General features: G+C 62.4%; 98 protein-coding genes, 2 tRNA genes and 4 pseudogenes (1 of these 104 cut by a window edge). 51 read left to right on the top strand and 53 right to left on the bottom strand.

Annotation, left to right across the window (positions count from 1 at the left end; all coding sequences use genetic code 11):
• The 3 genes from LB538_RS13630 to LB538_RS13640 all read right to left on the bottom strand — a co-directional run.
• Nucleotides 1–1,229 carry the 5' portion of a septal ring lytic transglycosylase RlpA family protein gene (locus LB538_RS13630; RefSeq protein WP_224530204.1) on the bottom strand. Its footprint begins 34 nt before the window's first position, so only the first 1,229 of its 1,263 coding nucleotides appear in the window; it begins with the start codon at nt 1,227–1,229; its stop codon lies off the left edge, out of view.
• Nucleotides 1,230–1,494: 265 nt separating this feature from the next.
• Complete coding sequence (locus LB538_RS13635; protein WP_224530206.1) at nt 1,495–1,584, bottom strand: putative RiPP precursor; 90 nt, start codon at nt 1,582–1,584, stop codon at nt 1,495–1,497.
• Between the two features lie 185 nt (nt 1,585–1,769).
• Nucleotides 1,770–2,138 carry a YybH family protein gene (locus LB538_RS13640; protein ID WP_224530208.1) on the bottom strand — a complete coding sequence of 123 codons (369 nt, stop codon included), beginning with the start codon at nt 2,136–2,138 and terminating at the stop codon, nt 1,770–1,772.
• 311 nt (nt 2,139–2,449) lie between these two features.
• Between LB538_RS13640 and LB538_RS13645 the strand changes: the two genes are divergently transcribed.
• Nucleotides 2,450–2,539, top strand: a tRNA-Ser gene (locus LB538_RS13645).
• A 164-nt stretch (nt 2,540–2,703) separates the two neighbouring features.
• On the opposite strand, the pseudogene LB538_RS13650 reads toward LB538_RS13645, so the two are convergent.
• A pseudogene (locus LB538_RS13650) lies at nt 2,704–3,002 on the bottom strand (type II toxin-antitoxin system PemK/MazF family toxin); the annotation flags it as partial.
• A complete protein-coding gene (locus tag LB538_RS13655; protein ID WP_140843349.1) occupies nt 2,999–3,223 on the bottom strand; it encodes an antitoxin MazE family protein in 225 nt (74 codons plus the stop codon). The gene LB538_RS13655 and the pseudogene LB538_RS13650, both read right to left, overlap by 4 nt.
• A 272-nt stretch (nt 3,224–3,495) precedes the next feature.
• Here LB538_RS13655 and LB538_RS13660 point away from each other — a divergent pair, with 272 nt between their 5' ends.
• The 3 genes from LB538_RS13660 to rimO all read left to right on the top strand — a co-directional run bounded on the left by LB538_RS13660 (nt 3,496) and on the right by rimO (nt 6,351).
• Nucleotides 3,496–3,903, top strand: coding sequence for a DUF930 domain-containing protein (locus LB538_RS13660; protein ID WP_181181276.1), 408 nt, complete (start codon nt 3,496–3,498; stop codon nt 3,901–3,903).
• 269 nt (nt 3,904–4,172) lie between these two features.
• Entirely contained in the window at nt 4,173–4,859 is a 687-nt protein-coding gene (locus LB538_RS13665; protein WP_095765435.1) for a TerC family protein, read from the top strand.
• A 178-nt stretch (nt 4,860–5,037) separates the two neighbouring features.
• On the top strand, nt 5,038–6,351 hold the full coding sequence (rimO, locus tag LB538_RS13670) for a 30S ribosomal protein S12 methylthiotransferase RimO (protein ID WP_224530212.1): 1,314 nt from the start codon (nt 5,038–5,040) through the stop codon (nt 6,349–6,351).
• Nucleotides 6,352–6,427: 76 nt separating this feature from the next.
• Here the strand turns inward: rimO and LB538_RS13675 are convergent, their stop codons facing one another.
• The 8 genes from LB538_RS13675 to LB538_RS13710 form a co-directional block, all read right to left on the bottom strand.
• The gene (locus tag LB538_RS13675) at nt 6,428–7,495 is read right to left on the bottom strand and encodes a BMP family ABC transporter substrate-binding protein (RefSeq protein ID WP_140545690.1); all 1,068 of its coding nucleotides are present in this window, start codon (nt 7,493–7,495) and stop codon (nt 6,428–6,430) included.
• 51 nt (nt 7,496–7,546) lie between these two features.
• Nucleotides 7,547–8,467 carry an ABC transporter permease gene (locus tag LB538_RS13680; RefSeq protein ID WP_140843343.1) on the bottom strand — a complete coding sequence of 307 codons (921 nt, stop codon included), beginning with the start codon at nt 8,465–8,467 and terminating at the stop codon, nt 7,547–7,549.
• Nucleotides 8,467–9,594, bottom strand: a complete 1,128-nt coding sequence (locus LB538_RS13685) for an ABC transporter permease (protein WP_224530214.1) — start codon at nt 9,592–9,594, stop codon at nt 8,467–8,469. Before LB538_RS13685 ends, LB538_RS13680 begins: the two co-directional genes overlap by 1 nt.
• Nucleotides 9,591–11,156, bottom strand: coding sequence for an ABC transporter ATP-binding protein (locus LB538_RS13690; protein WP_224530217.1), 1,566 nt, complete (start codon nt 11,154–11,156; stop codon nt 9,591–9,593). Before LB538_RS13690 ends, LB538_RS13685 begins: the two co-directional genes overlap by 4 nt.
• Nucleotides 11,157–11,464: 308 nt before the next feature.
• Nucleotides 11,465–12,442, bottom strand: coding sequence for a quinone oxidoreductase family protein (locus tag LB538_RS13695; protein ID WP_224530220.1), 978 nt, complete (start codon nt 12,440–12,442; stop codon nt 11,465–11,467).
• 137 nt (nt 12,443–12,579) lie between these two features.
• Nucleotides 12,580–13,398, bottom strand: coding sequence for a phosphatidylcholine synthase (pcsA, locus tag LB538_RS13700; RefSeq protein WP_181174816.1), 819 nt, complete (start codon nt 13,396–13,398; stop codon nt 12,580–12,582).
• Nucleotides 13,395–14,009: a DUF1326 domain-containing protein gene (locus LB538_RS13705; protein WP_224530223.1), complete on the bottom strand. Its 615-nt coding sequence runs from the start codon at nt 14,007–14,009 to the stop codon at nt 13,395–13,397. Before LB538_RS13705 ends, pcsA begins: the two co-directional genes overlap by 4 nt.
• An 11-nt stretch (nt 14,010–14,020) precedes the next feature.
• Nucleotides 14,021–14,911, bottom strand: a complete 891-nt coding sequence (locus tag LB538_RS13710) for a DUF2182 domain-containing protein (protein ID WP_224530226.1) — start codon at nt 14,909–14,911, stop codon at nt 14,021–14,023.
• 101 nt (nt 14,912–15,012) lie between these two features.
• On the opposite strand from LB538_RS13710, the gene LB538_RS13715 reads away from it, so the two are divergent.
• A complete protein-coding gene (locus tag LB538_RS13715; RefSeq protein ID WP_224530228.1) occupies nt 15,013–16,224 on the top strand; it encodes a UbiH/UbiF family hydroxylase in 1,212 nt (403 codons plus the stop codon).
• Nucleotides 16,225–16,463: 239 nt separating this feature from the next.
• Nucleotides 16,464–16,787: a heat shock protein HspQ gene (gene hspQ / locus LB538_RS13720; RefSeq protein WP_040983419.1), complete on the top strand. Its 324-nt coding sequence runs from the start codon at nt 16,464–16,466 to the stop codon at nt 16,785–16,787.
• A gap of 95 nt (nt 16,788–16,882) precedes the next feature.
• Here the strand turns inward: hspQ and LB538_RS13725 are convergent, their stop codons facing one another.
• Complete coding sequence (locus tag LB538_RS13725) at nt 16,883–17,503, bottom strand: invasion associated locus B family protein (protein ID WP_095765425.1); 621 nt, start codon at nt 17,501–17,503, stop codon at nt 16,883–16,885.
• Nucleotides 17,504–17,796: 293 nt separating this feature from the next.
• Here LB538_RS13725 and LB538_RS13730 point away from each other — a divergent pair, with 293 nt between their 5' ends.
• The 4 genes from LB538_RS13730 (at nt 17,797) to mgtE (ending at nt 24,558) form a co-directional block, all read left to right on the top strand.
• Entirely contained in the window at nt 17,797–19,617 is a 1,821-nt protein-coding gene (locus tag LB538_RS13730) for an extracellular solute-binding protein (RefSeq protein WP_224530233.1), read from the top strand.
• A gap of 38 nt (nt 19,618–19,655) precedes the next feature.
• The gene (locus tag LB538_RS13735; protein ID WP_224530236.1) at nt 19,656–20,336 is read left to right on the top strand and encodes a DsbA family oxidoreductase; all 681 of its coding nucleotides are present in this window, start codon (nt 19,656–19,658) and stop codon (nt 20,334–20,336) included.
• A 679-nt stretch (nt 20,337–21,015) separates the two neighbouring features.
• The gene (locus tag LB538_RS13740; protein WP_224530240.1) at nt 21,016–22,905 is read left to right on the top strand and encodes an ABC transporter ATP-binding protein/permease; all 1,890 of its coding nucleotides are present in this window, start codon (nt 21,016–21,018) and stop codon (nt 22,903–22,905) included.
• A 288-nt stretch (nt 22,906–23,193) separates the two neighbouring features.
• Nucleotides 23,194–24,558 carry a magnesium transporter gene (gene mgtE / locus LB538_RS13745; protein ID WP_224530242.1) on the top strand — a complete coding sequence of 455 codons (1,365 nt, stop codon included), beginning with the start codon at nt 23,194–23,196 and terminating at the stop codon, nt 24,556–24,558.
• A gap of 54 nt (nt 24,559–24,612) precedes the next feature.
• Here mgtE and gor read toward each other — a convergent pair whose 3' ends face one another.
• The 3 genes from gor to rpiA form a co-directional block, all read right to left on the bottom strand.
• Nucleotides 24,613–26,001 (bottom strand): glutathione-disulfide reductase, encoded by a 1,389-nt coding sequence (gor, locus tag LB538_RS13750; protein ID WP_224530246.1) that lies wholly within the window; start codon nt 25,999–26,001, stop codon nt 24,613–24,615.
• 119 nt (nt 26,002–26,120) lie between these two features.
• Entirely contained in the window at nt 26,121–26,720 is a 600-nt protein-coding gene (locus LB538_RS13755) for a DUF2059 domain-containing protein (protein ID WP_095765420.1), read from the bottom strand.
• 21 nt (nt 26,721–26,741) lie between these two features.
• On the bottom strand, nt 26,742–27,437 hold the full coding sequence (rpiA, locus tag LB538_RS13760) for a ribose-5-phosphate isomerase RpiA (RefSeq protein ID WP_224530247.1): 696 nt from the start codon (nt 27,435–27,437) through the stop codon (nt 26,742–26,744).
• Nucleotides 27,438–27,597: 160 nt separating this feature from the next.
• Between rpiA and LB538_RS13765 the strand changes: the two genes are divergently transcribed.
• From LB538_RS13765 to LB538_RS13775, 3 genes are all read left to right on the top strand, one after another.
• Nucleotides 27,598–28,278: a phosphoglycolate phosphatase gene (locus LB538_RS13765; protein ID WP_224532291.1), complete on the top strand. Its 681-nt coding sequence runs from the start codon at nt 27,598–27,600 to the stop codon at nt 28,276–28,278.
• 126 nt (nt 28,279–28,404) lie between these two features.
• Nucleotides 28,405–28,479 (top strand) — tRNA-Val (locus tag LB538_RS13770).
• A 159-nt stretch (nt 28,480–28,638) separates the two neighbouring features.
• Nucleotides 28,639–29,787 carry an acyltransferase family protein gene (locus LB538_RS13775; RefSeq protein WP_224532242.1) on the top strand — a complete coding sequence of 383 codons (1,149 nt, stop codon included), beginning with the start codon at nt 28,639–28,641 and terminating at the stop codon, nt 29,785–29,787.
• A gap of 70 nt (nt 29,788–29,857) precedes the next feature.
• Here LB538_RS13775 and LB538_RS13780 read toward each other — a convergent pair whose 3' ends face one another.
• The 3 genes from LB538_RS13780 to LB538_RS13790 form a co-directional block, all read right to left on the bottom strand.
• Nucleotides 29,858–30,028 (bottom strand): hypothetical protein, encoded by a 171-nt coding sequence (locus LB538_RS13780; RefSeq protein ID WP_224532243.1) that lies wholly within the window; start codon nt 30,026–30,028, stop codon nt 29,858–29,860.
• A gap of 135 nt (nt 30,029–30,163) precedes the next feature.
• Nucleotides 30,164–31,687: an MBL fold metallo-hydrolase gene (locus LB538_RS13785; protein WP_224532244.1), complete on the bottom strand. Its 1,524-nt coding sequence runs from the start codon at nt 31,685–31,687 to the stop codon at nt 30,164–30,166.
• On the bottom strand, nt 31,680–35,354 hold the full coding sequence (locus LB538_RS13790) for a S8 family serine peptidase (RefSeq protein WP_224532245.1): 3,675 nt from the start codon (nt 35,352–35,354) through the stop codon (nt 31,680–31,682). Before LB538_RS13790 ends, LB538_RS13785 begins: the two co-directional genes overlap by 8 nt.
• A 575-nt stretch (nt 35,355–35,929) precedes the next feature.
• Here LB538_RS13790 and LB538_RS13795 point away from each other — a divergent pair.
• Nucleotides 35,930–36,613, top strand: coding sequence for a Crp/Fnr family transcriptional regulator (locus tag LB538_RS13795; protein WP_140843458.1), 684 nt, complete (start codon nt 35,930–35,932; stop codon nt 36,611–36,613).
• 100 nt (nt 36,614–36,713) lie between these two features.
• On the opposite strand, the gene LB538_RS13800 is transcribed toward LB538_RS13795, so the two are convergent.
• Together LB538_RS13800 and LB538_RS13805 are read right to left on the bottom strand one after the other, a co-directional pair.
• A complete protein-coding gene (locus LB538_RS13800; protein ID WP_224532246.1) occupies nt 36,714–40,940 on the bottom strand; it encodes a cytochrome P450 in 4,227 nt (1,408 codons plus the stop codon).
• A 117-nt stretch (nt 40,941–41,057) separates the two neighbouring features.
• Entirely contained in the window at nt 41,058–42,839 is a 1,782-nt protein-coding gene (locus LB538_RS13805; RefSeq protein ID WP_224532247.1) for an adenylate/guanylate cyclase domain-containing protein, read from the bottom strand.
• Nucleotides 42,840–43,242: 403 nt separating this feature from the next.
• Between LB538_RS13805 and LB538_RS13810 the strand changes: the two genes are divergently transcribed.
• Both LB538_RS13810 and LB538_RS13815 read left to right on the top strand, forming a co-directional pair.
• Nucleotides 43,243–43,500, top strand: coding sequence for a PepSY domain-containing protein (locus LB538_RS13810; RefSeq protein WP_224532248.1), 258 nt, complete (start codon nt 43,243–43,245; stop codon nt 43,498–43,500).
• 286 nt (nt 43,501–43,786) lie between these two features.
• Nucleotides 43,787–44,266 carry a hypothetical protein gene (locus tag LB538_RS13815; RefSeq protein WP_411909013.1) on the top strand — a complete coding sequence of 160 codons (480 nt, stop codon included), beginning with the start codon at nt 43,787–43,789 and terminating at the stop codon, nt 44,264–44,266.
• 54 nt (nt 44,267–44,320) lie between these two features.
• Here LB538_RS13815 and LB538_RS13820 read toward each other — a convergent pair whose 3' ends face one another.
• Entirely contained in the window at nt 44,321–46,201 is a 1,881-nt protein-coding gene (locus tag LB538_RS13820; protein WP_224532250.1) for a murein L,D-transpeptidase, read from the bottom strand.
• A gap of 401 nt (nt 46,202–46,602) precedes the next feature.
• On the opposite strand from LB538_RS13820, the gene LB538_RS13825 reads away from it, so the two are divergent.
• On the top strand, nt 46,603–47,004 hold the full coding sequence (locus tag LB538_RS13825) for a rhodanese-like domain-containing protein (RefSeq protein WP_224532251.1): 402 nt from the start codon (nt 46,603–46,605) through the stop codon (nt 47,002–47,004).
• Nucleotides 47,005–47,011: 7 nt separating this feature from the next.
• On the opposite strand, the gene LB538_RS13830 is transcribed toward LB538_RS13825, so the two are convergent.
• Nucleotides 47,012–47,920, bottom strand: coding sequence for an alpha/beta hydrolase (locus tag LB538_RS13830; RefSeq protein ID WP_224532252.1), 909 nt, complete (start codon nt 47,918–47,920; stop codon nt 47,012–47,014).
• Between the two features lie 47 nt (nt 47,921–47,967).
• Here LB538_RS13830 and LB538_RS13835 point away from each other — a divergent pair, with 47 nt between their 5' ends.
• A complete protein-coding gene (locus LB538_RS13835; protein ID WP_095765406.1) occupies nt 47,968–48,420 on the top strand; it encodes a MarR family winged helix-turn-helix transcriptional regulator in 453 nt (150 codons plus the stop codon).
• Between the two features lie 13 nt (nt 48,421–48,433).
• Here the strand turns inward: LB538_RS13835 and LB538_RS13840 are convergent, their stop codons facing one another.
• On the bottom strand, nt 48,434–49,045 hold the full coding sequence (locus tag LB538_RS13840; protein ID WP_224532253.1) for a pyridoxamine 5'-phosphate oxidase family protein: 612 nt from the start codon (nt 49,043–49,045) through the stop codon (nt 48,434–48,436).
• A gap of 86 nt (nt 49,046–49,131) precedes the next feature.
• The gene (locus LB538_RS13845; RefSeq protein WP_095765404.1) at nt 49,132–49,485 is read right to left on the bottom strand and encodes a gamma-butyrobetaine hydroxylase-like domain-containing protein; all 354 of its coding nucleotides are present in this window, start codon (nt 49,483–49,485) and stop codon (nt 49,132–49,134) included.
• Between the two features lie 376 nt (nt 49,486–49,861).
• Here LB538_RS13845 and moaA point away from each other — a divergent pair, with 376 nt between their 5' ends.
• The 13 genes from moaA to LB538_RS13910 all read left to right on the top strand — a co-directional run bounded on the left by moaA (nt 49,862) and on the right by LB538_RS13910 (nt 59,490).
• Nucleotides 49,862–50,857 (top strand): GTP 3',8-cyclase MoaA, encoded by a 996-nt coding sequence (gene moaA / locus LB538_RS13850; RefSeq protein ID WP_095765403.1) that lies wholly within the window; start codon nt 49,862–49,864, stop codon nt 50,855–50,857.
• Between the two features lie 55 nt (nt 50,858–50,912).
• On the top strand, nt 50,913–51,404 hold the full coding sequence (locus LB538_RS13855) for a hypothetical protein (RefSeq protein WP_224532254.1): 492 nt from the start codon (nt 50,913–50,915) through the stop codon (nt 51,402–51,404).
• Nucleotides 51,405–51,517: 113 nt separating this feature from the next.
• Nucleotides 51,518–51,874 carry a hypothetical protein gene (locus tag LB538_RS13860; protein WP_095765401.1) on the top strand — a complete coding sequence of 119 codons (357 nt, stop codon included), beginning with the start codon at nt 51,518–51,520 and terminating at the stop codon, nt 51,872–51,874.
• Nucleotides 51,875–51,996: 122 nt separating this feature from the next.
• Nucleotides 51,997–52,917 carry a DMT family transporter gene (locus LB538_RS13865; protein ID WP_224532255.1) on the top strand — a complete coding sequence of 307 codons (921 nt, stop codon included), beginning with the start codon at nt 51,997–51,999 and terminating at the stop codon, nt 52,915–52,917.
• Nucleotides 52,918–52,922: 5 nt separating this feature from the next.
• Nucleotides 52,923–53,555, top strand: a complete 633-nt coding sequence (gene mobA, locus LB538_RS13870; RefSeq protein WP_224532256.1) for a molybdenum cofactor guanylyltransferase MobA — start codon at nt 52,923–52,925, stop codon at nt 53,553–53,555.
• A complete protein-coding gene (gene mobB / locus LB538_RS13875; RefSeq protein WP_095765398.1) occupies nt 53,552–54,067 on the top strand; it encodes a molybdopterin-guanine dinucleotide biosynthesis protein B in 516 nt (171 codons plus the stop codon). The genes mobA and mobB overlap by 4 nt, the downstream gene beginning before the upstream one ends.
• 152 nt (nt 54,068–54,219) lie before the next feature.
• On the top strand, nt 54,220–55,005 hold the full coding sequence (locus tag LB538_RS13880; protein ID WP_095765397.1) for an ABC transporter substrate-binding protein: 786 nt from the start codon (nt 54,220–54,222) through the stop codon (nt 55,003–55,005).
• Nucleotides 55,006–55,083: 78 nt separating this feature from the next.
• Nucleotides 55,084–55,800, top strand: coding sequence for an ABC transporter permease (locus LB538_RS13885; protein ID WP_224532257.1), 717 nt, complete (start codon nt 55,084–55,086; stop codon nt 55,798–55,800).
• Nucleotides 55,797–56,621, top strand: a complete 825-nt coding sequence (locus LB538_RS13890; RefSeq protein ID WP_224532258.1) for an ABC transporter permease — start codon at nt 55,797–55,799, stop codon at nt 56,619–56,621. The genes LB538_RS13885 and LB538_RS13890 overlap by 4 nt, the downstream gene beginning before the upstream one ends.
• A gap of 113 nt (nt 56,622–56,734) precedes the next feature.
• Complete coding sequence (locus tag LB538_RS13895) at nt 56,735–57,604, top strand: NAD(P)-dependent oxidoreductase (protein WP_224532259.1); 870 nt, start codon at nt 56,735–56,737, stop codon at nt 57,602–57,604.
• A gap of 6 nt (nt 57,605–57,610) precedes the next feature.
• Nucleotides 57,611–58,315 (top strand): DNA alkylation repair protein, encoded by a 705-nt coding sequence (locus LB538_RS13900; RefSeq protein ID WP_224532260.1) that lies wholly within the window; start codon nt 57,611–57,613, stop codon nt 58,313–58,315.
• A complete protein-coding gene (locus LB538_RS13905; protein ID WP_224532261.1) occupies nt 58,275–58,853 on the top strand; it encodes a GNAT family N-acetyltransferase in 579 nt (192 codons plus the stop codon). The genes LB538_RS13900 and LB538_RS13905 overlap by 41 nt, the downstream gene beginning before the upstream one ends.
• Before the next feature lie 64 nt (nt 58,854–58,917).
• Complete coding sequence (locus LB538_RS13910; protein WP_224532262.1) at nt 58,918–59,490, top strand: DUF3299 domain-containing protein; 573 nt, start codon at nt 58,918–58,920, stop codon at nt 59,488–59,490.
• Between the two features lie 21 nt (nt 59,491–59,511).
• Here the strand turns inward: LB538_RS13910 and LB538_RS13915 are convergent, their stop codons facing one another.
• The 4 genes from LB538_RS13915 to LB538_RS13930 all read right to left on the bottom strand — a co-directional run bounded on the left by LB538_RS13915 (nt 59,512) and on the right by LB538_RS13930 (nt 62,038).
• Nucleotides 59,512–60,003, bottom strand: a complete 492-nt coding sequence (locus LB538_RS13915; protein WP_006205209.1) for an Lrp/AsnC family transcriptional regulator — start codon at nt 60,001–60,003, stop codon at nt 59,512–59,514.
• A 106-nt stretch (nt 60,004–60,109) separates the two neighbouring features.
• A complete protein-coding gene (locus LB538_RS13920) occupies nt 60,110–60,745 on the bottom strand; it encodes a uracil-DNA glycosylase family protein (RefSeq protein ID WP_224532263.1) in 636 nt (211 codons plus the stop codon).
• Nucleotides 60,746–60,755: 10 nt separating this feature from the next.
• On the bottom strand, nt 60,756–61,367 hold the full coding sequence (locus tag LB538_RS13925) for a glutathione S-transferase (RefSeq protein ID WP_224532264.1): 612 nt from the start codon (nt 61,365–61,367) through the stop codon (nt 60,756–60,758).
• A 47-nt stretch (nt 61,368–61,414) separates the two neighbouring features.
• On the bottom strand, nt 61,415–62,038 hold the full coding sequence (locus tag LB538_RS13930; protein ID WP_318011897.1) for a thermonuclease family protein: 624 nt from the start codon (nt 62,036–62,038) through the stop codon (nt 61,415–61,417).
• Between the two features lie 76 nt (nt 62,039–62,114).
• On the opposite strand from LB538_RS13930, the gene LB538_RS13935 reads away from it, so the two are divergent.
• Nucleotides 62,115–63,638: a sensor histidine kinase gene (locus LB538_RS13935; RefSeq protein WP_095765389.1), complete on the top strand. Its 1,524-nt coding sequence runs from the start codon at nt 62,115–62,117 to the stop codon at nt 63,636–63,638.
• An 11-nt stretch (nt 63,639–63,649) separates the two neighbouring features.
• On the opposite strand, the gene LB538_RS13940 is transcribed toward LB538_RS13935, so the two are convergent.
• Nucleotides 63,650–64,645 carry a nicotinate-nucleotide--dimethylbenzimidazole phosphoribosyltransferase gene (locus tag LB538_RS13940; protein WP_263482493.1) on the bottom strand — a complete coding sequence of 332 codons (996 nt, stop codon included), beginning with the start codon at nt 64,643–64,645 and terminating at the stop codon, nt 63,650–63,652.
• A gap of 164 nt (nt 64,646–64,809) precedes the next feature.
• Here LB538_RS13940 and LB538_RS13945 point away from each other — a divergent pair, with 164 nt between their 5' ends.
• Nucleotides 64,810–65,040, top strand: a complete 231-nt coding sequence (locus LB538_RS13945) for a DUF1289 domain-containing protein (RefSeq protein ID WP_224532266.1) — start codon at nt 64,810–64,812, stop codon at nt 65,038–65,040.
• A 10-nt stretch (nt 65,041–65,050) separates the two neighbouring features.
• Nucleotides 65,051–65,755: a TIGR02281 family clan AA aspartic protease gene (locus tag LB538_RS13950; protein WP_224532267.1), complete on the top strand. Its 705-nt coding sequence runs from the start codon at nt 65,051–65,053 to the stop codon at nt 65,753–65,755.
• Between the two features lie 46 nt (nt 65,756–65,801).
• Here the strand turns inward: LB538_RS13950 and dusA are convergent, their stop codons facing one another.
• Nucleotides 65,802–66,800, bottom strand: coding sequence for a tRNA dihydrouridine(20/20a) synthase DusA (gene dusA, locus LB538_RS13955; RefSeq protein WP_224532268.1), 999 nt, complete (start codon nt 66,798–66,800; stop codon nt 65,802–65,804).
• Nucleotides 66,801–66,914: 114 nt separating this feature from the next.
• Between dusA and LB538_RS13960 the strand changes: the two genes are divergently transcribed.
• The 3 genes from LB538_RS13960 (at nt 66,915) to LB538_RS13970 (ending at nt 70,525) form a co-directional block, all read left to right on the top strand.
• The gene (locus LB538_RS13960) at nt 66,915–67,976 is read left to right on the top strand and encodes a tyrosine-type recombinase/integrase (RefSeq protein ID WP_224532269.1); all 1,062 of its coding nucleotides are present in this window, start codon (nt 66,915–66,917) and stop codon (nt 67,974–67,976) included.
• Between the two features lie 399 nt (nt 67,977–68,375).
• A complete protein-coding gene (locus LB538_RS13965; RefSeq protein ID WP_224532270.1) occupies nt 68,376–68,657 on the top strand; it encodes a hypothetical protein in 282 nt (93 codons plus the stop codon).
• Between the two features lie 692 nt (nt 68,658–69,349).
• The gene (locus LB538_RS13970) at nt 69,350–70,525 is read left to right on the top strand and encodes an acyltransferase family protein (protein ID WP_224532271.1); all 1,176 of its coding nucleotides are present in this window, start codon (nt 69,350–69,352) and stop codon (nt 70,523–70,525) included.
• A gap of 64 nt (nt 70,526–70,589) precedes the next feature.
• On the opposite strand, the gene LB538_RS13975 is transcribed toward LB538_RS13970, so the two are convergent.
• Nucleotides 70,590–70,907, bottom strand: a complete 318-nt coding sequence (locus tag LB538_RS13975) for a YMGG-like glycine zipper-containing protein (RefSeq protein ID WP_224516903.1) — start codon at nt 70,905–70,907, stop codon at nt 70,590–70,592.
• Between the two features lie 183 nt (nt 70,908–71,090).
• Nucleotides 71,091–71,351: a type II toxin-antitoxin system HicB family antitoxin gene (locus LB538_RS13980; RefSeq protein WP_224532272.1), complete on the bottom strand. Its 261-nt coding sequence runs from the start codon at nt 71,349–71,351 to the stop codon at nt 71,091–71,093.
• Nucleotides 71,352–71,417: 66 nt separating this feature from the next.
• Here LB538_RS13980 and LB538_RS13985 point away from each other — a divergent pair, with 66 nt between their 5' ends.
• Both LB538_RS13985 and LB538_RS13990 read left to right on the top strand, forming a co-directional pair.
• Nucleotides 71,418–72,980 carry a recombinase family protein gene (locus LB538_RS13985; RefSeq protein ID WP_224532273.1) on the top strand — a complete coding sequence of 521 codons (1,563 nt, stop codon included), beginning with the start codon at nt 71,418–71,420 and terminating at the stop codon, nt 72,978–72,980.
• Nucleotides 72,977–73,792, top strand: a complete 816-nt coding sequence (locus LB538_RS13990) for a plasmid partitioning protein RepB C-terminal domain-containing protein (RefSeq protein ID WP_224532274.1) — start codon at nt 72,977–72,979, stop codon at nt 73,790–73,792. Before LB538_RS13985 ends, LB538_RS13990 begins: the two co-directional genes overlap by 4 nt.
• 3 nt (nt 73,793–73,795) lie before the next feature.
• Here the strand turns inward: LB538_RS13990 and LB538_RS13995 are convergent, their stop codons facing one another.
• A complete protein-coding gene (locus tag LB538_RS13995) occupies nt 73,796–74,065 on the bottom strand; it encodes a hypothetical protein (RefSeq protein ID WP_224532275.1) in 270 nt (89 codons plus the stop codon).
• Nucleotides 74,066–74,216: 151 nt separating this feature from the next.
• Here LB538_RS13995 and LB538_RS14000 point away from each other — a divergent pair, with 151 nt between their 5' ends.
• Nucleotides 74,217–74,495, top strand: coding sequence for a hypothetical protein (locus tag LB538_RS14000; protein ID WP_224532276.1), 279 nt, complete (start codon nt 74,217–74,219; stop codon nt 74,493–74,495).
• Nucleotides 74,495–74,875: a hypothetical protein gene (locus tag LB538_RS14005; protein WP_224532277.1), complete on the top strand. Its 381-nt coding sequence runs from the start codon at nt 74,495–74,497 to the stop codon at nt 74,873–74,875. Before LB538_RS14000 ends, LB538_RS14005 begins: the two co-directional genes overlap by 1 nt.
• Before the next feature lie 2 nt (nt 74,876–74,877).
• Here the strand turns inward: LB538_RS14005 and LB538_RS14010 are convergent, their stop codons facing one another.
• The 5 genes from LB538_RS14010 to LB538_RS14030 form a co-directional block, all read right to left on the bottom strand.
• Nucleotides 74,878–75,471: an SOS response-associated peptidase gene (locus LB538_RS14010; protein WP_224532278.1), complete on the bottom strand. Its 594-nt coding sequence runs from the start codon at nt 75,469–75,471 to the stop codon at nt 74,878–74,880.
• A gap of 45 nt (nt 75,472–75,516) precedes the next feature.
• On the bottom strand, nt 75,517–76,341 hold the full coding sequence (locus LB538_RS14015; RefSeq protein ID WP_224532279.1) for a Ku protein: 825 nt from the start codon (nt 76,339–76,341) through the stop codon (nt 75,517–75,519).
• Between the two features lie 496 nt (nt 76,342–76,837).
• Nucleotides 76,838–77,095: a dienelactone hydrolase family protein gene (locus tag LB538_RS29330; RefSeq protein WP_224532280.1), complete on the bottom strand. Its 258-nt coding sequence runs from the start codon at nt 77,093–77,095 to the stop codon at nt 76,838–76,840.
• A 323-nt stretch (nt 77,096–77,418) separates the two neighbouring features.
• On the bottom strand, nt 77,419–77,913 hold the full coding sequence (locus tag LB538_RS14025) for an RES family NAD+ phosphorylase (RefSeq protein WP_224532293.1): 495 nt from the start codon (nt 77,911–77,913) through the stop codon (nt 77,419–77,421).
• A gap of 11 nt (nt 77,914–77,924) precedes the next feature.
• On the bottom strand, nt 77,925–78,275 hold the full coding sequence (locus LB538_RS14030) for an antitoxin Xre/MbcA/ParS toxin-binding domain-containing protein (RefSeq protein WP_224532281.1): 351 nt from the start codon (nt 78,273–78,275) through the stop codon (nt 77,925–77,927).
• A 320-nt stretch (nt 78,276–78,595) separates the two neighbouring features.
• On the opposite strand from LB538_RS14030, the gene LB538_RS14035 reads away from it, so the two are divergent.
• The 5 genes from LB538_RS14035 to LB538_RS14055 all read left to right on the top strand — a co-directional run bounded on the left by LB538_RS14035 (nt 78,596) and on the right by LB538_RS14055 (nt 82,212).
• The gene (locus tag LB538_RS14035; protein ID WP_224532282.1) at nt 78,596–79,264 is read left to right on the top strand and encodes a DUF1236 domain-containing protein; all 669 of its coding nucleotides are present in this window, start codon (nt 78,596–78,598) and stop codon (nt 79,262–79,264) included.
• 725 nt (nt 79,265–79,989) lie between these two features.
• Nucleotides 79,990–80,172 (top strand): hypothetical protein, encoded by a 183-nt coding sequence (locus LB538_RS14040; RefSeq protein ID WP_224532283.1) that lies wholly within the window; start codon nt 79,990–79,992, stop codon nt 80,170–80,172.
• Nucleotides 80,173–80,679: 507 nt separating this feature from the next.
• Nucleotides 80,680–80,871, top strand: coding sequence for a hypothetical protein (locus LB538_RS14045; protein WP_224532284.1), 192 nt, complete (start codon nt 80,680–80,682; stop codon nt 80,869–80,871).
• 510 nt (nt 80,872–81,381) lie between these two features.
• Nucleotides 81,382–81,774 carry an EF-hand domain-containing protein gene (locus LB538_RS14050; protein WP_224621771.1) on the top strand — a complete coding sequence of 131 codons (393 nt, stop codon included), beginning with the start codon at nt 81,382–81,384 and terminating at the stop codon, nt 81,772–81,774.
• A 252-nt stretch (nt 81,775–82,026) separates the two neighbouring features.
• Nucleotides 82,027–82,212 carry a hypothetical protein gene (locus LB538_RS14055; RefSeq protein WP_224532286.1) on the top strand — a complete coding sequence of 62 codons (186 nt, stop codon included), beginning with the start codon at nt 82,027–82,029 and terminating at the stop codon, nt 82,210–82,212.
• A 16-nt stretch (nt 82,213–82,228) separates the two neighbouring features.
• Here LB538_RS14055 and LB538_RS14060 read toward each other — a convergent pair whose 3' ends face one another.
• Nucleotides 82,229–83,371 (bottom strand): DUF3394 domain-containing protein, encoded by a 1,143-nt coding sequence (locus LB538_RS14060; RefSeq protein WP_224532287.1) that lies wholly within the window; start codon nt 83,369–83,371, stop codon nt 82,229–82,231.
• Nucleotides 83,372–84,368: 997 nt separating this feature from the next.
• On the opposite strand from LB538_RS14060, the gene LB538_RS14070 reads away from it, so the two are divergent.
• Both LB538_RS14070 and LB538_RS29335 read left to right on the top strand, forming a co-directional pair.
• The gene (locus LB538_RS14070; protein ID WP_224532289.1) at nt 84,369–84,614 is read left to right on the top strand and encodes a hypothetical protein; all 246 of its coding nucleotides are present in this window, start codon (nt 84,369–84,371) and stop codon (nt 84,612–84,614) included.
• A pseudogene (locus LB538_RS29335) lies at nt 84,569–84,910 on the top strand (transposase); the annotation flags it as partial. The gene LB538_RS14070 and the pseudogene LB538_RS29335, both read left to right, overlap by 46 nt.
• A gap of 450 nt (nt 84,911–85,360) precedes the next feature.
• On the opposite strand, the pseudogene LB538_RS14085 reads toward LB538_RS29335, so the two are convergent.
• From LB538_RS14085 to LB538_RS14130, 10 genes and pseudogenes are all read right to left on the bottom strand, one after another.
• A pseudogene (locus LB538_RS14085) lies at nt 85,361–85,469 on the bottom strand (DUF736 domain-containing protein); the annotation flags it as partial.
• A gap of 25 nt (nt 85,470–85,494) precedes the next feature.
• The gene (locus LB538_RS14090) at nt 85,495–86,367 is read right to left on the bottom strand and encodes an SMP-30/gluconolactonase/LRE family protein (RefSeq protein ID WP_224532721.1); all 873 of its coding nucleotides are present in this window, start codon (nt 86,365–86,367) and stop codon (nt 85,495–85,497) included.
• A complete protein-coding gene (locus tag LB538_RS14095) occupies nt 86,364–87,263 on the bottom strand; it encodes an aldose 1-epimerase (protein WP_224532722.1) in 900 nt (299 codons plus the stop codon). Before LB538_RS14095 ends, LB538_RS14090 begins: the two co-directional genes overlap by 4 nt.
• Nucleotides 87,264–87,265: 2 nt before the next feature.
• On the bottom strand, nt 87,266–88,120 hold the full coding sequence (locus LB538_RS14100) for a carbohydrate ABC transporter permease (RefSeq protein ID WP_224532723.1): 855 nt from the start codon (nt 88,118–88,120) through the stop codon (nt 87,266–87,268).
• A complete protein-coding gene (locus LB538_RS14105) occupies nt 88,120–89,049 on the bottom strand; it encodes a carbohydrate ABC transporter permease (RefSeq protein ID WP_224532724.1) in 930 nt (309 codons plus the stop codon). The genes LB538_RS14100 and LB538_RS14105 overlap by 1 nt, the downstream gene beginning before the upstream one ends.
• The gene (locus LB538_RS14110; protein WP_224532725.1) at nt 89,049–90,356 is read right to left on the bottom strand and encodes an ABC transporter substrate-binding protein; all 1,308 of its coding nucleotides are present in this window, start codon (nt 90,354–90,356) and stop codon (nt 89,049–89,051) included. Before LB538_RS14110 ends, LB538_RS14105 begins: the two co-directional genes overlap by 1 nt.
• 26 nt (nt 90,357–90,382) lie before the next feature.
• On the bottom strand, nt 90,383–91,147 hold the full coding sequence (locus LB538_RS14115; RefSeq protein ID WP_224532730.1) for an SDR family oxidoreductase: 765 nt from the start codon (nt 91,145–91,147) through the stop codon (nt 90,383–90,385).
• A complete protein-coding gene (araH, locus tag LB538_RS14120) occupies nt 91,144–92,094 on the bottom strand; it encodes an L-arabinose ABC transporter permease AraH (protein WP_224532726.1) in 951 nt (316 codons plus the stop codon). The genes LB538_RS14115 and araH overlap by 4 nt, the downstream gene beginning before the upstream one ends.
• An 8-nt stretch (nt 92,095–92,102) precedes the next feature.
• Nucleotides 92,103–93,614: an L-arabinose ABC transporter ATP-binding protein AraG gene (gene araG, locus LB538_RS14125; RefSeq protein ID WP_224532731.1), complete on the bottom strand. Its 1,512-nt coding sequence runs from the start codon at nt 93,612–93,614 to the stop codon at nt 92,103–92,105.
• 71 nt (nt 93,615–93,685) lie between these two features.
• Nucleotides 93,686–94,678, bottom strand: a complete 993-nt coding sequence (locus LB538_RS14130; RefSeq protein ID WP_127883969.1) for an arabinose ABC transporter substrate-binding protein — start codon at nt 94,676–94,678, stop codon at nt 93,686–93,688.
• A gap of 271 nt (nt 94,679–94,949) precedes the next feature.
• On the opposite strand from LB538_RS14130, the gene LB538_RS14135 reads away from it, so the two are divergent.
• Nucleotides 94,950–95,639 carry a FadR/GntR family transcriptional regulator gene (locus LB538_RS14135; protein WP_224532732.1) on the top strand — a complete coding sequence of 230 codons (690 nt, stop codon included), beginning with the start codon at nt 94,950–94,952 and terminating at the stop codon, nt 95,637–95,639.
• Nucleotides 95,640–95,653: 14 nt separating this feature from the next.
• Nucleotides 95,654–96,802, top strand: a complete 1,149-nt coding sequence (dgoD, locus tag LB538_RS14140) for a galactonate dehydratase (protein ID WP_224532729.1) — start codon at nt 95,654–95,656, stop codon at nt 96,800–96,802.
• Nucleotides 96,803–97,225: 423 nt separating this feature from the next.
• Here dgoD and LB538_RS14145 read toward each other — a convergent pair whose 3' ends face one another.
• Together LB538_RS14145 and LB538_RS14150 are read right to left on the bottom strand one after the other, a co-directional pair.
• Nucleotides 97,226–97,567 carry a hypothetical protein gene (locus LB538_RS14145; RefSeq protein WP_224532733.1) on the bottom strand — a complete coding sequence of 114 codons (342 nt, stop codon included), beginning with the start codon at nt 97,565–97,567 and terminating at the stop codon, nt 97,226–97,228.
• Nucleotides 97,568–97,665: 98 nt separating this feature from the next.
• Nucleotides 97,666–97,797: pseudogene (locus LB538_RS14150) on the bottom strand (polyamine ABC transporter ATP-binding protein); the annotation flags it as partial.
• 193 nt (nt 97,798–97,990) lie between these two features.
• On the opposite strand from LB538_RS14150, the gene LB538_RS14155 reads away from it, so the two are divergent.
• On the top strand, nt 97,991–98,619 hold a 629-nt coding region (locus tag LB538_RS14155), incomplete at its 3' end, for a glycosyltransferase (protein WP_224551733.1).

Raw genomic sequence — 98,619 nt, forward strand, 5'->3', positions numbered from 1 at the left:
TGCGACCAGGCTGCCTGGAGCAGGTCGTCGACGCTGCCATGGCCGTCCGGATAGACATTCACCGCATACCAGTCATTGCCGTCGAGCTCGGTGCGCTGGATCTCGGTCCGGCCGAACGGCTCGAGCGCTGCGGCCACACGCTTTGCCTTCGCGGCCTCGTCGAAGGAACCGGCGGCGACATAGTCGGACGCAGGCGTCTGTAGCTCTCGGTTCGATTTCTTCCATGAACGCAGGATATCGGCCGGCGACATGCCGCCGGAATCGAGCGCGGCAAAGACATCGGCGCGCTCTACCCGCTCATCCGCGTAAGACAGGGAGGCCATGGCGAAGGGCGAGTTCGGCGGAAGCGTGAAATCCGGCCGTTCCGGCACGATCGGGCCGAAATCCGGCAGCGCGACATCGCTGGCGCCCTGGACGGCGAATGCGGCCGGCTGGACGGCCGGCTGATCCGAAAGCCCCGGCTGCGCTGCAAAGGCCCGCCCCGAATTGGTCAACTCGCCCGGAAACGGCGCGGCGGCCGGAGACGCCGCGACCGGCACGCTCGGCGACGGGCCGTTCATGGCCACCATGACGCCGGTCGGCAGGCCGTCCGAAGGATCCGGCCGGTTGTTGCCGGGATGATAGGAGGCCACCAGATACTGGTCGTCATCGCCGTCGAGCGGCGCGCGGCCGACATATTCCACTTTGACCCTGGCCGTGCCGACCTTGGCATAGTCGAGCATCTGCGCCGCGCGTTCGGATACGTCGATGATGCGGCCTTCGTGATACGGGCCGCGGTCGTTAACGCGCACGATCACCGAACTGCCGGTCTCCAGATTGGTGACGCGGGCATAGCTCGGCAGCGGCATCGTCGGATGCGCTGCCGTCAGATGCGTCATGTCGTAGACTTCGCCATTGGCGGTCAGACGACCATGAAACGCATCGCCGTACCAGGAAGCCAGGCCGACCTTGGCGTAGCCCTTGTCTTCCTTGGGATAGTACCACTTGCCGCGCACCTGATAGGGCTTGCCGAGCTGGTCGCGGCCGCCGCCGCGCCGCATGAACTGGACACGAGGGCTCGCCTTCACGCCATATTCGGACTCGGCGAAATATTCCTTGGAGCGGCCCTTCTTGTAGACCATCCCCTTCGGTTCGGGTTGCGAGGCGCAGGCAGCCAGCAGCAGGCCCGAAAGGGCGCACAGGGCGAAAGCAGAAGCGCGACGAAGACGCGGGCGCGTCAGGGTCTGCATGTCTCGATTGTCCCCTACCGTGCTGTCACCAGACGGGGCCAGAAGTCGCCCACCAGGCCAACACCTTGATCCCCAATCCCTTTTGCACAGGAATTGCTTATCACGATGTTAATCGATTATGGCCGCAACAGGGCGAGATTATGGCGAGAGGCGGTGACACCGTCGCTCGGAAAGTCCGTGCTCGTTCGAGTATTCTTGGCTGCCAACAGCGCTGGCCATAAGATCGCCGGCGCGTCAAACCCGAAAAAGAATAAAGGTTTGCGCGCTATTCCAGGTTGGATGGCGCCTGCTGGGCGGTCGCACGAGACAGCATGCCACGTTTTGTCAGAACGGGTTTCTCGTAGGTTTTCTTCATGATTGTCCCCCTGTTTAAATATTAGCAGATTGAGATTGGCAGGGTCATGACGTCATTGTCAATGCGCCGAACCGTCCGCCAGGAGCTAACCTGGCTACGTTAGGTCGGGCTACCATTCGTAAGCCGTGCCGCACGTCAACGCGATTGGGATGATTGCCGCCGTGCCGTTGTGGCCAGCTATACATCTATCCGGTGGTGTCAGTACTGTTGAGACTGCACATCCGGATCAGCCAACCTCCGCCAGCCTGACGCTCAAAGACACTCAGCGAGGTGCCGTTGCCGACCGCCTCTCCTTCCGAATAGCCGGCCAATGTCCACGCTAGATTTCCAGAGCTACCCGCTTCGATCACCTGAAGGGTTTTATTCGGCCCGGCATGTTGAACCCAAATTTCGTGCAGCGCCTCTATTGCCGCTCGCCCCCGCGCCGGAGGCCCATAGGGTGAATGCATTTCCGCGTTCTCGGTGAAGATAGCAGCACAGCCAGATGCATTCCTCGATCGATACGCTGCGACATACAAGTCCCAAAGCTCCTGTAGATCATCTCGGGTCGACATAGTTACCCTCCTTCGGCGCCTGGACATGGTTTAGAGAATACTAATGCGACTGACCAGATCGCCATCTCTTCCAGCGGATTTCCCCAGCCGTTCAGGTGCATGTCGTTTCCGCCGGCCCCGGCAACGTAGCCGTCGGGTCACTCCGAATTTATGCCCACCTTTTGCCGTGACAGTTGGAAGGTGCCGCCGCAGTGGTTGACGCGGCCCTGAAAGCCGCACTACAGGAATAAAGCGCAAACCGGCCGGGGAATGCCTTCGGTGCCAACCGAATCAACCGGTCGCGATGACCAAAATGGTTGAAAAACCATAGTGGAGGGATGGCCGAGCGGTTTAAGGCACCGGTCTTGAAAACCGGCGTGGGCGCAAGTTCACCGTGGGTTCGAATCCCACTCCCTCCGCCATTTCGGTCCCTGAGTGGGCACCGCGCATGGAGCGCGGTGGCGGGCAAAGACAGGCGCAAGGCGGCAGGCGCGGATTGCCGGATACAGAGGGCGCCGACGCGCGCCCAGCATTCCCCTTTCCGGCCAAGCCTCGGCGATACCGCCAGGCCGAGAAAGACCATCACCGCCTGATTGAGCCGAACCATATCCTCGTCGTCGAGCCGCCCGATCCGGTCGCCGACCTTCGACTTCGGAACCGAGGTGATCTTGTCCACCATCAGCCGGGAAGGAGAGCGCAGCCCGTTGCTCTCGTTCGGCTCACCGGAAGCCGAAATAACGGCGCATCGGTCGGGTCCGTACTGAAGGCGCAGACCGTGATCGAATCCGTGGCGTCAAAGCTGTCATCCTGCACGATGACGACCGGGCGCGGCTTGCCCGCATAGTCCCTGCCGCCGGAGACGGTCCAGACCTCGCCCCGCCTCATTCATCGTCCCAGTCGGATACCGCGTCTATGAACGCCTGATCCTCGGCCGCACGGGCGCTCGCGGCCACCGCCGCCGACTGTCGGTGCGCCTCGGACTTAAATGACGCGGCGCGCACGTCCGGCACCCAAATCTGGATGGGCCGCAGGCCCTGGGCGCGTAGCCGCTCCCGATGTTCCTGCACCTTCACACGCGTGGATTTCGCGCTTCTTGCCGATGCCATGAGTCATTTTCCGCAATGGTTACATGTAGCCTATCATGGACTACGCGTTGCGACCGGCCTTTTCGCGACCTCCAGAAGAGGCGCAAGTCCGACTGGTTCAGTTGCCTGAAATCCGTAGCTTCCGGCATCGACGAGATAGACATTCCACGCAAATTAATGAGCCCGCAGCTTGCGGCGATCAAGGGTTGCAGACGGTGCAATCGTTGGAAGCGAAGCGGCGCTGGCGACCGACAGTTGGTAAAGCACCGTTTATTTGATTTATCGGACAAAATATGCTGCTTGTCGCCCCCATGAAAAAGCTCTGCCTGATGGTTCTGGCGTCGCTGACGCCGGTCTTGCCGGCCAAGGCGATGGACAATGCGTTGCGCGCCGGCCTGATGAAACTCGATCCTGAAACCCGCCTTGAGCAGCGGTGTGACGCCGAGGTGCTCGACCGGATCAGCCATGACGATCGCAACTACAAGGCCGACCGCGTCGTAGCCTACGCCTTCGCCACGCCGCAGATGAGCGCCGATGCCATCAAGAGCTCGGGCGCCGCCTTCCGCAGCAATGGCCAATGGTACCGGCTGAAGTTCAAATGCCAGACCGCGCCGGACCATATGCAAGTGCTGCAGTTCCGCTACAAGATCGGCGACGAAATCCCGGAATCCGACTGGGCCAAATATAATCTCTACGACTAGAGCAATTCCAGGGAAAGTGCGTAGCGGTTTCCAGTTCGGAATTGCGTCAAAACAAAGAGATAGAGCGGTTCGCCGTTTCCGTGAAACGGGTGAAACGCTCTAGTTTTCGGCCTCGCCGGCTGCCGGCGACTCCCTAAATCCTTGAGGGCTTGCGCTGCCGGCCTTGTTTTCCGGCGATGTCCAACCCTGCGTCTTGACGCCGATGGACCGTGCCTTTAGGCCCGTCCCGGTAAAGGGCTACGCTCATTTCAGGCAAGGATTTCTAGTCGATGGAAATATTCACTGCCGCAGGCCTTTCGGCTCTTCTCCAAGTCGTTGCAATCGATCTCGCGCTTGCCGGCGACAACGCAATTGTGATCGGCCTCGCGGCAGCCGGCCTTCCCGTCGATCAGCGCAAGCGCGCCATCCTGGTCGGCATCGCGGCGGCCACCGTCCTGCGCATCGTCTTTGCCCTGATCACGCAATGGCTGCTGAGCATCGGCCCGATGCTGCTCATCGCCGGCGGGCTCCTGCTTCTGTGGGTATGCTGGAAGATGTGGCGCGAGCTGCGCGTCAGCCACGAGGATGAGCGCGACGCGACAGAAGCGCTGTCGAACGGCGATTATAACAAGGACGGCAAAATCGCCGGAAAAGGCCCGCGCAAGACCTTCTCGCAGGCTGCCTGGCAGATCGTCATCGCCGACGTCTCGATGTCGCTCGACAACGTGCTCGCCGTCGCCGGCGCAGCCATGAAGCATCCCACGGTGCTGATCATCGGACTGGTTCTTTCGATCGCGCTGATGGGCTTTGCCGCATCCTTCGTCGCGCGCCTGCTGCACAAATACCGCTGGATCGCCTATGTCGGCCTGCTGATCATCCTCTATGTCGCGGTGAACATGCTTCTGGGGGGCGCCGTGCAGCAGTTTCCCGACCATTTTGCTTTCCTGGCGCCCTGGTTCGGATCGGACGGCCACTGACGCTCTTTCAAGGCGAGCATCTGCTGCATCGCCTCTTGTTGTGGCCGGCTGGCAGGTTTGCTTCTGTGCCGAAGCGTGCTATTGCGCCGCGCGAAATGGCTCAGAGCCGCGCGCCGTAGATCGATCTTCGGAGCTTGAGGCTCCTCGATCTCGCCCTCATCTCTTGGAAAACAAATTTATGTCCGCCCCACGCGTCAGTTTCGTCAGTCTTGGATGCCCGAAGGCGCTCGTCGATTCCGAGCGCATCATCACGCGGCTGCGCGCCGAGGGCTACGAGATCGCACGCAAGCATGACGGCGCCGACCTCGTCGTCGTCAACACTTGCGGCTTTCTCGATTCCGCCCGCGACGAATCGCTCAACGCCATCGGCTCCGCGCTTTCCGAAAACGGCCGCGTCATCGTCACCGGCTGCCTCGGCGCCGAGCCGGAGGTCATCCGCGAAAAGCATCCCAACGTGTTGGCGATCACCGGCCCGCAGGCCTATGAAAGCGTGATGGCGGCGGTGCACGAGGCTGCCCCGCCCAGCCACGATCCCTATGTCGACCTGTTGCCGCCGCAGGGCGTGAAGCTGACGCCGCGCCACTACGCCTATCTGAAGATTTCCGAGGGCTGCAACAACCGCTGCACCTTCTGCATCATTCCGGCGCTGCGCGGCGATCTCGTCTCGCGCCCGGCCGCAGACGTGCTGCGCGAAGCCGAAAAGCTCGCCAAGGCCGGCGTCAAGGAGATCCTGGTCATCTCGCAGGACACCAGCGCCTACGGCATCGACATCAAGTACCAGACGTCGATGTTTGGCGATCGCGAGGTGCGGGCGAAATTCCTCGACCTCGCCGAGGAGCTCGGCAAGCTCGGCATCTGGATACGCATGCATTATGTGTACCCCTACCCGCATGTCGCCGATGTCATTCCGCTGATGGCGGAGGGAAAGATCCTCCCCTATCTCGACATTCCCTTCCAGCACGCCTCGCCGCAGGTGCTGAAGAACATGCGACGCCCCGCGCATGGCGAAAAAACGCTGGACCGCATCCGCGGCTGGCGCGAGGTCTGCCCGGATCTCGCCATCCGCTCGACCTTCATCGTCGGCTTCCCCGGCGAGACCGAGGACGATTTCGAGATGCTGCTCGACTGGCTGGACGAAGCCAGGATCGACCGCGCCGGTTGCTTCAAATACGAGCCGGTCAAGGGCGCGCGCTCCAACGATCTCGGACTGGAGCAGGTGCCGCAGGAGATCAAGGAAGCGCGCTGGCACCGCTTCATGCAGCGCCAGCAGAAGATCTCGGCAACGCAGCTCGCCAGGAAAGTCGGCAAGCGCCTGCCGGTGCTGATCGACGAGGCGCATGGCACATCCGGCAAAGGCCGCACCAAATACGACGCGCCAGAGATCGACGGCTCCGTGCACATCCAGTCGCGGCGGCCGCTGCGCGCCGGCGAGATCGTCACGGTCAAGATCGACCGCGCCGATGCTTACGACCTCTACGGCTCGGCCGTCTGACGGCCCACGCGGACCCGCGCAGCTTAAAAAAGGGCGCCTGAGGCGCCCTTTTTCTTTCGGTTCAGCGATTTGCCGCTTACTGCGGCAGCTTGTCGTCGATGCCCTTGACGTAGAAATTCATGCCGAGCAGCGTGCCGTCGTCGGCGACCTCGCCGTCCTTCAGCCAGGGCGAACCATCCTGCTTGGAGACAGGTCCGGTGAAGGGGTTCCAGCCGCCGGCGATCTTCTTCTCGGTCGCCTCGGCCATCGCCTTCACGTCGTCAGGCATGTTGGTGTAGGGGGCGAGCTTGACGGCGCCGTCCTTGATGCCGAGCCAGACATTGTCAGGCTTCCAGGTGCCGTCGAGCGCCGCCTGGACGCGGCTGATGTAATACGGGCCCCATTCGTCGGTCAGCGAGGTCAGCTGCGCGTGCGGTGCAAACTTGATCATGTCGGATGACTGGCCGAAGCCGTGCAGCTTGCGCTCCTCCGCGACCTGCAGAGCGGCGGTCGAGTCGGTGTGCTGGACGATGATATCAGCGCCCTGGTCGAACAGCGCCTTGGCGGCGTCGGCTTCCTTGCCGGGATCGAACCAGGAATTCACCCACACGATCTTCACCTTGAAGTCGGGATTGACCGACTGCGCGCCGAGCATGAAGGAGTTGATGCCCATCACCACTTCCGGGATCGGGAAGGAAACGATGTAGCCGGCGAGGCCCTTCTTCGATTCCTTGGCTGCGATCTGGCCGAGCACATAGCGGCCTTCATAGAAGCGGGCGTTGTAGATGCCGAGATTGTCGCCGGTCTTGAAGCCGGTAGCATGCTCGAACATAACCTTGGGAAACTTCTTGGCGACCTTCACTTCGGCATCCATGAAGCCGAAGGAGGTGCCGAAGATGATCTTGCACTTCTCGCGCGCCAGGCGCTCGAAAGCGCGGTCGGCGTCCGGGCCTTCCGAGACGTTTTCGAGATAGGCGGTCTCGACCTTGTCGCCGAGCGCCTTCTCGACTTCGAGCCGGCCCTGGTCGTGTTGATAGGAGTAGCCGAAGTCGCCGATCGGACCCGTATAGACCCAGCAGGCCTTGAGCTTGTCGGCGGCCTGGGCGGTTGCCGCCAGGGACAGGGCCGCGGCCGTGGTCATCAACGCAATAAGCAGTTTTTTCATTGTGTTACCTCTCTGAGTTAAGCCTTGGAGCTTCCCGTCTTTTTGTTGTTGTCAACGATCCGGAACAAATGGCTGCCCCAACGAAGCCGGCGTGTTCATCATCGTCAGCCGCTTGTTGCGCGAGATTAGAACGAGAACCACAACGGTTGCCAGATAGGGCAGCGAAGAAAGAAACTGCGAAGGCACCGGAATGCCAAAAGCCTGTGCATGAAGCTGGCCGATCCACACCGCGCCGAAGATGTAAGCGCCGGCCAACACCCGCCACGGGCGCCAGGACGCGAACACCACCAGCGCCAGCGCGATCCAGCCGCGGCCCGCGCTCATGTTCTCGACCCATTGCGGCGTGTAGACCAGCGACAGGTGACCGCCGGCAAGGCCTGCGCAGGCGCCGCCGAAGATCACGGCTAGATAGCGGTAGCGGATGACCTTGATGCCGAGCGCATGCGCCGACGTATGGCTGTCGCCGATCGAGCGGAGCGTCAGGCCCGTGCGCGTCCTGAACAGGAACCACATCACCGCCGCGGTCAGCGCGATCGAGATGTAGAAGACCGGATCCTGGCCGAAGACCAGCTTGCCGACCACCGGGATCGAGCTGATCCCCGGGATGTCCAAATTGGGCAATCTCACGCCCGGCTGACCGACGAAGCTGGTGCCGATCATGCCCGAGAGACCGAGGCCGAGCAGCGTCAGCGATAGGCCGGTCGCCACCTGGTTGGTCGCGAGCGACAGCGTCATGACGGCGAACAGCAGCGAAAACAGCGCGCCGACGATGATAGCTGCTAGCAGGCCGATCCACGGCGATCCGGTGAGGTAACCGGCGCCGAAGCCGCCCACGGCGCCCATGATCATCATGCCCTCGACGCCGAGATTGAGCACGCCCGAGCGCTCGACCACCAGCTCGCCGATCGCCGCGATCAGAAGCGGCGTCGCCGCGGTCGCGATGGTCAAAAGGATGTTGACGGTGATGTCCATCAGCGAGCCTCCTCGAGCTTGGGCGCCGCTTCGAGCGCCGCGCCCTTCGGCTTCGTCAGCGCCATGCCGATCAGGCGGATGCGGTAATGGATGAGCGTGTCGCAGCCGAGCACGAAGAACAGAAGCATGCCCTGGAACACGCGCGCCACTTTGTCGGAAATACCGAGCGCGCTCTGCACCGCCTCGCCGCCGAGATAGGTCAGCGCCAGCACCAGGCCCGCCGCGACGATGCCCAGCGGATTGAGGCGCCCAAGGAAGGCGACGATGATGGCGGTGAAGCCGTAGCCGGGCGAGATCACCGGCTGCAACTGGCCGATGGCGCCGGAGACCTCTGAAATGCCCGCCAGACCGGCCAGCGCGCCGGACAGAAGGAAGGCGAAGAACACCATCCGGTTGAAGTCGAAACCGGCGAAGCGCCCTGCCCTTGGGCTTGAACCCAGCACGCGGACCTCGAATCCTTTCAGCATGCGGCTCATCATCAGCCAGATCGCTACCGCGGCGACCAGCGCGAAGACGAAACCCCAATTGGCGCGGCCGGCATCCGGCATCAACTCAGGCAGCACGGCGGAATCGCCGAACTGGATGGTTTGCGGGAAGCCGTGGCCTTGCGGATCGCGCCATGGACCGCGCACCAGCCAGTCGAGGAAAAGCTGCGCGACATAGACCAGCATCAGGCTGGTGAGGATCTCATTGGTGCTGAAGCGCGTCTTCAGAAGTGCCGGGATCGATGCGTAGAAGGCACCGCCGACCATGCCCAGCAAAAGCATCAGCGGGATCACCAGCGGGCCTTCGAATTGCGGGAACAGCACCGGGATGATCGAGCCGAAGATCGCGCCGAAAATGAACTGGCCTTCGGCGCCGATGTTCCAGATGTTGGCCTTGTAGCAGACCGACAGGCCGACCGCGATCAGGATCAGCGGCGCTGCCTTGATCGCGAGCTCATGCAACTGCCAGACCTGGCTGACCGGCTCGACGAAATAGATCTCGAAGGCGTTGAGCGGATTGACGCCGAGCAGCGCAAACATGATGGCGCCGGCAATGATCGTCAGCGCGAAGGCGATGAAAGGCGACAGCATCGAGAACAGCGCCGAGCGCTGCGGGCGTTTGACAAGTTCGATGCGCATCATGCGACCTCCAAGCTGTGTTCGGCATGGCCGGGCTCGGCGCCGCCCATCAACAGGCCGATCCTCTCGAAAGTCGCCTCGGCAATCGGCAGCGGCGTCGACAGTTCTCCGTTGTGCATGACGGCGATGGCGTCCGACAGTTCGAACAATTCGTCGAGGTCCTGGCTGATGACAAGGACAGCGGAGCCGCTGCGGGCGAGCTCGATCAAAGCCTGGCGGATGTGAGCGGCCGCACCGGCGTCGACGCCCCAGGTCGGCTGGTTGACGACCATGACGCTGGGCCTACGGTCGAGCTCGCGGCCGACAATGAATTTCTGCAGATTGCCGCCCGACAATGCGGCGGCCTCCGGATCGGGCGCGCTCTTGCGCACGTCCATGGCTTTAATGATGCGCTGGGCAGCGCTGTAAACCGCGCCGTTCTTCACCGTGCCGCCCGAACCGACGAAAGCCTTGCCGTCAGTGGCGTGACGAGACAGAAGCAGGTTCTCCGAAAGCTTCATGCGGGGTGCTGCGCCATGGCCGAGCCGCTCCTCCGGCACGAAGGCGGCCCCCATCAGCCGCCGGCCGGTGATCGAAAGGCCGCCGGCGTCCTTGCCGCGAATGCGCACGGAACCGGTATCCTGCTGCAGCACTTCGCCGGAGACGGATTCGAAGAACTCGCCCTGGCCGTTGCCGGCCACACCCGCGATGCCGATCACTTCGCCGGCACGTACGGTGAGATTGATGTTCTTCAGTGGGATGGCGAAGGGTGTCGCCGGCTTGCGGCTGAGGCTGCGGATTTCCAGCAGCGCCGACGCCGTTTCGATGCCTTCCGCCGGCGCACGCACCACCGCCTTCACCTCGCTTCCGACCATCATGCGGGCAAGCGATGCGGCCGTCTCCTCACGTGGATTGCAGTGGCCGACGACCTTGCCGTGGCGAAGCACCGTGGCGCGGTCGCAGATGCGTTTGACCTCTTCCAGCCGGTGCGAGATGTAGAGGATCGATTTGCCTTCGGCGCGCAGGCGCTCCAGCGTCTCGAACAGCTTGTCGGCCTCCTGCGGCGTCAGCACCGAGGTCGGCTCGTCGAGGATGATGAGCTGCGGCGTCTGAAGCAAGCAGCGGATGATCTCGATGCGCTGGCGTTCACCGACCGAAAGATCTCCGACCAGCGAATCCGGATCGAGCGGCAGGCCGTAGCTGTAGGACAATGCCCTCGCCTTCGCGGCGATGCTGCTGATCGGCGAGCCGTCATTGAGCGAAAGCGCGATGTTCTCGGCCGCTGTCAGCGCCTCGAACAGCGAGAAATGCTGGAACACCATGCCGATGCCGAGCTTCTTGGCCACGCCCGGGCTGGTGATCTTGACCGGCTTGCCGTCCCAGAAGATCTCGCCCGAGTTCGGCTCGAGCGATCCGAACAGCATCTTGACCAGCGTCGACTTGCCGGCGCCGTTCTCGCCGAGCAGCGCGTGGATCTCGCCTTTTGCGATATTGAGATCGATGTGATCGCACGCCGTCAGCGTGCCGAATATCTTGGTTAGGCCGCGAACCTCGAGCAGGTTCGCCCTGTCATGATTTGCACTCACAAGTGCCTCCCATCCGGCTTCCCAGATATGTTCTGTGTTCCCGAAAGCATGGTATGCGCGGCCGGCTCCAGTCGGAAAGCAGCACCCGACTTGAAAGAGCTTCAAGAATTTCAGCGGAAACTCAAGGGCTAAGATAGATCTCTTGAGAACAACGGCAAAATCCGCATCCCTTTTCTGGCAAGCCGTGCCTTCGGGCTCGGCAAGCCTCTGAAAAACAAGGCAGCCCGAAAGAGCACCGTGCCGAAGGGTGTAAAGCGGTTTTCCGTCCGCAATTGCGATAGAGCGGTACGCCGCTTCCGTGAAGCGCTTTAGGGAATGAGGACGGTCGTTCCCGTCGTCTTGCGGGCCTCGAGATCCGCTTGCGCCTTTGCAGCATCCTTCAGCGCATAGCGCTGGTTGATCTTGATCTCGACGGCGCCGCTCTTGACCACGTCGAAAAGCGCTTCGGCCGACTTCACCAGATCCTCGCGCCTGGCATTGTAGACGAAGAGCGTCGGCCGCGTCGCATAGAGCGAGCCTTTCTGCGCCAGCAGCGATATCGAGAAAGGCGGGATCGGCCCCGACGACTGGCCGAAGCTGACGAACATGCCGAGCGGCCGCAGGCAGTCGAGCGATGCCGGAAAAGTGTCAGCGCCGACGGAATCGTAGACGACGTCGCATTTCTTCCCGCCGGTAAGCGCCGCGACGCCGGCGACGAAATCCTGCTCTTTGTAGTTGATGACGTGATCGAAGCCGTGCGCCCGCGCAAGCTCGATCTTGTCGGCGGAACTCGCGGTGCCGATCACGGTCGCGCCGAGATGCTTTGCCCATTGCCCGAGGATCAGGCCGACGCCGCCGGCGGCTGCGTGGTAGAGGATCGTGTCACCGGCCTTGACGGGAAAGGTGCGGCGCAAGAGGTATTCGGCCGTCATGCCCTTCAGCATCATCGCCGCCGCTTGCTCGTCGCCGATACCGTCGGGCACTTTGACCACACGGTCGGCCGCGATCACCCGTCGTTCAGCGTAAGCCCCGACATTGACGGCATAGGCGATGCGGTCGCCGGGCTTCAGCCAGTCGACGCCGGGGCCGAGCGCCAGCACGACGCCCGCTGCCTCGCCGCCTGGGATCAGCGGAAAACCGCCAAGTGGCGGATAAAGCCCGGAGCGATAGTAGACGTCGATGAAGTTGAGGCCGATTGCCGTGTGCCGGACCAGGATCTGGCCTTCTCCCGGCTGGCCGGGGTCGGCGTCTTCATAGGCCAGGACTTCGGGGCCGCCATGGGCGTGGATGCGGATTGCCTTAGACATCGCTCAGCTCTCTGAAGGGTAAGTGCACAAACCTGGAAACATGATTGCGAAAGGGAGAACCGATTTTCGGAAAATCAGGCGCCGATATACAGCTAGGGCCAGGATGACCATTCAGCCAAAAAGATCCTGATCCAGGATCAGGACTTCTTGGCGCCCAGATTGGGAAACATCTGCATGATGCCTCCGATGCAGGCGAGATAAAGGCCGGTGATGGTGATGCCGATCTTGGTGAAGTTGCTGACCTGCTCTCCCAGCACGCCGATCTTGTCATAGAAGGCGGCAAGTGCTGCCTGCGCCAGCGCCAGCGCGCCGAACGCGCACCACAAAAGCGTCATAAAGAGGTTGACCGGTCTCAGCCGCACCACACGCACCGGATGGATGAAGTTGATCGGCATGAAGGTCAAAATGCCGGCAACCACCACCACCGCGAAAGACACCCATTGCCCAGGCTCGATGACAAAGAGCGTGAACACCACCATGTTCCAGACGACGGGAAACCCTTTGAAGAAGTTCTCCTTCGTCTTCATGCCGGTGTCGGCATAGTAGATCGCGCTGGAGACGACGATGATGGCCGCCGACAGGAAGGACAGATTCTCGCCCATGAAGCCGCGCTGGTAGAGCGCGAAGGCCGGAATGAGCACGTAGGTGACGTAGTCGATAATGTTGTCGAGGAGCTCTCCCGACCATGTCGGCAGGATTTCCTTGACCTCGAGCTTCCTGGCGATCGGGCCGTCGATACCATCGACGAACAGCGCCAGCCCCAGCCACCAGAACATCGCCGTCCAGCGTTGCTCGCTCGCCGCGACCAGCGACAGGAAGGCAAGGAACGATCCCGACGCGGTGAGCAGATGCACGGAGAACGCGCGCGCCTGCGGCCATGTCACCTTCTTCTTCGGCAATGGGATCCGTTGCGCGATCTTCTTTGCTGCCTTGCCGGCCCTTGTGTTCTTGCTCACGGTCCCCGCCAGTCCAGCTTGCAGATTTCGGCCGAGCGGCCGGCGAAATTCCAGTTGCGGCCGAAGGCGCGCATCTTGCTCTTGTCGGACTTCGCCACGATGATTTCCGGCGCGATCCAATATTCCGAATTGGCGATCACCGTATCATTCTCACGGTCCTTGCCGGGAATGGGCGTCACTGCGCCGTCGATGATCTTGGGAATCTGGAAGACGCGCGTCTTGTCGCGCGTCTCGTAGGTGATCGGCACCTGCTCGACGCCGAGGAATTTCCCGACGAGGATCGACAACAGCGACGTGGTGCCGCCGGCCTTGCCGGTGAAGATCTTGGTTAGCGCCTTCGCCGCATAGATCGACGCGCGCTTGTCGATGAACAGGCCGGCCGTCCAGTTGCCGCGGCTCATATAGCCGGGAATTTCCATGATCAGGCCGAGATTGAGGCCCGACAATTCGACCTCGCCGAAATGGCCCGCATCGATGCGGAAGCCTGCCCATGTCTGGCAATAGCCCTCGGTCGGCGGATGGCTGCCAAGCGACAGCACGCAGGGACAGAAAACCGTGCAATTGCAAGAGAGTACCAGCTCCCCTTTCATTGCCCAGCTTTGGTCGGTCATCGAATTCTCCCTCACGCCGAAACTAATAGCAGGGCAGCCGCCCACACAAGCAGTATCGCACCGGCAACACGGCTGGCCACCCTGCCGGCGGTCTGTCTTTCGATCAGCGTGAACAGGCCGATCAGTGCCATCCAGAAGACGTTCATCGCCCCGACCGCAAACATCACCAGCATCAGCGCCCAGCAGCAACCGAGGCACCAGACGCCCTGTTCCAAGCCGAGCCGGAAGATGCGGCCTGGTTTCGCGCTCCACCTGGCGAACAGGATCGAGAACGGATTGCGGCACTTTTCCAGGCATGCCTGTTTCAGGCCGCTGAATTGATAGAGGCCGGCGACAAGCAGCGCGATAGTGCCGGCAAGCCCGACGGCGGGGTCGAGCATCCGGCCGGAACCGGCAAATGCGTACACCGCGAGCGTCAGCACGCTGAAACCCACGGATGCGCCGAGCCATGTGGCGAGGTATCCGGCGACAAGCACCAGCGGATGAACGACTGGTTCGCCTTTGATCCTCGCCGTGTCGGCGATTTCGCAATAGGTGCGGATCAGCGGCGCCGCCGAAGGCAACATCGTCGCCACGGCCATCAGGAACCACATCAGCACAAGCGCCGCCGCTTGCAGGCCGGCCATGCCGGCAAGCGGCGCCGGCGCGAGGCAAAGAGCGAAGAACCGGTCGAGAAAATCCGGCAACGGCAGGCCCGGCAGATTTTTCAGCAGCATATCGCCGGGGGCGCCGACGGGGTTGCCTTCAGCGCCGCGTATCGCCATTGCACCGAGAAGCAACCACGCAAGGGCGATGCCGATACCGATCGTGAGCATGACTGCGAGGCGCGGGCTGCGCGCCACGCCAGCCGTGGCGCGGCCGGCGCGGTCGAGATGGCTGAAATCATGCTGCTCGCCGCTCATGGCAATCGAATGGGCTGAATCGCCGCGTTGATCAAGCCGGCCAATCTGCCCTATATCCGGACAAAGGCCCGACGGGTCGCCTCGCATTGTGGAAGCCTGGCGTGGAGCACAACGACAAAGCCCGCATCCTGGTTGCCGGCAGCGGTCCGGCCGGCTTGATCGCCGCGCTCGGCTTCGCCGAGGCCGGCTTCGAAGTGACGCTGGTCGGCCCTGAGGCCAACACCGCCGACGGCCGCACCACCGCCCTCATGAACCCCGCCCTGAAAGTCCTTGAACGACTGGGCATCCTTGGCGAACTGAGGCCGCAGGCCGCGGCGCTCAAGGTGATGCGCATCGTCGATGCCACAAGGCGGCTGATCCGAAGCCCAACCGTGACCTTTCGCGCCAGCGAGATCGGCGAGGAACAATTCGGGCTCAATCTGCCGAACAAGGCCCTGATCACCATTCTTGCCAAGGCGGTTTCAGCTCATGATCGCATTCATTGGCTGAAATCCACCGTCGAGTCCTGGAACCTGGACGCCGACCAGGCCCATGCAAGGCTGGCCGACGGCAGCGAAGTCTCGGCGTCGCTGGTGGTCGCCGCCGACGGACGCCTGTCTCCGGCGCGGGAAGCCGCCGGCATTCGCGCCTTTGCGCGTCCCTATCCGCAGTCGGCGCTTGTGCTCAATTTCGGCCACCGCAGCGAGCACGGCTTCGTTTCAACCGAGTTCCATACCGAGACAGGGCCGTTCACGCAGGTGCCGCTGCCCGGCAGGCGCTCGAGCCTTGTGTGGGTGGTGAGGCCGGAGACCGCGCGGGAGCTTGCCGCGCTCGACGATGCAACCTTGTCGGGGCGTATCGAGGAGCAGATGCAATCGATGCTTGGCCGGGTCTCTGTCGAGCCGGGCCGCCAGGTCTATCCTTTGTCGGCCGCTTCGCCCGGTCGCTTCGCGCAAAACCGCGTGGCCCTGGTCGGCGAGGCAGCGCATGTGTTTCCGCCGATCGGCGCGCAAGGTCTCAACCTCGGCATCAGGGACATCGACGATCTAATTGGAATCGCGAGTGAAAGCGGCAATGATCCAGGATCGCGCCGAAGCCTTGCCGCCTATGACACGAGGCGCCGGCCTGACATTTGGGCGCGCAGCGGCGCCGTGAACCTGCTCAACATGTCGCTCTTGTCCGACATGCTGCCGGCGCAGCTGGCGCGCAGCGCTGGCCTTAGTGCGCTTGGCGGCTTCGCGCCGCTGCGCGCCTTCTTCATGCGCGAGGGGCTGCGGCCGGGCAGCGGCTTTCGCGCCATTGCCGGCGGCCTAAGAAAAGAGGTCGACCGGTAGTATTCCAAGGCCGATGATGCCGGAATTTTTTCGCTCAGGCGGGAAAACTCCCGCGCGGGCTAACCCGTTGCTTCAGCCAAGATCAAGCAGTTGGCTATTGAACTGCGGCCGCGTCTGCGCCAAATAGGCACCAGCCGAAAGTCGGGGTCGATTTTTGGTCCGGTGATGTGTAAATTCAAGGCCTTAGGCGCCTTGCGCGCAGCCACGACAGGCGCCTCGGACCCTAAGTGGTGAATGTGATGAAAACGGCCAAATTCTCGATCGGGCAAGTGGTTCGCCACAGGCTGTTTCCATTCCGCGGCGTGATCTTTGACGTCGATCCCGAATTCGCCAACACAGAGGAATGGTACGAGGCTATTCCGGCTGACGTGCGTCCGCGCAAGGACCAGCCTTTCTACCATCTTCTGGCGGAAAATTCGGAGACTGAGTACATCGCCTATGTGTCCGAGCAGAACCTGCTCGAGGACCGGTCGGGCGAGCCGGTGCGGCATCCGCAGATCGGCGAGATGTTCGACAAGCTGCCGGACGGCCGCTACGAGCCGAAGCGCCAGTCGAAGCACTGAAGCGCTAACGAACGTCGCCTAGGGTGCGGCGCGGGGCAATAAAAAAAAGCGGGGCATTTGCCCCGCTTTTGTTTCCGAGAAACGCGCTTGCGCGATCAGTTTGCGGTCTTGGCCTTGTCCTGCTCGTCCTTGAGCTTCTTGGCGAAGTCCTGATTGTTCTTGGCGACGAAGTCCTGCAGCTTTTTCTGCCGGTCCTCGATGTCCGACTGCTGCAGCGGCGGGCCGTCATAGGCGCCGCTGAAGCCGGTGAGCGCGATCTTGATCGGGTTCGGCTGGTTCTGGAAGTTGATCGAGGTGAGCGTGATGCCCTGCCCCTTCTTGAAGGAAGCGACGAGCTGGTCGCTCAGCGGCACTTCCGCCACGCAACGATCCGGGAAGCAGATCACATAGTCCAGCTTCTGCGCCTTGCCGGCATCGATCTGCAGCGCAATTCCGGGAGGCACGAGGCGGCCGGTCGGCACCGTGACCTGGAAGACCTTGCGGTTCACCTTGCCCTTGAGCTCGATCAGGCTGACGCCGGTGACGAGCTGGCCGTTGCCGGCCGTGACGATGTTCTGCACATTGCAAATGTCAACGTCTTCCTGCTTGGTGCAGGCCTTGAACCAGCCCTGCGGGATCTGCGGCTGCTGTTGGGCCGAGGCGGTGAAAAGCCCGGCGCCCAGAACGCCGACCACGCCTGCGGCCAGCACCGAAAGGCGGTACGCGTTGATCGTCATATGGTGCACTTTCCTCTCAAATGATCCCGGGGACCGGCTTCTTCGTGCCGTGTGGTCCAGCTACCTGTTGCCCAAATGAGGCAACAGGATGACTTCGGAGCGCGTGTTACACTGCCAGCGACATCGAATCCAGCCCGGTTTCCGCGATTTCTTCGCGGTTCGATGTCCAGGGCAAGCGTCGATCGGCGCTGGAGCGGCGGAACCCGATTCCCATTGGCGCGCCGATTCAATCGGATAGCGAAATGCTCTAGGGTGCATGGCGAATCACAAAGCCGTCCGGCAAGGAGACGGTCATGGACCGCGTTCTCGTCCGGCTGATCGCCGCGACCTCGTTTCTGGCTTTTTCGCTCCTTCCGGCACAGTCGGAGCCGAAGCACGGCATCGCCATGCAGGGCGAGCCGGCGCTGCCGCCCGACTATCAGCATTTCGACTACGTCAATCCGGACGCGCCGAAAGGTGGAAGCGTCACCTATTGCCGCGTCGGCTCCTTCGACAACCTCAACCCTTTCATCCTGAAAAGCTTCCGTACAACCGCACGCGGCATGATCGATGTTGATTACGGGAATCTGGTTTTCGAACCCCTGATGCAGCGCAATTACGATGAGCCGTTCAGCCTTTACGGACTGCTTGCCGACAGCGCCGACATGGATCCGGAACGAAAGAGCATCGAGTTCCATCTCAACCCCAACGCAAAATGGTCGGACGGCCAGCCGGTGACGCCGGAGGACGTGCTGTTCACCTACGACGTCTTCAAGGACAAGGGCCGCCCGCCCTACAGCGACCGGATGAGCATGATCGCCAAGCTGGAGAAGACTGGCGAGCACAGCGTGAAATTCACCTTCAACGACAAGGCCAACCGCGAATTCCCGCTGATCGTCGCGCTGACGCCGATCATCCCGAAGCACGCCTTTAACAAGGACACGTTCGACAAGACCACGTTGAAGCCGTTGATCGGCAGCGGCCCCTACACCGTGGACAAGGTACTGCCGGGACAGCGCATCGTCTTCAAGCGCAATCCGGACTACTGGGGCAAGGACGTTCCCTCGAAACGCGGCTTCGACAATTTCGACCAGATCACCATCGAGTATTTTCTCAACGCCAACGCCAAGACGGAAGCGTTCAAGAAAGGCATCTGCGCTCTCGACGATGAGACCGATCCGGTCAAGCGCGAGCGTGACTTGGACTTTCCGGCCTTCCGACGGGGCGATGTGAAGGAAGAATATTTCAACACCGGCATTCCCCCGGTGGTGACCGGCTTCCTGTTCAACACCAGGCTGCCGAAATTCGCCGATCCGGTCGTGCGGCGCGCGCTTGGCATGCTTTACGACTTCGAATGGGCGAACAAGAACCTGTTCGGCGGCAAGTTCAACCGCACCATGAGCTATTGGCAGAATTCGGAGCTGTCCGCGCTCGGCCATCCGGCTGACGATCGCGAGAAAGCGCTGCTCGCCCCCTACCCCGGCCGCGTGCCGCCGGACGTGATGGACGGCACCTGGCGGCCGCCCGTGACGGATGGTTCGGGCCAGGATCGCAAGGTGCTCAAAGCCGCCTTCGACTTGCTGAAGGGCGCCGGCTTCCACGTCCAGGACGGCAAGATGCTCGATCCGCAGGGAAAACCTTTCGGCTTCGAGATCCTGACCTCATCGCAGGATGAGGAGCGGCTGGCGGCCATCTATCAGCGCACGCTGGAAAAGATCGGCATCGACGTCGGAATCCGAATCCTCGACGGCGACCAGATCCAGTCGCGCAAGCAGCGTTTCGACTTCGAGGTTCTGATCGGCACCAGCGGCTCCGCCAACTCATTGTCGCCCGGGAGCGAGCAGCTCGGTCGCTGGGGGTCGGTCGCAGCGAAAACGGAAGGATCGTTCAATCTCGCCGGCGTCGCCGATCCGGCGATCGACGCCGCGATCGACGCGATGCTGAACGCCCGCACCAAAGAAGACTATGTCGCCGCGGTGCGCGTGCTCGACCGGCTGCTGATCTCAGGCAGCTACATGGTGCCGATGCAGTACAACACGCAGCAATGGGTCGCTTACTGGAGCTATCTGGAACATCCCCAAAAGACCCCCATATTCGGCTACCAGCTGCCGACCTGGTGGCGAAAGCCCAACTGAGGCAGGCCCGACCGGCTGAAACAAAACAGGAGACGAGCATGAGCGCCGAGAACACCATCACCGTCGATGTTGTGTCCGATGTCGTCTGCCCCTGGTGCTTCATCGGCCAGAGGCGGCTGGACAAGGCCATCGCTTCTGCAAGCGACATCGACGTGCGCGTGCGCTGGCGGCCATTCCAGCTCGATCCGACCATCCCGCCAGCCGGCATGGATCGCCGCCAATACATGCTCGGCAAGTTCGGCAGCGAGGAGCGCATCCATCAGATCCACGCGCGCATCGAGCCGCTCGGCGAAGCCGAGGGCATCAGCTTTGCCTTTGGCGCCATCAAGGTCGCGCCGAACACCCTCGACGCGCACCGCGTCATCCGCTGGGCGGGCGCAGCCGGCGAGGACGTGCAGAACCGGCTGGTGCGCCGCCTCTTCCAGCTGAATTTCGAGGAAGGCGTGAACATCGGCGACCATGCCGTGTTGGTTACGGCCGCCGGCGAGGCCGGCATGGATGCGTCGGTGGTCGAGACGCTGCTGCCGACCGACGCCGACGTTGAGGCCGTCCGCAACGAGATCGCCACCGCTTCGCGCATGGGCATCACCGGCGTGCCCTGCTTCCTGCTCGAAGGCAAATATGCCGTGATGGGCGCGCAGGATGCCGACACGCTTGCCGACGCCATCCGCCAGGTGGCCCAGGCCAAGGCGCGCGGCGAGCTCGAAACCGCGAACTGAATGTTCCGTCAGCGCGATCCGTAGCCGCCGACCTGACCGCAGCGCGCTTTCCTGAAAATTGTCCTCCTGTTTTCGCGGTCGCCTTGGCTTTGCTCAGGAAGAAGCTGTTGCCGTAGCCAAGCTTGGTCAGCTCGCCGCAACAGCCCTGATCGCCGGGAGGGCCATGTCCGTTTCGGCAGCGGCGAGATCGCCCTCGACAGATACGACGCTGCCGACAAGACCATTTCCGGCCATTTTCAGCGCCTCCGGAAAAGACGAATCAGGTAAACCCTGAGTAGCTCACGGGCGGCAAATTTTCGGTCATTCCGGTCACCGCCAGTAGTCATCGCGGCCTGCGGACACCTCTTTTTCATTCACAAACCCGTGTTTTCCACTTCCCTTAGGGAAGGTTGCCGCCGGCTGGCAAAAACAGCTCTAGCAAACTGAAATACAAGATGAAATCGCCGCGAGTAGCGATCGCCCGGCGCAGCCTTTCTGTTGCCCTGATGCCACGGCGAGTAACCCTGTTCACATTCGCTGGCAGAAAATTAATGGAAAATGATCAATTGGTGTTACCCTGTGTAACAAAACTAAGAAAGGTTTGGGCGGGATCGTGACTGGGGTCGGTAGACCGCAACGAACAGTACCGGAGCAAACATCCAACGAGGCGAAGACCTCGTCGCTGACGCCGGTATCGTCGATGCGCACATTCTGGGGGCTGATGCGAGCCTACTGGTTCTCCGACCGGTGGAAGGAAGCCTGGACCCTCACATTCGTCATCGCGCTGCTGACGGCGTTGTCCAGCAAGGCTGGCGTCTGGTTCGCCTTGGCACTGGGCGAGTTGGGCAATTCGATCGCCTTCCTCCACGACGCGGCCAACACCCACCCGTTGCAGACCATTCTGACCAATGCCGGCATATTGGTGCTGCTGGTCGTGCTGAAGGATGCCGGCTTCACCGGCGTGCGCAATCTCGTTTCAACGACCTTGCACCGCAAATGGCGGGGCTGGCTGAACAGCCAGTTCAACCAGGCGCTGCTCGACGGCAACCATACCCATTTTCATGCGCAGCACGGCTCGGCGGCCGGCGGCATCGTCGCTCCGGACAACATCGACCAGCGCATCCAGGAATCCATCAAGGACATGACCGGCGGCGCCATCGGGCTTGCCATGGGCGTGCTGGGTGTCGCGACTTCGCTCTATTTCATCGGCGAAAACCTGATCGGGTCCTCGGTCGAGGTCAAGGGCCTGGAATTCCTCGGCGGCTACGGCACCGCGGTGCTGGCTTTCCTCGCCGTCGCCATCTACGTGCCGCTGAACACCTGGATCGCCGTCAAGCTCGGGCGGCTGCTCGAGCGGCTCAACGTGCGCATGCAGCAGGCCGAGGGCAGCTACCGCAGCGAACTGACGACATTCCTGCGCCGCAGCTTCCACGTCGCCGCCTCGCATGGCGAGGGCGTGCAAAAGTCGATGCATGACAGGCTCTATGTCGACATCGACAAAACGTGGGGGCGACTCAATATCGTCAACACCAGCTACACGTCGTTCGAGCTGATCTACAATTTCGTCGGCGCCCGAATCGTTGCCTACGCCCCGGGCCTCGTGTCGTTCATCCACAACCGTCTCGACTACAAAGGCTACATCACCGGCTCCGAAATGGTCGCCCAGTTGATCAGCCAGTGCTCGTGGTTCATCCATGTGATGCCGGCGATCGCGACGCTCAGGGCCAACAGCCAGCGCGTCACCGAGCTCGCCGACGCCATCGAGAACGTTCAGCACCCGCGCGAATTCTATCAGCAGACCGGCCGCTCCGACTTCGGCTACGCCACCCAGAACCCGGTGTTCGGCCTAACCATCCAGAAGCTCGAGCTGGCGCATCAGGGCGAGGACGCGACGCCTTTCCTCAGCGCCGCCAATCTGCGCTTCCGCCGCGGCGAATGGACCTTCCTCAAGGGCGAATCCGGCTGCGGCAAGACTTCGCTGATCAAGGCTATCAACGGCCTGTGGCCATATGGCCGCGGCACCATCGTCTTCCCGGAGGGCGTGACGAGCTTCTACGCCGCTCAGGAGGTCAAGCTGCAGCAGGTCTCGCTGAAGCAGCTCGTCTGCCTGCCGGGTTCAGAGAGCGATCACAGCGACACGCAGGTTGCCGCGGCCCTGCACAAGGCCGGCCTCGGCGACTTCATCGGGCAGCTGGCCGACGAGAGCCGCGAGGGCAAGATCTGGGACCAGGTGCTTTCGGGCGGCCAGAAGCAGAAGCTGGTGGTCGCGCGCATCATCCTGCAGCAGCCGGGACTTCTGTTCCTCGACGAAGCGACCGGCGCGCTCGATCCCGAAGGTAAGATCGCCTTCCACCAGGCGATCAAGGACAATTGCCCGAGCGTCACCGTCATCAGCGTCATGCACGAGGCGGTGGCGCCGCGCTCGCTGTCCGGTGAGGAGTTCTACCACAGCGTGGTTTCGATTGCCGACGGCGTGGCCACCAAGAAGCCGCTTGCGCCCAGCCTGCCGCGCGAGCTCACCACCATTCTCGCCCAGCCTCGGCCGGTCGAGGAAAAGTGGCTGCGCTTCCGCCGGCTGAAGCAGAAATAGCAGTCCTACCAAGCCCTTGACCGGCGACCGTAGCCCCGCTTGGTCTGTCTTCGATCATTCGATCACAGTCTCGCGATCCGGCCTGCCCGCGTCCCTTTTCGGCGCCCTTCGCGATTGACTCGGCAAAAACCGCTCCTATGTTGCGCCCGCTCGCCAAATTCAAACTCGAACCCCGCGAGCAGAAAGGTCAACCCGCCATGCCTGGCGACAGTCACAGTCGAACGCAACCGCCGTCCGCCCTGACGTGACCTGACGGCTCACGTCCTGCCGGACGGCAAGGAGTGAGCCATGAACGAATTCGCCCCCGTATTGGACGACGAAGCAATCGCCGTCGCCCGTGTTCTTGCCAACGATCACGTCGCCGACGTCGTTGAAGCCCTCAACCATGAATCCCGCGAGACGGCGATCGAGCTGCTCTGCGCCGTGCCGTTCGAGCGGCTGGTTGAGATTTTCGACCAGCCTGAGCTCGAAGCAGCACCCGAGCTTGCCGAGGCCCTGCCGCGCCTGAAGGCGAGCAAGCTCCTGACTGCCATGTCGGTCGACCGCGCCGCCGACATCCTGCGCGAGTTGGACGAGCCGGCCCGCTCGGAGCTGCTCGGCGCCTTGGCGCCGCCGCTGCGCGCGACGCTGCTGTCCATCCTGGGATATCCGGAAGGCAGCGCCGCCTCGATCATGACGACGGAATTCGTCAGCGTGCCTTCCGACTGGACCGTTGGGCGCACGCTCGACTACATCCGCAAGGTCGAGCGCAGCCGCGAAACCATCTACGCCATCTACATCGTCGACCCGGAGACGCATCTTTTACTGCGGGCGACCGGATTGCGCCGGCTGATCACCGGCAATCCGGAGGATTCGATCCTGTCGGTGGCGCCCGATCGCATGCCGGTGACGGTGACGCCGCTCACCGATCGCGAGACCCTGGCGCAGACAATCTCCAAATACGACCTGCTCGCCTTGCCTGTCGTCGACCACGGCAAGCTCCTCGGCATCGTCACCATCGACGATATCATCGACACGATGATCGAGGAGACGACCGAGGATGTGCACCGCTTCGGCGGCATGGAGGCGCTGGACGAGCCCTATATGAAGATGAGCTTCCTCGCCATGATCCAGAAGCGCGCCGGCTGGCTTTGCGCGCTGTTCCTCAGCGAGATGCTGACGGCCAACGCCATGCAGAGCTACGAAGGCGAGCTGGAGAAGGCGATCGTGCTGACGCTGTTCATCCCGCTGATCATGAGCTCCGGCGGCAACTCCGGCTCGCAGGCGACCTCGCTCGTCATCCGCGCGCTGGCGCTGCGCGAGATCGGGCTGCGCGACTGGTGGCGGGTGGCCTTGCGCGAGCTGCCGACCGGCCTTGTGCTCGGCTCGATCCTCGGCATCGTCGGCATCTGCCGCATCGCGCTCTGGCAGTATTTCGGCTTCTACGACTACGGCCCGCACTGGATGCTGATCGCGGCGACGGTAGGAGCGGCGCTCGTCGGCATCGTCACCTTCGGCTCGCTGTCGGGATCGATGCTGCCCTTCGCGCTGAAGCGCATCGGCTTCGACCCAGCGAGCGCTTCGGCGCCGTTCGTCGCCACGCTGGTCGATGTCACCGGGCTGGTCATCTACTTCTCGGTGGCGCTGATGATCCTGCGCGGCACGCTTCTGTAGAAGCATCTTGACGGCCACCGGCATCGCCGGCGGCCGTCGCATCCCACGATCCGGTCAGACCCGTTCGCCGTTCTTCACGCGATAGGTCGGCTTGTACATCGTCACCAGCTCCTCGGCCGCGGTCGGATGCACGGCCATGGTGCGGTCGAAGTCTTCCTTGGTCAGGCCAGCCTTCAGCGGAATGCCGAGAAGCTGCGCCATCTCGCCGGCATCGGGGCCCAGAATATGGGCGCCGATCACCTTCCTGGATGCGCCGTCGACCACCAGCTTGATCAGCATCTTCTCGTCGCGGCCGGACAGCGTGTGGCGCATCGGACGGAAGGATGCGCGGTAGATCTCGACGTCGGGGAAGCGCTTGATCGCGTCGTCTTCCGACAGGCCGACAGTGCCGATTTCCGGCTGCGAGAATACAGCCGTCGGAATGGTGTCGTGGTCCGGCGCTGTCGGGTTGTCCTTGAAGGCCGTCTCGACGAAGCACATCGCCTCGTGGATCGCCACCGGCGTGAGTTGCACGCGATGCGTGACATCGCCGATCGCCCAGATGTTATCGACATTGGTGCGCGAATATTTGTCCACGACGATCGCGCCCGTCTTGCCGAGTTCGACGCCGACGCCTTCCAGGCCCATATTCTCGGTATTGGGGAGACGTCCGATCGCCAGCATCACCTGGTCGACCGTCAGCGTTTGGCCGGAAGACAGCAGCACGTCCAGCTTGCCCTCCGGTGTCTTGCGCACCGATTCCGAAACCGCGTGGCAAAGAATCCTGATGCCTTTCCTCTCCATTGTCTCGTGCAGCGAGCGGCGCAGATCCATGTCGAAGCGGCTCAGAATCTCCTGGCCGCGATAGACCAGCGTGGTGTCGACGCCCAGGCCGTGGAAAATATTGGCGAATTCGACGGCGATGTAGCCGCCGCCCTCGATCATGATCGCCTTCGGCAGCTCCTTGAGATCGAAGGCCTCGTTGGAGAAGATGCAATATTCATGGCCTGGCAGCGCCGGATGCGGCGCCGGACGCCCGCCGGTGGCGATCAGGATCTGGTCGGCGCTGACCGTGCGGTCCTCGGCAACCAGATAGATGCTGTGCGTGTCGACGAGCACTGCGCGTGAATGAAAGGTCTCGCCGCCGGAGCCTTCGACATTCTTCTTGTAGATCGCTTCGAGCCGCGCGATCTCCTTGTCCTTGTTGGCGACCAGCGTCGGCCAGTCGAAGCTCGCCTCGGGCACCGTCCAGCCATAGCCGGCGGCGTCGGCGAAATGCTCGGGAAATTGCGAAGCATAGACGTAGAGCTTCTTCGGCACGCAGCCGCGAATGACGCAGGTGCCGCCGAAGCGGTATTCCTCAGCGATGGCGACGCGCTTGCCGAGAGCCGCCGCCACCCGGGCCGCCCTTACCCCGCCGGAGCCGCCGCCGATGACGAACAGATCATAGTCATAAGCGGCCATCGCTTGGGCTCCTGCGAATGAGAAAGACGGGGCTCAGAGGTAGGCTGCCAAGCGGCAAAAGAAAAGCCCGGGCAAACCCGGGCTTTGTGGTCCAGCCGCTGTCGGCGGATTGACAGCGATCAGTTCTGCGAATCGTCAGCCGGAGCCGAATTGTCCGCCGGAGCGGAACCGTCGGCGGGTGCGGTGGCGGCCGGCGCCGGCGCTGCCGGCGCCTTGGCCTTGGCGGCGGCCGCAAGCGTCTCGCCGACCTGCTGGGCGAGATCGCGGGCAACGCCATTTTGCCAGATGTCGGCAGCCTTGACGAGGTCGCGCGTCACCGCGGGGCCGCTATCCAGCAGCTTCTTGCCGGCCTCGGAGCTGTAGAAGGCGGCGATATCGTTGAGGTCCTTCTCGGAGAACACCTTGGCATAGGCCATGGCCGCCTCCTTTTCCAGGTCGGCGCGCCGCGAGGCCATGCCAAGCGCCTTCTCGGTCACGGTCTTGCCGATCAGTTCCTGCATGTCGGGGTTTTTCTGGATGAGCTGCGACTCCAGCGCGCCGGCCGCCTGCGGCAGGATGTTGTCGAACGAGTCCGTGGCATGGATCGCCGCGACAGCCGCGCGCGCGGCCTTCAGATGCGATTCGCTGATGTCCTGAGCAAACACCGGTGACGACAGCGCAAGGACGGCCGAGGCCGCCAGAAGCGTCGAAAAGCGGCGAACTCGTTTAGGCAAAATCATAGTCGGTAGAACTCCCTGGTTTCAGGCTGCATGGACGGTTTCGATACCGTCGCCGCCGGCGATGATGGCCGTTGACGCCAGCCCGATGAATAGACCGTGCTCGACTACGCCTGGAATGGCGAAGAGAGCATTCGACAGCGCTCTTGTATCCGGAATGCGGCCAAAAGATGCATCGAGGATAAAGTGGCCGCCGTCTGTAACAAATGGCTGGCTTCCCGTCATCCTCAATGTAACCGGGCCGGAAAGGCCTAGCCCTGCCGCGGCGGCGCGTACCGCGATCTCGGTGGCGCGCAGGCCGAATTTGTTGACCTCGATCGGCAGCGGGAACCGGCCGAGGGTTCCGACCATCTTGGATTTGTCGGCAATCACGATCATGCGCTCGGACGCCGCCGCGACGATCTTCTCGCGCAGCAGCGCGCCGCCGCCGCCCTTGATCAGGGTCAGCTCCGGGTCGACCTCGTCGGCGCCGTCGATGGTGAGGTCGAGCTCGGGTGTTTCTTCCAGTGTAGACAGCGGCACGCCGAGCTCGCGGCAGAGTGCTGCGGTGCGCTCGGAAGTCGGCACGCCAATGACCTTGAGGCCGGTCGCAACCTTCTCGGCCAGCAGCCGCACGAATTCTTCCGCCGTGGTGCCGGTGCCGATGCCAAGCCGCATGCCGCTGCCGACATGGGCGAGCGCTGCCCGCGCGGCCTCGACCTTCAACTGCCTTGCATCCATGGGGAGCCCCGATTTCGCCGGTTTCGCGCGCCTCCTAGCATTTTTGCCTGTCCCGTCAAAGGCTCGCCCTCAAAGGCTCTGTGGACCGATCGAGGCTTCTTGCTTGAACTTGGGCCAGCCTGTATCGGCTGCGGCAACGCAATTGCCGCAGGACCCACCCATGACCCGCCCGATCATCGTCTTCGACCTGGATGGAACGCTGATCGACACCGCGCCCGACCTGCTCGACAGCCTCAACCACAGCCTCGCGGCGAGCGACCTCGCAGCTGTCGACGAAGCCGGCTTCAGACGCTTCGTCGGCCATGGCGGCCGCGTGATGATCGAACGCGCGCATGCCGCGCAGAACAAGGCGCTGATGGCGGAAGAGCACGACCGGCTGCTGAAGTTGTTCCTCGACCATTACACGTTGAACATTCCCGGCAAGTCGCGCCCCTACCCCGGCGTCGTCGCCGCACTCGACCGTTTCCAGGCCGCCGGCTATCTGATGGCGGTCTGCACCAACAAATACGAAGCCAATTCCGCGACGCTGATCGGCGCGCTGGGCTTGTCGAACTATTTTGCCGCGATCTGCGGCCAGGATACTTTCGCCTTCCGCAAACCCGATCCGCGCCATCTCACCGAGACGATCCGGCTGGCGGGCGGCGATGCGGAGAACGCCTTGATGATCGGCGATTCGCAGACCGACATCGACACCGCCAAGGCAGCCGGCATTCCGGTGGTCGCGGTCGATTTTGGCTACACCGACCGCCATGTGCGCGAATTCGAGCCAACTCTGGTGATCTCGCATTTCGACACGCTGACGCCGCAACTGGCCGAGCGGTTGATCGCGGCGGCACGCTGAGCGGGACTCGGATCGGACGGCTGACAAACCGGAAACTGGTCCGAGCGAGAAGCTTGGCACATCGCCTTGACTTCGCGCACCCGCCTCCCTTATATCGCGGCTCGCTTCGGTCTTCGGGCCTAAGGCGGGCGATTAGCTCAGCGGGAGAGCACACCCTTCACACGGGTGGGGTCGCAGGTTCAATCCCTGCATCGCCCACCATTTCCCTTGGTTTTCCACAGTTCTTATGACGACCTCCGCGCAAATGCGCGTAGGGAATGGAGCTTATGCGGCTCGAATTGGGCACAGTTGGTTTCGGGGGATGCCGCCCGGTGCCGTCCGAGCGCATCAAGAGGAGATTGCGGGGGAAACGTCAGCGACATGGGGGATATCGCTATCTCGCGCCGTGAGTTCGTACCTGGCCTCGAAGCAGCTCGCGGCGTCGCCGCGCTGATGGTCGCGCTCTTTCATTGCGGTCAGGCGACATATTATGATGCGACGCGGCAAGCGGTCTCTTTGGTGCAGGGCTCGTATCGAAGCCAAAGCTACCTTGATGCGGCTTTCCGCATCGCCGGGAACGGCCACGGCGCCGTCGTATTTTTCTTTGTCCTGAGCGGCTTCGTTCTCATGATGATGCTCAGTCGGCAGACGGATGACCTCAAGGCCAGCGCCGGCCCATTTTTCATAGGACGCGTTCTGCGCATCTACCCTGCCATCTTTTCAACCATCGCGATCTTCGTCGGACTGTTTCTGCTGACCGGCATGTCGCTTGGGCCGGCTGAGGTCTACACGACCAGGAATGTGATGGCCAATGCGCTGTTGCTACGTACCGACATCAACGGCGTGATGTGGTCACTCCAAACCGAAATGATCGCGGCCCCACTGATTTTTTTGCTCTATTGGTCCTGGCGGCGATGGGGCGCTGTCGCTCTGGTTCTGCCCGCCCTCATCTTGCTCGGCCTGTCATTCAGCGGGCAGTGGTCTGGAACGCCCGGAAAGGGCGTTTCGTTAGGGAACCTCTGCTCCTTCGTGTCCGGAATGATCGCTTGTGCCTATGGAAGGAAGATAGTCGCTCGCCTTCCTCGTCCGGCCCTGTCGCTCGCCCTCGCGGTCGCCGGGTTCGCACTCTCGCGCCCCTTGCTTGGATGGTGGTCCAACTGGTCCGTGATTTTCGAGACGGCTTTCGCGGGTTTTATCTCGGCGTTGATCGCCTATGGCGTTCCGTTGCGGAAAGGTCGTCTGATGGCTGTGGCCAGGTATTTCGGCCGCATCTCTTTCAGCTTCTACTTGTTGCACCCATTGGTGCTGATCGCTCTTTGGAACATGCCTGAGCTACTCGCAAAGGCCGTCAATGCAGGAGTTTCTCCTATCACACTGGCTCTCGCCTCGTTTGCCTTTTCGGTCCTCGTCATCACTCCGCTGGCTCACATGCAGCATACGGCAGTCGAACGTCCAGGCGTTCGATTGGGCCACGCAATGGCATGGCGCCTCCGCTCGAAGCTTCAGCCCGCCGCCGTCCAGCGTGGGTGAACACAGAAGGTCTCAGATTCAATCCACGCACCGTCTATTCGACCTGCTTGGATGGCCCGACAACCGGATTCTAGATCAGCCCTCTGCGCACATTCATATGCGTCACCGCTGTCACCAATACGGCGCCGGTCATGAAATAGAGCGTGGCGATGATGTGTCCTTGATGGAAATGCAGCCCTGCAAACAGCAGGGCCGTGACCACGGCAAGGAAGGCGATAACGCGCGAGAATTGATCGGGCATGGGGCGACCTTGTGCAATGTGTTGAGTGGCCGCCCTCATTCAGCCGCTCGCTCCATAAATCGGTTTTCGATTTTTCGCAATCGGCTTTGAGGCCGGACTGATCGGCGCCTGCCGCGCGGCGGCGTTCCGGTGGTCCTAAACCAGATCCGCTTCCACCCACAGTCCGCCCGGCCCGCGTGCCGCATCGCGGGGGGCGCTGCGCACCGCCTGGATCGAACCGGACGGCGCGGCAAAGGCCGGCTTGCCGTTCTTGTCCGCCAGCCACGGATCATCGGCGCGGATGACGCGGCCCTTGGCCTTCGTCTCGAGCGCGGTCAGGATGCCGTCATAGGGCATCTCGCCCCAGTGCACTTTCAGCGCATCGACCTTGTTGGTCGGGATGAAGGCCGACAGGTCCGAGCTCGTCAGCAGATCGAAACCCTGTTTCTGCGGCGTGGCGTTCTGGCTGCCGTGATGCGCGACCTTGAGATAGACGGTGCGCGCCAGAAGATCGGCCGATGTGACGGTGCCCTGCCCCACCGGCCATTTCAGGTCCTTCCAGCTTAGCCAGTTGCCGATCTGGGCGTCGCCGGGGAACAGCAACACCCGGCCGCTATCGATGAACTCGAAGGCAAGCACCAGGCTGGTGTTGTTGACGCCGCGGTCGAGCTGCAAGGCCAGATCAGCGGCGATCCCCATCCAGTCGGCGTCGATGCGCCGCCAGGACTGGTCGCGGTCTCCCATGGATGCCGCGGCCGAAACCGGCCCGGAATAATGCTTGCGCACATAGGCGGCGATATCGATGGCCGGGTCGCTCCCCTTGTCGCCGGCGAGCGCCGCGGAGAGCGGCGTGCCGACATTGCGCTCGAACGGACTGAGCTCGTCGACGTAACCGGCATCGGCCGCCTCGTTGATCTTGAGGCCGCTCGCCAGCGCCCGCGCGTACGGACCGCCGCTGGCCAGCGGAAACATCTCGCTCGCCTTTTCCTCGAGGCGAAGCGCCGCCTTGTCGCGCGGCGGACCGAGCACATAGACGCGCAGGTTGGGCAATGCGTCGATCGTCACTGGCGGCCCGCCAGGCTCGAAATAGGTCGGCGACGGTTTTTGCGACAGCTTTGCCGCTGAGTCGCGGGCCGAGCGCACCCGCTCGCCGGCGGCACCGAACTGGAAGCCGAGCACTGACTGCAGGCCATCGCGCACCCCGGCCATGTAAGAACTGAGCCCCTGCATCCCGTCGAGCTTCTGGCCCACGCCCTGCAAGGCCGCCAGCGCCTGGCCCTTGAACTTGTCGATCTCCACCGCCTCGGCGTCGGCGGGATTTTCGGTCCACGCCATCCAGACATCGCCGACGATGAAATCCTTGAAGAGGTCCTTCGCGGTCAGGAAGCCGGAGACATGATCCCAGTGTTCGTGGGTGACGACGAGGATGTCGATCTTGCCGACGGTCTCCTTCTTGAGGTCGGCGACGATGTCGGAGACCAGCGCCGAGCCACTCTTGATCGAGACATGAATGCCGCAATCGATGAGAATGCGGAACGGCTTGCCGTCCGGCTTCTTGAACGTCAGCAAGTGGCAGTCGCCGATGCCTTGGCAGTAGTGCCTGACAGTAATGCCCGATGCCGGCGTCGCCGCGGGAGCCGATTTTGCCGGCCTTGTTCTTGCCGCCGGTTTTCTAGACATGGTCGTCGTCTCCGTCGCTGGCATGCAACAACGCAAAAGGCTCCGATACTTCGCCGCCGAAATAGAGCGCTCGCAGCGGCGAGAGATAGTTGGCCGCCATCGTCCCGGCCTGACGCTTCTGCCGGTCCGCGCTGCCGGTGTTCTTGATGATCGAGTAGCGGATTTCCTCGAAGCCATCGCGCGGATCAATGATGATCGTGGCGCCGCCGCGGAACCAGAAGAAGCTGTCGCCCTTGGCCATGCCTTGCGGCATCGCCGTGCCGTCCAGCGCGACCGGAATGCGCTGCTGGATGACCGCCACGACTTCCACGCGGAACGAGCCGTCCGGCTCGACGCGGCGCGTCGGGCGCACGCTGTAGATGTCGAAGGTCGTCTCGCCTTTCTTGGGCGCATGCTTGACCGTGCCGTCCTCATTGTAGCGCGGCAGGTCGGGCAGCAGGCCGAACTGCTTGTAGAGGTCCGGATCGGAGGCGAAGGCCTTGTGCATCGCCTTCCACAGCGCATAGCGGTTCTTGTCGTTGAGCGCGAAGATCTCGGCCCGCTTCAATTTCTGGTTCCAGCCGAGGTCGATCTTGCCGAGCAGGCCTTTCAGCCAGACCGGCGACGGATCCTCCGGCGCGCTCCAGGCCAGCGTCTCCTCCGAGATGGTGCGAACGTCGCGCGGCAACAGCTTCCATTTGCGGAAGGATTCCAGGAAGGCGAGGCGATAGCGGAGCGGATCGTCGGGATAGGCGTCGCGGTCGGCAGTGATAAGGGCGCGCAGATATTCGCCGAAGGTGATGTCGACGGAAGGGCAATAGTCGAGCGCGCGGATGCACATGGTCAGCATCTGCGTGGCGGTCTTGGCGACCTCGTCGGTGAGGCGCTCGACCAGGCCAGGATGCAAGGTGCCCGCCGGCAGGATGCCGGAGCCGCCGGTGGCAAGCTGGATCAGGTCGTCGGTCCGTCGGTCGGCGATGGCAAGAAAGGCCTGGTAGACAGCGAAAACCAGGATCGAGCCACGATCATGCGCCTCAAAGGTCTTGTCGTAGTCGAGGTCGGCCATGCCGGCGCCGCCATATTCGCGCAACGGCCCAGCCCGGCCGCTGCCTTCGCCGAACTGCTTGGCGATACCGGAAAGCAGCGAAGCGGCCGACAATTCGCCCCTCGCCTTGCCGATCTCGAAGCCGACCAGTTCCTTCAGCGTGAAATGTTGGAACAGCGCGACGATATCGGCAAAGGCCTCGTGGAAGGCCGGCACGTCCGGGTTGGACGCTTCCTGGAAGCGACGATGCAGCCCGTCGAGCAGCGCATGCGACATCTCATGCGCGACGATGTCGCTGGACAAGCACGAGAACACCGTCGTTCCGGGTGTGGTGACGTCGCCCTGATTGCTGGTCGCCGGGAAATAGCCGAACAGCAGCGCCTTCTTTTCCGGGCTGTAATAGGCATTCTCGGCGCGCAACGCATGCGGATAAATGCGCAGGCGCGGCACGTAATGCGCCTTCACCGTCATATCGCCGGTGCGGCCGGGAGCCGCTGCGTAATGCGGCGCCCACAACGCCCGACGGCCGAGAGCGCGCTCGAAATGGCCGATCGTGGTCATGGCCACCGCGTAGACCATCTGCTGGTGGAATTTCGGATTGCCCTCCGAAGGCGGCAGGCCGTCCTGCGCCAGCAGCACCTTGTCGTTGAGGTCGACCGGATCGTAGACGCGGTCGGACGCGGGGTCGACATCGACCACCTCGAGATATTCGCCGATCGGACCGGGCAGCAACGGCCTGTCGGTCGCAGGCTCGTCGTCCCACGGCACCGAAAGCGTCGCCTGGTAGACCGAAACCGAATCCAGCCGTTTCGCCACCGACGGGTCGAGCGCGTAGATGCGCAGGCGCCGTTGCGGCGGCGGCAGCGGCCGCGGCTTGCGCCTGATGGCCGGTGCCGGGCCCATGACTGGCGCCGGAACCGCTACGCTGGCGCCTGGCCGGCCCAGCCATCCTTCCAGAAAGGCCTTCAACGGCTTCGACGGATTGCCCTGGTCGAGCGCCGCCTCCAGGTAGCGGTTGCGCGCCGCGGCCGAAACCTTGTCCGGATCGCCATCCGGGTCGGCGATCGCCTGGTCGACTGCCGCCGTGGTTTGCGCCATCTGCATCAGTTCCAGCGCGAACATCGTTCGCTGCCGAAGCGTCGCCGGTGGTGGCGCCGCCAACGAATTCCCTCCGGTCAAAAGGTCCAGCCAGCTCCACGTATAGGTGGCTCGAGCGAGCTTGGTCAGGCTGTTTGCCGCCGGCGGAGGGAAGCCCAGCGCATCGAAGGCCCGCAAGACGCCCTGCCCGATCTTCTCCTTCGTCTCCGCCGCATTCATCTTGGCCGTCGACTTCAAGGCTTTCGCGAACAAGGCCTTGCGTACGGCTTCGACACGCATCCAGGGCTGAGGGTAATTCTTCACCACGTCCCAGTGCTCGGCGAGCCAGAGAGCGGCCGCGGCCGCGACCTGCGGGGTCGCGGCGGAGGTGCCGCTGCCGTCCATATCGACCACCTTGCGACAATCGATCTCGGCCCAGGGCACGTTCGGCGTGTAGGCGCCAAGCGCCGTATCCATCTTCGAAGGCGGCCCGTAATTGCCCTGCATGGTGCCGAAGGAGAGTCCGGCATAGGCGCGCCCGTCGCCCATCACGCCGCAGGCCGCAAGCACCCGATTGTAGCGCGCGGGATAGACGATGCTGCGCGGCGTGATGGTGAAATTGTTGCCGGCTGCCGTGACCATGACCACACCGTGGTCGTAGGCAAGGTTGACGGCGTCGACCAGCGCCTGCGAGGCGAGGCCGCCCATGCTCATCGACAACACCTGCGCTCCCTGCTTGCGCGCATAGTCGATGCCTTGCACCATGGTGCCGGTGGTCAGCCGCACCACCCAGTCGGCGATGCGCACCGGCAGGATCTTCGCCAGCGGCGCGCCGCCGACGAAATCGTTGAAGCCCGGCCAGTGCGGCGAGGAGCCGTCGAGCTTGTTGCCGGCAAGCAGGCTGAGCGTGCCGGTTCCATGGCCGCGATTGCTGGTCAGCGTGCCGGCCGGAGCGTGGTCGGTCGCGTTGTTCGGACCCGTCCCGTCGTCGACGAAATTGCGCTGCTGCGCTGTAAGAAGCGCGGCGGGAATGGTCTGATGGCCTGGATCGAAACCGGTATCGAGATGGGCGATGGTGATGTTGGCCTGCTTGCCGCCCACCTTCTCGCGCACCGCCGCGAACTGGCTGAAGTCCGGCGCGGCATTCCAGGCAACGCGCCCCGCGACCACCGCCTGTCCGCCGTGCGGGTCCTGATCGTCGAATGCACAGACCGGAGCTGCGCTTGCCGCCATGCCGCGATCGCCGCCGCTGTCCTTATAATCCCACTGCTGCACGATATCGGGCTCGATTGCGAGCACCTCGGCGCCCGCGGCCGCCAGCGCCGGGTTCCGGGCGACAAGATCGTGGGCATGGTCCCAGGGGTTGTCTGTATCGGCGGCGTCCGTGGCCAACCGCAACCAGGTGGCGCCGCGATCCCCGGCCGCGGCCGTGCCGGCGCTTGCGTCGGCAGGCAGAGAGAGGATCGGCTCGGCTTCGATGCCGCCAATCCGGGGCGGGCCGCCTCGGACCGAGAGCCCCGCGCCGTCGCCGCGAACCTTTACAAGGAGTCCCTTCGCGGCTGCCATGGCCTGCCCCTCCCCAAAATGAACCATGAGGCCGACCGTCACCTGCAGTCAAGACAAGGTTCCAGCCATACTTCGGTTGATCTATTTGCCGACTAGGCAATCATGCCGGTTGCAAAGCAAAGACCATACACTTCTAAAATAACCATCGGTCCGCCCGATGCGTATATCTGTGAGCGCCTTCACATACGCTGAACAGGGCTTGCGCTCAGATGTTGCAACGGCGGCATCGACGGCCCGAGCAGACTACGACGTCCGAAGCTGCTGCCGGACTGCGATATGGATGCGGTTCTCGAGGAGAAATTTCGATCACCTAGCCATTTTCAGGTTTGCCGTCTGCGCGCATGGGCACCTCCCACCCAAGCGCGCGGATGGCGTTCCAAGATCGGCCCGCAACCGCCAGTGCGCCCGGTCTCCTTACAGTTTGCCGGCTTATCCAATTTCGGCATGTGACGCGTGACCTGGAACGTCTGTCCGCCACCTGCCGATTTCGGTCAGCCACCACAGAAGGAGACGACGCTTTGATCGAGCACGCACTTATCCTACAATTTCCGTCTAACGAGAGGCGGAATCGTATCATGGCTACAAATGGCGCGGACGACAGGAACCTGCCGCGCCTGGCGCGCATCGACCCGCGCCACTTCGATCTGTTGTTCGGCGGCTGCAAGCTTGAGCGCTATGCCGCCGGCCAGCATTTGTTCGTCCAGGAGGACGCTTCCGACCGCATCTACGGGGTGATGAGCGGCACCGTCGAGATTTCGATCTATTCGCCCGGTGGGCAAAAGCTGGTTGCCAATATCGAGCTGTCGCGCAGCCTCGTAGGCGAGATCGGAGCCCTGGATGGGCGCCCGCGCACGGCGACCGCCATCTGCCTTACGGCATGCGAGCTGGTTTCTCTAAGCCGGACGCAACTCTTCGACCGCATTGAGAAAAACCCGTCTCTGGCCCGCGCGATGATCGAATTGCTGTGCACGCGGCTGCGCTGGGTCAGCGGCGAGCTGGGCGACCAGGCCTTTTTCGGTATCGAGGCCAGGCTGGCAAAGCGGCTGGTGTTCCTGAGCGGCGTGATGGCAGACGCTGCCGGCTGGATTCCGATTTCGCAGTCGGAGCTCGGCGAATTCCTCGGCGCTACGCGCGAATCCGTCAACAAGACGCTGAACGACTGGCGCAGCCGGCACATGATCGCCATCAAGCGCGGTGGCCTGCGCATCACCAACGCCGCCGCGCTGAACCAGATCGCCGAATCGCAGGACGACGACTGAGCAGGCTCGACGCCTTCGCCGTAGCCCGCGCGACGCCTTCGCCATTGCTCCGCTGGTTCGTCGCTTTCGAGAAACGACGAACTGCTTTCAGCGCACCCGGTCAGAGCCGCGAGATCAGATAGCGCAGCGCCGACCGGCTCGGCATGAAGAAATAGCCGCCGCCTTTCGTGGTGACGAACTGCGGCACATCCTTGAGCACCGTGACCTTTTCCCAGGATGGAATCGAGAACCGGCCGCCGCCGCCCCGCGCGCCGATCGTCGGATCGGTCTCGCCGACAAGACCCTGGAACGAGTTCGACGAGACCCAGGTTTGCTGGATGAATTCGTACTGACGCTCGATATCGGCATTGAGGCACATGAACAGGAGGCCCTTCTCGGTCTTCCCGCCCTTGCCCTTCTTCTCATAGGTGCGGCCGACGCGCAGGATGCGGTGGCGCTTGCCGATCCTGATCTGCGTCTCGCGGTCCTCGCCGAGCGAGTCGCGCGGGTTGGAACGGCGTATGTGGGAGCCGAGCGGACAAGCGTGCCCTTGCGGGTCCTCGGCGCCGAGGGCGAAATCATTGTCGACGCCGCGGCCCGGACGGCCGTTCGGATTGCGCACCAGCGAACTGCCGTCCTGCCAGCGGCCAAGCATTTTTGCCGCCACCCAGCGCGGCGTGATAGCGGCGTCGCCAGTCTCGTATGCTGCCTGCGTCGCGGCCTTCCTGCAATAATCGTCGAACAGTTCGACATGTTGCTCGAATTGGCGCAGGACGAGGAAGGTGCCGTTGCGGCCGAAATCGCGCGGCGGAGGCGGCTGCCCCGGTATCTGACGGTTGCGCCGCACCTGCGACAGGATGCCGGTTCGGTCCAGCGCCGCGTCCACCGACGGCGAAGCCGGGTAGAAGCCGTGCTCGTCGCGGTAGCCGAACAGGAACTCGCCCGGTGCCAACAAATGCATCGGCGCGGCTCCTTTGGCGGCGCGCGACGTGCCCCGAACGATCGGTTGCGAGATGCCGTCGACGAAACCGAAATGCTCGACGGCCCGCTTGCCGTCGCGTCGAACCATCAGCGGCAGTTCGGCGACCACGGACATCCCCGCGCCTGTCGTCTGTCGCTTCATGGCCGCGATCTCCGCCTTCAACGCGGCCGGCGTCCCGGCATAGCAGACGATGACGACGTCGGCGGGATTGGCGGGCGATCCCCACTGCCATTTGTCCGGGGCATCGGCACCGGTGTCGTTGAGGATGCGGCTGCGCTCGGGCGTTCCCATGCCTTGCCGGAAGGCGACAGGAAACGTGTCCAGCGGCTCGTCGTCGACGCCGCCCTCGAGCCCCAGCCGGCGCAGTCCGTTAGGGCCGAACGCCACGGTCATGGCGCGGCCGACAGGCACGCCGTCGCCGAAACTGGTTTTTTCGGTCACGAAGTCGAGCCACGCCTTGCGCTTCGCCGCCGACAAACCGTCAGGCACCCCGATCGCAAGCATGTGCGCATGGCCGAGCGCACCGAACGGACCGAAGAAGATGGACTGGATTTCTCCGGATTCCAGTTCTTCGAGCGGCGCGGACGGCGGTTCAGGCAGGCTGGTTGCGTCCGCCGGCCGTGCTTGCGGGCGCGGCAGCGAACCGAACAGGCTCAGCCAGTCGCGCGCCTCGTTGCCGGTGGCCGATGCGATGCCACGCCTGATCCTGGAGTTGATGCGGATGCGCGGTGTGTTGAGATGCGGATACGCGCTGTACCAGAACAGCGTCGGCACCTGCTGGCGCCGCGCCCAGCGCTTGAAACGATCGCCGTCGCGCGCGCCGTCCAGGAACAGCCAGCGCGTGCGCGGATAGCCTTCGGTGTTGCTCCACACACCGGTCAGGCCGGCCGAAGCCTTGGCGATGAAATCCTCCAGATAACTCTCCCAGCTGCCACCGTAATTGGAGAAGAACACCAGCCTGTCGGTGCCGGGCAGCAGCACCCAGCGGGCGAAATGAATGGTGTTAATGGTGGCGAGGAAGCCCGGCCTGAACACTTTCTGCGCCGATATCGAGATCAGGTAGAAAGCGAGCCTTAGCGCCAGCCGCCGCAAGATCCCCGGCTTCATCGTCGAGATCGCCGTCAGATTGTTCTGCGCGCAGTGGTCCTCATTGGCGAGGATCTTTTCCAGCGCGCCGATGTCGACCGGCGTGTTCGCCGGCCGGTCCTTGTCTTCGAGCCGCCGCAACGCCAGGAAGCAAAGGCCCACGAACAGAGCCAGAATAGCCAGCAGACCGAGCACCGTCAGCAGAAGCGCGGCGCCGGCGATAGCAATATTGGCGAAGGTGACGCCATGCGGGTTCCCGAACACGAGCACATAAGTCATGCGCCAAAAGGCGAGAACGACGATCGCGACGGTGGCGAACATCGCCGGCGTCAAAAGCGTCGTCGTCAGCGCGCGCGACCAGTGGCCGGGCGGCCTTTCCAGCAGGCTTTCGGCGGGCTCGAACGCCCAGCCGAATTGCCCGAGGCAGCGGACATGCCGGCGCGCTTCGGCCAGCACATCCATCGCGTTGCCGGCGCCCACGCGCGGCTTTTCGACGATCTCGCGCACGCTGTCGGCCAGCCGCGCCTCGGCAAGGATGCGGCGTACGGAATGGCCGGGCGTGCCGGAAAAAACCAGCCCGGCCGCGCTGCCGAAGGAGGGCGATATCTTGATTTGGTTCTTCTTCAGGAAGTCCTCCAGCGAACCGCCATCGGGCAGGCCGCAGACATCCCTGAAGATCGGCCGCAGCCGGTGCCCGATCGATTGCGCAATGGCGAAAATGACGTCGTCGGTGCTGCCGTCGCCGGAGATTTCGAACACCAGCGCGCCGGTCTCGGTCCCGGTTTTCTCGTCCTTGCCGGTAGGCGCGACGGCCAGGCTGGTGAAATGTATGGTGGCGACCTTGTCGAGTGCGGCGCTGATCTCGCCAATCGCGGGATTGCCTAGGTCGGCGACCTTGTCGCGCACCGCATCGAGCGGCATGGCGCGGGTGATCTGGCAGACAACTGTCACCATCGACTGGTCGGCGGTGCGGCAAAGCGGCGGGCGCTCGAAATCGACCTTGAGGCTTGCCGGATAGGCGCCGACATTGACCATCTTGCCGGCCCTGCCCCGCGCGCGGGCGAGCTTCGGTTTGCCGAACAGCGCGCGGATGCATTCGCCGATCTGGATGCGGGCGATCTCGGCGCCGATGCACAGATGGATGCCGTAACCGAAAACCATGTAGTCGCGATGCGGGCGCGACGTATCGAACTCGTTCGGCCGCTGCACGATCTCCGGATCGAACATTGCTGAAAGCGTCGCCGGCATGACCACCGTTCCGGCCTTGACCAGGCGCTCGCGGCGCGTGCCCTTGCCGATGACCGCGTCACGCCTGGTATAGCGCCAGGGCCCGATCCAGATCGGCTTGAAGCGCATGGCTTCCATGATCGCCCGGTCGAGCTTGTCGGTGTCGCCGGCCGCGATGGCCTCATCCACAGCCTGCCGCGCATCGGATCGCGACAGGATCACATCCAGGCAATTGCTGCCGGCAAGCACGTTCGTCGGCACAAAGCCCGCGACCATGCCGAGCATGATGGAATGAATGTCGGGCAAGGACAGGCGCCCTTGGTCCATCAGCGCGACGAGGCGGGCAAGCGGCCGGTCGTCTTTGCCCGCTCTCTCCCTGACCGCGGCGATCGATCGGTTTATGACCTTGATCAGCCGATCGCCTCCGACCACGGCAAGCTGGCGCGTGGTGGGACTTGCCGTCGGATCGGAAAAGAACAGCGCGCTGAGCGCGATCGACCAGTCGGCGAACTCGGTTTCGTCGTCGATCTCGAGGCCGAAATAATCGCGGCAGATGCGAACCGGCACGATCTTCATCAATCCGGCGATGGCATCGAAGCCGGGGCTGGCGCGGGTCATGATATCGTGCGAATGGCGCTCGGCGATCGGCCTGACGGCGGCTTCGACCTCCGCCGGCGGGAACGCGCTCAGCACCGCCGATTTCATCTGCCGGTACGCGGCGCCGTCCTGCATGCCGAGAATGAAATTCGAGCCCCGGGCGAGTTCGGCCATTTCCGGCCCGTAAGGCGTTTCGAACTCGTCGCCCCGCTCCAATATGTCGCGAACATCCGCGCCTTTGGTGACGAGCAGGAAATTACCGAAGCCGAGATTCGGCCAGAAACGGCGCAGTAGCGCCAGCAGCCAGCGCGGATCGCTGAGAAGAAAACCGGCGATGCGGGAAGCAAAGCCGCTCTTGGAACGCAGCCGGTTGATGTCGAACGGTGGCATTTCGGCGAGCGGACGCTGGCTCTTCTGAGCGGCGCGGACGGCGGCGAAGTACTTCAAAGTGATCATCGCGTTCAAGCCCCCCGGCTATCCACGTCAATACGATGCCGGCATTGTCTGGCCTAGGTTTGCATCGGTCCGGCGTATGTGAATTCGTTCACAGTCATTTGTTGTCGGCCCCGGCGATCATGCGGCAGACTTGGCCTGGTCGAAATTGCCGATCAGGAAATTGTTCTTGGCCGGGTCCACGAACGGTATCCAGCGTATCCTCTGCTCGGAAAAATCGGGGTGCCTGGTCATGAAAATCGCGAGTTCATGCGCCGCCTCATCGCGCCGACCGCTTCTCATCAGGGCGCCTATCTTCAGGAATCTTGCGTAGAAGTAACCTGGCGACAGGTTGAGCGAGCGCTCGGCGGTGGCGATCGCGGCCTGCCAGTCCTCGACGAAGCAATAGGCCGCGGCCAGTTCCCCCAGATTATGGAAGCGATAGAGGTCGAACGGGCTCAATCGGTCAGTGTCGAGGAAGAAGGGGATCGCGCTGGTCGCATCGCCAAGCAAAAGGTGTGCGCTGCCCATGGCCGAGCGGGCGAAGGCGAAGCTCGGATTGATGTGGATCGCTTCGGCAAGATGCTCGGCCGCCAATGCCGGCTGGCCGCGCATGATGTCGGCTGCGCCGAGATAGGCATGCGGACGCGCATCGAGGCTATCCATCAGCAGCGCCTTGCGCGCAAGCGTCTCGACTTTCTCCAGATCGTCGCTGTCGCCGAAGCGCAGCCAGGCCCGCCAGAAATACCACCATGCGAGCTCATTGAGCACGGCGCTCGAATTCGGATCTTCCTGGTAGGCCTTGTCGAAGAAGTCGAGCGCGATTTCGGTATCGCGACGTGTCCGCCTGTTCATGTGCCAGCGGCCGCGCCTGACCAATTGCCAGGTCTCGAGACTTTCCCACGGCACCTGGAACGTACGCGCCTGCTCGGCGCGGTCGACCTCCTTGTCGAGTATGGAAACGATCTCGCTGCCGATCTGGTCGCGCAGGCTGAAGATATCGACGAGATCGCGGTCGAAACGTTGCGACCAGACCAGGCGCCCGTTCGAGGTATCGGTGAGCGACGTATTGAGGCGGATCTGCCTGTTGGAGCGCGCCAACGTGCCGCTGACGATGTAGCGGGCACCCAGCGCGTTGCCGATGAGCCTTGTGCCGAGGCTATCGTCGCGAAACTGAAAGCTCGAGCCCTTGGCGATGACCGAAAGCCAGCGCGTGTTGGAAAGACCGTAGATGATGTCCTCGGCGATACCGTCGGCCATGTAGCCGACATCGGGTTCGCTGCCGTTGCCCTGGAACGGCAGCACGGCGATTGCCGGGGGGCCCTTGGCGATCGGCCTGGAATGACTGGGCGTGGCGGGAATGGAAGCAAAGGAAGCCGTCGCGGCAGGGCCGTTGCCGCCGCGACCGGCGATCAGGACCCGCACCGGCAGGGCGATGTTCTTCAGGCTGAACTCGCCGAGATCGGTGAAGACGGCCGCCGTCTTGTCCTTCACGTGATGCCACGTCGTGGCCGAGATGGCGACGCCGTCATGCGGCGCGAATTCCTGAAGCCTGGCCGCGATATTCACGTCGTCGCCGTAGAGACGGCCCTCCCGGACGATGACGTCGCCGGTGTTTATCCCGGCGCGAAAAGGCATGCGCATGTCCTCGGCGACAGCGGCATTCAGCGCCACGATCCGGGCCTGGAAATCGAAGGCTGCCCGCAAGGCTTCGATTGGATTGCCGAATTCGGCCATGATGCTGTCGCCGGCATCGCCGAACGTGCGCCCGCCAAATGCTCCGCAACTGTCGGCGATGATGTCGCGCCTTTCCTCGAAGGCGGCAACAGCCAACTCGTCGTCGATGCCCATAAGCCTCGAGAATCCTACGGCGTCGATTGAAATGATTGTCGCAAGCTGACGGGTATAATTCCGTTCAGCCATGATTGAGCCCCCAGTCCCGCTGCAGTCCAGAACGGGCGACCTGCGCTCAAAGAAACGCGTCGCCGGCTGCCGACGGAAATCCTCGGCAGGCCCGGCGCACTGTTGCCACCCTCTTATGACCAGAATTCTATCAGGGTCTTGCCGAAAGCTCTACCACGAACAGCTAATATGGCGAATTCACCCTCCGGCGCATGGTTAGTCGTTCATTACGTCAGGAGACACATCCAAAGTGCGACCTCACCAGTTGAAATTGTTACATTTTCTCCGCCAGGCAATATTGGCTGGTTCCTGCGGCCGCATCGAGGCATGCGCCGCAAAAGTCGGTTGTTGCGGCGCTGCGGAACCAACCTGCCTGCGCGCGAGTTTCTGACGGCACTGACGCCGACGAGATTTGAGGGCTCTCATGCGCACTGTTGTTTCAGCAACCGGTATCGCTTTCCTGCTTATCAGTGGACAAGCCTTTGCGGCGGACGACCAGCCACTGCCGTCGCAAAATGCCAAGAAGCTCTCGGAGATCGTCGCCAAGGTCGAGCACCGCACAGACTTCCGCTATGTGAAGGAGGTCGAATGGGATAGCGACGGCTACACCATCACTTACTACACGACGGACAAGGCCAAGGTCCAAATCACCTACGATCCCGTGACCGGCGAACCCAAATAGGCCGCGTCCGCCTGCGGCCATTCCGCCAGGCCTACTAGGGGCAAATGGACCCCTGCCCGATCCCGGCATCTGTGCGTTGGAGCATTATCCCGACAAGTGGGAACCGGTTTTCAGAGAAGATCGTCTCCAACAAGAGTTAGATCGGATGGCGATTCAACGAAACGTCATCCTGATCTAGCGCCTGAATGCTCCTGTGCCGCGTTCCAACGCGACGGACCGCCCTTGCATCGTCACAGCTTTGGTGGCTGACTGCCCGCCATGATTGCGGGCACGGGGGTGCATGGCAATGATTGGCTACGTCCTGAAGCGCATCCTGATGGTGCTTGTCGGCTATCTGGTCGCGGTGCTTGTCGGGTTGATCGCCGTGGTGGTGATCTACGCGATATTGAGTTCGCTGCCCAATGCTCCGGGTTACTTCGAGCTTATGGCGTTCACGCCGGTCGCCGCACTGGTGGTGCCGCCGCTCGGCATGTTCATCTACTTTCTTACGATCCTCCTGACGGCTATGCAGACGCTGGTCTTTGCAATGATCGCAGAGTTCTTTTCGCTGCGAAGCTTCTGGCTGCATATGCTGTTCGGCGCCGCTGCCGCGGCAGCCGGTTTCATGCTGATCTGGCCGGACGCCGCCAATGATCCGGAACGCTGGGCGGACATGGGCATCATCGCCGGCGGCGGCCTCGTGGCCGGCCTGATCTATTGGCTGATTGCCGGGCGCAACGCCGGCTTGCGCCGGTCGTTGATCAAAGCAATTCCAGGAAAAGTGTGAAGCGGTCCGGCTCGGCGGCTTCGCCGTGGCCTTCCGTCCGAGAGTAAAAAGCGCTCAGCTTGACGGCGTGCGCACCGCTTCGGTCGCGTCGAGCGCCTGTATCAGCTTGGAATCGCGGCCATAGACGTCGTCGAAATACTCGACCTTGCCGGACATGTCCGGCCATGCGGTGAAATAGGCGACATAGACCGGGATGACGCGCGTGACATTCTCGGTCGAATGCCCGTGCTTCAGCTTCTCGGCGATATCGTCGACCGTGGTGCCCAGCACGGCGGCGGCCATGCCGCGCGGATCCTGTAGCCGCACGCAGCCATGGCTGAGCGCGCGCATGTCGCGCTCGAAGAACGACTTCTGCGGCGTGTCGTGCATGTAGATGGCATGCTTGTTGGGGAAGAGGATCTTCAACTCGCCCAGCGCATTGGCCTCGCTCGGCTGCTGACGCACGCTGAACGGAATGTTGGCGCCATAGGCACCCCAATCGACCGCCGCCGACGGAATGCGCTTGCCGCGCGAATCCGTCACCTCATAGCCGGCGCGGTCGAGATAGCCCGGATCGCCGCGCAGTCTTGGCAGCATCTCGTTGACGATGATCGACTGCGGCACGCCCCAATAAGGATGGAAGTCGACCTGCTTGATCTGGTTGTAGAAGAAGGCGGTCTGGTTGGTGACCCGGCCGATGACCGCGCGGGTCTTCAGCTTCTCCTCGCCATTGTCGATATAGCTGGCGGTGAAGGCGGGTTGGTTGATGAAGACGCGCGGGCTGCCGAGATCAGACGGCATCCAGCGCAGTTCCTCGAGCGCGACCTTGACCTTCTCGACCTTGTCCGCCTTTGAGGCGCCGGCCAATGAAGCCACCGTGCGCGGGCCGATGACGCCGTCGCCCTTCATGCCGGCGCGCTGCTGCACCGCCTTGATCACCGGCACCAGCTCGGGATCGTAGAGCTCGCTCTTGCCGAGCCTCGCGAGCACTTCGCCATAGCTGCCACCCATCTCGTCATCGAGATTACGGGAAATAAGCGTCAGCAACTTTGGCAATTCCGGGCTGCTTTCGCCGGGCTTGAGCAGGAGCTTGGGATCGACGACGATCTCGTTTTCCTCGCTCGCCTCGAGCGCTTCCAGCTCGACGCGCAGCGCCTGGTATTCGGCATTCTGCGGGTGGCGCGATTCGAGATAGGTGCGGACCTCTTGGGTATGCGCCAGCGTCTTCAGCACGCCTTCAAGATCGAGCGGCTTGGCCGGGAAATCGTAATAGCCGGTCATCCGGTTGGGATCGACGCGACCGCTCTGGGCATCATGGGCATAGCGCAGCACGCGCGCCGACAGCGCCATCTCGAAGCGGACCAGTTCCTTGGTCCGCTCTTCCGGTGTGGCGGCGGAATTGGCGGCTGCCGGGACATCGACGGAGTAGTCGGCCGGCGTCAGGCCATAACTCGCCGCCTCCCCCAGGACGCGCACTGCATCCTGCGCCCGGCTGTTGGGGGTATTGTCGCTCACCCAGATGAAATCCGGATTGGCCGAATAATAGGCGATCAGCGCCTTGGCGATATCCGGCTCGGCAAACAACTCGTAGTCGCTCAAGCCTGCGACGGCATCACGGAAGCTATTGCTCGTCACCGACGGGACAAAGGCGGCGTCCTGAGCGGTCGCGGCCTGCGGTGCCGGCAGCAGCGATTTGAAATCGACCCGCACAAGCTTGTCGGCCCTGTAGGTGTTATAGGTCGGGCTACTGATCCTGACGCCGCCACCATCCTCTCCGGCCGGCCGCACCTTGCGCGGCTTTGGCGGCGGCGGAAACTCGCCTTGCGGGCTGTGCCGGATGCCGCCGCCGAACAGCATGTCGAACAGCCCTTGCGCGCTTGCCGACTGCTGCCCGAGGGCAAGAGTCGCCGCGACCGCGATCGGCAGGACGGCTTTTTTGTTTCCGAGGATTTTCATGCTTCACCCGCACCGGTTGAAACCGGTTCCCGTTCCACGCCGCTGGACGGTCCCGCCCTCCGCAAGGCGGATGTATGACGTGACTATACCGATTCATACTGATTTCGTTAAGCTTCCATAAATTTTCGGAGCCGTGTTGCAGAACGGTTTCACATCCTTGTGAGACCTAAAACGAGCTGGCCGTTCCAAGTGTTCCGACACCCGGGACAATCAGGCGTGGCGTTGCTGATAGGCGAAAAAGTCACATAGGTACGCGAGCAGCGTTTCGAGTGGACTGTCGTCAAGCAGGAATCACCGGCGGATTCGACGGCCGCCCTGTGCGGGACGGCCAAGGCGTGACAAAGCGCGGTCTTTGTGATCGAAATTCCGGCGGCCTCGAGCCACGGCCTGGAGGATGTGCAGTGAAGAAGGGATATCGCCAGCTTCTCGACGAGGCGAATGCCGAGATCGAGGTCGTGTCGCCTGAGGAGGCAGCGGGGCTGCTGGAGGATGAGGACACGATCTTCGTCGATCTGCGCGACCCGCGCGAGGTCGAACGTGACGGCAAGATCCCCGGCGCCAAGCATGTGACGCGCGGCATGCTGGAATTCTGGATCGATCCCGAAAGCCCGTATCACAAGCCGTTCTTCGCCAGCGGCAAGACCTTCGTCTTCTTCTGCGCCGGAGGCTGGCGCTCGGCGCTTGCCACGAAGACGGCCCAGGACATGGGCCTGACGCCGGTCAAGCATATCCTCGGCGGCTATAGCGCCTGGAAAGCAGCGGGCCTGCCCGTAGAGCCGGGGCAGAAAAAGAAGGCGGACTGATAGGCGATTAGTGCAGGGCCGTTTCCCGCTGCCCAGTCACAAAGCCGACCGCGCGCGCGACGACGTCCCTGTCGGTGAGGATACGCCGGTGGCCAAGCCCCTCGGCCCAATGCAGGTGGACATGCTCGCCGGCGCCCGCATAACGCTTCGCATGATCGGCATGGACTTCGCGATCGTCCGGCGCGTGGATGATCAGCGTCGGCACCGACGCCTCCGCAAGCTGGCGGTCGCCGGTGAATTCGCTGAGCGGCCGCCCGGACAGATGCTTCACCCGGTCCGCCATGGCGACGCGCGAGCGCGGCCCGACATTCATCATATCGCTGAAGTCGTCGAAGATTGCAGGCAGCGAGCTCGGCGCCGCAATCAGCACCAGCTTTTGCGCCGCAAGCGGCGGCATGCCCTTGACCGATGCGGCAACGGCATTGGCGGCAATCGCGCCGCCGAAGGAATGGCCGACGACGGCGGCAAAGGGGCCGAACCATTCGCCGGCGACCCGCGCCGCGTCCACGGCAGTCACCATGTTGAGATGGCGGCCGAGCGAATGGCCATGCCCAGGCAGGTCGAGCGAAACAACCTTGTAGCCGGCGCCGCGAAATCCTTCGATAAGGGCGCGCATATATTCGGTACGCGAGCGCCAACCATGAATGACGAGCACCGTGCCGCGCGACTCCCTGCCCGGCTCCGGCCGGAATTCATGCACTGCGACGCAATCGGTCCTGGTTTTCAGCCTGTGATGGCGCGCCTCGGCCATGAAGGCTGAGGCCCGCTCGACGGCCCGGCGTTCGCCGTCGCTCAAGGTCTTGACGTTTGGTGTGCGGCAAAACAATTCGAAGGCGGCACGGCCGCTAAGACGCGGCGCAACATGCTCGGCCGCGCCGAAAACGCCCCGGATGACCTTCATTCCAAATGATGCCATATTGGCAGTCCATCCATTCGTTCAAGCATGAACATAATAGTTCAAAGATGAACATTAAGCAAGAGCTACCCTGGGACAACCCTCGCTTTCGCAACTGGGTTGCGGTGGCGCGCGCCTGCCATGTGCTGGAGCGCACGCTGGCGGTTAAGCTCGGCCCGCTCGACCTTAAGCCGGCGCAGCTCGACGTGCTGATGAACCTCTACCGCCACCCCGGCATGTCGCAGCACGACCTTGCCCGCAAGCTGCTCGTCGGCCGCTCCAACATCACCATGCTGTTGCCGCAGCTCGAGGCCCGCGGGTTGCTGCGTCGCGAAGGCGACGAGAAGGACAAGCGGGTGCTGCGGCTGAACCTCACCGAGGCGGGCGAGGCTCTGCTGATGAAGGCCCTGAAGGTTCATATGGCGCTGATCGAGAAGGCGATGAGCCAGTCGACGCCGGAGCAGTGCGACATGATCGGCGAGCAGATGCGCAAGATCGCCGACGTGCTGAAGGAAGCCTGAGCGCGGCTTCCAATCACCACATCGTCTTCTTCGCTCTTTCCGGCCATTCCTCGTCGTACTTCTGGCCGTCGATGTTCTTGCGGCTGGTGATCTCGAGAATCTGGCCGGGTGTCGGCAGCGACTTCGGGTCGATATGCCTGGCCGGGTTCCATAGTTCCGAGCGGACGATAGCGCGGGCGCATTGGAAATAGACCGTATCGACATCGATGACAGTGACCGAGCGGGCCGGCTTGCCGTCGACCGTGAAGGACGCGCAAAGCCCGGCATCGGTCGTGATGTGAGCGCGGCCGTTGACGCGCAGCGTGGTGCCCGAGCCCGGCACCAGAAAGAGCAGGCCGACGCGCGGATCGCGAATGATGTTCTTCAGCGAATCGGCGCGATTGTTGCCGCGCCTGTCGGGCATCATCAGAGTCTTGTCGTCGACAATGCGCACGAAGCCGGCGAGATCGCCGCGCGGGGAACAGTCGAGGCCCTCGGGCCCGCTCGTCGCCAGCGCCACGAAGGGCGAGGCCTCGATGAAGGCGGCATATTCGGGAATCACATGGTCGAGTTCTTTGACGACCGAAGCCTCGCCCGGCAGGCCGTAGAGGACCTCGAGCTGTTCGACGGATGTGATGCGCGACATCTTTCTCGCCTCCTGACCTTTTGCCGGCGCTACTCCATGTCTATGACGTCTTGACGACAGCCGACCTTGCATTGCCACGCGCCGGGCTAGCGATCCCGGCTCAGTCCCTTCTCGGCCAACTCGGTAAGATAGGCGTTCCAGCGCTCGTCCTTTTCGTGGCCAAGCGTATGCAGATAGTTCCAGGTGAAGATGCCGGTGTCGTGGAAATCGTCGAAGGTGATGCGCACCGCATAATTGCCGACCGGCTCGATCTTGAGGATGGCGACATTGCGCTTGCCGGGCACCGTCACGCGCTGCTCAGGCGAATGCCCCTGCACTTCCGCCGACGGCGAAGCCACGCGCAAAAACTCCGCCGGCAATTCGAACGGTTGATGGCCCGGGAAGGTCACCGTCAGCAGCTTGCGGTCCTTCGAGACCCTGAGTTCCTTTGGCGCGGTCATGACTGTCCTGTCTAGAGCCGGATTATTTCAGGTCTGTTCGACCTGAAATCTGAATCCGTCTCTAAGTCAAAGAGATAGAGCATGATGTCGTCCGAAAAACCGCTTCACACTTTTCGGCATCATGCTCTGGGTTGCGCCCTTCCCTACGCCGCTTCGCGCAATCCGGAAAGACCGATGCCAATGCATGTCGCCCGGAAGTGGGCAGCGGTTCTGGGACAAACGACATGCGTCCGACAAAGACTTTCAGCCAGCCGACACGCGATGTCGGCCGGGGAATGTTACCAAAGATCAAGACCGTCTATCTTGAATGCGGCATTGGATCGTATCACATAGCTGTATATAACGGTGCTGCTCAGGCCATGGGAAACGTTTGCAAATGGACATGATCGACCCCTTCGGTCGCACCATCAGCTATCTGCGCGTGTCGGTCACCGACCGCTGCGATTTTCGCTGTACCTATTGCATGGCCGAGGACATGACCTTCTTGCCCAAGAAGGATCTGTTGTCGCTCGAGGAGCTTGACCGGCTCTGCACCGTTTTCATCGAAAAGGGCGTTAGGAAGCTCAGGCTGACCGGCGGCGAGCCGCTGGTTCGCAAGAACATCATGCATCTGGTGCGCCAGCTGTCGCGGCATCTGGAGAGCGGCGCCCTGGAAGAGCTGACGCTGACCACCAACGGCTCGCAGCTGTCGCGCTTCGCCGCTGAGCTCGCCGATTGCGGCGTCAAGCGCATCAACGTCTCGCTCGACACGCTCGATGCCGAGAAATTCCACCAGATCACCCGCTGGGGCAATCTCGGCAAGGTGATGGAGGGCATCGATGCCGCACAGAAGGCCGGGTTGAAGATTAAGCTCAATGCGGTTGCGCTGCGCGACTTCAACGATGCCGAAATCCCCGAGCTGATGCGCTGGGCGCATGGCCGCGGCATGGATCTCACCCTCATCGAGACGATGCCGATGGGCGAGATCGAGGCCGACCGCACCGACCAGTATCTGCCGCTGTCGCTGCTGCGCGCCTCGCTGGAGCGCCAGTTCACGCTCTCCGATATTCCTTACAAGACCGGCGGCCCGGCCCGGTATGTCCATGTCACGGAGACCGGCGGTCGGCTCGGCTTCATCACGCCGATGACGCATAATTTCTGCGAAAGCTGCAACCGCGTGCGGCTGACCTGCACCGGCACGCTCTATATGTGCCTTGGCCAGGAGGACGCCGCCGACCTCAGGGCGCCGTTGCGCGCCACCGAAGGCAACGAGTTGCTCGGCGAGGCGATCGACGAGGCCATCGGCCGCAAGCCCAAGGGCCATGATTTCGTCATCGACCGCCGCACCAGCCGCCCATCGGTATCTCGGCATATGAGCGTCACCGGCGGCTGATTTTTTCTGCGATTTGGTGCAGGATCACCTTCGGTCATCGACCAAAGGGAGGATCATGAAACGTCCGCAGCGCATCGGCTGGTCGTCGGTGGCCATCTTGTCCCTGTCGACAATCATGGCGGCGACCGCGACGGCCAAGCCCTTCACCTACGTGAATGCGCGGTTCGGCCAGTCCTGCACTTTTCCCGACGATATCTTCAACAAGCCGATGCCCGAGCCGGAAAATGGCGACGGACAGCAATGGCTTAGCGCCGACGGCGCCAGCCTGACCTGTTCCGGCATCTACAACATCGACAACGACACGCCGCAAGGTTTCGTCGTCCAGGAGAAAGCCAGCACCGAACCGGGTTACAAGATCACCTACAGCAAGACCGGCAAGAATTGGGCGGTGCTCTCCGGCACCAAGGACGGCAACATTTTTTACGAACGGCGCCTGTTCGGAAAGGACGACGTCATTCGCACCGTCTGGATCGAATACCCTGCCGCGCTCAAGTCAAAATACGACCCTTTGGTCGGCTCCATCGCCAAGACCCTGCGCGGCCCTTGAGGTCAGCCTGGCCGCACTGAAAATAAAGCGCTTGCGTCGCCTTCCGGCCGATTTACCGCCGGCCTTTTCCAGCCTAGCCTTCGCGCGCGATTATCGCTCTAGGGGGAGTGCACATGCGCACATTCATGCTTTCACTAGCAATGCTTGGGATTGCTTCCGTATCGGCCGCGGCTCAGTCGATCGGCGGCACCTACACCGTCGCCGGCACCAATTTCGACGGCTCGAAATATGACGGCGAGGCAACCATCACGCTGACCAGCGACACGACCTGCACCATCCACTGGGAAACCGGCGGCTCGACCTCGGACGGCATCTGCATGCGTAACGACAATGCATTTTCCGCCGGCTACGCGATGGGCAAGGAGATCGGTCTCGTCGTCTACAAGATCGAGAAGGACGGCTCACTGCACGGGCTCTGGACCATCGCTGGCCAGAACGGCAACGGCACCGAGGTGCTGACGCCGAAGTAAGCCTTCCAAAGCTCGGCAAATCGATCTCACGGGCCACGCAGAAATTCGTGGCCCATTTCTTTGCCGTTGCTGTTTTCCGGCTGCCTGCTAGACGGCTGAATTAAAATAGTCCGGAAACGCCCTTGCCTCTCTCGCCAAATCTGCGCGGCGCGCTGTTCATGATCGTGGCCATGGTCGGCTTCACCTTGAACGACGCGATCACCAAATTCTCGTCGGAATCGATGAACATGGCGCAGGTCATGCTGGTGCGGGGCGCCTTCGCGTCCTTGTTCGTCGGCCTGCTCGCCTGGCGGCGCGGCGCGCTTGCCAATCCGGCGGCCATGCTGCAGCCGATGGTGGCGACGCGCGTCGCGGGCGAAGCCGGCGCCACGGTATCGTTTCTGATCGCGCTTGCGCATTTGCCGATCGCCAACGTCTCGGCCGTGCTGCAGGCGCTCCCGCTGGCGGTGACCATGGGCGCGGCGCTGTTCTTCGGCGAAGGCGTCGGCTGGCGGCGCTGGCTTGCCATTGCCATCGGCTTCACCGGCGTGCTGATCATCGTGCGGCCGGGCTTCGAGGGCTTCAGCGTCTACTCGCTGCTGGCATTGACCAGCGTCGCCTGCTGCGCGGTGCGCGATCTCGCCACCAAGCGGATCCCCGAGGCGATCCCGACCATGCTGGTGTCGACGGCGACCGCGCTTGCCATGACGGTGCTGGGCGCGCTGCTTTTGTCGCCGATGGGCGGCTGGACGCCGATGAGCGGCCGGGCGACCACGCTTCTGGCCTTGGCGGCGGTGCTGGTGCTGATCGGCTATCAGTTCATCATCATGGCGATGCGCTCGGGCGACATCTCCTTCATCGCGCCTTTCCGCTACACGGCGCTGCTCTGGTCGATCCTGCTCGGCCTCGTCATTTTCGGCGATATCCCCGATGCGCCGATGACCGTCGGCGCCGCCATCATCATCGGCTCGGGCCTCTATGCGCTCTACCGCGAGCGCGTCGTCGGCCGGCGGCAACCTGCCGCCGAAAGCGCTGGACCCGACATGGCACCGGACGGCATATAGGCACGATGGACCGAACTGTTGCGGGGATCATTCTGGCCGGAGGCCAGTCGCGCCGGATGGGCGGCGGCGACAAGCCGCTCCTTTCATTGGGCAAAGCCAGGCTGATCGATCGGGTCGCCGCGCGACTGAGGCCGCAGGTCGCCACACTGGGACTCAACGCGAACGGCGATCCGGCGCGATTTGCCGGCATGGGTCTGCCGGTCATCCAAGATACGGTGCCGGGCCATGCCGGCCCGCTCGCAGGCATTCTCACCGGCATCGAATGGGCGGCAAAGCAAACAAGCTGCCGGTGGCTGGTGAGCGCCGCCGGTGACACGCCGTTCTTTCCCGACAACCTCGTCGAGCGCCTGGTGCTGGCAGCGCCCGATCGGCCCGGCACGATCGCCGTCGCCAACTCCGACGGCAGATGGCACCCGACCTTCGCGCTCTGGCCGCTCGGCCTGCGCGACGCCCTGCGCCATTTCCTGGTCGATGAGGACAACCGGCGGGTTTCCGCGTTTATGGAGCGGCACGGCCATGTCGAGGTTGAGTTCCCGATGATCGAGGCCCGCGGCCAAAAGATCGATCCGTTCTTCAACATCAACACACCGGACGACCTTGCGGCGGCGGAGCGTCTGTTGCAAAGCCTCGGGCCATGAGACGCGTATTCGGCATCACCGGCTGGAAGAACTCCGGCAAGACGACCCTGACGGAAAAGCTGGTCACAGAGCTGGTGGCGCGCGGCTGGACGGTGTCGACGGTGAAGCACGCGCACCATGACTTCGACATCGACAAGCCGGGCGCCGACTCCTTCCGCCACCGCCAGGCGGGCGCGACGGAAGTCGCCATCGTCTCCGGCCGGCGCTGGGCGCTGATGCACGAATTGCGCGAGGAGAACGAGCCGACGCTGGACGACATTCTGGCGCGGCTGTCGCCCTCGGACATCGTGCTGGTCGAAGGCTACAAGCGCGAGGCGCATAAGAAGATCGAGGCAAGGCGGCTTGAAGCCAAGGATCGGACGCCGCTTTCGGCCAACGATCCCAACATCGTCGCGGTCGCCGCCGACTTCACGGTCGAAGGCGAAGACCTGCCGGTTTTCGACCTCGACGACACGAAATCGATAGCCGACTTCATCGAGCGCAGCACAGGTCTCGTGGCTCAGACCAAGTAACGCAGCGGCACATCCTGATTGTCGTTTGCCGTTGATTTGCAGTTGCTTTTTTCTCGCAAAGAGTGGGAGTATCCGCCTCAGCGGGCGGTCAAGAAAGCACCGCCCACAAGAGCCGCACGGGACAGCGGCCATGACAATATGAGAGGATTATCATGCGTATTGCACTGCGTATCGCGCTCGCCGCTTCGGCCGCGCTGCTGACACTCGGCGTCGCCCAGGCTCAGGAAAAGACCCTGAGGATCGGCACCGAAGGCGCGTACCCGCCCTTCAACAACCTGACTTCGGACGGCCAGCTGGTCGGCTTCGACATCGATATCGCCAAGGCGCTCTGTGACGAGATGAAGGTGAAATGCACCTTCGTCGCGCAGGATTGGGACGGCATCATCCCGGCGCTCCAGGCCGGCAAGTTCGACGCCATCGTCGCCTCGATGTCGATCACGCCCGAGCGTCAGGAAAAGGTCGACTTCACCCACAAATACTACAACACCCCGTCGGCCATCGCCGTGCCGAAGGATTCACCACTCAAAGGCGTGACCAAGGAAGACCTCGCCGGCAAGACCATCGGCGTCGCCACCACCACCACGCACTACAACTATGCTTCGAAGACCTACACGGACAGCACCATCAAGGGCTATCCGAGCAGCCCCGAGGAACAGGCTGACCTCGCCAATGGCCGTCTCGATGCGATCGAGGACGACATCGTTGTGTTGCAGCAGTGGCTGGATTCGCCGGACGGCGCCTGCTGCAAGATCCTCGGCCAGCCCTCGCCGCAGCCGGTCGAAATCTTCGGACCGGGCGCCGGCATCGCCGTGCGCAAGGGCGAGACCGATCTGGTCAACAAGCTGAATGAAGCGATCGACACCATCCGAAAGAACGGAAAGTACAAGGAAATCAACGACAAATACTTCAAGTTCGACGTCTATGGCGCCGAGTCCTGATCGATAAGCCAAGGGCGGTGAGGCATCCCTCGCCGCCCTTAAATCCTTCCGGGATCGCCACGGAGACACGACCCGTCAATGCCGGCCCAAAGCATTTGGACACTTCTCAGCTGGGGACCGGAGGGCTGGAGTGACGACATTGCCTCTGGCGTTCTGGTCACCATCGCGCTGGCGCTCGCCACACTGCCAATCGGCCTAGTGATCGGCTTTTTCGTCGCCTTTGCCAAGCAGCATGAAGAGCCGTCGCTGCGCCTTGCCGGCAACATCTACACCACGGTCTTTCGCGGGCTGCCGGAACTGGTGACGCTGTTCCTGTTCTTCTTCGGCATGCCGCTTCTGCTGCAATATCTCGTCCGGCTGTTCAATCCGGACGCAACTATCGACGTCAACAGCTTCGTCGCCGGCATGATCGTGCTGGCGCTGATCTTCTCCTCTTACGCCAGCGAGGTCTTCCTCTCCGCGTTCCGCGCCATTCCGAAAGGCCAATATGAGGGTGGCTACGCCATTGGCCTGTCGAAATGGCAGACAATGCGGCTGGTGATCCTGCCGCAGCTGATACGCATCGCTTTTCCGGGTCTCGAAAATTGTTGGCTGAGCCTGCTCAAGGACACCTCGCTGGTTTCGGTCGTCAATCTCGCGGAGACCCTGCGCCAGTCCGGCGTGGCGGCGCGCGTCACCAAGCATTCCTTCCTCTTTTACAGCGTCGCGGCGCTGATCTTCCTGGCGCTGGCCGTCCTGTCGTCGATCGCCACTAGCTACATCCTGCGCTACCTCGGACGGAGGGAAGCGCAATGAGCGTCAGCCAGGCCATCGTCATCGACAAGCCGCCGCCGCAAGCGCGCGGCTGGCCGCGGGTCCGCATCCTCGGCTACGCGCTGGTCGGCATCTGGATGCTGTTCGGCGCCGGCATCGTCGGCTATCTGGTGTATGCCTGGAACGCCGAATTCTTCGCCAGATATGCTCCCGCCTATCTGCAGGGCCTGGGGACCACCCTATCGCTGGTGAGCATTTCGATGGTCGTTGGCGCGCTCCTGTCGCTGCCGGTCGCCTATGGCCGCATGTCGAAGAACCCGACCCTGTCCGCGCTTGCCTATTGCTACGTCTATTTCTTCCGCGGCACGCCGCTGCTCGTGCAGACCTACCTGGTCTATTACGGCATCGGCTCGTTCCGGCCTGAGCTTGAGACGGTCGGGCTGTGGTGGTTCTTCCGCGAGGCCTTCTATTGCGGCGTCTTTGCCTTCTCGCTCAACACCGCCGCCTATCAGGCCGAAATCCTGCGCGGCGCCATTGAAAGCGTGACGCGCGGCCAATGGGAAGGTGCGGCCTCGCTCGGACTGCACAAATTGCAGACGCTGCGCAAGGTGATCATGCCCCAGGCGATCATTGTCGCGCTCAGGCCCTATGGCAACGAGCTCATCCTGATGATCAAGGCCTCCGCGATCGTCGCCATCATCACCGTCTACGACCTGATGGGCAACGCCAAGCTCGCCTACGCGAAATCCTTCGACATCCAGGCCTATATCTGGGTGGCGATCGTCTATCTGGTGATGGTCGAGATCCTGCGCCACGGCGTCGAATGGATCGAGCGCCGCATCACCGTCCATCTGCATCGATAGATTGCGGCCCGGCCGCCTGCACCAGTCGATGCAGCGCTGCGTGCCTTGACGAATTTTTCGCATGGCCTAGACCTTCCGCCACTGGAAACTGTGTTTTGTTGGAAGGCAGGTCTATGGCATCGGTTGCATTTCTCGGTCTTGGCGTCATGGGCTACCCGATGGCCGGGCACCTTAGGAACAAGGGTGGCCATGACGTCACCGTCTACAACCGCACCAAGGCAAGGGCCGAGCAGTGGGTGGCCCAGCATGGCGGCAAACTGGCGCTGACGCCGGCCGATGCGGCCGCGGGCAAGGACTTCGTCTTCTCCTGCGTCGGCAATGACGATGATCTGCGCTCGGTGACCACAGGTGCGGACGGCGCCTTCGCCGCTATGAAGAAGGGCGCCGTCTTCATCGACAACACCACCGCGTCTGCCGAGGTCGCGCGCGAGCTTGACGACGTCGCGCGCAAGGCGGGCTTCTCCTTCCTCGACGCGCCGGTGTCAGGCGGCCAGGCCGGCGCCGAGAACGGTGTGCTGACCGTCATGGTCGGCGGCGAGCAGACCGCCTTCGACAAGGCAAGGCCCGTCATCGACGCCTATGCCCGCATGGTCGGCCTGATGGGGTCAGCCGGCGCTGGCCAGCTCACAAAGATGATCAACCAGATCTGCATCGCGGGCCTCGTCCAGGGCCTGGCCGAAGGCATCCATTTCGGCAAGAAGGCTGGCCTCGACATCGAGAAGGTCGTCGAGGTGATCTCCAAGGGTGCTGCCGGCTCCTGGCAGATGGAAAACCGCCACAAGACAATGAATGCCGGCAAATACGATTTCGGCTTTGCCGTCGATTGGATGCGCAAGGATCTTGGCATCTGCCTGGCGGAGGCCAATCGCAACGGCGCCAAGCTGCCGGTGACGGCATTGGTCGACCAGTTCTACAAGGATGTGCAGGACATGGGCGGCAAGCGCTGGGACACGTCCTCGCTGCTGGCGCGCCTGGAAAGATAGGCGAGAATGCCCCTGCCCGACCCGAGCTGGAGCGCCGACGACATCGTCGCTCATTTGCGTTCGGTCGGCACCGAGGACAACCGGGCGGGCATGACGCGCTTCGGCATCAACACCGCCAGCGCGCTCGGTGTCGGCAATTCACAATTGCGGCCGCTGGCGCGCAAGCTGAAGAAGAACCACGAGCGGTCGCTGCAGCTCTGGAACAGCGGCATCCGCGAAGCGCGGCTGATGGCCGCCTTCACCGGTGAGCCGAAGAAGGTCGATATCGATCAATGCCGGCGCTGGGCCGCGGATTTCGACAGCTGGGAGATCGTCGACACCGTTGCGGACCTGTTTGCCGAAACACCGTTCTGGCGCGAATTGATCGACGAGTTCGCTGGAGACGAACGCGAATTCGTTCGCCGCACCGCCTTTGCCATGTTGGCCTGGAGCGCGGTGCATCTCAAAAAAGAGCCGGACGCGACCTTCCTGGCCTATCTGCCACTGATCGAGAAGCATGCCGGCGATCCGCGCAATTTCGTCCGCAAGGCGGTCAATTGGGCGCTGCGGCAAATCGGCAAACGGTCGATGAGCCTGCACGCCCCTGCCCTTGCGCTGGCGGAAAGATTAGCGGCATCGCCGGACAAGACGGCGCGCTGGATCGGCAAGGATGCGGTGAAGGAACTGACGGATGCCAGACAGCTCGAAAGGCTCGCAGCCGCAAAAGCATGACCTTGCCGGGATTCGGTTCGTCGGGGTGACGCCAGAGACACGTGCCGACTTCGAAAACCTGTTCGAGCAGCCCGGCGCACCGAAATATTGCTGGTGCATGGCCTGGCGCCATTCCACCCGCGAACACATTCAGAACGATGAGAAGAAGCGCATGATGATGGCGCTCATCGACAAAGGCACCCCGGTCGGCATCATCGCTGAGATGGACGGCAGGCCGGTCGGCTGGTGCTCGGTCGCGCCACGTGAGACCTACCGGAAACTTTCAAAGCAGCAGGACGACACCGAAACCGGCATCTGGTCGATCGTCTGCTTCTATGTGCCCAGGGCCCTGCGCGGCGGCGGGCTGGCCTCCGCTTTGCTTGACGCTGCGATCGACCATGCCTTCAGCAAAGGCGCACATACAATCGAGGCCTATCCCGTCGACGAGGCCGCCCCGAGCTACCGCTTCATGGGATTTCGCGACATGTTTACTACAAGGGGCTTCCATGAGACCGGCACCGCCGGTACGCGACGGCATGTGATGCGGCTGGGTCGGTGAGCCCGGACCGGTCACGACGCTTTTACTCGATTCAGCAAATGGACTGGCGGAGGATGGAGCGATCATGAGCAAGCGTTTCAAGTCATGCGCGGCGCTGGCGGCTGCGCTCCTCCTCGCAGCCACTGGAGCCGATGCCGCGGCCGATGTCGCGCATATTGTCTGGAAGGATCTGCGCCCCGCGACGCAAGCGATAGCCGAAGACGCGAACCTGCCGATGATCGCGGCAAAACTGCCTGACCATGGCGAGACCTTGTCGCTCAATCTGCAGGACAAGACGATACAATTAGCCGGATATGCATTGCCGGTCGATCGTGACGGCGACCTCGTCTACCAGTTCTTGCTGGTGCCGTGGACGGGCGCCTGCAGCCACATGCCGACGCCGCCGCCCAATCAGATCGTGCTGGTGACGCCGGCGCATCCCTACAAGATGAAAGAGGCCTACGAGCCGGTCGCAGTCACCGGCGTGCTGAAGCCCGGCATGGAGAAAAGCCAGTTGTTCATCCTCGACGGCGTCTCGATGGTCCAGTCGGGCTACACGGTGCGAAAGGCCGAGGTGGCGAGCGTCGACAGCGTGCCGGACACGGTCACCCTGCCGGTCAACTCGCCGTGGAATTTTCTGAACAAAAAGAAGAATTAGGGCCGATCGGCGCAACCAGCGTCACGCCGCGTTCGCGCCCGATTCCTTGTCCAGCACCATGTAATCGAGCGGAATTTCCGTCGTGTACTTGATCTGCTCCATGGCGAAGGACGACGAGACGTCACGGATCTCGATCTTGGCAATCAGCCGCTTGTAGAAGGCATCGTAAGCGGCGATGTCGGGCACCACCACGCGCAGCAAGTAATCGACGTCGCCGCTCATGCGGTAGAACTCGACCACTTCCGGGAATTCCTGGATGACCTCGGAGAAGCGCCGCAGCCATTCATGGCTGTGCGAGTTGGTGCGGATCGACACGAAGACGGTGACGCGCACATTGACCTTCTCATGGTCGAGGATGGCGACGCGCCGCTTGATGACGCCCTCCTCCTCGAGCTTCTGGATGCGCCGCCAGCATGGCGTGGTCGACAAGCCGACTTTCTTGGCGACATCGGCGACCGCGAGCGTCGCGTCCTCCTGCAAAAGGCGGAGAATTTTTCTATCGAGGCGATCCATGGGAGGCTCCAGGGAATAGTTTGGCTATAATCCCTTTTACCGGAGCCTTTCACAAGAAAGAAATTCTGCCGATGGCGGTAAATGCGAGCGATTTCTTGCAGAATGCCTAATCAATGCGATAGCGGATTTCCGCCCTCAGGAAGGGCAGCAAATCCATTTCAAACCAGGGATTCTTCTTCAGCCAGCCGGTGTTCCGCCACGACGGATGCGGCAGCGGCAGCACTTTCGGCAGCGACGGTCGATCCCATATGGCGCGCCAGTTCCTGACCGTCTCGGTCAGTGACGGCAGCCGCGTCGTGCCCATATGCCATGCCTGCGCATAACTGCCGATGGTCAGCACAAGGTCGATCTGCGGCATCAGCGCCATCAGCTCCGGGCGCCAGGCCGGCGCGCATTCGCGACGCGGCGGCAGGTCGCCGCCCTTGGCATCCTGTCCGGGAAAGCAAAAGCCCATCGGCACGATGGCGAACTTTTCTGTGTCGTAGAACTCGTTGCTGCTGACACCGAGCCAATCTCTCAGCCGGTCTCCCGAAGCGTCGGTGAACGGCATGCCCGAGACATGCACCTTGGTGCCCGGCGCCTGGCCGGCAAGCAGGACCTGCGCTGTGGAGGACGGCCGCAGCACCGGCCGCGGCGCATGCGGCAAAGGCCGGCCAAGCGGCTGGTCGACGCAGATGCGGCAGGCCCGCACCCTTTCGGTGAGGCGCTGCAGCGGTTGTCTCGTATCGGGCGGATTATCCAATTTCTGTCGCTCAGGCCGTCGCGCTCGGCCGGCTTGCAAGTGCCGCATACCAGCGCAGTACGTTCGTGCACTCTTCCGGCACCTTGATACGCGCTGGTTTCATGAAGTCGATGGCGATCATGCCGGTGATGTCGGCGACCGAATAAGCATCGCCGGCGGCGAATTCGCGATCCGCCAGTTCGTCGTCGAGCAGGTGCAGGAATTCGATCGCCTTCGGTTTGTTGGCCTCGCCCCATTCCGGAACTTGCGGCACTTCCCATTCCTTCATCGCCGGATGGATGTGCCGGAAAGCGGCGGCGACGCTGCTCATCAGGTTCAATTCCAAGCGTCTTTGCCACATCTCGACCACGGCCTTGCCGAGCGCGCCCGTGCCGAACAAAGCGGGCTCGGGATGCAATTCCTCGAAATAGCGGCAAATGGCGATCGATTCGCTGATGATGGTGCCGTCGTCGAGCTCGAGCACTGGCAGGCGCCGCAGCGGATTGCGCTTAGCCACCTGCTCGCCGCGATGCTCCAGCGCGCCCATGTCGACAGGCACCAGCGGCACCGTCAGCCCCTTCTCGGCGAGGAAGACGCGCACGCGCCGGGGATTGGGGGCGCGGCCGCCATCGAACAGCTTCATTCCATCCTCCAGCTTCTCCACCGGATCATAAGGCGCGGGCCCGCCCATCACCAGAAGCGAACAAATTCGCGCAACGCATCGCCGAACGAGGCCAGCGTGCCATGCTTTCGTTCCACCGGCGCACCGTGATGGCTGTCGCGCCAGTCCTGCGGCTCCGCGAAGGTGCCTGCCCAGATGCCGGCCTTGGCCGCTCTCGCCGCCGCTTCCTGGGTCTCGAAATCGCCGAAGGCAACCGCCCATCCGGCCTGCACCTGGGCCTGGTTTAGGTCGGTATCGCCTGCCTTGCAATCGCCGAGCAGGCGACCATAGCGGTCGCGCTGCCAGCCGCTGCAGACAACAGGCCTGCCGGCGATCAGCCGCACCAGCGATTGCCGCGCCAGCTTGCCGCAGGGATAGTCGGCGCCCGCCTTTCGGCAGGTCTGCTGATATTCCGGAGCGTCGATGCCGCGCATGCGGATGCGCGCGGTCCCGAGCGTGATCGAATCGCCGTCATTGATGATTGCCGTGCCTTGCTCCCTGCTTGTCTCGAACCGATCGAGCCGCGCCGCCACCAGGATGAGCAACCCGAGCAACAGGAAGGCCAGCCCATAGTCCAACAGCTTGCGCCAGTGGCTCCGCGGCGGGCTCGCCACATAGCGTCGGCGCGGTCCTCGCGGCCCGAAACGGCTCATATGGCAAACAGTCTCTTAATCATTCGAACGTAGCTTAACGAACCGGAAGTCGCTGCGCGCAGAAATTGAAGTCTGTATGCCTTTGCAACGCTCGAACACAGCGGATAAGTTTATTGTGGACCGCCGTAAACCGCACCGCAACAGCGATGTGGCGCGCGCGGTGCGCAAGACGCGCGACCGCCTTTCGCAGCAGGCGGGCAGCCTCGATTTCGACCGTGAACTGCTGAAGCTGCATGCGCGCGCCATGGTGGTCAGCGCGGTCGCGATCCCCTTGCTCGTGCTCGCCGTGGCAGCCATCGGCCGGCTGGCGGGCCTGGACAGCCAGATCGCCATCTGGGCCCTGTCGACGCTGCTTTGCTACACGATCGTCGCTTTCATGGCGCGTCGCGTGGAGCGGACCGAGGCGGCCGAACTCGACCCGGTGCAGACACGTCGCGACTTCCTGATCGGCCATTTCCTCTGCGGCCTTGGGTGGGCGTGGTTCGCCTGGTTCGGCTGCGCCACATGCCAGATCGACCAGTTCCATGTGGCCAAGGCCATGGTGCTGCTGATCGCAATGGCGACGACCGCCGTGATGGCCTCCTCGCTTGGCGGCGCGCTGTTCGCGACCTTTGCCATTCCCGTTGCCGTTTATGTCTACACCGTCATGCGCCTGTGGACGCCGATCGAAGCCACGATGGCGGCCTTGCTCATCGCAGCGCTTCCCTTCTTCGGTTACGTCGCGCGTCATCTCAACCAGGCTTCGTTGATGGTGCTGTCCTTCCGCTCGGAGAAGGACGCGCTGATCGCCGAGCTGGAGACGGCGAAATCGATGTCGGACGAGGCGAGGCGGCGGGCCGAGGACGCCAATCTGGCGAAATCGCGTTTCCTCGCCTCGATGAGCCACGAGCTCAGGACGCCGCTCAACGCCATCCTTGGCTTCTCCGAAGTGATGGCCAATGAAGTGCTGGGGCCGATGAACAATCCGACCTACCGCGACTATGCCCATGACGTGCACGAGTCCGGCCAGCACCTGCTCGACCTGATCAACGAGATCCTCGACCTGTCGCGCATCGAGGCCGGCCGCTACCAGCTCAACGAGGAGCCGGTCGTGCTGGTGACCATCGTCGAGGACTGCTGCCATATGATGGAGCTGCGCGCCCGCAACAAGGACATCCGTATCATCCAGGAGTTCGAGGAGACCTTGCCGCGTCTCTTCGCCGACGAGCGCGCCGTCAGGCAGATCACGCTCAATCTTCTGTCCAATTCGATCAAGTTCACCCCATCCGGCGGCGAAGTGCGCGTGCGTGTCGGCTGGACGGCCGGCGGCGGCCAGTACATCTCGGTCAAGGACAACGGCCCGGGCATACCGGAAGAAGAAATCCCGGTGGTGCTTTCCGCCTTCGGCCAAGGCTCGATCGCCATCAAGAGCGCCGAGCAGGGGACCGGCCTCGGCCTGCCGATCGTGCAGGGGCTGCTTGCCATGCATGGCGGCGAGTTCGAGCTTCATTCCAAGCTGCGCGAAGGCACCGAGGCGATCGCCATCTTCCCGTTGAGCCGGGTGATGGAGGAATTGCCGGCCTTGCCGACCAAGACGGTCGCCGCGCGCGGACGCCGCTGATTCGCCGCGCGCTAAAGCCGCACAGCCAGCGCCATGCCCGAGCTGGTCAGTGCCGCGGCCTTGACGATACCGGCGGCGAGAGCAGCCCCTACCCCTTGGCCATGGCTGATCCCGAAATCAAGCAGCGGCCGCAATCCGAGCCTTTCGGCCGCCTTGGCGTGGCCTGGCTCCGGCGTCAGGCCGGCAAGCAGGCAATGATCGAGCGAGCCTGGATTGGCGGCATAAAGGACGGCGGCCGCCGCTGTTGCCGCGAATCCGTCGAGCAGGACGGGAATCTTCTCCACGCGCGCCGCGAGAATGGCGCCGCAGATAGCCGCGAATTCGCGCCCCCCGACCCTGCGCAAAACCTCGAGCGGATCGCCCAGACCCGGGCCATGGAATGCCAGCGCCCGATCGACGACCTCGGCCTTGCGTGCGATCATCGCCGCATTGGCGCCCGAACCCGACCCGACCCAGTCGGCTCCTTCGCCGCCGAACAGGGCGGCGCAAAGCGTGGCGGCGATCGTCGAATTGCCGACCCCGAGATCGCCCAGGCAAAGGAGGTCGGCGCCACCGGCGACCGCTTCCATGCCGAAGGCCATGGTTGCGGCGCAGCCGCGTTCATCGAGCGCGGCCTCCTCGGTGATGTCGCCCGTGGGGATATCCAAGGCGAGGTCGAAGACTTTCAGGCCGAGATCGTTGGCGATGCAGACCTGGTTGATCGCGGCCCCGCCAGCGGCGCAGAGTTCGACTTCATTTGCGGTCGCCGCCACCGGCCGCGGCGAGATGCCGTGCCTGACGGCGCCGTGATTGCCGGCGAAGATCGCCACCAGAGGCCGATTGATCGCCGGCGGCGCGCGCCCGCTCCAGGCAGCAAGCCAGGCCGCGACGTCCTCGACGCGGCCGAGCGATTCCTTCGGCTTTTCGGCTTTGGCGAAAAGCGCCCGGACGCGGGCGCTCGCCGCATCGTCGGCCAGCGGCAGGGCCGCCAGAAGGTTTCGGAAATCGTCGAAAGGCTTAGCAGGCATTATGTCGGTCGCAGTTCGTTGCGGAAGTCGCAGGCGGCATAGCCGCCTTCTCCATCCGGCACAACTGCCTGGCGATGCCGCGAACGCGTCGCCTTGCGGCGCAATGCGGAGGGCTTGCATTGCTCCGGCGGTTGCACCATGTGGAATAAAGGCAAGAGAACAGCATGACCGCCATCGAATCTCCCTGCATCCTGGTCTGTTCGATCGATATGAAAACCGGCTTCTGCTTTGGTTGCGGCCGCACACGCGACGAGATTTCCGCCTGGCTCGCGATGACCCCTGAAACGCGCCGGGCGGTGATGGCCGAACTGCCCGCGCGGCTCAAAACGGTCGAGCGGCGGCCGCGCCGCGAAACCCGGCGTACCCGCATGGCGCGCGAGCGCGGCGTTCTGTGAGAAGAAACCGATGAACCGGTTGTTCTGGATCGTCATGGCGGTGATCGGCGTCGGGGTCGTGCTGCTTATGCTCAACAATTCGGCCGGCCGCACTTTCGGCATGAACAACAATGATTTCGGCCGGCTTATCTGGGTCGGCGTCCTGGTGATGGTGATCGGTGCGAGCCTGCTCCGCTCCGGCCGACCGCTGGGCGGCATGGCGCGCAATCTGGGCGTCTGGGCGGCATTCGTGCTCGTGCTGATCGCCGGCTACCAGTATCGCTACGAGTTGCAGGATGTGGCGAGCCGCGTCACCGCCGGCTTTGTCCCGGGCAGTCCGTTGGCTTTAGGCGTGGAGAATGGCCGCCCGACCGTCACGCTCGACAAAGCCGACAACGGCCATTTCGAAGCCCGCATCCTGGTCAACGGCACGCCGGTGCGCGCCGTGGTCGACACCGGCGCGACCAGCACGGTGCTGACATCCGAAGATGCTCAAGCCGCGGGCTTCAACCCGGCGGCGCTCAGCTACAGCGTGGATGTCGCCACGGCCAATGGCAGGGCGCGCGCTGCGACGGTCAGGACCGACGAGGTAGCGATCGGCGGCATCGTGCGCAAGGACATGTCGGTGATGGTCGCCGCGCCCGGCATGCTTGACCAAAGCCTGCTCGGCATGAACTTCATCGGCTCATTGTCGGGCTTCGACGTGCGCGGCGACCGCATGATCCTGCGGGACTGATGCGTGTCGCGCGGCAGTATGCGGCGCGACACGCATTAGCCGACAGTCAGGCCGCCTCGGCTTCTGCCGCCGCGAAATCGATTGCCAAAAACGCGGTCTTCAGCACCTCCGGCCCGGCGCCGGGTTTGTTCGCGTCGGTGGAGAGGATCTGCCGGAAGCGGCGCGCGCCGGGCAAGCCGTGGAACAGTCCGACCATATGGCGGGTAATGTGGCCCAGTCGCCCGCCCCGCTCGACATGGCGCGCGGCATAGCCGGCCATGGCATCGATCAGCGCCGAATAATCGAAGGCGGCAGGCGTCTCGCCATAGAAGGCGGCATCGATGCCGGTCAGGATCCCCGGCGTATGATAGGCCGCGCGGCCGAGCATCACGCCGTCGACATTGGAAAGATGCGCCGACGCCTCGGCGAGCGACTGGATGCCGCCGTTGATGCCGATGAATTCGTCCGGCTTTCTGGCCTTCAGCCGATAGACGCGCGGGTAATCGAGCGGCGGGATCTCGCGGTTTTCCTTGGGGCTCAGCCCTTCCAGCCAAGCCTTGCGGGCGTGCACCCAGAGCGCGTCGGCGCCGGCGGCGAGCACGCCGTCGGCGAGCATGTCGAGCGCAGGCTCTGGGTCTTGATCGTCGACGCCGATGCGGCATTTGACCGTGACGGGGACTTTCACCGCGGCCTTCATCGCCGCGACGCACTCGGCGACCAAAACCGGCGTCTTCATCAGGCAGGCGCCGAACGTCCCCGACTGGACGCGATCGGACGGACAGCCGACATTGAGGTTGATCTCGTCATAGCCGAAGGCTTCGCCGATCCGCGCTGCCTCGGCGAGCTTTGCGGGATCCGATCCGCCAAGTTGCAGCGCAACCGGATGCTCGACAGCGTCGAAGCCGAGCAGTCTTTCGCGCGCGCCATGTATGACCGCATCCGCCACCACCATCTCGGTGTAAAGCAGCGCGCGGCGCGTCAGCTGACGGTGGAAGAACCGGCAATGCCGGTCCGTCCAGTCCATCATGGGCGCAATGGCTATTCTATGCTCTTGATTTTTCAGCATTTTTTCTTTAGTATCAAATCGTTAGATGGTGCCGAGTGCACACGAATTTACGCCAGAATACGACCCTTTTCGCCACGTTTCGACCTCTCATTGCACACGGAGCGCACACGAAAAATGGCGACCTACACAAAGCTCTCGTCCGGTTCCTGGCGTGTGCAAGTCCGTCGCAAAGGTCGCTACGCCAGCGAGACGTTCCTGCGGAGAGACGACGCACGCCGCTGGGCCACCGAAACCGAGCGCCAAGTTGATCGCGGTGAGACGCCGACCAAGTCCCGTATAGCGCGCCTGAAAACTTTCGGCGAACTCATAGACCTTCATATCGAGGACATGTGCGATGTAGGCAAGTCCCCTCGCCGCTCCAAGGCTGCGGCCCTTGCGATGCTGAAAAGAGATTTGGGGAAGTGCCACGTCGCTGCGCTCGATCGTGAACGGCTTATTCGTTTTGGTCGTGACCGGGCCGCGCAAGGTGCTGGACCGATGACTCTCAGCATTGATATCGGCTTTATAAAACTTGTCCTGTCTCATGCTGCGGCGGTCCACGGGCTACCGGTCAAGGTCGAGCCTGTGGATCTCGCGCGGATCGCACTTAAGCGCCTCGGCCTTGTCGGCAAGGGATGTGAGCGCGACAGGCGGCCTACCCAGGATGAACTCGACAGGCTAATCGCTCACTTCGATTCAAACCCTCTCCAGATAGCGCCGGTCGGCCAGATCATACGGTTCGCCGTTGCAACCGCGATGCGTCAGGAGGAGATTTGCAAGGTTCGTTGGTCCGACGTGGAGAATCGCACGCGAATGCTTCTCATCCGCGACCGGAAAGACCCACGCAACAAGAAAGGCAACAATCAGCGCATCCCTCTGCTCGCGGCAACTGGATACGATGCGTGGGCCATCATTGAGGAACAGCGCTCAAAGCGAAGCAATGACGGTAATCGAATTTTCCCATTCAATCACAAATCAGTCGGGACCGCCTTCCGTCGGGGATGCGCTGTCCTGGGCATCCACGACCTCCATTTCCACGACTTGCGTCATGAGGGCACAAGCCGCCTTTTCGAGGCGGGTTTCACGATTGAACAAGTAGCACTGGTTACCGGACACAAGGACTGGAAGATGTTGAAACGATACACCCATTTGAAGCCTGAAATGCTTCACGATATTCCCACAGCGAGGATGGCGTAGCCCGCGAGACCTGGTCACCTTTTATGGTGTTCGGACGTTGTTGTAAGCAAGCCTGTCGGCGTCCAAGACCGTTGCCGACGCCGGCGTCAAATGATACCCGGCTAGCAAATCTTGGCCGCAAGCCGGGGAGTTAAGCCGGCGAAGGACACGGGTAAAAAGCGTTCTCCGCGATAACGCTGAGCCGCGTCCTTGACTGTTAGGCGCCGACTCGTCCTGGCCCACCGAGCAGAGTGTCGCCGCCACTCCCGCTGTTCATTTACTCATAGCGCTAGATCACTCGCTCCCCTACCGGATATCCACCAGGCGACGGAAACTGAAGGTTGATCTCAGGTTCATGCAGGACGCGGAACCAATTTCGCTTATCGAAGTTAGCAAGCGCTGCTTACGGGGACTCACGCGATGCTCCTTGCCCTGGACGATGCGATCTCGATGGCTGTTTTGGCCGGCAGAGCCACGGATGCGGAAATCTTCGGAGTGATCGACCTCACCAGCAAAATTGAAGTCCGGATCGGCGCCATCAGCTTAGGGCGCGCCATCCAGTTCGTCGCCAATGCCTCGGTGCTTGGATACGACGTTCGCGGTGCAATGGTCTTATATGGGGAACCAGGAGCGCCAAGCTTGAGGACATGGGACTGCGAACACCTTTGGGCGCAATATGGTGGCGCACTTCTTCAGCCATAGCGCGAGGCGGCCTGGAGGACTGGCAATAGCTCTCGCAGAGCTGATCTTACGATCAATGGGGACGAGCCAGGAGGTCTTTAGAAGCGTTATCTCGGCCTGTGCGCCCGGCTGGCCAACGCGCGGTCCTTGGTATCTCAGCCCATAAGCAGCCCGAAGTACCCCCTTGCAAAGCAGTGCTGCTGCTACCGTCCAAAAGCCGGCAATCCACACTGATCTCATGGCAGCGAAAACCCAGGCTGCCACAACTCTGGGTTCGCGAGCACGTCATTACAAAATACGCAAAAAAATATCTTCACTACCTATTTGGCGGCCGCCCCTGTGGGCTCGCAGCCGCCACCGATCGAAACCCGACGGTGCGCGCTTGGAGCTGTCGCATCATCGAGTGGTTCCAAAGACAGGGTCGGCAACGCTCGCGAGAGCCGCAATCTTATCAATTGTGGCTAGAACCGCCTGCGGCTTGCTTTGATGCACCATATGTCCGCCATCCAGGACGATATCCAGCAGCGAGTGGCTTATCTCGGCGTGAAGCCGCAGCGCTTCGGCCTTAGCATCGAACGTCCGAGCGGGCGTCCGGCCAATTCCCGTCTCGCAACGAGATTGTTGTAGAGCGCCAACCCAGCCGTTGCCGCCGGCTTGTTCTGGTCACATCGCGGGTTGACATTCGTGGCTCGCTCGCCATGCTGCATTGCAGCATGAATAATAGCTTTACCGCGTCATCGCGCATCGAATGCCTGGACGGTCTTCGCGCAGCCGCAGCATTGTGGGTGCTGGTCGGACACTGCCTGCTCCTGACTGGCTGGCATCTTCCGGTGCTTGGCGACCCTGCGCTCGGCGTCGATCTTTTCATCATGCTTTCCGGTTTCCTGATGGTGTTCCACTATCAGCTGCGCCAGGACAAGGAGCCTTGGCAAAGGCCTGAAACCTGGCTGAAATTCTGGACGCGGCGCTATTTTCGCATTGCGCCGCTGTTCTACGTCATGTTGCTCTTCGCGCTGGCGCTCGGGCCGTATCTCTATGAGTCAAGGACGGTCATCGATGCCTTCCTGCAGCGCTCGCCCCAGGCGCCCGAACGCTTTCTCGACGGCAGCCTGAAGAACATCGTCGCCCACCTGACATTCCTGTTCGGCCTTTCTCCGAATCTCGCCTACCGGACGCCGCTGCCAGACTGGAGTCTTGGCCTGGAAATGCAGTTCTACGCAGTCTTCCCGGCGCTGATGCTTTTGGTGCGCCGCTTCGACTGGATATGGAGCGCCATACTCGTGGCGGCGATCGGCGGCCTGGCTGTGATGATCCTCAAGTCGCTGTCGATCCATTTCCCGATGCCGTCCTTCCTGCCGCTGAAGATCCAGGTGTTTCTTTGCGGCATGCTGCTGGCGGGCATCCTGGCACAAAGCCAACCGAGGCCACTGCTGCATCTGGCCCTGGCCATGGGGCTTGCTGCGATTCCCTTTGGCGACGGCTACGGGCTTTCGAAATTCCTGATACGTGAAGCGCTGGTGCTGGGCTTCTTTGCCCTTGTCCTCTACCGGATGCTGCCAGGCGTGGCGGGCACGGTGGCGAAAAAGGTCGCCGTGGCGCTGGGCGGCGGTGTCTTTCATGTTCTGGGCGAGCTGTCCTACAGCATCTATCTCATCCACCTTTTGGTGCTGCAGCCGGTCGCGGCATTCGTCATTGCCCGCTACGGCCAGGAGATGGACGCCCCGCTGCGCTTCGCCATCGTGCTGGCGATCGTGCTGCCGGTGGTCTGCCTTCTGTCCTTCGTCACCTACAGGGTCATCGAAATGCCTGGCCAGCAACTCGGCCGCACGGTCCTGCGCTGGTTCGCCCGGAGGAAGAAGCCGGTGCTGAAGCCGAGCCCCGCTGAATGATCAAGGCCGGCATTCGGGTGGACTTCCTCCCGCCGTTCGAAGTCAGCGGGAAGAATCCAGATAATCAATAATTGCCGTTGTAGTACCGGTCGTCGCAGGGCGCGGTGTAGATGCGGCCGTAGCGGTCCTGGTACCGGCAGAGCTGATCGCCGCGGCGCTGCGGCGTGGTCGCTGACCCAACCACCGCGCCGAGCAGAGCGCCGCTGGCCGCACCGATCACGGTGCTCTTGGTGTTGCCGCCAATCGCCTGGCCGACGAGCGCGCCGCCGGCGCCGCCGAGCAATGCGCCGGTGGTGGCCCGCTGCTGGCCTTCGGTTTGCGTCTCGCAGCCGGCGAGCGCCGCGGTCATCACCACCGCGAGAATGGCCTTCTTGATAAACATCACTCGAACTCCTCTGAAGCCCCGAGGACTGACAGGCTGGGGCGAACAAAATTCCGAGTGCGGTCGCATTGCGGCGGAACGGCGGCAGACCCCGCTCACGAAGTGAATCACAGTTTCCCGCCGGTTGAACGCCATGGTTGCCAAATGGGAAAGTTATGCGGGCGATGGTGACCAGCCGCGCGTTCAGTCGATCTTCAAGCGCACCAATACGAAAGCTTGGCTGCGATGGTCCGGATCTGCCTCGATGTGCTGGAGCGACGTAGGTTGCGGAACCGCTATGCCGTCCTCGATCATTCCTGCGACGTGAAAGGCCAGGGCTTCCTCGGCGAGCTCGCGCGCCTCGTCAACAGTGGCGCCGGCCGTGATCAGCCCGGGAAAGTCGGGAAATGACACGCCGTAATCGCTGGCGCCTTCCTGATGGATCAGCCCGAGATATTGCTGCATCTCAGTTTCCCTTGCTGGAGGGCGATCGACCGCTAGTTTAAATTGCCGGCACCAAGGTGCAAGGCAATGGACAAGTTTGCAGAGGGTGGCAATCCGCCTGCGGGGAGGCGAAGGGTTCGCGCCGCGCAATACCTGCGCATGTCGACTGAGTATCAGGCCTACTCGATCGAAAATCAGCGGGATGCCATCCGCGACTATGCGGACCTCATGGGCTACGACATCGTCGCCACCTACGAGGACGCGGGCCGCAGTGGGCTCAACCTCGAAGGCCGCCCCGGCCTTCAGCAGTTGCTGGCCGATGTCGAAATCGGGAGAGCCGATTTCGAGACCGTCGTGGTGTACGACGTAAGCCGATGGGGACGATTCCAGAATATCGATGAGAGCGCCGCATACGAGTATCGATGTCAGATGGCAGGTGTGCGGATCGAGTTCTGCGCTGAACAGTTCGCAAATGACGGCAGCATTGGATCCGATGTGCTCAAGGCGATCAAGCGCAGCATGGCTGCTGAGCACAGTAGAATGCTGTCGCAGAAAGTCTTCATTGGCCAGGCGAGGCTAATCCGGATGGGTTTTCGACAAGGCGGCAAGGCAGGGTTTGGCCTGCGGCGACTGCTTGTCGATCAACATGGGCGTCCCAAAGGCATCCTTTCGTCCTACGAGTACAAGAACCTGCAGACGGATCGCATCGTTCTGATCCACGGACCGCCTGACGAGGTCGCGACTGTACGATGGATCTTCAACCACTTTGTCAGAACACAAAAGTCACAGCTGGAGATTGCCCGAACGCTCAACAAGCGCGGCCTGCTGACCGACCTGGAGCGCCCCTGGACGAGAGAATCTGTCCACTCGCTGCTGACCAACGAGAACTACATTGGCAACAGCGTCTGGAACAGGGGCTCGACCAGGCTGAAGAGCCATCGGGTCCACAATCCTCCCGAACAGTGGCTTCGCGTGGAGAACGTCCTGGAGCCGATCGTCGATCGCAAGCTATTCAGACGCGCGCAGATTTTGCTCAAGACTATCCACCGCCACATGTCCGATCAGGAGATGTTGGACGCCCTCGAGGCGCTGCTGGCACGCCGCGGTGCCCTATCCACCTTCATCATCGACGCCGCACCCGATTGCCCGCCGGCCCAACGATACTCGTGGCGCTTTGGGACCCTCGTCAAAGCCTATGAGCTGATCGGATACCAGGCGCCCAAGAACTACCGCTACATCCACGTCAACCGACGACTGGATACTATGAGGCTGCAGGCGATTCAGGAGTTCTTGGCCGCAGTTGAAGCGCGGGGCGCGGTTGCGGCCTATGAAGCAGGGACAGGCGTCGTCCAGATCAACGAGGAGATCACCGTGGCGATCGCAATAGCGCGCTGCAGAACCTCCTACTTCGGTTATCCACGATGGTTTGTGAAGGCTGATCGGCAACCATTGCCGGACATCTATGTCCTGATCCGGATGAATCCCGGCGACCTCACCATTCGAGACTACCTGATTGCACCGGCCCGTGAGATCGCCGGGAAACGTGATCTGCACGCCAACAACGGAGCGCTTCTGGATTCCTATGTTTTCCCCACATTGATCCCGCTGCTTGCTCTGGCGGAGCGGGTCGCTGTCGAGAGCGCAACATGAGGTCGAAGCGGCTGAGCCGGGAAGCTGCCCACAAGATTCTCCTCAACAACGGCCGCCGACATGCCGGCGCGTTGGCCTCCGATCAGCTACGCCCGAAGATGCGCCGTTCCACTCCCGAGTTCCTTAGGATTTACGACGCCGAGTGCAGGCGCAAGCATGCCTTCATCGCAGAGGTGGAAAAACTGGAGCAACGTTTGGACAGGATCGCCGTGGCGGTACGCCTGATAGCAGGCGACGGGCAGTTCCGCGACCTGTTGGCATCCGAAGGCCTTGCTACGATGCCAAATACATTGGCGCGGAGAATCAGCGGCTCGCCGCCTGCGCAGACCTCATCGCAACCCATCTCCGCCGACGCCAATCCGATTTCAGCCGGCGAGATCTGCCCGGAGGTCCTCAGTCTGCTGAGGGACTGCACCGGGCCCGCGGGGCTTTTCGCATTGCTGCGGACGGTGCTTCCGGTCCGGCAAATAGAGATTGCGCGCTTGATGATTGCCAGGGGGCCGGTCAGTCTCAACTACGTGAAGATGCTCGTCGCCCTCACGCAACGGTCGCTCCTGGTTGAAGATTTCCGTCCGCAACCCGAGCTCGCCAGCCTTCCCGAAGACCGGAGGGCAGAAATTGAGTCCGAGTTGGCCAATCTTAGCCGCGCATTTTTGAATGCGCTCGACCGGCGCGGACCAGCGAGCCTGGAACTCGTCGCCGCCTGCCGCTATTTGGACCGGCTGATGGATAATTCCAGGGTGGTGCGGTATCTGGCACGCAATTTCCCGGGTCATTTCGAAGCGTTTCATAATTTGACGGTTCTCAAATAGACTTTACTCGTCGCGCCAAATCACACGCCGTTCCCATCGTATTTCCTTTAGGCGCCGGAAACGGATGCTCACAAGCTCCTGTCCGTAGGGATGGAAGAGTTCCGCCGACATCCACTCCCGCTTGCCGCAGGCCTGACAACGTACCTTTTCTCGCACCTGGTTTATGGTGACATTGCCGATCACTTGGCGCAGCTCGATCGGTTTGTAATGTCGTGTGATGTGGCAATGGCCGCAGGAGATGCGCGCGATCTGCCCTGCCTCATGGGCATGCATCAGCGTCCAAGCCTGGCCTCGTGGCCACTTTTCGGGTTGTTCCGGCATCCTCTGAAAAGAGGAACATATTCCCATCCAGTCAAGGTGCGTCTTGACTCTTTGTTCTCTTTTCGTTCACTCCTTTGCGAAAGGAGACAGAACCATGAAACCGATGCGTGCGACCGAAACCGAGCAGCCCGAAATCTACGCGACCGTCAGGCGCGAACTGCCTGCCATCCACCGAGCAGCTCAAAAGATGGCAAAGCACCTGCGTGGACTGTCAGATGTCAGCCAGAAGCAGGCGATTACAGAGCTGACGGCCGCTTGGATCATGGCGATCTATCCCGACAGCCTTGACCTGGCGATATCGCTTTCCGATGCGATGCGCGACCAGACCGACATCGATTTGCAGCAAGCCTTCGAAACCAGGCGACGGAAATTGAGCAATTAATGGCTGCCCGCAGCCGTAGCATTCCGCCGCCAACGATGATCGATCGCGATATGCCGCACCAGGTGGCGCTGCCCGACGACATGTGCACGGCACACAATTTCACGCTGATCCGGCGGTTTGTTGAGGAGCAAGGGCTATCTTGCCGGACGCGATCCGTGATCGCGATCTGGGAAGACGGCAAGCAGGAGCAATGGCGACTGCATTGTTTCGCTGATCGCAATGCCGCCGCCGCATTCCTTGACCACTTCGGCGGGATCATGTTCGATCCCAAGCGCGACAGGGAGAATGGACGCGCACGTGGCGCCTGGCGCCGCAAGGGCGTCTATCAGCGAATTTTCGAGATTGGACCGCTCAGTGTGCCGGAGCCTCTCCGCAACTGAACTCAGGCGCGCTCTGGCCGTACCGTTTCAACGGACAACGATCCCGCCGGCAAGGGTCGCAACAACTCTCTCTCCGGTCTCGACAAATCAAGCCACGCTGACCAGTTTTCGGGCTGAAGAATGACCACCTGGCGATTGTGATATGGCGAGACATCCGGCCCGGGATCGGTCGTCAACATGGTGAAGGTGGGCGGCTTGTTGCCGGCCGCTTCCCGCCAGAGCCCGGCGATAGCCAGGAAAGGAGCGCTGTTCAGAGTGAAGCGGTGTTTCGCCTTCGGGTATTTGGTGCCAGTGAATTCGAAGAACGCCGAGGCCGGGACCAGACAGCGTTTGCTGTCGGCGAAACGACGTCCTTCCGATCTGAAGTTGAACACTGGCCCTCCCTTCGGGCCGGCCGGCGGAAACCCAAACGTCATCGACGCAAGTTCAACTCCGTCTTCGGCAGCGAGCATAATCGGCGCCGGATCATTGATGCGGATATCATCAGCTTGGGGAAGATCGAGTTCAGTTTGATGAGCCGGGATCTTCAGCGCCAGCGAAGCCATCATCCGGCAATATTCGGCCCAAGCGACATGCTGCTCATAGTCGTTGCACATGCTGTCCCCACAAAAGGAATACGAACGGGGCCGTCCGTTGCCATGCTAGGCGGATTTTCGCGCGGGCTTTGCGTTTGGCCGCCCCTTGATGCCCTCCGCGGCGAGGCTCTTCTTCAGCACTGCAGCTAGGTCCACCACGTTCTCCCTGGGTTTCGGCGCCGGCTTGGGTGGCTTCTTGCCCTTGCGCTTGGCATCGATCATGGCGATCAGCGCATCCTCATAGGTATCTTCGAATTTCGAGGGGTCGAATTTTGTTGCCTTCTTGTCGATCAGCAGCCCGGCAATTTCGAGCAGATCCTTGTCGTATTTGGGGCTTTTCACGTCGTCGAAGATGCTCTTTTCTGAAATCATCTCGTTGTGGGTTCGCAACTCGGTCAACAGCATTCCTTTGCCGAAGGGCTGGATAATGACTTCCCTGCCCCGCTGGTACAGCACAACACAAGATCGCGCCGCGACCCGCTTCTTGGCCATTGCCTCTCGCAGCACCGAAAACGTCTCAACGGCGGCGCCGTCGGCCGGGACGACGTAATAGGGTTTTTCCAGATACCTCGTGTCGATCTCATCGATCGCGACGAAGCCCTCAATGTCGAGCGTGTGCTGCGACGTGAGCTTCAGCTTTTTGATCTCGTCCGGCTCGATTTCGAGGAAGTCGCCCTTCTCAACCGCGTAGCCCTTGATCTGATCTTCTGAAGGAACGAGGTCGCCGGTTCCTTCGTCGATATAGGCGCTCTTGACCGGCAGGCCGTTTTCGCGGTTCAGAATCTTGAAATGGACCTTCCCCGCCTCAGTGATTGCTCCCACCAGCTTTACGCTGCATGCGACCGATCCGAATTTCAGGAAACCTTTCCAAACGGCGCGCGGCGCTGCCATTTTTCATCCTCCGTTAGGTGAAGAAACACCGGCGCCCGCCGGGGGTTCCGACTTCGTTCAGTTGCCCAGAAATCGATAAGCTTTTTGAGCCTGCCACCCGCGAGGATGGCAGGCTCTCGGACAGTGGGCAGTCCGAGGATAACGCGCCATCTGGCGAGGGTGCGTCACCCGACAACTAAGGTTGCCAGGCGCCTTACGTTCCATCCCCGGGTACGTCTTGCAATGACGCGTGTCGCAGGTTGCCTTCGCCGCGCATGTGTTTCAGTCGCCCTATTAAGCCCGGCCGAACCTATTGCGTAGGGTCGCTTCAGGCCGTTCGGCGCCGAGCCAACGTGTTCCTGCACGCGCTGCCAAGGCCGTTCGCGCATCTCACGGTTGAGTGATGAACACGGCTCGTCAACGGCCACCCAAATAGCCAAATCGACGATCTCCTGCCCTGGGCTTACGCCAACGAGCTCGAACTCGAAGCCGTTGCCTGGCAACAGCGAAATCGTGGTCATTTTAGGCCAGGGCCGACCGCGAGACATTGGAGACTCAGGAGACGACGAGCACCTCCAAGAACCTGATGGCCCGCTTCCAAGCGTCTCACGGCCTTGGCGTCATAGTCGGCAAGTTCGCTGTCAGTAAAAAAATGGCCCGCCTCCGGATATGAATAAACGCTCGTCGGCACCCTCAACCTGGCCGCGCCGTTCGACCACTCGGAGACCTGATCGGAGGGGGCAAAAGGATCAGGGCTAGCAACGTGCACCTGCACGCGGGGTCCGCGGCCAACATTATCCGGGATTTCTGGACGACGTGAGGAGCAGAATCGATAAAGCAGTGATGATTTGCAACATGGCGAACGGCTTCGTAATCGTTACGCTCTCCGGCACGTCTTCCAACCGCCAATTGATGGCACTTCCCCACCGATGTAGATGATCGACAAGGTCGCGCTAGGTGGCGACGAAATGACCCGGATGGCTTAAGCACAGCGGTACCGTACTGGGCTGAAAGTGCAAGCACTCTTTCCGTCAGACTTGAGTTCCCGGCTCCTCTCGAAGGCACCATAGTTGGCAACGCGGGCAGCGGCCGGCTAGATCAACCGAGCCGGTGCTCGTCGTCGATTAGCTCGAGTCTGGATGGGGCAGCGGCACCCCATCGCCACAGAACCAGATTCAAGTCGCCGAGTGCGGCGCCCTTGGCGAAGCTCGGCGCGAGCAGGCCATTATAGCCTTGCGCGACCAGCTCACGGGCAAATCGCTGTGTATGCGCCTCGCCATGGTCTCTCATCTGATCGCGCCATGTTGGATCGGCCAGGACCGCCGCATCGAGACCCATTGCTGCAAGAGCAGTGGGGTCGCCCGCATCGAAGACGGCCTCGATCTCGGCACGATAAGCGACCAGCGTCGTCGGCTGCAGATCGCCTACCTGGTTGGCTTCGCGCAAAGCCGTCAGGACCGAGGTCGACGCATAGAGCGCCGGCATGCCTTTGGGGTTGAAACGTCCTCCATAAAGCTCGGCACCACGTCCCGACATAGGCTCGCGGGCATACACCGGATTGAGAGCACGGTAGAGCCGGCCCGAATAGGCGATAGCGGCGATGGTCAGGCGTAAATCCCCGCATCGACCGCGTCGATGAAGTCGAGAACCTCATCGGCTCGACCTTCCCGCACGAGCTGCATGGCCGTCTGCCCCGAAAATCCCGGCAGCGGCTCGGACCGATACCAGGCATAGGCCATGAGCGCGGAGCCAAATCGCGGCTCGACCTTGTTCACGATTTCCACCATCTCGCGCAGGCGGCGCTGCGTCTTGTCTGAGCGCACCCGCTCCCGGCGCTGGACCGCATCTTTCCCCAGACCAGCGGTACGCGCGATCTCCGCGCTCGTGGTGCGGAAAGCGTCCGCAATCTTCTTCGGTGCGAACAAGCCGTTATCCGCATATCGGGCCAGGCCCATCGCAGCACCTCCGTGCACCGCCAAAAACTATGACGCAATATAGCGTCAGCAATGCTGGCATTCAAGAGCTGCGCCACTTCTCCTCGCGACGATGGCTGTTCCAGCGGTCGAACCTCAACGAGTCTGTGCTCCGCCGGTGGTGCGTGAAGCCATGTCGATGGCATCCGGCGAGATAGACCGCTTCGAGGATGACATGTCTAGACTAAGCAGGGGCAGCAGAGCGACCCAAATTATATCCGTTCCGCGATCCTGCCAGCGGAACGCACGTGGCTCTTCCTCGTTTTTGGCTCTGAAGGGAACCATGAAACGGAGACAGAACGATGAGAAAGCTTTTGTTACCCGTTGTGACAGGCGCGCTTGTCGCCTTGTCTGGCGCAGCTTTTGCCGACACTCCCGTATCAGCCGCTACAAACCTTAATGTTCGCGCCGGTCCAGGCTCGCAATATCCGGTCATCGGCGTGCTGCGGGCAGGCCAGACGGCCACATTGAACGGCTGTCTGCAAAACTCGAAATGGTGCACCATCGCCGAGGCCGGTGGTCAAGGCTGGGTCTATTCCGATTACGTCACCGCAGAATTTGGCGGCAATCGGGTCGTCTTAACCGAGCGGCCGGCCAATTCAGGCATCGCGGTCGTGAAAGCTCCTCGCGATCAGGCTAATGCTGGAGCCGTCGCCGGCGGCGCCACCGGAGCGATCGCCGGCGCTATCATCGGAGGACCGGTAGGCGCTGCTGTGGGCGGCGCCGCGGGGATCGTCGGCGGCGGTGCGGCTGGCACCGTGATCACTCCCCCCGAACAGGTGCGCACCTACATCAGCGCGCATCGGGTCAAGCCTGTTTACCTTCAAGGAAAGGTTGTAACCGGCGCGACCTTGCCTGAGACGGTGGCTCTACAGAAGATCCCGAACTACCGGTACCGGTATGTTTATGTGAACAACCGACCAGTGCTGGTTGAGCCGTCGACGCGCCGCATCGTCTATGTGGAAGGCTGAACGTGCCAATCAGCAGTAAAATCGTGTGACAGCACAGGAGCGGTCTCGACGCCGAGCCGCATGTGCCCGTTGGCCAGACGATGGAGGCCGGGGCCGTCTCAGGATGCTTGTTGGCCCAACGACGCGGCCGCGTTCCCGCTCCCTGAAATCAAGCGCTTCGGCCCCGAGTTGCGGGGCCCGAAGGCGCCGGCTTCCACGCCCGCGGTGTGGTCGCCGGTCTCAGCGGAAAACAGCGGTGCCAGACGGGCCCGAACGGCATCGTGAGCTGGCCGAGCCGAGGATCGCCTCGCAGCTCATCCCCTCGCATTCGAAGTTTGTAGTGCGCGATAGGGATGACGCTCTGCCTGAAATGGGATCGACAGTCATGCCTCGGCGTCGCCCCCTCGACGACCCAGTGTTTGTCCCTTAACCTACCCTCGTCTCTCCGGGACGCTGCTGCGAGGCTTTCATGGAAGAGGGCCGGTCGTTGCCCTAGCGGCCGGCCCGCTTTCTTCGTCCATAACCTGCTATGTTCGCGCCAGCTCGCCACTGGGAGTGCCCTCCTTGACAGTGCCGCGGGCGTAGAGGGTCGGGTCGTCCACACGATTCGGCCTCGTCTGTTTCACACTTGGGTCTTGGGTGGAGTTGGGCTGGTGGACGTTCTCGCAGGGAAATTCCATCTGGGAACGTTTCCCTTTCGGGCGAGTTCGCCCATGAGACCGGCCTCTCCTGGATGCGACTGCACGATGCCTACGCTCAATGAGTCTGCCCAAACGTTTCGGCAGTTGGCCACTTCAGAAGAGTTCCGTCCGAGATTGTGCAAGCGGCTGGACTTGGTGGTCGAACCGACGCTGCCGAAGTCCTTCACTGAATTGCTAGCGGTGCTGGATCAGCAGGAAGCGGAAATGACGAAAACTCTTGGGGACTGATTTCGCTCGGCCCAGCAAGAGCAAAGCCCGCCGCACATAATGAGCGTAGGCGGCGGGCTTTTCTGCGACAGAGAGAGCAGTTACACCTCCGCGGATCGACTGCATCTCCTAAATCGCCAAGCCATCAATTCGTTCCAAGGTGGAACACTTTTTGGCCGCTAGGCCTCGCTGTTGACGACCCAGCAACAGAATTCCTATCCTGACCACCAAGCTGGCGTGCGCTTAGGTGTCCCTAAACTCCTTGGAACAGTGCTGCGGGCCGTGAAGGTCGAGCCAACGATTCGGCCGTCATTCGATTTGATGATGATTGCCAAACACGCTCCGATATGGTGAGAATCAGCCTCATTGCAGCGGCACCCCAACGCCCCCGCGTCTAGTCCCCGTCGCTGCAAGCCCAAGCTCAAGCCCGGCAGGTCCCTGTCGGGCTTTTCTTTTCCATCAATTTTTCCGGAACCAATCCAAGGTTCAGATGTTGCGGCAGACGAGGGAGCTGGAGGGACCCAGCCAATGACAGGTGAGAACCAGACGACATCGCTCGTCAAAAGGCTCGTTGAACAAACCGGCATTACCGAGGCGCAAGCGCATGAACTTGCTCTCCTGATCGGCCTGAATTGGAATTCCCTGATGCGAGAAGCGAAGCTCATTGCGGCTGGGGCAAGGGCCGAGATCGCCCAGAACGGGCCGCTCGTCGAGGATTGACGGCTTAGGGAACGGAATTCCTATCCTCACCACCAGTCCGCCAGCTTGGGAGTCGCTCTCCGTGCGGGCGATTGCGATGGAAGGCACACCAGCGCGGCGCTGTGTGACGCCCGTACTTGCAAGGTCCGCTATAACACCCATTACAAGTATCAGCGTTCCAAACGAGGACGTCACAATGAGCTACTTGATGCTCCGGATCTCGATCGCTCTGACCATGTTTGCCCAACCCGTCCCTCATGCCCTCTTGCCGAAGAAACACCGGCCGGAACAATCGAGCATTCCGCCAGTTTGGGCAGCCCAATCCGCTTGAGGCAGACCACGGCCAACCAAATGGAGCATGTCATGAGATTCCCTCGCTGCACGACGGCTGCGGGCGCCGTTCTTATTTTCGCTAGTTTCCCTGCTCTCGCCCAGACAAACGGAACCCCTGCGCCTCCCCCGGCGACCGAACAGCCTGGCGCCGGGCAGTTGCCGGATGCGAATGGGCAAGCGGGCGGTCCAACGCGTGAAATGATCCGCCAGATGATTGACCAAGCAATCCAGGAGCGGGTGCAGCAGGATCGGAGCTCTGACGTGGCCAACAATCGCCAAGAAGAGGATGACAAAGCTCAGGACAACGCAGATCGTCATGGCGCCCCTTGGCATAAAAACCGCTATGGCGGCCCATCCGGCGAGCACAGGATGGCTGTGCACCATGGCCCGCGTATGATGATGCGCGGCGCCGGAATGCGACTGATGTTCGCGTTTTTGGACACAAATGGCGACGGATCGTTGTCCGAAAACGAGGTTCAGGACGCTGTCGGGCGCATCTTCTCTGCAATCGACCAGAATGGCGATGGGAAGATCGACATGGATGAGATCCAGTCCTTCTTGCACGGCTCCGGCAGCGAAGAGATACAGTAGGTAATCTACCGGCAATCAGGCCAAGACGGCTCTTCGCGAGGCAGTCGTGCCAATCTCGTCATGCCCGAGTTAGTCTAGGTCCTCGCCTGAGCTTCACGTCGAAACCGCCTCCCAATGCCAAAATTCGTTACAATCCCAATATGGCGACCGGACCGGATACGATCGCAAGCCCCAATCCGTCAGGGATGCTGCTCATGAACAGGACGCGAGGTTGGGCGTGGAAGGCGCCTGATAGGGAGAGCGGGGACGCTGGTGCAGGTGCGTAATCCGGATGCATCGGGTGTGAAAACGCAGGATGGTGCCTTCATGTCGTCAGACCTGCCGATCGCCGGATTTGCCGTGATCGAAGCTGCTGACCTGGGCGACGCTATCGACAAAATCTCGCCCGTCCCCTGCGCTGTCGCGCACGGCCTCGTTGAGGTATGGCCATTGGAATGAAACACAGGACAATACCTCAGGGAACGGCTCCAACTGGCAAGCCGGCCTGCTTTCGGCGCCTCTGTAGCCAGAAAATCAGACCGAACAGGCAAAGCGCGGGAAGCACGAACCAGTAGCGCGATGGACGGTCGTTTGGCACCATGACCCCGGTGATTTCGTCACCGGGCTGCAGCCCGAACTTCGCCGTCTGGCTTCCGAGCCGCACGATGCCGACCGTCATGCTATCACCCAGCTCACTGACGCTCAGTCCTGCGCTCTCCAGCCGCTCCGTGGCATTCTTGCCTTCGCCGAGATCGAGCCTGACCAGCTTCTCGATCTCGTCCCCATTGATGTTGACCGTCTTCAACCTGAGGCGAACCGCCTGCCCCGCCGGCGTCGCATCAACAGTCTGGTTCAACTGCGACACGGGTTTTTCAACAAAAGGCTCATCGACCAGATCGAGCCAGTAGCCGGGCCTGAACAGCGTGAAGCAGATCAGCAAGAGGGCTATGGCCTCGTACCAGCGATTTCGAACAAGGAACCAGTTCTGCGTCGCTGCAACGAAGGCGATCATCGCCAGCGCGGATGTGCCTACGACGAGGACAAAATCCAGCGGGCCCTGCAGGTCGATCATAAGCAGGCCATTGTTGAAGATGAAGATGAACGGCAACAGCCCCGTCCTGATTTCGTACTTGAATCCCTGAAAGCCAGTCTTCACCGGATCGGCGCCCGAAATCGCGGCGGCTGCATACGCAGCAAGACCGACAGGGGCCGTCACGTCGGCCATCAGTCCGAAATAGAAGACAAAAAGGTGCACCGCCACCAGCGGCACGGCCAGGTCGTTCTGCGCCGCGAGATTGACCATCACCGGGGCCATCAGCGTCGCCACGACGACATAGCTGGCCGTAGTCGGCATGCCCATTCCCAGAATGAGGCAGATAACGGCGGTGAACAGCAGCATGATCATGAAGCTGCCGGCCGAGATGAATTCGACAAGCTCGGTCATTACCAGACCGACGCCGGTCAGGAGCACCGTGCCGACGATGATGCCGGCCGTTGCCGTGGCGATGCCGACCGTGGTCATGTTGCGTGCGGCCGCCGACAGCCCCTCGATGAGATCGACGAAGCCTTCCCGCCAACGCGGCGCAAGCTGACGCTCCCCGCGGAAGAACGCCGTCAAGGGCGCTGCGTGACGACCAGCGCCATCAGCGCGGCGGAACCCCAGAAGGCGGAGAGGCCTGGCGAAAGCTCTTCCACCATCAGGCACCAGATGAGGAGCACGACGGGCAGCAGGAAATGCAGCCCGGTTCGTGCCGTCTCGCCGAAATGGGGTATTTCCCGAATGTCGCCTTTGAGGCTCTCCAGGGGCAGGTCGGGATACTTCGCCCTGTAGGCGACGAGAACGACGTAACTGCTTGTGCTTCCCTTCCCCGGACGGTCAGCCTAAACTAGCGACCGAGTGGCAGTTTTGACACTGACATCAGTTCAGCCTCGTCCCTGACCCCTGCCAGATAGTTGGCCAGAAGGCGAGATGCGAGGGCTTCGCGTCGCTCGGGAGACTGATGTTCGACCTTCAATTTGTCGAACACGCGACCGAGCAACGCCAGGTCCGAAGAATTGAAGACGCCAGCTTCTCGGGCTCTTTGATGAATTGGCACGAGACCCTCCCAAATCGGATGATCCCTCAAACGCGGTCAAACTCGCCATTGATTGCGCCCCTTGTCAACAAAAGAAAAAGCCCGCCGGCAGAGGCCCATGGGCAGGTCTGGAGTAGCCTGGGTGCGCAAAGTGCAACGTACGCGGCAGGCCGATCCACGGAACAACAAAGCGCGTGTGTCGTTCCCGAAATAGGTGAGCCTCACGCCTCGGTCGCACTACTCCTGAGACAATGGTCTTGCCGGGCAACTCATAAATCGGGACCGGAAACATCTTCCGAAGGTATTCGCCGCGTAGCTGGCGAGCATAGTCCCGTCATCTCCAGTGCGCGGATGTCCACGGTCACCTGCGATCGCCTTGGGCACCCGCAATAGCCATGGGTGCTCGATACTGGCAGTCGTAGATTTCGAAAAGATCGTCGAGCGATCTCTGCTCGCGAGATGCGGTCATCGAATTTTTGTTTCGCTTGGGAACTTTCCGGCTCGTCGGCGATTGAGGGTCGCCGCAGGGGGACTTCAGATTTGGACTGCTTCAGTAAGCTTGAGGGGCTGATCGAGGGCGGCGGCGCCAACCTGGTTGCGGAGTCACGCGCGCTGCTTGCTCAAATCAAAGGCAAGTCGCACGAACTGGCTGAAGCCGTGGATGAATTCCTGCTTGACATGATGACGCTTGAATTTCTGCTCGAAGCCGAGCGGGAGGCATTCCATAGTTCGGCACGAAGACTGGCACGCATGCGCCTGACGATGGTGAAGCTGCTCTCGAACTAGCGACTGTCCGCCCCGGCCGAGCCTTGCGGGTTGCCGAGCGGGATCTGGGTGGTGCAGCCGCTGCCTCGGTCCGCAAGCACCTGAAGTCTGAAGGGGCGCAGGCAGTAATCCCGGGGCGATCAAACCGCAAGGCAAGGATCAGCTACGATGAGACCCGATACAAGGGCCGATGGCGTATCGAAGCTGCCTTCTGCAGGCTCAAGGATTTCCGCCGCATCGCAACCCGCTACGACAAGCTCGCAAGGAATTTTCTCTCCGCCGTCGCATTCGCAACGCTCATCGCATTCTGGGTCTGACCGATCACGCTCTTCTCGTACAAGTAGAGCTCGAAGCGTCAAACGTTGGAAGTTTCAGAGCCAGTCTCAAAACCATTGTCGGACAAAAGCCGCTCAATCTTACCCAGTCGATCGATAACATCGAGCAAAACGCTCACACTCTCCTGGCTCGCGACACCTTCGGATCGGCGAATTTCACTGATGACCTCGGAGAGACGGTTGCGCACGCTTTTGCCACCCGCAGAGAGCCCCGACTCCATCTCGATCAAGTCGATCCGACCAATCAGGTCGCTTACCGGGTCAGCGGCGCCAACTGGCACTTCTCTGAGCTATTTTCTTGAACATTGATCCTCACGAGACCGCCCGATAGGCAGAGAATGTGCCTTCTCGGAACTGAAGGCAAGATCAGCCCTCTAGGTTGATTGAGTCTGAACCCTAGCACCCGCGCCGCCCCCCGTGCCCCCGCCCTCACAACTCGGCCTTGCCGACCACCACGCGGTGGCTTGGAGCGTTCTCACCGCTGGCCCGGGTATCGGAGATGATGCGCATGCCCTTGGCCTGGACTCTGGAGCGAGATGATCTCGCCGGAGAATTCCTGCTTCCTGTCAGCCGGCGAATCGCGGCTCCGGCACGCCGCGCACCCCGACGTCGAGCGCCAGCAGCGAGCCGGCCAGCGGCTGAGCCCGCAGGTCGGCCTCGCTGGAATCCCAGATGGCGGTGGTGACATAGAGCGTCCCAAGGTCCGGGCCGCCGAACATGCAGCTCGATGGACGCTGCACCGGCAGTTCGACGACCCGGTCGATCGAGCCGTCCGGCGCATAACGTATCAGGCGCCAGCCGTCCCATTGCGCGTTCCACAGATAGCCATGCTCGTCGATCGTCGAACCGTCAGGCGTTCCCGGCTGCTCGGCGGTCGACGCGAAGAGCCGGCGATTGGCGATGGTCCCAGCGTTGTGATCGTAATCGTAAGCGTAGATCGCGTTATCCGGCGTATCGGCAAAATAGAAGATGCTGTTGTCGAGGCTCCAGACCAACGAATTGGAGATGCAGATTCCGCCCGCCAGGCGCGTCACCTGCAAGTCGGGATCGAGCCGATAAAGCGACGCGCTGTGGTCCTTGAGGTTGTCGTCCATCGTGCCGGCCCAGAATCGGCCCTTGCGGTCGCATTTGCCGTCGTTGAAGCGGTTGGTGGGGATGTGCGCTTCGGGCCTGGCGATCCAATCGATCTTTTCGGTAGCTGGATCGAAGAAGGCCAGTCCGCTTTCGAAGGCACAGACCAGCCCGCCTCTTTCGCGCAGCGCGTAAGAGCCAATGCGCTCGGGGAAGTGCCATTCGCGAATCTGACCGGTGGCGTGGTCGAAGCGGCGCAGCCGCTTGCTCTCTATATCGACCCAATAGAGCGCCTGCTCGGCCACATCCCAGACCGGAACCTCGCCAAGTTTGTCGCGTGAGCGGAAGACTTCCGTGACGCTGATCATGCCGCATCCTCTGTCGCACTGCACGATAGTGCCATGGAAATCTCGGTCCCCTGCCCTGGCGCAAGCACCGTCAGGCCACCGAAATCCGGCAGGTTGTGGCCGTTGGCCGAGTGGCTCATCGGCTCGAAGCAGAAGAAGTCCTCGCGGTAGGTCGGATCGAACTGCGTGTCGGAGAGGAAGATGAAATAGCGCGACAGCGCAGGCGCGGTTTCGATGCCGAGCCCCATGCGCTGTTCAGGCCAGGCGATGGACGCCGCGCCATCCCAACCCTCGAAACCGTTGTTGATCCATTGCCGTGCCACCTTTTTGGGTTGGCTGAAATCCAGGTTCTCGGGAATGGCGATGCGGGCGTCCGGGAGCCAGCCGGCCTTCTCCGTCCAATAAGAGACGGCCGGCGCCTGGAGGGTCGTTGCCGGCGTCAGCGGAAAATAGGGATGCCAGCCGAGCCCGAACGGCATCGGCCGCTGGCAGAGATTTGTCACGCCAAGAATCGCCCTGAAGCTCACCCCTTCGCATTTGAAGCGTTGCGTGGCGCGATAGCGATAAGGTTCTCCCTGAAATTCGAACGACAGCGATGCCTCGGCGTCGCCGCGATCCTCGACGGTCCAGTCGCCAAGCCAGCCATCGCCGTGCAGGTAGTGCTTGTCCCAAGGCGTGTTGGGCTTCAGACGATATTCGGTCCGATCGAACAGAAAACGATTGCCTTCGACCCTGTTGCCGAACGGGACGAGCGGAAAACAACCGGCGTTCAGCGGATCGCGATCCGAACCTTCTGGTGGGGGGCGCAGCAGCGCTTGCCAGCCGTCGCCAAGATCGACCTCCAGCCGCCAGATACTCCCGCCTTGCGTCGAGAGCACGCAGCGAAGTCGGTCGCTGGCGATCTCGATATCGGTCATGGTCAGCCCTTGATGCCGGTCGCGGCGATGCCGCGCACGAAGTGTCGCTGCAAGGCGAGAAAGAAGAGTGCCGTCGGCAGCGTCGCCACGACGGCAGAGGCCATCAACACGCTCTGCTTCATCGACATGCCGGCGCCGCCGACCAATGTCGCCAGCCCGACCGGAAGCGTGCGGGTCTCGTCGGAATTGGTGGCGATCAGCGGCCAGAAGAAATTGTTCCAGCTGGCGACGAAGGTGAAGATCGCGACGGTGGCAAGGCCGGGCTTGGTAAGCGGCAAGAGGATGCGCCAGAAGAAGCCGAAGCGGCCGCAGCCATCCATGATGGCGGCATCCTCCAGTTCGCGCGGCACGGCCTGGAAGAACTGGGTCAGCAGGAAGACACCGAAGGCGTTGGCCGATGCCGGCACGGTCAGGCTGAAGATGCTGTCGACCAGGCCGTAGCTATTCAGGCCAAGGAACAGCGGCACGAAGAGGAGTTCATAGGGCAGCAGGAAGGTCGCGAAGATCACGCCCATGACGACGCGGCGGCCAGGGAACTGCATGCGCGCCAGCGGATAGGCCGCCAAGGCATCGACGGCCAAGGTCAGCACGGTGGTGAGAATGCCGACGACGGCCGAGTTGCGGAACCAGGTCAGCATGGGGAAGCGCTGAAACAGCGCGCCATAAGCCTCCAATGTCGGCGCGTCCGGGATCCAGGCGGGCGGATAAGCGTAGATCTCGCTTTCCGGCTTGATCGACGTGACCAGCATCCACAGGATCGGCGCGCCCCAGAGGGCTGTCACGACGATCATCAGCACATAGGCGAGCGAGCGCCCGCCAAGCGATTTTCCGGCACGATTGGAGCGCTGGTCCTGCATCAGATCGCCTTCATCAGCTTCATCTGGGCGAGCGAGAAGAGCAGCGTGATTAAAAGCAGCACCACGCCCGCGGCGGCGGCCGGACCCATCTCGAAATTCTGGAACGCGGTGAGATAGATATATTGCACGATGACGAAGGTGCTCGCCTCCGGCCCGCCCTGCGTCATCACATAAGCCTGGCCGAAGACGCGCCAGCCATTGATTATGGTGAGCGCGGTGACCAGCGCCATGGCCGGCCGCAGCAAAGGCAAGGTGATGTAGACGAAGCGCTGCCAGGGGCCGGCGCCGTCGAGCGTGGCGGCATCATGCAATTCCTCGGAAATATCCTGCAGCGCCGCCAGGAAAATGATCATGTTGGTGTTGACGGTCCACCAGATGGTCGTGATGGCCAAAGCCGGCATGGACCAGTGCGGGTCCTTGAGCCAGGCGATCGGCTCGATGCCGATGGTGGTGAGGTAATAGTTGACGAGGCCGGTGCCCTTGTCGAACAGCCAACCCCACAGGATGCCGACGGTCGAGACCATGACGACATAGGGAAGGAACACCACCGTCCTCACGAAAGCGGTGCCCTTGAGCTTCTGGTCGAGCAGCATAGCCAAAGCCAGGCCGAGCACGACCATCGGGATCGCCGTCAGGAAGACAAAGTAGAAGGTGTTCCTGATTGCGGTCAGGAACAGCGGATCGGCGAAGATCTGCCGGTAATTGTCGAGCCCGATGAATTCCGGCGCGCCGAGGATATCCCAGCGCATGAAGCTGATGCCGATGGCGGCCAGCGTCGGCAAAAGCATGAAGGCGATGAACAGCGCCAGATAGGGCGACAGGAAGAGATAAGCGGCAAGCGTCATGCCGCTGCACACCGCCCCTCCCTCCTGCGCCGATGCGCGGCGGGCCCTGGAGCGGCCCGCCGGGTGTGATGCCAGCGATGTCATCAGCCCTTCTTCAGCTGCGCGTCGAGACCTTCCTTCATCGCCTTCAAGGCGTCCGGAACTGGCTTGGAGCCGCTGAGCGCGGCCTGCAGGTTGGTGACCAGCGGCGTCGGCTTGTCGAAAGAGAAGACCGAGAGATATTGCGGGATCAGCGGCTCGTAGACGATGTTGGGCAGGTCGTCGACGAAGGACTTGAAATATTTGTACTGCTCGGTGCCGGTGAAGGCCGCGCTTTCACGCACCGCCTTGCTCTGCGGGATGATGCCGACGGTGGTGGCGGGTGCCGCGAAATTGTCGAAGAACCACTTCATGAAGGTGCCGTCGGCGGCGAGCTTGTCGTCGCTTTTCTGCTTCGACACCGCCATGCAATGCGAGTTCGCCCAGACGGCCGCCTTCCGGCCAAACACCGGCAATTGCGCGGTCATGAAATTCATCTTCTGCGCCATGCGCAGATTGACTTCCCAGGGGCCGATGAACTTCATGGCGACCTGCTTCGAGGCAAAGGCGTCCTCGCCCTTGTTGCCGCCGACCTCGGGATTGGTCACGCCATGCACGTTGATCAGGTCGACGAGATATTGCAACGCCTTCTGCGAGGCCTCGCTGTCAACCGCGGCCAGGCCCTTGTCGTCAAGGAAGGTGCCGCCGAACTGGTACATCAGGCTGAACCAGATCCAGCGCGCTGTCGCCCAGGTGTTCGGCAATTCGAAGCCGTAACGCGTGACCTTGCCGCTGCCGTCCTTGACCGTCAGCTTCTTTGCCCATTCGAGGAATTCCTCGCCGGTCTTCGGCGGCTTGGCCGGATCGAGGCCCGCCTCCTGCACCATGTCGACATTGTAATAGAAGCCGAGCGGATGCACGTCGAGCGGCGCGGCATAGACCTTGCCGTCGAAGGTCACGCCGGTGCGGCCGGCATCCGGAACCTGCGACAGGTCGAGACCGGACGAAGCGACGACGTCGTCGATCGGCCGGATGACCTTGCGCGTGGCGAATTCCGGCAGCTCGGTGATGTGGAAGAGCACCAGGTCCGGCGCACGACCGCCGGCCGAGGAGACCACCCATTTGGAAAATAAGGTGTCCCAGTCATAGCCGGTCGGCTCGACGATGACGCCCTTGCCGCCCTTGTTGAAGGTGTCGATGACGCCGTTGAGCGCGGTGGTGTTGTCGGCGCCGGTCCAGCCATGCCAGAGCGTCACCTTCTCGTCCGCGGCGAAGGCGCCGCGCGGCAACGCGCCCGCCAGCGCAGCACTTGCACCAAGCGCAAGCGCTTGCCGGCGTGTCAGCAGGGATTTCGCGAAGACATCATTTGCCATGGTTTCCTCCCATTATGGCTTGTGTGTCAGGGGTGGTGAAGCACGCTTAGGCCGCCATCCGCGACAAGGCAGGCGGCGTTGATGAAGGGGCATTCGTCGGAGACGAGAAAGACCGCCGCCATGGCGATCTCCTCAGGCGTGGCGATCCGCCCGCCCGGATGCAGCGCCAGCGTCTTGGCGCGCGCGGCCTCCGGATCGTCGAAGCTGTTCCAGTAGTCGACGACCTTCTGGGTGGCGACATAACCGGGCGCCAGCGCGTTCACGCGGATATTGCCGCCGGCATATTCGATCGCCAGCGATTTGGTCAGGCCAAGCAGAGCATGCTTGGCGACGGGATAGGGAAAGGTGTGCGGGATGATGGTGAAGGCGTGGGTGGAGGCGATGTTGAGGATCACGCCGCCGCCCTGCCCGATTATCCCCGGCAGCGCCGCCTTGGCGCAGTGCCAGGCGCCTTTCACATTGACGTCAAGATTGCGCGTCCAGTCGTCCTCGGTGGCTTCAAGCGGCGTCGAGAACACGTTCATGCCGGCATTGTTGATGACGGTGTTGATCGGGCCGATGGCCTTCGTCGCCGCCGCCATGGCGGCCTCGATTGCCTTGGCATCAGCGATATCGGCTGCGGCATGCGCGACGTCGCCCAAGCGTGCAGCGCTTTCGACGAGAATGTCCGCGTCGCGATCGACCAGGAACAGCCCGGCCTCCTCCCGCAGACAGGCCTCGGCGATGGCGTAGCCGATGCCTTGCGCGGCGCCGGTGAGGAAGATCCGTTTTCCCTTAAGACGTCCCATCAGCGCCGCCCCAATGCCGAAGAACGCAGATTGTCGAGGAGCACGGCCAGAAGCAGGATCACGCCTCTGACGATGTATTGGTAGAAGGCCGGGATGTTGAGCAGGTTCATGGCGTTTTCGGCGATGCCCATGATCAGCACGCCGACGATGACGCCCGACATCGTCGCCCTGCCGCCGGCAAGCGAGACGCCGCCGAGCACGCAGGCCGAGATCACCGACAGTTCCAAGCCCACCGCGGCGTTGGGCTGGCCGGAGGTGATGCGCGAGGCAAGCAGGATGCCGGCGATGCCGCAGACCACGCCCTGGAGCGTGAAGATCCAGATGCGCGTCCGGTCGACATTGACGCCGGCAAGTCGCGAAGCTTCCGGGTTGCCGCCAATGGCGAGCGTGTTCTTGCCAAAGACGGTGCTGTTGAGCACAAAGCCGAAAATGGCGAAGAGCACCGCCAGCACCCAGATCGGCGTCGGTATGCCGAGCAGCTTCGAGAGGGCCAGCTGGTAGAAGTCAGGGCTGTTGATGCCGACGGCGCGGCCATCCGACGAGATCAGCGCGAAACCGCGTACGATCTGCATGGTGGCGAGAGTGGTGATCAGGGCGTTGATGCGGAATTTGGCGATGACGACGCCATTGACCCAGCCGACGACCGCGCCGCAGGCGATGGCTGCGACGAGGCCAAGCAGGATCGAGCCGGTTGTGTTCGAGGCCATCACCGCGACCATGCCGGCAAAGGCGACGATGGAGCCGACCGACAGGTCGAAGTCGCGCGCAGCGAGGCAGAACATCATCGTGCAGGCAACGATGCCGACGGTGACCACGGACTGAAGCAGGCCGAGCATGTTGCGGTCGGTGAGGAAGTTCGGCACGAGCAGCGACACCAGCGCGAAGGCGACGATGAAGATGACGACGAGGCCTTGTTCGCCGAGCAGGATCTTCTTCAGCCGACTGGTCATTGGAAGCCTCAGGATGCGATCGCGTCGGGGGTTTTCTTGTCGGGGAGCGCCGCGGCCAGGATCGCCTTTTCGGCGAATTGGTCGCGCGCGAGCTCGGCGCTGATGCGCCCGCCGCACATCACCAGGATGCGGTCGCAAATGCCCATCGCTTCCGGCAGCTCGGAGGAGACGACGACGATCGCCATGCCCTCCTCGGCCAGTTGATAGAGCAGCTCGTAGATCTCCGATTTGGCGCCGACATCGATGCCGCGTGTCGGCTCGTCGACGATCAGCACGCGGATGTCCTGCTCCGACAGCCAGCGGCCGAGGATGACTTTCTGCTGGTTGCCGCCTGAGAGATTGACGATGTCCTGCTTGCGCGACGGCGTGCGCACCTTGAGCTTCTTGATGAAGGTTTCGGCGGTCGTGATCTCGCTAGTCCGGCTAAGCACGCCGAAGCGCGTGTGATGGCGCCTGGACGAGATGTTGATGTTCTCCTCGATCGAGCGACCTTGGATGATGCCGTCATGCTTGCGGTCCTCCGAGCACAGCACGATGCCGGCCCTGATTGCGTCATGCGGGCTGGCGGCGGCAACCGTCTTGCCGTCGACCATGATCGTGCCGCCCGAACGCGGATCGGCGCCGAAGACCAGCCGCATCAGTTCGGATCGGCCGGCGCCGATGAGGCCGAAGAAGCCGACGATCTCGCCGGCGCGGGCTTCGAAGCTTGCCGGCGTGCGCAGCCTGGTGCCGCTCAGATTGTCGACCTTGAGGCGAACCTCTCCCGCCTTGCGCGACCGAAAACCCCAGATGTCGGAAATCTCGCGACCGACCATTTCGGCCACGACCTGGTCGCGCGTGACATCCTTCAGCGATTGATGATGCGCGGCAAGCTTGCCGTCGCGCAGCACCGTCAGGCTGTCGCAGAGCCGGAACACCTCGTCGAGGCGGTGCGAGACATAGATGATGACCTTGCCCTCGCTGCGCAGCCGGTCGATCAGCTTAAACAGGATCTCGCTTTCGCGCGAGGACAGCGACGAGGTCGGCTCGTCGAGCGCGATCACGCGGGCGTCGAGCATCACCGCCTTGGCGATCTCGACCATCTGGCGCTCGCCGATCGAGAGCGTCTTGACCTTGCGGCGCATGTCGATATCGATGCCGGCCGATTTCAACTTGGCGCCGACATCGTCGAGCATGCGGCGGCGGGCGATCACGCCGGCGCTTGCCGGAAAGCGTCCGAGGCTGAGATTCTCGGCGACGCTCAGCTCAGGCACCAGCTGCAATTCCTGGTGGATGACGATAACGCCATTGTCGAAGGCATTCCTGGTCGAGGCATAGGCCTGGACCTTGCCGTCGATGCTTATCTCGCCGGCATCGGCATGCTGGTCGCCGGACAGGATCTTGATGAGGGTGGATTTGCCGGCGCCGTTCTCACCCATCAACCCGTGCACGGCGCCCTTTTCGACGCCGAACGACACATCGGACAGAGCCCTGACGCCCGGATAGGTTTTGGTGACGTTGGAGAATTCGAGAAAGGACACGGGGCTTCGATCCTTCTTGAGCATGCCAACAGGCGGCGGCATCAAGCCGCCGCCTATTTGTACAGGGAGGACTATTCGATGCCGAGGTCCTTGCGCACCTTCTGATAATCGTCGCGCTTGGCCAGCGCGCCGGCGGTCAGCGTCAGCTTCGCCGGCTCCTTGTTGTTGGCGATCCAATCATACATGTCGAGCGCCGTCTCGTAGCCGTGGCGCTTGGGCGAGATGATCACCGTGCCGACGAAGCCGGTGGCGGCGGGCTTCTTGAACTCGTTGATCGCCGATTCCGCGCCGCCGATGCCGACGCCGATCATGCCGTCCGCCGGAATGCCGACGCTTTCGGAAGCGCGCACGGCGCCCAGCACCGCCTCGTCATTGAGGCCGAAGGCAATCCACTTCTTGATGTCGGCATGGGCGTTGAGCACCACGGTCGCGGCGTTGAGCGCGGCTTCCGTGTCGGTCTTGGCCTGCGGCGCGTCGAAGATATTTTCGGCCTTGAAGCCGGCGGCCTTCAGCACCGAGATCGCGCCTTCGACGCGGTCGACGGCGGTCGGCAGCTGGTCATACGAAACGCGGATCGCGCCGACCTCGTCCATCTTCCAGCCGCGCGCCTTCATCTCGTCGACGATGGCCTGCCCCACCGCCTCGCCGATCTTGGTGGCGGAAATGCCCATATGCGGGACGTCTTCCAGCGGCTTGCCGTCGGCGCCGACGAGGCGGTCGTCGACCGTCATCAGCTTGAGATTGTTGGCGGCTGCCTTAGCGACGATGCCGGGGCCGAGCTTCACATCCGGCGTGCAGACGACGAAGCCTTGCGCTCCTTGAGCGCCCAGATTGTCGATCGCCGACATCAGCTTCTCGCCGTCCTCAGCGCCGATCTTGACGAGAGTAAAACCCTTTTCCTTGGCGGCTTGGTCGGCGAACTTCCATTCGTCCTGGAACCAGGGCTCCTCCGGCTGTTTGACGATGAAGCCGATCTTGGTGTCCTGAGCGTAGGCCGACGCGATCGTGGTGACCGACAAGACGGCGAGAGCACCCGCGACGAGCGCGGTTTTCAAAAGTCGCATGATTACCTCCCAGCAAACAGCCGGGCGCTCAGCCCGGATCGGTCGTGTGTAATCAATTTTATCATACCCGTCAATTGATCTGGTATGATAAATGAGATAGGTAGTCCGACAAGTAGTCGCTGGCGCAAATCACTCGCATCCGCTAAGGCCGGACCAAATGCGCGCAAACCGAACGGTTCGCTGCCTTGGAGGAGGGGCTGAGGTGAACGAAACACCGAAGAAGGCTGACGAAGACACGCAAACGCGCGAGACGGCGCGCCGTCCGCGCGTCATGCCCGACGTGACCAAGGCGATCGCCTCCGACATATTCTCCGGACGATATCCGGCCGGGTCGTCACTGCCGACCGAGAACGATCTCGGCATCGAATATGGCGTCAGCCGCACCGTCATCCGCGAAGCGCTGAAAGTGCTGGCAGCCAAGGGGCTGGTACTGTCCCGGCCACGCGTCGGCACGGTGGTGTGCGACCAAGACAACTGGAACATCATCGACCCGCAGGTGCTGGCCTGGCATGCGCCGCATGCGCTGGACGACAAGCTGTTCGACGCGATCCTAGAAACCCGCCGCGCCATCGAGCCGCTGGTCGCCGAACTTGCGGCAACGCGCGCGACGCTGCAGGAGATCGCCGATCTTGAAGCGGCCTGGCAAGGCATGGCCGGCGCAGGCGAGGATCTGACGCAGTTCTCGCGCTCCGACATCGTCTTCCATCAGATCGTCTATGGCGCGAGCCACAACCCTATCTTCCGCCAGATCGGCAAGCTGATCGATACGGCGCTGCTGTTTTCGCTGGAGGCCACGGCGACGATCTCGCCGGTCAGGCGCAGGGAAGCGGCGGCGGCGCATGGCGAGCTGGTCGAGGCGCTGCGCATGCGCGACGCCGCCGCCGCGCGCAATGCAGCCAATAAGATACTCGACCTGGCCGCGCGCGATCTCGTCAGCGCCAAGAAACTGAAAAACAACTGAGACCGGCCGGCCGCATGAAGATCACCGCTCTGACCACCTATATCGTTCCGCCGCGCTGGCTGTTCCTCAAGATCGAGACCGATGCCGGCATCAGCGGCTGGGGCGAGCCTGTGGTCGAAGGCAAGGCGCTGACGGTAGAAGCGGCGGTCAAGGAAATGGCCGACTATCTGATCGGCAAGGATCCGCGTTTGATCGAGGATCATTGGACGGTGATGCATCGCGGCGGCTTTTATCGCGGCGGGCCGATCCTGATGAGCGCCATTGCCGGCATCGACCAGGCGCTGTGGGACATCAAGGGCAAGGCGCTCGGCGTGCCGGTGCATGAATTGCTCGGCGGCAGGCTGCGCGAAACGATCAAGGTCTATTCCTGGATCGGCGGCGACCGGCCGGCGGAAGTGGCGGCCGGCGCCAGGGATATGGTGGCGCGCGGCTTCCAAGCGCTCAAGATGAACGGCACCGAGGAATTGCAGATCGTCGACAGCCACGACAAGATTGACGCGGCTATAGAGCGCGTCGCCGTGGTGCGCGAGGCGGTCGGGCCGAATATCGGCATCGCCGTCGATTTCCACGGCCGCGTGCACCGGCCGATGGCGCGCATCCTGGTCAAAGAGCTGGAGCCATACCGGCTGATGTTCGTCGAGGAGCCGGTGCTCAGCGAAAACCGCGAGGCGCTGAAGGAGATCGCCGCGCTCGGCTCGACGCCGATCGCGCTTGGCGAACGGCTCTACAGCCGCTGGGATTTCAAATCGGTGTTCGAGGATGCGGTCGTCGACATCATCCAGCCGGATCTCTCGCACGCCGGCGGCATCACCGAATGCCGCAAGATCGCGGCGATGGCTGAGGCCTATGACGTGGCTGTGGCGCCGCACTGTCCGCTCGGGCCGATCGCGCTCGCCGCATGCCTGCAGCTCGACGCCGTGAGCTACAATTGCTTCATCCAGGAGCAGAGCCTAGGCATCCACTACAATGCCGGCAACGACCTGCTCGACTACGCCGCCAACAAGGACGTATTCCGCTACCAGGATGGCTATGTCGCCATTCCCGATGGCCCGGGCCTCGGCGTCGAGATCGACGAAGAGTATGTGAAGGAGCGCGCCCGGGAGGGACACCGCTGGCGCAACCCGGTCTGGCGCCACAAGGACGGTTCGTTCGCCGAGTGGTAAGCCGGCAAGATTCCGACGGATTGTTTTGCGAGACGACCGGTGCGGCAGGAAAGTGCAAGTAGGATCCCGAGCGGCGCGCGCGTGGCGCCGGAGCACCTTCAGTTAGGTGGGATCGATCCACAGGTATGGCCAGTCGCCTTCGATCGGCCGATCGAGGAACGAGGGCAACGCCGCGGAAGTGTGGGTCGGGATCAACAGAACGGCGCGGAGGCACGTCACGCTTCGTACCGCTACAAGCGATGTTCTAACTGAAGCGAACGTCGGCGGAAGAAGTCGCCACCGGAAGAGGCAATCGAGCTCCTCAACGCGAAGCTCCCCCGCCTGTTGGTCGGCAGCATCTGTTGGCTGATACCTGCTAGAAATACGCGCTCCGCTTGCGGGCAGAATAGAGTGGAAGGGAAGTTGCGGCTCCCCTCTTCTATCCTATTGCACCGCCAGCGCCGTCACTTCGCGTCGAAATGGCAGCGCGTCACCGATATCGGGTTCGTCCAGCTGGCGGGCGAAGCGGTGGCCGGCATAGGTTGCCCAGGCGATCGGCCCCGGCGCTTCCGCATCGCCAATGACCTTGATCGAACGAATGCCGTTCACGGCCCACTCGTTTTCCCGGGCTTTCAGCGCGCGCCAAACGGCATCGTCCTGATTGCGTGACGTGACCAGGACGACGGCATCGGCGGCCAGCTGCTGTTTCGCGCCGGTATAGACGCAGGCTGTCACGACGCCGCCTGAAGCGATATTCGTGACGGTCCTGTTAAGGACGATACCCACTCCCTATCCCGCCAGGCGGCGGTGGATGGCCCCCTGCTCCAGCGTGTTTCGCGTCCAGTCCGAGACAAAGGCCGACGGCATCTTTGAAGAGAGCGATTGTAAAGGATGGTGACGCCGGTTTCGCGATGGATGCGTCGGATCTCGGTCTGGATCTCCTCGCGCAGCTTCTTGTCCAGAGCCGACAGCGGTTCGTCCATCAAAAGGATCGGCGGATCGTAGGCCAGCGCGCCGGGTTTGCCCATCCGGCAGTTTATGGCCATGTGGCGCGCCCTTTCCCAGTTTGTGTAATACCACGGCGAAGTGATTGATACCGGGAACAAATTAGCGGTTCGAAAGTTCGCGATAACAGCGAATCGGGAGAAGAACTAACCTCTGCCGAGCCGGTTCGTTGAAGGCTGACTTTCTTTTCCAGGATGCCCGCATATGAAGATTGCCCAGATCGCCCCCCTGATGGAGTCCGTGCCACCGAAGCTCTATGGCGGGACCGAGCGCATCGTCTCATATTTAACGGAAGAGCTGGTTCGAAGGGGCCATGACGTGACGCTGTTCGCCAGCGGCGATTCACGCACATCGGCCGAACTCGTGCCATGTTGCGATGTTGCGCTACGCTTCAATTCGAAAGCAAAGAATCCGATTCCTTACCACGTGATGATGCTTGAAGAGGTCCGCAGGCGAGCGGACCAATTCGACGTGCTGCATTTCCACGTCGATGTTCTTCATTTTCCGATAATTAGACAGTTCGCGCAGCGAACCGTTACCACGCTTCATGGCCGGCTCGACCTTCCGGACCTGGCGCAGCTTTACGCGATGTTCAACGACATTCCACTGGTCTCGATTTCGGACGACCAGCGCCGGCCCATGCCGCCGGTCAACTGGCTTGGAACGGTCTATCACGGCCTGCCGAACGACATCCTCCCATTCCGGCCGAAAGCCTCTGGATACCTCGCGTTCCTCGGTCGCATCTCACCCGAAAAAGGCCCGGAAGCCGCGATAGAAATCGCCGCGCGCGTCGGGATGCCGCTCAAGATCGCGGCCAAAATCGACGCAGTGGA

The sequence above is a fragment of the Mesorhizobium sp. Ca11 genome (assembly GCF_020165275.1).
GTDB lineage: Bacteria > Pseudomonadota > Alphaproteobacteria > Rhizobiales > Rhizobiaceae > Mesorhizobium.

Excerpts from the sequence above, each read along its gene's own strand:
- mobA (WP_224532256.1), top strand. The coding sequence starts at position 52,923 with ATGGACCGAACTGTTGCGGGGATCATTCTGGCCGGAGGCCAGTCGCGC.
- LB538_RS14135 (WP_224532732.1), top strand. The coding sequence starts at position 94,950 with ATGCCCGACGTGACCAAGGCGATCGCCTCCGACATATTCTCCGGACGA.
- LB538_RS14045 (WP_224532284.1), top strand. The coding sequence starts at position 80,680 with ATGACAGGTGAGAACCAGACGACATCGCTCGTCAAAAGGCTCGTTGAA.
- LB538_RS13815 (WP_411909013.1), top strand. The coding sequence starts at position 43,787 with ATGATTGGCTACGTCCTGAAGCGCATCCTGATGGTGCTTGTCGGCTAT.
- LB538_RS13710 (WP_224530226.1), bottom strand. The coding sequence starts at position 14,911 with ATGAGCGGCGAGCAGCATGATTTCAGCCATCTCGACCGCGCCGGCCGC.
- LB538_RS14110 (WP_224532725.1), bottom strand. The coding sequence starts at position 90,356 with ATGGCAAATGATGTCTTCGCGAAATCCCTGCTGACACGCCGGCAAGCG.
- LB538_RS14090 (WP_224532721.1), bottom strand. The coding sequence starts at position 86,367 with ATGATCAGCGTCACGGAAGTCTTCCGCTCACGCGACAAACTTGGCGAG.
- LB538_RS13960 (WP_224532269.1), top strand. The coding sequence starts at position 66,915 with ATGGCGACCTACACAAAGCTCTCGTCCGGTTCCTGGCGTGTGCAAGTC.
- LB538_RS13635 (WP_224530206.1), bottom strand. The coding sequence starts at position 1,584 with ATGAAGAAAACCTACGAGAAACCCGTTCTGACAAAACGTGGCATGCTG.
- LB538_RS13860 (WP_095765401.1), top strand. The coding sequence starts at position 51,518 with ATGCGCACATTCATGCTTTCACTAGCAATGCTTGGGATTGCTTCCGTA.
- LB538_RS13655 (WP_140843349.1), bottom strand. The coding sequence starts at position 3,223 with ATGGCATCGGCAAGAAGCGCGAAATCCACGCGTGTGAAGGTGCAGGAA.
- LB538_RS13785 (WP_224532244.1), bottom strand. The coding sequence starts at position 31,687 with ATGTCTAGAAAACCGGCGGCAAGAACAAGGCCGGCAAAATCGGCTCCC.
- LB538_RS13980 (WP_224532272.1), bottom strand. The coding sequence starts at position 71,351 with ATGCAGCAATATCTCGGGCTGATCCATCAGGAAGGCGCCAGCGATTAC.
- LB538_RS13780 (WP_224532243.1), bottom strand. The coding sequence starts at position 30,028 with ATGCCCGATCAATTCTCGCGCGTTATCGCCTTCCTTGCCGTGGTCACG.
- dusA (WP_224532268.1), bottom strand. The coding sequence starts at position 66,800 with ATGCTGAAAAATCAAGAGCATAGAATAGCCATTGCGCCCATGATGGAC.
- LB538_RS13990 (WP_224532274.1), top strand. The coding sequence starts at position 72,977 with ATGAGGTCGAAGCGGCTGAGCCGGGAAGCTGCCCACAAGATTCTCCTC.
- LB538_RS13845 (WP_095765404.1), bottom strand. The coding sequence starts at position 49,485 with ATGACCGCGCCAAAGGAACTCAGGGTCTCGAAGGACCGCAAGCTGCTG.
- LB538_RS13945 (WP_224532266.1), top strand. The coding sequence starts at position 64,810 with ATGACCGCCATCGAATCTCCCTGCATCCTGGTCTGTTCGATCGATATG.
- hspQ (WP_040983419.1), top strand. The coding sequence starts at position 16,464 with ATGAAAACGGCCAAATTCTCGATCGGGCAAGTGGTTCGCCACAGGCTG.
- LB538_RS13820 (WP_224532250.1), bottom strand. The coding sequence starts at position 46,201 with ATGAAAATCCTCGGAAACAAAAAAGCCGTCCTGCCGATCGCGGTCGCG.
- LB538_RS13695 (WP_224530220.1), bottom strand. The coding sequence starts at position 12,442 with ATGTCTAAGGCAATCCGCATCCACGCCCATGGCGGCCCCGAAGTCCTG.
- LB538_RS13640 (WP_224530208.1), bottom strand. The coding sequence starts at position 2,138 with ATGTCGACCCGAGATGATCTACAGGAGCTTTGGGACTTGTATGTCGCA.
- LB538_RS13840 (WP_224532253.1), bottom strand. The coding sequence starts at position 49,045 with ATGTCGCGCATCACATCCGTCGAACAGCTCGAGGTCCTCTACGGCCTG.
- moaA (WP_095765403.1), top strand. The coding sequence starts at position 49,862 with ATGGACATGATCGACCCCTTCGGTCGCACCATCAGCTATCTGCGCGTG.
- LB538_RS14010 (WP_224532278.1), bottom strand. The coding sequence starts at position 75,471 with ATGTGCAACGACTATGAGCAGCATGTCGCTTGGGCCGAATATTGCCGG.
- LB538_RS14030 (WP_224532281.1), bottom strand. The coding sequence starts at position 78,275 with ATGGGCCTGGCCCGATATGCGGATAACGGCTTGTTCGCACCGAAGAAG.
- LB538_RS13740 (WP_224530240.1), top strand. The coding sequence starts at position 21,016 with ATGCGCACATTCTGGGGGCTGATGCGAGCCTACTGGTTCTCCGACCGG.
- LB538_RS14040 (WP_224532283.1), top strand. The coding sequence starts at position 79,990 with ATGCCTACGCTCAATGAGTCTGCCCAAACGTTTCGGCAGTTGGCCACT.
- LB538_RS13910 (WP_224532262.1), top strand. The coding sequence starts at position 58,918 with ATGAGCAAGCGTTTCAAGTCATGCGCGGCGCTGGCGGCTGCGCTCCTC.
- LB538_RS13935 (WP_095765389.1), top strand. The coding sequence starts at position 62,115 with ATGCCTTTGCAACGCTCGAACACAGCGGATAAGTTTATTGTGGACCGC.
- LB538_RS13685 (WP_224530214.1), bottom strand. The coding sequence starts at position 9,594 with ATGATGCGCATCGAACTTGTCAAACGCCCGCAGCGCTCGGCGCTGTTC.
- gor (WP_224530246.1), bottom strand. The coding sequence starts at position 26,001 with ATGGCCGCTTATGACTATGATCTGTTCGTCATCGGCGGCGGCTCCGGC.
- LB538_RS14105 (WP_224532724.1), bottom strand. The coding sequence starts at position 89,049 with ATGACATCGCTGGCATCACACCCGGCGGGCCGCTCCAGGGCCCGCCGC.
- LB538_RS13660 (WP_181181276.1), top strand. The coding sequence starts at position 3,496 with ATGCTGCTTGTCGCCCCCATGAAAAAGCTCTGCCTGATGGTTCTGGCG.
- LB538_RS13985 (WP_224532273.1), top strand. The coding sequence starts at position 71,418 with ATGGACAAGTTTGCAGAGGGTGGCAATCCGCCTGCGGGGAGGCGAAGG.
- LB538_RS13835 (WP_095765406.1), top strand. The coding sequence starts at position 47,968 with ATGAACATTAAGCAAGAGCTACCCTGGGACAACCCTCGCTTTCGCAAC.
- LB538_RS13915 (WP_006205209.1), bottom strand. The coding sequence starts at position 60,003 with ATGGATCGCCTCGATAGAAAAATTCTCCGCCTTTTGCAGGAGGACGCG.
- LB538_RS13665 (WP_095765435.1), top strand. The coding sequence starts at position 4,173 with ATGGAAATATTCACTGCCGCAGGCCTTTCGGCTCTTCTCCAAGTCGTT.
- mobB (WP_095765398.1), top strand. The coding sequence starts at position 53,552 with ATGAGACGCGTATTCGGCATCACCGGCTGGAAGAACTCCGGCAAGACG.
- LB538_RS13675 (WP_140545690.1), bottom strand. The coding sequence starts at position 7,495 with ATGAAAAAACTGCTTATTGCGTTGATGACCACGGCCGCGGCCCTGTCC.
- LB538_RS13965 (WP_224532270.1), top strand. The coding sequence starts at position 68,376 with ATGCTCCTTGCCCTGGACGATGCGATCTCGATGGCTGTTTTGGCCGGC.
- LB538_RS14130 (WP_127883969.1), bottom strand. The coding sequence starts at position 94,678 with ATGCGACTTTTGAAAACCGCGCTCGTCGCGGGTGCTCTCGCCGTCTTG.
- LB538_RS13950 (WP_224532267.1), top strand. The coding sequence starts at position 65,051 with ATGAACCGGTTGTTCTGGATCGTCATGGCGGTGATCGGCGTCGGGGTC.
- LB538_RS13940 (WP_263482493.1), bottom strand. The coding sequence starts at position 64,645 with ATGCCTGCTAAGCCTTTCGACGATTTCCGAAACCTTCTGGCGGCCCTG.
- LB538_RS13680 (WP_140843343.1), bottom strand. The coding sequence starts at position 8,467 with ATGGACATCACCGTCAACATCCTTTTGACCATCGCGACCGCGGCGACG.
- LB538_RS13995 (WP_224532275.1), bottom strand. The coding sequence starts at position 74,065 with ATGCATGCCCATGAGGCAGGGCAGATCGCGCGCATCTCCTGCGGCCAT.
- LB538_RS13895 (WP_224532259.1), top strand. The coding sequence starts at position 56,735 with ATGGCATCGGTTGCATTTCTCGGTCTTGGCGTCATGGGCTACCCGATG.
- LB538_RS14015 (WP_224532279.1), bottom strand. The coding sequence starts at position 76,341 with ATGGCAGCGCCGCGCGCCGTTTGGAAAGGTTTCCTGAAATTCGGATCG.
- LB538_RS13830 (WP_224532252.1), bottom strand. The coding sequence starts at position 47,920 with ATGGCATCATTTGGAATGAAGGTCATCCGGGGCGTTTTCGGCGCGGCC.
- LB538_RS13790 (WP_224532245.1), bottom strand. The coding sequence starts at position 35,354 with ATGGCAGCCGCGAAGGGACTCCTTGTAAAGGTTCGCGGCGACGGCGCG.
- LB538_RS14000 (WP_224532276.1), top strand. The coding sequence starts at position 74,217 with ATGCGTGCGACCGAAACCGAGCAGCCCGAAATCTACGCGACCGTCAGG.
- LB538_RS13930 (WP_318011897.1), bottom strand. The coding sequence starts at position 62,038 with ATGAGCCGTTTCGGGCCGCGAGGACCGCGCCGACGCTATGTGGCGAGC.
- rimO (WP_224530212.1), top strand. The coding sequence starts at position 5,038 with ATGTCCGCCCCACGCGTCAGTTTCGTCAGTCTTGGATGCCCGAAGGCG.
- LB538_RS13925 (WP_224532264.1), bottom strand. The coding sequence starts at position 61,367 with ATGAAGCTGTTCGATGGCGGCCGCGCCCCCAATCCCCGGCGCGTGCGC.
- araH (WP_224532726.1), bottom strand. The coding sequence starts at position 92,094 with ATGACCAGTCGGCTGAAGAAGATCCTGCTCGGCGAACAAGGCCTCGTC.
- LB538_RS13705 (WP_224530223.1), bottom strand. The coding sequence starts at position 14,009 with ATGACCGACCAAAGCTGGGCAATGAAAGGGGAGCTGGTACTCTCTTGC.
- LB538_RS13900 (WP_224532260.1), top strand. The coding sequence starts at position 57,611 with ATGCCCCTGCCCGACCCGAGCTGGAGCGCCGACGACATCGTCGCTCAT.
- LB538_RS13730 (WP_224530233.1), top strand. The coding sequence starts at position 17,797 with ATGGACCGCGTTCTCGTCCGGCTGATCGCCGCGACCTCGTTTCTGGCT.
- LB538_RS13765 (WP_224532291.1), top strand. The coding sequence starts at position 27,598 with ATGACCCGCCCGATCATCGTCTTCGACCTGGATGGAACGCTGATCGAC.
- LB538_RS14005 (WP_224532277.1), top strand. The coding sequence starts at position 74,495 with ATGGCTGCCCGCAGCCGTAGCATTCCGCCGCCAACGATGATCGATCGC.
- LB538_RS14035 (WP_224532282.1), top strand. The coding sequence starts at position 78,596 with ATGAGAAAGCTTTTGTTACCCGTTGTGACAGGCGCGCTTGTCGCCTTG.
- LB538_RS13725 (WP_095765425.1), bottom strand. The coding sequence starts at position 17,503 with ATGACGATCAACGCGTACCGCCTTTCGGTGCTGGCCGCAGGCGTGGTC.
- LB538_RS13775 (WP_224532242.1), top strand. The coding sequence starts at position 28,639 with ATGGGGGATATCGCTATCTCGCGCCGTGAGTTCGTACCTGGCCTCGAA.
- LB538_RS13970 (WP_224532271.1), top strand. The coding sequence starts at position 69,350 with ATGAATAATAGCTTTACCGCGTCATCGCGCATCGAATGCCTGGACGGT.
- LB538_RS14050 (WP_224621771.1), top strand. The coding sequence starts at position 81,382 with ATGATCCGCCAGATGATTGACCAAGCAATCCAGGAGCGGGTGCAGCAG.
- LB538_RS13880 (WP_095765397.1), top strand. The coding sequence starts at position 54,220 with ATGCGTATTGCACTGCGTATCGCGCTCGCCGCTTCGGCCGCGCTGCTG.
- LB538_RS13755 (WP_095765420.1), bottom strand. The coding sequence starts at position 26,720 with ATGATTTTGCCTAAACGAGTTCGCCGCTTTTCGACGCTTCTGGCGGCC.
- mgtE (WP_224530242.1), top strand. The coding sequence starts at position 23,194 with ATGAACGAATTCGCCCCCGTATTGGACGACGAAGCAATCGCCGTCGCC.
- LB538_RS13795 (WP_140843458.1), top strand. The coding sequence starts at position 35,930 with ATGGCTACAAATGGCGCGGACGACAGGAACCTGCCGCGCCTGGCGCGC.
- LB538_RS13805 (WP_224532247.1), bottom strand. The coding sequence starts at position 42,839 with ATGGCTGAACGGAATTATACCCGTCAGCTTGCGACAATCATTTCAATC.
- LB538_RS13975 (WP_224516903.1), bottom strand. The coding sequence starts at position 70,907 with ATGTTTATCAAGAAGGCCATTCTCGCGGTGGTGATGACCGCGGCGCTC.
- LB538_RS13855 (WP_224532254.1), top strand. The coding sequence starts at position 50,913 with ATGAAACGTCCGCAGCGCATCGGCTGGTCGTCGGTGGCCATCTTGTCC.
- dgoD (WP_224532729.1), top strand. The coding sequence starts at position 95,654 with ATGAAGATCACCGCTCTGACCACCTATATCGTTCCGCCGCGCTGGCTG.
- LB538_RS13735 (WP_224530236.1), top strand. The coding sequence starts at position 19,656 with ATGAGCGCCGAGAACACCATCACCGTCGATGTTGTGTCCGATGTCGTC.
- LB538_RS14095 (WP_224532722.1), bottom strand. The coding sequence starts at position 87,263 with ATGACCGATATCGAGATCGCCAGCGACCGACTTCGCTGCGTGCTCTCG.
- LB538_RS13810 (WP_224532248.1), top strand. The coding sequence starts at position 43,243 with ATGCGCACTGTTGTTTCAGCAACCGGTATCGCTTTCCTGCTTATCAGT.
- LB538_RS13890 (WP_224532258.1), top strand. The coding sequence starts at position 55,797 with ATGAGCGTCAGCCAGGCCATCGTCATCGACAAGCCGCCGCCGCAAGCG.
- rpiA (WP_224530247.1), bottom strand. The coding sequence starts at position 27,437 with ATGGATGCAAGGCAGTTGAAGGTCGAGGCCGCGCGGGCAGCGCTCGCC.
- LB538_RS14100 (WP_224532723.1), bottom strand. The coding sequence starts at position 88,120 with ATGCAGGACCAGCGCTCCAATCGTGCCGGAAAATCGCTTGGCGGGCGC.
- LB538_RS13905 (WP_224532261.1), top strand. The coding sequence starts at position 58,275 with ATGCCAGACAGCTCGAAAGGCTCGCAGCCGCAAAAGCATGACCTTGCC.
- LB538_RS13885 (WP_224532257.1), top strand. The coding sequence starts at position 55,084 with ATGCCGGCCCAAAGCATTTGGACACTTCTCAGCTGGGGACCGGAGGGC.
- LB538_RS13800 (WP_224532246.1), bottom strand. The coding sequence starts at position 40,940 with ATGATCACTTTGAAGTACTTCGCCGCCGTCCGCGCCGCTCAGAAGAGC.